Raw genomic sequence first — 114,102 nt, 5'->3', positions numbered from 1 at the left:
CAGAAGTGCTGGGCCGGAAGGTCGAGTATGTGCCGATGCCGATGGCCCAGTTCCGCGAGCGGATGACCGGGATCCTCAAACCCTGGCACCTGAACGCCGTCTGCGAATTGTTCCAGGAAATTGCCGACATCGGTCTCGATCACACGACCGACACCTTCAGGAAACTGATCGGCCGCGAGCCCATCTCGCTCAGGCAGTTCATCAGGGATCACGTGGCACTGTTCAGCGCCTGAGCGATTCGACAGGCAGCCACCGGCGCACAGCTGCCTGAATCCATCTTCTGCCTGGCTCCGAATCCTCTCCTGACTGCTCCCTTTTTGGGAAGCGTTTGCGGAGAGTCAGTGTGTCAACCAGTGCCCGCGAGTTGTCCGGCCTTTCGGCCCGATTGCGCCAGAAAAAGAGCCGTGTTGCTGCATCACAGCCTGCGACTGCAGTGCTGCCGAACCTCAAGATGTACAGGTCGGAGTCCGGCTTCAATGCCATCATGAGCTGGTATGAGGATACCGAGGCGAAAATCCCGGTTCCTGTCGAAAGTGTTTTTGTCGAGACGCGTTTTGGCCGCACGCACATGCTGGTCGCCGGTCCTGTTGACGGGGAGCCGGTGCTGTTGATTCCCGGGGTGGCCGGGTGTGCGCCACTCTGGCGTCGGCAGATCGGTGATCTTTCGCGGCATTTCCGTGTTTACGCGCTCGATATTCCGGGTCAACCCGGCCGCAGCGATCCGAATCCCCCTTCGTTTCTCGATGATGACTACGCCTGCTGGGTGCTGGATGTCCTTGATGCGCTCGAGATTCAGCGGAGCCATATCGCCGGGGTCAGTGTCGGTGCATGGGTTGCGATGCGGCTGGCGATTCTTGCGCCTGGCCGCGTGCTGTCCGTTGCCATGCTGGGCCCTACCGGCCTGTCGCGGGCACGATTGCCCTGGCGTATCTGGTTGACGCGCGTGATGAAGAAGAGCAAGGACGCGGATGCCCTGCAGGACGACCTCACTGCGAAGTCGGTGTCGTCAAAGAGCGCCGGCGGATCCTTTGGTACCTTCGATCGCACGCTCGCCCGGGCGATGGCGCTGTGCACCCGCCACTATCGCGTCGACTGGTCACTGGGAATCTATGACGAACGCACGCGTCGTGTCGACAAGTGGAAGGTTCTCAAGGTGCTCGGAAAATTCTTCATGTCGGAACCGAAAGCGCTGCTCCGCCGCTTCGCTTCGCCAGGGCTGCTGGTATTTGGTGAACAGGAAGTGCTGTATGACCCGCACAAGGTTGGCAAGAGAGCTGCCAGCCTGATGCCGGGCCTGCGCGTCGAGATCGTGCCCGGCGCCGGTCACGCGGCGGTCTATGACAAGCCCGATGAGGTCAACGCCATGCTGGTCGATTTTTTCAAGAACCGTTCCTGAGGATCGCTTTCACTCATGTCCCTGATCAGTCGTTACCTGCTGCCGGCAGTCCTGTGCGCTCTGCCTGGCCTCGCTCTGGCGCACGAGGCCAGCAGCCTGCCACTCGGCTCCTTTATCGGCGGTCTCACCCACCCGGTGCTGGGTCCGGATCATTTTCTGGCGATGGTCAGCGTGGGCATTCTCAGCGCGCAGATCGGTGGCCGGGCGATCTGGACCGTGCCGGCAACTTTTGTCGTCGTGATGGGCCTTGGCGGTTTACTCGGTTTGCTTGGAGTGCCGCTTTCGGCGGTTGAGGCCGGTATCGCCTTTTCAGTTCTGGTACTGGGTATTGCCATTGCCGCCGATCGCCGCCTGCCGCTGATGCTTGCGATGCTTGCGGTGGGTTTCTTTGCCATCTTTCATGGCTATGCGCACGGTGCAGAAATGCCCCGCGTTGCCGAGCCGGTACGTTATGCGGCGGGTTTTCTTTGCGGCACAGCGGCCTTGCACGTGCTGGGGGTCATCATCGGTGATGTGCCCCGGCACTATGCGCGCGGCAAATTGGTATTGCGGCTGATCGGTGGCGGCATCGCCGGCATCGGCAGCTGGTTTGTTCTCGGTATGGTGTGAGCCGTACCGCTCACGGGGAGACCTGTCTGATGTCCGCACGTCACAAGCTGTTGTTGTGGGAAGTCGGCTGCATCTTCTGGGTTGCGCTGGCTGGTTCCCTGCTGCACTTCGCGTTTGAGCTCAGCGAATACTGGCGTCCGATGGCCCTGTTGGCAGCCGTGAACGAGAGTGCATGGGAACACACGAAGATGTACTTCTGGCCGGGGCTGCTGTTTGCAATCGTCCAGTACACCTATACGCGGAAAATCGCGCACAATTACTGGCTCGGCAAGGTCGTCGCGCTGGCGTTGACGCCGCTGCTCATCCTCGTGGTCTATTTGTCCTACCTGCAATACGTGGACAGCACGGGTGCAAAGCCCAGCCTCGCCGTGATGCTGGCCATCATGGTGGCCGGTATTTCAGCCGGTCAGCTTGGCAGTTGGCTGATTCTCTCCAGTCCGTCGATACGCACCGTCAAGAGGCCACATGTGGTGACAGCCTATGCGGTATTGATGCTGGCCTTTTCCAGTCTCACGTATTTTCCGCCCCGCGTCTTCGTGTTTGAGAACTTCTACTGCTACCAGTACACGGGCGACTATGGAATCCTCGACAACTACGAACCCTATCGCGTGTTCTATAAAGGTGAGCGGCCGGGCGCCGGTGTCAACTATTGCGCCACGCTTGCCCAGCAGGCAACCAGCGCGAAGAATCAACCCTGAGCGTCGTGGGCTCCACCCATCGGGCCTTCCGCGCATCGGCTGGCCCGGATCCCGTGCTGTACATTTCGAATTTCTGCCCGCCAGTGCGCAGGCTGCGAACCGAATCAGGGAGGCCACAGCGCCACAATCCACGTCGCCACGACCATGGCCAGGCTGAGCATCACGGCTGCGCTGCCCAGATCCTTGGCGCGTCCCAGCAGCGGATGGTGATCGGTACTGACGGCATCGGCGACACTCTCGATGCCCGAGTTGAGCAACTCGACGATCAGTACGAGCAGGATGCTCCCGATCATCGCCAGTGCTGCCCATCTGTCGGGCGCAATGAATGGCGCCAGCCCCATCAACGGCACGCCCACGGCCAGTTCCTGACGGAATGCGGCTTCATGGGTTATCGCGGCGCGCAGGCCGGCCAGCGAGTAGCGTGCCGCATCCGCAATCCGCCGAAGTCCGCCTCGACTTTTCAAGGGTGAATCATTCATCCGGGCTTGTCCGTTTGATGGCCAACTGTACATGGACTGCTCCCCGTCTCCCAGATGGCTTGCGCTGTCCTCGTGAAGTATCGTTGCCGCTCATGAGTTGATCATGACTGCCAGTGAACAGGAGCCGACCATGTCCGAGCAAAAAAAAGAGCCGTCCGCCGAGGAAATTTCACGCCGCAGCCTGCTGGCCGGCGTCGGCGCAACGGGCGCAGGGCTGGCGGCATTTGCGGCGGGGGCTGGCAAGCCGGTTTATGCGGCCAGTGCCGGGCCCATGCGCAAAGGCTCGGGACCTCCGCCCAGGGCACCCTTCGACTCGATGCGCGACTGGGTTGCGGCGCTTGAGGCCAACGGCCTCCTCATGCGCTTCGATCGCATCGACCAGGACCAGTACGAGATTCCGGGCCTGTTTTTCCGGGCCACAGACCAGTACGGCATGTATGGCGCGCCGACGATGGTCTTCGATGAGGTAAAGGTCGACGGCAAGTGGATGAAGGGGCCTGTGCTGATCAACCTCTATGGTCACTGGAACACCGATGCGATCGTCTGGAACCTGTCGGTGGTGCCGGGCGATCACTACGCGACCTACAACGGCGCCATGGCCTGGCTGAAGGACATGCTGGCGAAGAACGGCGGCAAGTATCCCGAGATTCCGCCGACCGAAATCGCGCGCGACAAGGCGCCCTGCAAGCAGGTGATACTGAAGGGTGACGAGATTGACCTGCTGAAATTTCCCTTCCTCAAGACCAACCCGGCCGACGGTGGCCGTTACGTGAATACCGGTTCGCACTTCATGGTGGATCCGAAGCTGGGACCAAACTTCGGCACCTACCGCTGCGAGATCAAGGGGCCACGCACTCTCGGCATCAACATCGAACCCAACCAGACTGGCGACAAGTTCCTCAAGGCCGCGCAAAAGCGGGGCGAGAAGGTGGTCAAGTATTCGATCGTGATGGGCCAGGATCCGATGGTCTGGCTGCTGAGCGGAACGCGCCTGGCGCCGCGCTTTACGGATGCGCCACAGGATGAGCTGGCGATTGCCGGTGGGATGCGCGGCAAGGCGATCGACGTGGTCCGCTCCGAGGACACCGATATCCTGATCCCGGCGCATGCCGAGTTCGTGATCGAGGGCGAGGTGCAGCTGAATGGCCCCTTCGAGGACGAAGGTCCCTTCGGCGAGATGTTCGGCTATCTCGGTCCGGTGAAACACGACAACTACCTGATGACCATCAACACGGTCACGCACCGTCGCGACCCCTGGTTCGTGAATGCGATGACCGGCATGCAGCGTGCCAGCGTGACCGCACCGATGGACGCGATATACAGCGTTTTGCTGGGCAAACAGATCCCGAACTTCGTTGCCTACACCAACCCGCAGGACACGATGGGCTTCGTGGTCATGAGCATCGACAAGAAGGAGGCTGGTGAAGGTCTCGCCGCCGGACTCAAGGTGGCGCAGCGCAATCCGATCGCCAAGGTCGTGGTGGTGGTGGACAAGGACGTGAACATCCTCGATCGCCGTGAGGTGATATTTGCCATCGGCTCACGCTGGCAGCCGTACCCGGCCAGCAAGATCATCGAGGATGCCTTTGGATTGCAGACTGATCCCAGCCAGGTGAAGTACGCGCGGACCAGCAAGATCGTGATCGATGCCACCCGGCAGCTGCCAGCCGAGGGTGGCCGGGAAGTATTTCCCGAAACCAACCGGGCGCTGCTGGAGCAGGGTGCGCCTGGAATCTTCGAGCACGTCGACAAGCTCTACGGCGAGGCGCTGCGCAGCTGGAAGCGGATCTGAGCGCGTCGATCGATGGATGTCGATATCGTCCTTGATTCGCAGCTGCCCTCGGCGCGATTGACGGAACTGGGACTGCTGGCGGAGCAGCACGGCATTCATGCCGTGTGGTGTGCAAGCTATCTGGACGGCCGCGATCCCTTTGGCAACCTGGCGGAGCTGGCGCGGGCCTCGAGCAGGATCCGCCTCGGACCCATCGCGCTCAGTCCCTACGAGCTGCATCCCTTCCGCATTGCCATGGCGTTATTGACGCTGAACGAGCTGTGTCCGGGCCGTGCGCAGGCCATCATCGGCGGCGGCGGCGAGGTCGTGATGGCGCTGGAGATTCCCCGTGATCGCCGGGTCCGCGCCGTGGGCGAGGCCATCGATATCGTGAAGGGCGCGACCACGCGGCGGCCGTTCAGCTATCACGGTGAGATGTACAGCATCAACGACTACGACCCGCAGTGGATCACCGCAGCCGTGCCGCCGGCGGTCTTTTCCGCAGCCAATCGACCGCAGATGCTGCGCATGTCGGCGCGGGCCGCCGACGGCATCATGATGAGCGACCTGTCGCCGGCACTGAGCCGGGCCGCAGTAAGTGCCGTGCATGGACACCTTCAGGAGTTTGGTCGAGACCCGGCGGCGTTCCATTTCAACAACTTCATGGCCTGGTATGTCTACGACGACCTGCAGGAAGCGCGCCACGAAGCAAGACGCTGGATCGGTTTCCGCGCGATCTTTCGCGAATACATGATGCGCGAGTTCATGAGTGCGGAAGACTTCGCGGTGATTCTCGAACACATCCCGCAGATCTATGCGATGGCCGCGAAGAACGCACACTCGGTCGAGGGTCTTCCCGACCGCTTGCTGGATATGTGCGTGGATCATCTGACGCTTACCGGCACGACGAATGACATGGACCGTGTCATCGGGCATCTGCTGGAACTGAAAGCGGCTGGCTGCACCCAGGTGTCCCTGGAGCTGAAAAATCACCAGGCGCACGGCATCCGGTTGATCGGCGAGCGGGTGATACCCGCGCTGCGCTGAAAACCTCAGGCCAGCCGGCGCACGCGAAAGCGGCGGCCCTTGATCTTGCCTGCAACCAGCGCGCGCAGAGCCTGGTTTGCCGAGCGCTGCCTGATGGCCACATAGGTGCGCGTCGCGTAGATGTCGATCTTGCCGATCGAATCGGCGGGCAGGCCGGCATCGCCAGTCAGTGCGCCGAGCAGATCACCGGGGCGCAACTTGTCCTGTCGGCCGCCGTCGATGATCAGGGTAACCATGCCGGCGGTCAGGGCCTTCTGTGTGGTATTGCCTGGTTCCTGTTTCTGCCAGTTCAGCGGTGTGCCCTGACGCTCTTCGATTTCCGCGGTCCGGTGGCGCTCTCCAGGCGTACACAGCGTCCACGCGAGGCCCTTGCCGCCGGCGCGACCGGTGCGGCCGATGCGGTGCAGGTGGACATCGGCGCTCTGGGCCATGTCGTAATTGATCACCACCGGCATGTCCTTGATATCCAGTCCGCGTGCTGCCACGTCGGTGGCAACCAGCACCGCGCAACTGCGGTTGGCAAATTGCAGCAGCATCTCTTCGCGCTCGCGCTGATCGAGATCGCCATGCAGCGCGAGTACGGAGTGGCCCCGTTCAGCCAGCCGTTCGGTCAGCGCGCGCACTTCGTGCCGGGTATTGCAGAAAACCAGCGCGGATTCAGGCCGATGCTGGGTCAGCAGGCTCGTCAGTATGTCGAACTTCTGCGTTTCGCCGACCTCAAAGAAAAACTGCTCGACTTCGTCAGCGCCGAGGGTGGCGGCAACGCTGACATCCAGCGCATCGCGCTGGAACTGCCGGCTGATGTCGCGCACGGCGTCGGTAAAAGTAGCGGAAAACAGCAGGGTCTGGCGTTTGCGCGGGATCTCTGCCGTGATGGCCTTGATGTCTACGCTGAAGCCCATGTCGAGCATGCGGTCGGCTTCATCGAGCACCAGTACGCGGATGTTTGCCAGCGGCAGTGCGCCTTTCTGCAGCAGTTCCAGGATGCGTCCGGGTGTGCCGACCACCAGATGCGGCTCATGCGTGAGCGAAGCCAGGTGCGGGCGCAGCGGGATCCCGCCGCACAGGGTCAGCACCTTCATATTGGGGACGAATCGTGCGAGGCGCCGGATCTCCTTGCTGACCTGGTCGGCGAGTTCACGCGTCGGGCAAAGCACCAGCCCCTGCAGCTGGATGCGATCGGCATCGATGGCCGCGAGCAGGCCGAGTGCGAAAGCCGCTGTCTTGCCGCTGCCGGTCTTGGCCTGGGCGGTCACATCCCGGCCGGCAAGGATCGCAGGCAGACTCGCTGCCTGCACAGGTGTCATGTCGAGATAGGCAGCGGCCTCAATACCCTGGCGCAATGCCGGCGACAGATCGAGACTGGAAAAATCATTCATTGCTCATCATCGCACCGTGGTGGTGCCCTGGCCTGCCGGGCCATGCCACCCCGGATAGAAGGGGGTGTACGGATCGCTGCGCGGGTCCTCTGGAATATAGCCGGTGCAGCGCGGGATCCGTGCCCTGGTGCGCCGGGCATAGTTGAGTGCGCTCGGTGCTGCCCAGGGTGCCGGGTAGCGCATGCCCAGGCTGGCAGAGACGCAGGCGATCACCTGCAGGCCGACAAACAGCAGGTAATTCTCGTAGAACGTGAGCCAGGTGAGGGCGATGGCCATGTTCGGGATGTGGCAGCCGAGCGCCTTGATCTTCTGCGTCATCGGCGTGTCGTGCTCGGGCGCGATGTAGTGGTCCCAGTAGATGTTGTGCCAGTTCGGCTGCCAGGCGGCGAGTACCGCAAAGGTCACAAGCCAGGTGCCCCAGTCCGGCAGACCGGCTTTGCCCACGATCAGCCACACGGCAAGAAACAGCTGTCCCGAACTCGAGCCCCAGAGAAAACCGAACAGCGCGGAAATCAGCGGATTCTTCTGCCGTTCAAATACCGGCGTGAAATACGACCAGACGCCGGCATAGGCAATCAGGATGAATCCGTACAGGCCGAGCGTGAAACGTACCCAGCCGGGATCGTTGAGCTGAGCCGTGCTGACCACCGGGCTGTCCAGAATCAGCTGCATGCCGCCACTGAGATACGACAGCAGCCAGCAGCAGCAGAAGTAAATGCCTGCGCGCAACCACGCCGCCTTCGGCCGGTAGATGTCCCAGGGCACGGGGCGGAAGCGCACATCGTAGATGATGGCGAGTGCGACGAAGGTGATTGCAAGCAGTGCAGCGAAATAGTCGAGCATAATGCAGTCTAGATGAAGCAAAGCCCGGACACACCATCGTCAATCCGCGCAGGTCTGGAGCCAAACGCCGACTTTCAGCGCGCCCTGGACCTGATCGAGGGCAGTGATGAGCATGTGTTCGTCACCGGCCGGGCCGGCACCGGCAAGACCACCCTGCTGCACCTGTTGCGCGAAGAGACCGTGCGCAATGTGGCGGTCGTTGCGCCGACCGGTCTGGCGGCGATCAACGTCAGCGGCCAGACCATTCATTCCTTTTTCCGTTTGCCGCCCCGCTTTGTGGATCTGCGCGCGATCCGGCCGCTGCGACATACGGGCGTGATGAAAGCCCTGGAGCTGCTCATCATCGACGAGGTGTCGATGGTGCGCGCCGACTTGCTTGACGGGATAGACCAGTCCCTGCGGGTCAACCGGCGCAGCGATGAACCCTTCGGCGGCGTCCAGCTCGCCATGTTCGGCGACCTCTGGCAGCTGCCGCCGGTCGTGCGTGAGCCGGAACTCAGGGAATATTTCGAAGCGACCGGCGGCGGTCCGTACTTTTTCCAGGCACAGGCCTGGAAAAGCTGCGGTGGCGGCAGTTCCATCGAGCTGGAAAAGATTTACCGGCAGAAGGACGATGCCGAGTTCCGGGAGATCCTGCAGCACATCCGCGACGGTGAACCTGACGAGGCCGTCCTTGAAGCGCTGAATTCACGCGTACTGACCCGGGCTGAACTCGAGGACCCGGACAGTCATATCGTGCTGACGGCAACCAATGACGCGGCTTTCCGTGAAAACAGCCGGCGCCTGGCGGCGTTGCCCGGCACGCGGCAGATATACACGGCCGAGATCACCGGGCGCTTTGACGGCTCGGCATTTCCCACCGAGCCGGAACTCGGTCTGAAGGTTGGCGCCCGGGTCATGTTCCTGAAGAACGATGCGGACAAACGCTGGATCAACGGTTCCTGGGGGATTGTCACGGCGCTGTCGGAGGATGGCCCGACGGTGCAGTTGCCCGATGGCAGCGAGCATGAGGTGAAGCCGGCCACCTGGGAAAATATCGCTTACCAGTACGAGCGCAGCACGCAGCAGATCACGCCGGGTGTGGTCGGGGCGTTCAAACAACTGCCGCTGCGTCTGGGCTGGGCAATTACCATACACAAGAGCCAGGGGCAGACCTTCGACCGCGTGTACATCGATCTGGGCCGTGGCGCATTCACGCACGGACAGACTTATGTGGCGCTCAGCCGCTGCCGCAGTCTTGCCGGGCTGGCACTGGCGCGACCCGTGCGTCTGGAGGACGTGATCCTCGACGGCGATGTCGGTGGCTACCGGCAGGTCTTTCCCTCCCGTAAACTCTGAACGCGGGCCCGAATCCGTCCTGGTCTGGAGCGGTATAGCGGATGAAGAAACTGCGTGTGCTGGTGCTCATGCACGAAAGCCTCGTGCCGCCCGATACTCTCGCGGGTTACACCCCTCAACAGATCGAAGAGTGGAAAACCGAATACGACGTGATGGCCTTCCTGCGCGAGGCCGGGCACGAGGTACGCGCGCTGGGCCTGTACGACAACCTGGCCGAGCTGCGTACGGAAATCGCGACCTGGAAGCCGGATGTGGCTTTCAACCTGCTGCAGGAATTCCAGGGCATCGTCACCTACGACCAGCACATCGTCGCCTTTCTGGAGCTGATGCGTCAGCCCTATACCGGCTGCAATCCGCGCGGCATGATGCTGTCGCGGGACAAGGTTCTCAGCAAGCAGCTGATGGCCTATCACCGTATTCCCACGCCCCAGTTTGCCCTGTTCCGCCGTGAGCGTCCCTATCGCCTGTCCGCGAAACTCCGCTATCCGCTGTTCGTCAAGTCGGCGACCGAGGACGCTTCGCTTGGCATTTCCCAGGCTTCGATCGTCGATGATCGTGTGCGCCTGCGTGAGCGCATCGACTTCATTCACGAGAGCACGAAGACAGACGCACTGGTGGAGGAATACATCGAGGGACGCGAGCTGTACGTGGGCCTGTGTGGCAACGAACGTCTGCGTACTTTTCCGGTCTGGGAGATGAACTTCGGAACGCTGCCGAAGCTGATGTCAGGCATCGCCACCCGACGGGTGAAGTGGAACCTCAAGTATCAGCAGAAACACGGCATAGAAACCGGCCGGGCGATGGGTCTGGGCGAAGCGGCCGAAGAAAACCTGAGCCGCCTGAGCAAGCGGATATACAGTGCACTGCACATGACCGGTTATGCGCGCATGGATTTCCGCATGCGTGCCGACGGCAGCGTTTATCTGCTGGAAGCGAACTGCAATCCCAACCTGAGCAATGGCGAGGACTTTGCCGCTGCTGCCGCCGCTGCCGGCATCAGCTACGGCAGCCTGCTTGAGCGGCTGGTGCGGCTCGGGCTCGACTACGAAGCTGAATGGCGAAGTTCAGACGTCCCTGCCTAGCTCCGGGCAAGTCCCAGCAGGAATTCCTTCCGCGTATCGGTGCTGGTCTTGAATACGCCGCCCAGGGCAGTGGTCGTCGTTTCGCTGTTGGTGTCCATCACGCCCCGGGCCTTTACGCAGTAATGTACCGCCTTGATGCTCACGGCAACGTCGCTGGTATCAAGCAGGGTCTGCAGCGCGAGAAGTACCTGTTCCGTAAGGCGTTCCTGTATCTGCGGCCGCTGGGCGAAAAAGGCGACGATGCGGTTTATCTTTGAAAGGCCGATGACGTTGCGCTGCGGAATATAGGCCACGCTGGCCGTACCATCGATGGTAATGAAATGGTGCTCACAGGTTGAGGAGACATTGATTCCGTCGACGCGGATCATCTCGTCAACCTGCATCTTGTTCTCGACCACGGTGAGCCTGGGAAAATTGCGGTAGTCGAGTCCGCCAAAGATCTCGTTTACGTACATCTTGGCAATACGCCGGGGTGTATCCATCAGGCTGTCATCGCGCAGGTCCAGGCCAAGGATCTGCATGATTTCCGTGAAACGGACCTGTATTTGCTGGCGCTTTTCATCTGCGCTCAGCTGGTTTTCGATGAGCGGGGTCTCCAGGCCCTGTGCCAGCAGGGCGTCGCGAACCGCGACAGCTTCCGGCTGAAGGTCGGTGCTGCCGGAGGAACGTTCGATTCTGCTCACTGGAGCGAGCGCATGTACGGGGGGCGGGCTCATCGGGGGAGTTCTCCTTGTAGCTGAGGTCGATCCTGTACTGGACCCGGCCTGCGCCAGGTCATGCCGCTCATGTATTCGCTGGCGGTCGGGCAAATGGATTCTCCCGGGAGCTGAATCGGCAAAAATTAATACTGCTAAGCTTCCACGCTGCAAGCGCACAAGGACAGACACCGTGAGTACGCATGAACTGAAAACCTTTTCAGCCACCTACGACTGGGCAAAGACCTGGCGGGATCTGCCCTGGGCGCACGATCAGGCCACGCTGTTTCTTGCCGAGCTGTGCGTGAAGCGCAAACCAGGCCGCGCGCTCGACATCGGCTGCGGCGCGGGGACCGATTCCGTCTACCTGGCAGAGCGCGGCTGGGACGTCACGGCGCTCGATTTCATTCCCAAGGCACTGGAGTTCACGCAGGCGCGTGCCCGGGAAGCCGGTGTCAGCGTGACGCCGGTGGAGGCCGACATCACGGCATGGCGCGCGGATGAGCCCTTTGACCTGGTGCTCGATCATGGCCTGCTGCACAACCTCGATCCGCTGCGTCACGCCGCCTACCGGCAGACCGTGTTGCATGCGCTGGCAGACGACGGCGATTTCATCCTGCTGCACTGGCATCCGCTGTTCCCGGGTCAGGGCAACGGCAAGATGGGGCCGCGACGCGTGAGCCGCGAAGATATCCGGGATTTTTTTTCCCCGGAGCTGCAGGAACGTTTTTATGCCCGCGAGGAATTCGAGGACCTGCCCGACGCGGTTGGCGGCGGCATGACGCAGGCTTACTACTGGTTCCGGCGCAACCAGGCGCAGCAACAACCGGCGGTGCTGCTGGCGCAGGTGCAGGCGACCCTCGAACGTCACAAGGTCGATGCAGCGCGCCTCCTGGCCGACGCGGGCGATTCGCCCGTCGCCGCCCGGCTCGCTGCACCCGATCTCCTCAGCCGGCTGATCGGGCCGGGCCGGCTCGGTATCAGTCATGAGGTCCTGGAGCCGGCCGAGGCCGGGCAACGGCTGCGCGAATGGTCAGTTCAGGCGGGCGTGGATCCGCACTTCGTGGCGAACCTGCTGCAGGTGTTCATGTCGGCGGACCATGGCGACATCTGTGGAACCCTGCCGAAGTGCCCGCAGTGCGAAGTCCGCTTCTGCAAGCGCCTGCGCTATCGTTGACCGGGTGACGGCGCTTCGGCCGACAGATGAACATGAATAATTTGTCGGGCTGAAACCGCGGCGTCGCCGATGGCGAATGCTAAAGTGAAGTGCTCGCTGCGAGCACCCGGAGTACTCCATGTTCATCAATTTCTGGTATCCCGTTGCCCTGGCGAAGGACATCAGCGCCGACAAGCCGGCCCGTGCACAGGTCTTTGGCCTGCCTTTCGTGGTCTTTCGCGATCAGGCCGGCCAGGCGCGCGTGCTGGCCGATACCTGCGTGCATCGTGGAGGATCGCTGAGCACGGGCCTGGTCAAGGGCGGCAAAGCCGTTTGCCCTTATCACGGCTGGGAATTTGGCGGCGATGGCAAGTGCAGCAAGGTGCCTTCACTGGGTGAAGGCGCAAAGATTCCCGCCCGTGCCAAGGTTGATGCCTATCCGGTACAGGAGAAGTACGGCATCGTGTTTGCGTTTCTTGGTGACCTGCCCGAGGCGGAACGTCCACCGCTTTACGATATCCCGGAGTTCGGTACCGAAGGCTGGAAGTGCCAGACCTATGTGCTGGAACTGAACGCCTATTACCAGCGATCCATCGAGAATGGCATGGATCCGATTCACAACGAGTTCGTGCACCCGCTCCAGGGGGCGCCAAAGATGGCGCTGGACCTGCAGCGCAATCCCTTGCCGATGGAAGATATTCCCTATGGCAGCAAGTTCTTTCTGGCCTTTGCCGACAAGAATGACGCCACCACCCTGGCGGGAGATCGAACCGGTGAGCGCACCGGCGCTGCCGGGTCCTGGTATCAGGGGCCAAACCAGCTCATCACCTGGATCGAACTGACGGCGACGAATGCCTTTCACCAGTACATTTTTGAACAGCCGCTGGATGAGAGCCACACGCGGCTCTACTTCCTCAACCTGCGCAACTGGCTGCTCGATGAGAAGCACGACCAGCGGGTGGAGGACCTCACGCTGAATATCGTCCACGAGGACATGGCAGTCCTGCAAAACCTGAATCCCGTGCGCACGCCGGAGACCAACAACAAGGAAATCCTGCTGCCGGGTGACGGTGCGGTGCTGCGCTACCGGCAGCACCTGAAGGAGTGGCAGGCGCGTGGCTGGCGCATCGACATGCGTGCGCTGCGGGCACAACAGGGCGATGTCGCTTTCGCCATTCCCTCGCCAGCGCGCCGCGATTCGGGCAACTGGGTGCTTGATCCCGTACCGCTGATGCCCACCGAATAGGTCGGCGTCAGACCGGGGTTCCCCCCGGAAATGCAGGTCTGCGGGCGATGCTCAGGTCTGGGTCCAGGGCAGCCCGGCCACTTTCCAGCCGCTGACGCTGTTGCGGTGCTTGTACTCGTCGAGTGCGCCCTCGAAGCCCTCGGCGATGTTGTAGCAGGCGGTATAGCCGAGTCCCGCGCACTGGATAGCCGCGATCTTCGAACGTCCGCCGGACTGGCACAGAAAATACACGGGTGCGTCCTTCGGTACCTTGCGGACTTCCAGCGCAGCCTGCAGTTCATCGACGAAGTTGGGGTTCGGACCCTGCATGGTCACCCACTGCAGGTAAACCGGTTCGCGTGAAATCCCGCTGAGGTCCGGCTTGCCGATCAGGGTCCATTCGATCTGTGTCCGTACATCCACCAATACCGCCTTCGGATCGGCGCCGAGAACACTCCAGGCCTGCCGTGCGGTGACGTCTCCGGCATATGCGCCGGTCGGTGTCTTCTGGTCGGGTGATTTGCTCATACCGGTTCCCTGGCTCAACTCAGTTCTGCAGCCGGCAACTCTACGCTTACCGTGAGTCCGCCGCCCGGCCGCAGCGTCGCCACGACGCTGCCGCCATGTACTTCAAACACGCGCCGCGCGATGGCGAGGCCCAGGCCGGTGCCGCTGGTGTCGTCGGGTGACTTGGGCGCGCGCACATAGGGATCGAAGATCCGTGTCAGCAGATCGGATGGAACCCCGGGGCCGCGGTCGAGTATCGCAACCCTCAGCCGTTTGCCATCGCGCTTCGCCACGACCTCCACGACCGAATCGGGTGGCGCATGCCGGATGGCGTTGCGCACGATGTTTTCGAAACCGCTGCGCAGCAGTCCCGGGTCGCCGATCATTTCCAGACCCGGCGTGGCGCGCAACTCGAGTTTGCAGGGATGCGCGGAAGCTTCTATTTCCTCGTCGCGCACCAGTTCAGCCAGCAGGCTGTCGAGGCGCACCAGTCGGCGCACGATTGCCGCGGCGGCGTCCAGCCGCGAGAAGCGCAGCAGATCGCCGATAACGAGATTCATGCGCCGGACTTCCTGCTCGATCCGTTCGCGTTCGGCGGTGCCGATGGACTGGCGGTGCTCCGCCAGCGCCAGGGCCGCCTGCAGGCGAGCGAGCGGCGAGCGCAGTTCGTGGGACAGCTCGCCCATCAGCTGCTGCCGGCTGGCCAGCAGTGCAGCCAGCTTGTCGGCCATGGAATTGAAGTCCGCGGCGAGTGCGCCCAGTTCGTCACGACGACGGGTGATCGCGGATGGCACCCGTGCTTCGGTATGGCCTAGTGCGAGTTCACGGACGGCGAGCTGGAGTTCGCCGATGGGGCGACCAACGGTGCGGGCAATCAGCCAGGCGACGGTCGCAATCACCAGCAGGGCCGCGATCAGCAGGCCGGCGGCAGTCGCCGGACTGCCCCAGACAGAAATCCGGTTGGGCAGGGGCAGAAAGGCGTAGGCGCTGTTGTCGGGCCCGATCAGCTGCGGTGCAAGCCGCACTGGCCGGTAGTTGCTGTTTGCCAGTTCCGGCGGCGCATTGATCACCGAGTGGCGCACGAAGTTGACATAGGAGGGCGGTACGCGCCGGCCAAGAATATCGTCGCCGTTCTCGTCGAGAATGAAGATCGTCACATCGGATGGAACCGCCGCATCCGTGCGCAGCCACTTTTCAAGTGCCGCGCGCCCGCCGCTGGCGAGTACATCAGCCGCCGTCTGGCCGAGGCTGCTCTGGCGCGTCGCGATGTAGCTTTCCAGCTGGTAGGAGGCGACCGCAGCAACACTCGCCACGGCGAGGCCGATGAAGGCCAGCAGCGCTGCGCCGATGTAGAACGCCATGCGCAGGTACAGCCGCTGGTACGGAAGCTTCACCGCTCAGGGCTCGTGGATGACGGCGGTATCGAGCACATAGCCATGGCCGCGCAGGCCGCGGATACAGCCAGCCGCAACGCCGGCATCGGCCAGCTTGCGCCGCAGCTTGCTGATCAGGGTGTCGATGCTGCGGTCGTAGGCTTCGATCGGCCGGTCGAGGGCGAGCTCTGTCAGCCGTGCGCGGGACAGCACCTCGTCCGGATGGCGCATCAACTGTTCGAGTACACGCATCTCTGCTGCCGTTACCGCTACCGGCACGCCGCGGACCTGCAGGGTGCAGCGGCGCAGATCGAGACACAGCGGTCCTGCGGTAAGAGTCTCGCCGGAGCGGGCTGCGGGCGGCTCGCTGTGCGAGCGTTTGAGTATGGCCCGGATCCGTGCGGCCAGCTCGAGCGGACTGAAGGGCTTGGGCAGGTAGTCATCAGCGCCGCCCATCAGACCGAGGATGCGCTCGGATTCCTCGCCGCGTGCAGTCAACATGACGACTGGCAGCTCGTGCCTGCTGCGCAGTTCCTTGAGCGCTTCGAAGCCGCTCATCCCGGGCAACATGACGTCGAGTACCAGCAGGTCCGGCGGGTCAGCGTCGATGCGCGCGAGACCCTCTTCGGCATTATGCAAAACGTCCACGCTGAAGCCCTGCAGCTCAAGGAATTCGCGCAGCATTGCCGCCAGGCTGGCATCGTCGTCGACGAGCAACAGTCGGGGGGTACCGGAGTTCATGGGGCCACTTTAGCCGACGATTGCCATGGGTTGCGCTCTGTTTTCCTTTTGTTGACACACCCGGTTGCCCGGTCTGTCTAGACTGGTTCGCACAGGAGATGTCTGCATGACCTATGTTGTGACCGAGAACTGCATCCGGTGCAAGTACCAGGATTGCGTGGAAGTCTGCCCCGTGGATTGTTTCCATGCGGGGCCGAATTTTCTGGTGATCGATCCCGAAGAGTGCATCGACTGCTCCCTGTGTGAGCCCGAATGCCCGGCCAGCGCCATCCATGCCGAGGATGATGTGCCGGCTGACATGCAGCAATTTCTCGGGCTCAATCGTGAACTCTCTGCCGTGTGGCCGGTGATTACCGCCCGCGGTGAGGTCCCCGCGGACGCAGCAACGTGGGATGGCGTCAAGGGCAAGCTGTGTTACCTCGACCTGCCGGAGAAAGCCGCATGAGTGATGCAAAGATCAATACTGAAGCCCGTCCGTCCAACCCCTTGTTGAATCTGCTCTACCGGCCGCCATTTGTCGGCCTGCTGGCGTTTGTTGTCGTGTTCCTCGTACAGGGCCTGGGGCACACGCTGATGGTCGGCATGGAAAGCTTCTTCGGCGAGCAGTACGTTTATCAGTCTGCATTCGTGCTCGGTGCTGTTGGTGCAGTCCTGCTGTACATCGGCATGAAGCACCCCGGAGAAGTTGCCGGGACCTGGTATGGATTCTGGGCCGGTTCGTTGCTGTGGAGCGGATGGATAGAGTTCTCCTTTGTCTGGAGCGCCAATGTCCTGAATGTGCCGGACCTGATGGATCCGCGCGTTGCCGGCGAGATCGCTACCAAGGCTGAATATCTGGTGATGATGTCCTCGGTGGGCATCCTGCTCACGACCCTCGCATACTTCATGCTCAATAGGGAAACCAAGTGCAACATGTTCATCTGGTTCCAGCGCAATCTGAAGCTGCGTACCGGCAAGCCGACCCGCGCCTACGAGCGGAATTTCGCGGCCATCACCGCGCTGGAGACGGTCTACGTCACCTGGTTCTGCTACCTGGCCCTGCTGTTTATCTACGATGAAAGCATTCTCGGTGATCATCACCCGGTCACCTTCGTGCTTTTCTTCCTGAACACGGTATGGGCAATCTTCCTGTTCATGCGCCTGATCAAGATGTGGAAGGTCACCACGGCCATTCGTTACAGCATTCCGACGGCGATCATCGCCTACAGCAGTTACGAGATTGCCGGTCGCTGGCATCTGTATACCGATATCTGGGTCGATCTGCCCAGGTTCGGTCCGATTCTGGCGATGATTGCCGTGGCAATGGCAATCGGTGCCTGGCTTGCCGTGCGCGTGCCCGCGCACAAGAAGGCCGAACTGTCGCGGGAGCAGCTGGCGGCAAAAGAAGCCTTGTCCTGAGACCTGATCCTTCCTGGCCGGATTCCCCCTTGGCTGTGGAGTTGGGGTTGGCAGGGTCGGCATGAAGCGCGCTTCCCCCGCTTTGTGCTGATCCTGCTTTAAGATGTGCAGCGAGACATCAAGCTGCAACAGCACCCGACAGGAGTTCGACCATGACTGCCAATCGTGAAGGCCAGCCCGTCCCCGAGGTCACCTTTCATACCCGGCAAGGGGCTGAATGGGTAGACCGCACCAGCAAGGAGATTTTCGCCAACCGGACGGTGATCGTGTTTTCGCTGCCCGGTGCCTTTACACCCACCTGTTCCTCCACCCATGTGCCGCGCTACAACCAGTTTGCGCCGGCCTTCCACAAGGCGGGCGTGGACGAGATCATCTGCATGTCGGTCAATGATGCCTTCGTGATGAACGAGTGGCAGGAAGACCAGCATGCCGACGACATCACCTTCATTCCGGACGGCAATGGCGAGTTCACTGAAAAGATGGGCCTGCTGGTCGACAAGAATGACATCGGCTTCGGTCGTCGCTCCTGGCGTTATTCCATGCTGGTGCGTAACGGCATCATCGAAAAGATGTTCATCGAGCCGCAGGAGCCGGGCGATCCCTTCAAGGTATCGGATGCCGATACGATGCTCGGCTATCTGGCGCCGAATGCGGAAAAGCCCCTCGATGTGACCTTGTTTTCCCGCAAGGGCTGCCCGCACTGTGCGCGCGCGAAGAAGGCCCTGTCCGGTGCCGGCATCCGTTTTGAGGAACTGGTGCTCAACAAGGAGTACACGGACACCACGCTGCGCGCGGTGGCGGGCTCGACTTCCGTGCCGCAGGTGTTCATAAACGGCAAGCACATCGGCGGCGCCGATGCGACCGAAGCCTGGCTCAAGAGCCGCAAGGCGTAGTAACTGATACCTCCGGTCTGCCTGACAGGGCCGGTCCGTGCGGATGAACTTGTCTCCACGGACCGGCTATTCACCGACCAGCCATTCAGCGATCCAGCCGCCGCGGGCATCGTTGGCCAGCTGTTCCCAGAGCCAGGGGAGCAGGTTCCCGAGTGCGGTATCCAGTCCGTACGGCGGGTTGATGATCAGCATCCCCGAGCCGCGCAGCCCCATATGACCCTCGGATTCCACCTGCAGTTCGGCACGAAAGATCTTGCGCATCCCGGTGGCGGTCAGTTTTGCCGGCAATCGGGCAGTGTGCGGATCACGCAGCAGCGGATACCAGACCAGCCAGGTGCCACCCGGCCAGCGCGCATGACCGGCTGACAGGGTGTCGAGGACCGCTGCCCGCTCCTGTCTGACTTCGTAGGAAGGATCCATGAGCACCAGTCCACGCCGCTCCGGTGGTGGCACCAGCCCTGGCAGCCCCTCGTAGCTGTCCCGGTCGTGTATATGCACCCGTGCGTCATGGCCGAAACTGCGGCGCAGGAGCGCGAGTGCCTGCGGATGGAGTTCCAGCAGTTCAAGGTGATCCTGTGGCCGCAGCAGATGGCAGGCAATCTGCGGCGAGCCGGGATAACGGCGGAGTGTATTTGCATCCGGGTTCAGGGCGCGAACCGCGGCCAGATATGGTTCGAGTTCCAGTGGCGGCGACGCAGCTGCCATTACGCGACTGATGCCGGTCCGGAATTCGGCATTGCGTTGTGCTTCGGCGCTGCCCAGATCGTAAATCCCTGAACCGGCGTGGGCATCGATGACACGCAGTGGCTTGTCCTTGCGCTGCAGGGCCCGGACCGTCAGCGCCAGAATCGAATGCTTCAGGACATCGGCGTGGTTGCCGCAGTGATATTCATGTTGGTAGCTCAGCATGGCTCTGCCACAATCAGTGCATGGGACGCATATTTGAAACCAGAAAACACGTGATGTTCGCCCGCTGGAACCGCATGGCGAAGCAGTTTACGCGGATCGGCAAGGACATCACTATCGCCGTGCGCAACGGCGGGCCGGACCCGGACAACAATCCGGCGCTGCGTCGGGTGATCCAGAATGCCCGCGCAGTCAACATGCCGAAGGACAAGGTCGAGAGCGCGATCAAGCGCGCATCCGGCAAGGATGTCACCAACTACGAAGAAGTCATCTATGAGGGTTATGCGCCGCATGGCGTGGCGGTACTGGTACAGACCGCAACCGACAATCCGACGCGCACGGTCGGCAACATCCGCAATGTATTCAACAAGAACGGCGGCAACCTCGGCACCTCCGGCAGCGTCAGCTTCATGTTCCGGCGCATGGGGGTGTTCCGGCTGGATCCGGCTGGTATCGACCAGGACGATCTCGAGCTGTATCTGATCGATCACGGCCTCGACGAGATGGGTGAGGGCAGTGGTGAGAAGGATGAGCCACAACTGGTGATCCGCTGCAATTTTCCGGATTTCGGCCAGTTGCAGAAGGGCCTCGAAGACCGCAATCTCACGCCGCTTTCCGCCGAGCAGGAATATATCTGTACGACGCCCACCGAACTCCCGGAAGACCAGGCGCGGGAAGTCCTTGAGTTCATTGACAAGCTTGAGCAGGACGAGGACGTACAGAAGGTCTTCCATACGCTGGTGTAGTGCGGACTGCGGCTAACCCTTATGGGAAATAGTCCTTCTATAATCTAGATTCACCCCCCTGGTTACGTAGAATGAGGCGGCTGGCGCATCGGGCTCGTTTAGGGGGAACTGCATATGGGGGCACTGGGACCCGAGGGACTGAACGTTATGGGACCAATGGGACCAGAGGGGCTGGACGCTTTCCTCCTCGCCATCATTGCCGGCGCCCTTGTGGTGGTCTTCGGTGCTGTTTATGCCGCCTGTTTCGCGTTTGGGCGCCTGTTCGGCAGTCCCAGCCTGATGCTGGTTGCCTACGGGTGCTTCGCCTTGCTGGTGGGCGCCGTCTATGTGCTGGCGACCTCGCTGCACCTTGACGGTATCTGGAACGTGCTGATGGTGCTGCTGCTGATTGCCTATTTCCTTGCACCGCGCATGATCTGGCGCCTGACCGAGGCAACACACGAATAGGACACTGATGACTTCTGTATCTAGGGGCCCTGTGGCCGGAAGGAGAGCAATATCATGAGTAATGTGCCCTGGTGGGCGAGCGAGGATTTGTGGCGCAAGACAGCGATCTGGGTGACCGCTGGCATGGCCATTGTCCTTATCGTGCTGACCTTCGATACGGTTGCCGTGATCACCGCCGGTCACTCACGTGTGCCCGCATTCGAGGTGATCAACAAGCGCATCTATTACCGCATGAATACGCAGCGCGAGTTCCAGGAGCCGGTCATCGGTGCGGATGCCCCGCTGTTTGGCAAGATGCTGTCACCGGAAGAAGCCGAGGCCATGGTGAGTCACGGCAAGATGACCTTGCAGGCCAGAAACTGCACCGCCTGTCACACCATCCTGGGTAACGGTGCCTACTACGCACCCGATCTCACCAAGGCCTGGCTGGATCCGGGCTGGGCCGGCGAAAGCGCCCGCGAGATGCTGATGGTCAAGTTCCTGATGGATCCAACTACCAATGCCCGCGGTTACGGTGGCAAGCGCCGTATGCCGAATCTCCACCTCACCGAAGATGAGGCCAAGGCAGTCGTGGCGTTCCTCAAGTGGACCTCTGCCATCGACACCACCGGTTTCCCACGGAACTTTACACCCATTGCACAGGAGGGCGATCGATGAGTACCGCCAAGCTCACAGGCAGTGTCCCCCTCAGCGGAGGCCAGCGGCTTGCCGTCAAGTATTTTGTAGTCGCCGTAGCGCTGTTCGGTGCACAGATCCTGTTTGGACTGCTGGCCGGTTTCCAGTTCCTGAATCCCGACTTCCTCTATGGTGTGGTGGATTTCAGCGTCAACCGCACCGTTCACATCAACGCCATGGTCGTATGGATGTTGTTCGGCTTCATCGGCAGCATCTACTGGCTGATCGAGGAAGAGTCCGGTACCGAGGTTGTCGGTCTGAAGCTGGGTAATCTCGGCTTCTGGCTGTTTACGATCGCGGTCGCCATCGTGGTGGCGGTATACCTCTTCGTGCAGACGGGCCCCGGCGACCTCCAGAGTATCTGGTTGATCAACGAGGGGCGTGAGTACATCGAGGCACCGCGCTGGGCAGACATCGGCATCGTGGTTTGCGTGCTGATCTTCTTCTACAACATTGCTGCGACCTTCATGAAGGGCCGCTGGACCGGAATTGGCGGCGTCCTGGTGCTTGACCTTGTAGCCGTTGCCGGCATGTACCTCACCGGCATGTTCTATACCGACAACCTGTCCATGGACCAGTTCTGGTGGTGGTGGGTCATTCACCTCTGGGTCGAAGCGACCTGGGAAGTGCTGGTCGGTTGCATCATGGCATGGGGTCTGATCAAGACGCTCGGCGCACGCCGGCAGATCGTGACCACCTGGCTGTACATCGAAGTCGCGATGATGCTTGGCTCCGGTATTCTCGGTCTCGGCCATCACTACTTCTGGATTGGCACGCCCGAGTACTGGCTGACCGTCGGCGGCTTCTTCTCGGCCCTCGAACCGGTACCGCTGGTGGCGATGGTCGTGCATGCGGTCTATGACTCCGGTGTGCATCGCTTCAAGAGCCCCAATCATCCGGCGCTTGCCTGGCTGATTGCCCACGCCTTTGGCAACTTCTTTGGTGCGGGCGTCTGGGGCTTCATGCACACACTGCCGCAGGTCAACGTCTATACACACGGTACCCAGTGGTCTGCATCGCATGGACACTTCGCGTTCTTCGGCGCATACGCGACGATGAACATCGCGGTGTTCTACCTTGCCGTGCAGAAGTGGCGCGGTAACGTGAACTTCGGTGGCGGTCTGGTCGATAACGGCTGGAAGTGGAAGTGGTCGCTTGGCCTGCTCAACGGTGGCGTGCTTGGCATGGTCATGGCGTTGCTGGTTTCCGGTTATGACCAGGTGTTCATCGAGCGCGCGCTTGAGGGTGCAACCTGGGCGGGTTTCTTCAAGGCGCAGCACAACGCCTGGTATCTGCAGGGCATGTGGTGGCGCCAGATCTTCGGCTACATGACGGCAGCCGGCTTCCTGTTGCTGGTGTGGGATCTCATGACCATCGGCGTGCGCGAGACGCGCCCCGCGGTATTCCACACTGAAGTTGCAGAACACGCTGCCTAACGAAATCCTGAAGGAGATATGACGTGAAATCGACAATCATCATCGCAACGGCAGTCGCTGTACTCGGCTTGAGCCTTGGCGCTTCAGCTGCGGACCAGAATGCGGCAGACAAGGCGAAGACTCTCTGCGCCGGTTGCCATGGCCCGAACGGCATCAGCGTTAATCCGCTCTGGCCGAACCTTGCCGGCCAGAAGGCCGCCTACATCGAAAAGGCCATAAGTGACTACAAGACGGGTCTGCGCAGTGAGCCGACGATGTCGGCGATTGCCGCTACGCTGAATGACTCGGAACTCGCTTCGCTGGGTGCGTACTACGCCGCACTGCCGCCGGGCGGCTGAAGAGTCCCGCCCGGAGCCTGATATGCGGGGCTGGATCCATCGGGATCCGGCCCCGCGTTTTTCTCAGCCGCGCAGGCTTTCGTAGATCTCCGGCGTAATCATGCCGAAGTGAGCATCCCGCGCCCGATTTTCCAGCGCTTCGCGTAATCCCTTCTGCACCTGTACCGGTTCCTGCTCGAACTTCCGCTGCGCAGCCAGCGTCCACATCACGTTCAGTTCCTTGTTTTCCCAGACCGGCGCATAGGGATCTGCCTCGTGTGACAGCGGCAGGGCCGGATGCTCCCAGCTTTCGACGTAGTGGAAGGCATCGGCTACCGGCTTGCCCCAGGATTTTTCGAAGATTCCGTAAGCCGGATCGTTGGCGTGCAGGACGTGCTTGTACTTGTAGATGGCGTTGGTGACGATATCGATGTCGGTCTGTGATTCGAGTTTGCGACCCGGCTTGTAGTAGTGCTCTATCCAGACATCGAGATAGGCAGCGGCCGCTTCGTTGAAGAGTTCCGTGTCGACTTCGCCATACTGGCAATGCAGCAGGTACGGTGAGGCGGTCGTCAACACCCACTCGATCTTCGCCTCACCGATGTTCAGGGCCTTCCGGTACTTCTCCCAGACCGGAATCAGCGGGCCATAGTCCATGTCCGGATGCGTTGGCGCGATATCAAGCAGCGCGATGGTCTGCTTGCCGTTGCCACCGAGCTGAAACATGTAAACCGGTACGTCATAAGCCGGATCGGGGACGACGAGGATCACGTTGCCCTGCAGTTTGTTGCGTATGCCGTATTCCTCGAGAATGATCGAGGAGAGCTTGTCTGCCCGCCGGAAGTCCGAGCTCAGGTAGGTGTCGCGACCGTTCTGGCGGCGGTTGGAAAAGAACTGCTGGTAATCGTCCTCCCGGACGAACTTCCCGAAGCGTTCCATGAACATCTTCAGGGGACCCTTCATCTTTGTTGCCAGATGATCCATTGCTCTCACCGCTGTCTGTAACCGGGATAGATGTATTGAAAATTATACAAGGGGTGCCGGCAGGGTCCGGTATCCGTAATTCTGCTAGGTGCAGGTGCGGCGGCCGTGCCGGAAAGGCAGAGCGCTAAGGCAGGGTTTGCAGCGCCTCGCGAATATCCTGATTGTCTGGCGCCATCGCCAGCGCGGTCTGCAGTGCCTCGCGTGCCGCTTCGGTTTCACCGAGGGCCAGATGTGCGCGACCGATATACAACCACGTCTCGGCCTCACCCCAGACGGGCTGCGCCGAGCCCGGTGACCGGGATCCGGCAAACAGCCTTGCGGCCCGCCGCAGCTTGCCGAGCGCCCGCTTCTTGCTGCCACCGACAATCATCGGTTTTTCGTAATCGCTGACACCGTCCTGGAACACGACCCAGGCGTTGTCCGGTGCCCGTTCGACTGCGGCGCTGATTTGCCGGCCTGCCTCGAGCCCCCGCCACATTGCGCCCAGGAAATGATATCGGGTGCTGGCGCCGTAGCAGGAGCCGAGCAGCGCCCTGGCTTCGGCATCATCCTTGCGACGCTCCAACAGCGCTTGCAGTGCGGTAATGCAATCCTCAAGGTAGTTGCGCGCCTGCTCCTTTCGGTCGCCGACCAGCTGCGACTGACGAAGCCGGACATAGGCGCCCAGATAAATCGCGAGGTCCTGCCGGGATGTCGTGGCTTCCGCGGTACTCCCGAGTTCAAGGATCGCCTGCCGCCCCGCTTCGATGGCCTGCAGGTCGCGCCGGTTCCAGGCGTGCTCGATGCCATCGCGCAGAGTGGCCAGTTGAGGGTCGTCGACCGGCATGCCATTTACTGCCTGAGTGGCAGAGCAGAGCGCCATCATGGTGGTCAGCAGGCGTCCCGGTAGCGTGCCGATGACCCGTCCGGCGGCGATGCCCCAGACACTCACGTGGTCGACGGCCGGCTGCGCAATGCGCGCTTCAGCAGCCTGGCCAGGGCCTCGGCCAGGCCTGCGTCTTCTTCCGGCAGGCCACGCACCGACAGCCAGACCCGGCTGGTGATCGGGATTTCAGTCCATTGTTCCGGAGCCCCCGGCGGGCTGCGCCTGGGATTGAGCGTCGGGCGCAGTTCAAGCTGGCGCAGCAGGTGTCCAAGATCGGTGTGCTCATCGCCGCTGGCGTCAGGGGATTCCGTACCGCCGGGCATGTTCCCGGGGTCCGGGGTCGAACCGGCAGATGCTGGCATTCCTGCGGATCCCGGCTGAAGTACGGGCAGGCGCGGATGCGTGTCCTCATGTACCGGCTCCGCTGACGCAGCAGATGGGCGTTCCGCCGCAAAGCGCTGTCGAATTGACGCATCAGCCAGGCCATAACTGCGCTTGTCGCCGCCGGACGAGGGGCTCGCTGGTTCGCTGCGTGATGCGGGGGCTTCTGTCCGCAGCGGCGAAGGCCCGGTTGGCGCCGGGCCGGTATGCGCATTGCCGGATGGTTCCGCCGGAGCCGGATCAGGGGCTGTCGGCACCGCAAACAATCGCTCGATTTCAGCGCTGGGCAGGCCGCGATCCAGAATGTCCCTGATACCTTGGTTATCCAGCGCGGAGAGCGCGCGGCCGATTTCCGCCAGGGTCGCGGTCAGCAGCTGGCCGCCTGCCTGTAACTCCCTGACCCCTTTGATAAAAAGCAGTCTGGAGAGGCATTCGTCGGGGTAGCGGGTATGGGGGCCACGACGGCCGACCTTTGGCAGGAGCCCCGACTGGATGTAATACACAATGGTGCGGCGGTCGAAGCCGGTGTGCTCCACCAGTTCCGAAAGAGCGTAGCTGCGTTGCGTTGACATCTGTGAAACCCATGGCACCGTCTATACAGTGCCAATATATATCAAGCTTGGCAGCCGGAGTGTCAATATTGTGCCAATAGTTTCCGGAGCGCCTTGTGTTTCCAATCAGTGACGAGAACCCGCATTTCCTCACGCCGTGGACGACCATTGGCCTCATCGGCCTGAATATCCTGGCCTGGATCTTCGTGCAGGGGCTCGGTACCGAGCCGAAACTGGGCGCATCTGTCTGCACGCTCGGTCTGGTTCCCGGTGAGTTGCTGCAGACCCTGGCCGCCGGCACGCGCTTCGAGGTGGGGCCAGGAATGCTCTGCATACTCGGCGATACACCGAACTGGTTAAGCCCCTTCTCGCACATGTTCCTGCACGGCGGCTGGCTGCACATCATCGGCAACATGTGGTTTCTCTGGATCTTCGGCACCAATGTCGAAGACTCGATGGGGCACGCGCGCTTTCTCGTTTTCTATCTGCTCTGTGGCCTCGCCGCTGCTGCCCTGCAGATATTCTCTGATCCGCGTTCAGGGATTCCGATGGTCGGCGCGTCGGGTGCAATCGGCGGCGTGATGGGCGCCTATGTGCTGCTCTATCCGAGGGTCCAGGTAAAGATGCTGGTGTTCCTTGGCATTTTCGTCACGACATTTTCCGTGCCAGCCGTCTGGATGATCGGCTACTGGTTTGTCGCGCAGTTCATCGGTGGAATGGGTTCCATCGGCGCGCAGGGCGGCGTTGCCTTCTGGGCGCATGTCGGCGGCTTTCTCGCCGGAGCAGCGCTGATCTTCGTGTTTCGCGACCCGGAACTTGTACGTCGTCATCCGTACTATGGCTGGTCCTGAACCGTGTCATACCATGGCACAATTCACGGGAATTGCAGGAGGCATCAGATGACGCAACTTTTCATTCGGGCTGCAGCGCTGGCTGTTTTGGCGCTTACGACGGCACAGGCCGGGGATATGCAGCCTGCGACGGCGGTAGCAAAGAAGGCCGTGGCCGATTCACCGGCCTTGCAGCCTCGCAAGGCCCGGGTTGCGCAGAACGGCGAGGTTGATCTGGCTGCATCCACCCTGAGCGATGCGCAGCTTGCCGCCATGCGGCCGCATTACGAAGCGCTCAAGCCCCGTGTACGCACCAACGCCGAGTAGCTGATCTGGCGACTATTCCGGCAAAGTCTGGCCGCGGGTCTCGACGACCAGCGGGATGAACAGCAGGCCGGCCAGCGGTACGAAGGCCACTGCGAACAGCGCGTTCAGGATTACCGCCGGTGAGCCGGCACCTGCAGCCGCTACACTGCCGACGACATAGGGCCCGGCTGCCGCAACGACGCGGCCGATGTTGTAGCAGAAGCCGGCGCCCGTGGCGCGCAGCCGTGTCGGGTACAACTCCGGCAGGTAGTAGGTGAAACTGCCGAACACGCCAAACACGCTGAGGCCAATGAAGAAGTAGGCATACAGGCGGGTTTCTTCCGGCAGATCCAGGCCAAAAGTCGCCATCAGTGCGAGCGCGGAAACACCGAAATAGATTGCAAACATCGGTCGCCGGCCCAGTCGCTTGGCGATCGGGATGGTGAGCAGGGTACCGATCAGTCCGCCGAGGTTGAACGAGGTGGTGGCGATGGTCTTCCAGTTTTCCACGAGCGCGCTGGTTGCCGCCTTGTCGAGGCCGCCGGCCGCAGCAGCGGCCTGGCCGAGAGTCGCGCTCACCACGGGAATAAAGGCGTTGCAACTCCACCAGGTGAGCAGGGCGATGAAGGTCATCAGCAACGCACTGCGCGTGCGGGGCCAGAACGCGGCCGAGAAGAGCTCGCTGATGCGTGGTGCCGGTGCCTTGGCGGCCTGCGCGGTCTGCACCCAGCGTTCCGGTTCCTTGATGAACAGGCGTACAAAAAAGGCCACGGTGGCCGGCAGCAAACCGAACAGCAGTACAAAGCGCCAGCTCGTTTCCGGGTCGGCGCTCATGAGGTTCCCCGCGATCAGTGCATTGACGCCGGTGGCGAGAAACAGGCCGAAAGGTGCCGCCGTATAGAGCAGTGCACCGGCCTCGACACGATGGTCGTCATCGACGACCTCGGCAACCATTGCCGCACCCGCCGCCCACTCGCCGCCGATGCCCAGACTGGCGATGATCCGGCAGGCAACGAGCTGCCACATGTCCGTGACCAGCGCACAGCAGGCGGTGCCAAGGGCATAGAGCACCATGGTGATCATCAGCGTGCGGCGACGGCCGAAGCGATCGCTGATCGGGCCGAAGATCACCCCGCCGACAGCCCATCCGATCAGGAACAGTGAAGTCAGCGCACCGGTCCAGAACAGGGTTGCCGTTTTTGCCTCCGCCGAGCCCAGCGTCAGCCCGAGCAGGACCGGCACCGCGTTTGGTGCGACATAGTTGAACAGCAGACCATCGAAAACATCGAAGCCCCAGCCCAGCCAGGCCGCTGCAAGCACGATCCATTGATAGCGGCTGAACCCGAACACCAGACCCGGGTCTGCTCAGAACTTCACGACTGGCGGCGCATTGACCGCCGACCAGGCTTCGTAGGGCACAAAGTTCTTCGCCAGTACGTCCCAGAACAACTGGTCTTCGAGCCAGCGGCGTCGCATGAAGTCCTGGGCGGCAATATCGTCGGCACTGAAGGGTGCGTTGGCGCGTTTCTCCAGGATTTCGAAGTAGGCATCGACCACAGCCGTGTAAAGCTCTGAAACGAGCGTGAAGGTCTGGTCATCGGCAAGCATGTCGAAGCCGTACATGCTGACACCGGTGCATGTGCCATCCCGGTGCCATTTCCAGGGCCCAGCGTTGGGCTTGTTGCAGCTCTTTGACCGCCCGCGCTCGCGATCCATCCCGTGCCTGGCAAAGACCTCGGTGACCCGGGCATCCATGAACGCCAGGTCCTCGGGCGGCTGGTTGACCTTCATCATGTCCATCGTCGCGCCGATGTTGCCGTCGCCCTTGGCGGAAATCTGCACCGAGAAGGTCGCATGCAGCATGCCGACGCGCGGATTCTTCGGATGTATCGCCACTTCGAGAAAGCGGTTCCAGCGGCCGCCAATCACGAAGGGCGGCTTCTCGACCTGGGTGGTGACCACCATGACGCCGGCCTTCTCGGCCACATCGCCGCGCTTTACGCGGACTTCATAGTGACCGTTGTCCGGTACATCCAGGACCAGCGGTTCCGCGCTGACCTTGCTGTGGTTGAGCCGGTCGACATCCCGCCAGAACGACTTTTCCGTGGTGTCGATGAAGGCGAGCATGCGCTTTGCGACGCCGGCCTGTACGGGCGTCAGCTGCCCGAGTTCGTCACCCGGTCCGGCGCCCCAGGCCGCCTGCATGAGGATCAGCAGCGACAGCAATGCGTGGGAGGTGCAATGTGCTTTGGTCATGAAAATGTCCACAGGCCAGCTGGTTTTGCATGGTAGCAACCACCTGTCCCGCCTCCAACTGCGCTGGTTCCGCCTTGACCTATCCCCCTGGAGGGGATAAGAATGAGCACCCCGGTTTGCCATGGAGTCGATCCGCATGTCTGCTGCCAAAGCCGCCGCGCTGCACGCGCACACCCATGACCGTGCCGCTCACAAGACGCACAAGGATGTGTTGAACCGGCTGCGGCGCGCCACGGGCCACCTGCAGACCATCTCCGGCATGATCGAATCGGGGCGTGAGTGCGGAGACATTGCGCAGCAGATGCACGCGGTCATCCGCGCGCTGGAAGAGGCCAAGTCGACGCTGATCCACGATCACATCGAGCACTGCCTCGAGGACGCGATCGGTCCGGTCAGTCGCGAGCAGCGCATGACCATAGACAACTTCAAGAAAATCACCCGTTATCTCTGATCAGCGGAGATCATCAGGAGCATTACATGCTGCGTGCGATGCTGGACTGGCTGGGTTTTGGCGAAAAGGGTCATGCCATCGGGCATGGACATGGACATGGGCATGGTCACGATCACGATCATGAGGGTGGTCACGCGCACACGCACGGCGTGATCGATCCGACCATTGCCACCACCGCGCGCGGGATCTGGGCGATCAAGTGGTCCTTTGTGATTCTGGCCACTACCGCCGTGTTCCAGATCGTGATCGTTATCCTGTCGAGCAGCGTGGCGCTGCTGGCCGACACCATCCACAACGTCGGCGATGCTGCCACGGCCATTCCGCTCTGGATTGCCTTCATATTTGCGCGCCGCAAGGCGACCGATCAGTTCACCTATGGTCTGGGCCGCGTCGAAGACCTGGCCGGCATGACCATCGTCGGCCTGATCCTGTTCAGTGCGCTGGTCGCCGGGTATCAGACCATCGACCGCCTGCTGCATCCGCAGGAGATTGCTTATCTCGGCGCCGTGGCGGCGGCCGGTGTGATCGGCTTTATCGGCAATGAAGCCGTGGCGGTATTCCGTATTCGCGTCGGGCGCGAGATCCAGAGCGCAGCCCTGATCGCGGACGGCTACCATGCGCGCGTCGATGGATTGACCAGCCTGGCCGTGGTTGCTGGCGCGATCGGCGTGTGGCTCGGCTTTCCACTGGCTGATCCGATTGTTGGCGGGGTCATTACCGTACTGATCTTCGGTATCGTCTGGCAGTCAGCCAGGGCAGTATTCACGCGGGCGCTGGACGGCGTGGAGCCCGAGTTCACTGCGCTGCTGCGGCATACCGGCGAGCATGTACCCGGGGTGCGCAAGGTGCAGAACGTACGTACCCGCTGGCTTGGTCACCGCATGTACGCGGAGGCCGATGTCGTCGTGGATGATTCGCTGCTGGTGCGTGAGGCCGCGATTCTCCTGGAGAAACTGCACAGACAGGCCAGCAAACATCTGCCGGCACTCGCCTCACTGCGGCTTGCACTGGCGACCGGCATAGATCCCGAAGAACAGGGGCGCGCCGAGCGGAACCCGACACCTCCCCATGAGCATGGCGAGCGCGCGCATGGCGACCATGGCCATGACACGGCGAGCACGGTCACGCACATTGACGGGGCGCAGCTTGCAGTCCCCTAAAGGTCATGTCAGTATGACAACAGGATCATCTACCCTGGGGATTGAAATATCATGTCGGTGTCAGCCACGAGTTTGCCGGCCCGTGAGGTCGTCGTTCGTCCCCTGACCGGGGCGCTTGGATGCGAGATTTCAGGTGTCGATCTTGCGCAGCTGAGCGACGCTGATTTTGCGACGATTTACCGGGCGTTTCTCGACTATTCGGCAGTGATGTTCCACGATCAGGAGCTGACGCAGGAACAGTTCGCCGCATTCGGTCGGCGCTTTGCGAAGCTCGAGGATGAGCCTTTTCTGCCCCATCGCGCCGATGTACCCGGGGTTTTCTATCTTCGTGGCGCGCCCCGTGATGGCAAGAGTCTTTCGACACAGAATCTGGGCTGGCATGCCGATCACACCTATCAGAAGAATCCCAGCATGGGCGCGATGCTGTATGCGAGGGATGTGCCTGAGGCCGGCGGCGACACGCTGTTTGCCAGCAACTACCTCTCCTACGAGGCCTTGTCACCGGCCATGCAGGTTTTCCTGGAGGACAAGATCGCCATCCATGATGTCCTTCAGTATGGTTTGAAGTCTGGCCACTATTCGACAGCGACGCCAAAGGCCATCGAGGTGCTGCTGAAGATGCGGCAAGGCTTTCCGCAGACGCCGCATCCCCTGGTCTGCAAGCATCCGGAAACGGGTCGCAAGATGCTCTATCTGAATCAGGCGTGGACCGTGGCAATCCAGGGCCTGGCACCGGATGAAAGTCAGGCCATCCTGGACATGTTGAAGCGGCATTCGGTGAAGGACATCTTCTGCTGCCGGTTCCGGTATCGCAACAATTCACTGCTGCTCTGGGATAACCGGGCGGTGCAACACAGCCCGAACTCGGACTATTCCGGACAGAGGCTCATGTGGCGGGTCGCGCTGCACAGTGACTGGGTTCCGGGAACCTGATCACGAGACCGCTGGTTGCAGGGTGTTGCCAGTCAGCTGGAGTCGGGAATGCTGGAAGCCATCGATCTCAGGAAGAGCTACGGGAACCACGAGGCGCTGCAGGGCCTCAATCTCAAGGTCAACGCGGGTGAAATATATTGCCTGCTCGGTGCCAACGGCGCCGGCAAGACGACCACCATCAACCTCTTTCTGAATTTTGTCGAGCCGACTTCAGGTACTGCCAGGGTCAATGGTATCGATGTCACGCAAAGCCCGCTGGAAACCAAGCGCTATCTCGCCTACATCCCCGAACAGGTGATGCTCTACGGCAATCTCACGGGTATTGAAAACCTGGAGTACTTTGCGCGACTTGGCGGTCACGCGGGGTACTCGGCCGCAGACTACCGGTCGTTTCTGGACCGTGTTGGTTTGCAGGCGAAAGCTGCGAACCTTCGGGTGCGCACCTACTCCAAGGGCATGCGCCAGAAGGTCGGTGTGGCCATCGCGCTTGCCAAGCAGGCCAAAGCGCTGCTTCTCGACGAGCCAACCTCGGGTCTTGATCCAAAGGCCAGCAATGAATTTTCCGAATTGCTTCTGCAGCTTCGCAATGACGGCGCTGCCATCCTGATGGCGACGCATGACCTGTTCCGTGCCAAGGAGACCGGGAACCGCATCGGTATCATGAAGTCCGGGCGACTCGTCCAGGAGCTTTCGACGGACGAGGTTTCCCACGCGGATGTGGAACGCATCTATCTTGAACACATGCACTAGAGAAAGCGGCGACTTGATGATGACATTGCGCGATATGAGGCGGTGCCCATGATCCGGATCATCGCCCGCAAGGAGTTTGCCGAGATTGTCCGCGACGGCCGTTTCATGTGGACGGCGGCGTTCATGGTGCTGTTGTTGCTGACTGCCATGCTGGCAGGCTGGCAGCGTCATGGCAGCTACATGGCAACCCAGGCTGCCGCCCAGGGTGCGACCAATACCCAGTGGCTGAAACAGGGCGACAAGAATCCTCACACCGCTGCCCACTATGGCAACTATGCGTTCAAGCCACTCGGGCCCCTGGCATTCTTCGACAACGGCGTCACCAACTACACCGGAACAACGGTGTTCATGGAGGCGCACAAGCAGAACTTCGCCATCGCCAGTCCGGCGGCGGATACCAGCGCCATCAGCCGCTTCGGCGAATTGAATGGCGCCATGATCCTGCAGGTGCTCATGCCACTGCTCATTATCTTTCTCGGCTTCACGGCGTTTGCCGGGGAACGTGAAAGTGGCACGCTCCGTCAGCTGATGAGCATGGGCATCAGTCGCACATCCCTCTTGGGGGGCAAGGCACTGGGTCTGGCCTCGGCGGTGCTTGTCGTGGTGGTGCCATGCGTGATCATCGGGGCGGCATTCATAGCCATGACCGATCTGCCCATCGTCGGCGAAGGCCTGGTAACCCGCATCGCACTCCTCGGCGTCGCCTATCTCGCTTATGCCGGCATTTTCCTGTTTCTGACCCTTGCGGTATCGGCCTGGTCCCGCAGTCCGCGTACCGCATTGATGGTGCTGGTCGGCTTCTGGGCCTTCACGGCTTTCATCATGCCGAAGACGGCAGCGGAGATTTCCAAAGCCGTCTATCCGAGTCCGTCATACGGCAGCTTCATGGCGGCCATGAAAGCCCATCAGGCGCGCGGATTTGATGGCACACCGCCCTGGGCGGAACTTGGAAAGTTTCAGGGCCAGATGATGCGCAAGTACCGTGTCCGGGATGTGAAGGATCTGCCCTTCTACTGGACAGCTGTGCGGATGCAACGGCTCGAAGAACTCGACCAGCGCGTCTTCAACCAGCACTTTGGCGCGGTCACCGCGGCCTATGCCGCACAACGCCGGCTTCAGGACCGCATCGGCCTGCTTGCGCCGACCTTGCCGCTCCGCTCCATCTCGATGGGTCTGGCCGGTACCGATCTGATCCAGCAGCAGAAATTCCAGGACGATGCCGAGTCTTTCCGTGAGGCGATGGTGAAAAAAATGAACGGTTACCTGTCGAAGGCGGCCGTCAACCTGAACGGGGTCAACAGTGCGAGCAACTACCTGATCGCCAACGAGGACGTTTTTTCCATCGTGCCGCCTTTTCGCTATCAGCCGCCGGCACTGGCCACGACGCTCTCGGAGCACTGGGTGAATTTTGCCGTGCTGGCGTTCTGGCTTGTTGCCGCAATTCTCCTCGCGCTGCTCGGTGTGCAACGCATGTCCCTGGAGAGAGACTGATGTATCGTCTCATCGTCATGCATGAGACGCGCGCTCTGGCCCGTACCGGGGCGCTCTGGGCCATTCTTGCGCTGTTGATCTTCGCGATTGCCTTCGCTGCCTGGTCCGGCGGCCGTTCAGTCAGTCGTCAGGTCGAAGGTGCCAGCGATGCTGCCAGCTACGAGGCCGGCATGCGTGACAGGATGCGCGAGGAGACTGCCGAGTACGAGGCAAAGGTCAAGGCCACTGGTGGACCATACGAGTTTGCGACGGTCCGGCACGCTCCGGGGCAAGGGCCTCCGCAGGGGACCAATGCGGGTGCGGTGGGCGGCGAGACTGCGGTCTACGTTGCCCTGCCGCCGACGGGCCTCGCGGCACTGTCCATCGGGTTGAGTGATATCCAGCTCGACTACCTGCCGATAACCATGGGCAAGTCGCTGGCCATGACCGCAAACGCCGAACTCGAAAATCCCGTGAACCTGCTCGCGGGATCCTTCGACGTTGCGTTTGTGGTGATCTTCCTGTTGCCGATTTTCATTCTTGCCATGACCTACGATCTCCTTTCCAGTGAACAGGAGCGCGGCACGCTGGCAATGATCCTTGCCCATCCGGTCTCGCTGCGGAAGTTGATGGCATCGAAGCTCGTGGCCCGGGCCGCGATCATCCTCATGGTTGTGATCGGACTTGGACTTGTCGCGGTACTCACCGTCGGAACACAGCTGGACACTCCGGAAACATGGCTCCGCTTCGGGCTCTGGGTCATTGCCACACTTGTTTACAGCATGTTCTGGTTTGCGCTGGCGGTGCTGGTGAATCTTTACGGGCAGAGTTCGGCCACCAACGGCACCATTCTGGCCGGCGCCTGGCTGATTCTGGTGGTCATCGTTCCCACGCTGATCAGCCTGGTGGCGACGACGGTCTACCCGGTGCCATCACGCATGGACCTGACGGTCGCGGCGCGCGAAGCGCAGACCGCGGCCGAGAAGAACATGGACCAGTCGCTGAATGCTTTTTATGCCGAGCACCTGGAGTATGTGCCGGCCGGCGACCAGCGTGCCATGGACTTCATGACTCTCGGCCAGGCGAGCGCAAATACGATCGAAAAGGCGCTGTCTCCGCTGTATGCCGAATTCCAGGTCAGGCGAGACCAGCAGCAGGGCCTGGTACAGCGTTTCCAGTACCTCTCGCCAGCCGTGATGATGCAACTGGCACTGAACGAAATTGCAGGCACAAGTGGCCCCCGTTACGAAGACTTCCTGCAGCAGGCCGTTGCCTTCCGCGCCGAGTGGAATGACTACTTCGCCGAACGGTTCCTCCGCCAGGACCCGCTGCGCCCTGCGGACTACGACAGCTTCCCTGTCTTCCGCTACAGGCCCGAGGCATTCAGTACCGTGCTGTTGCGGCTCGCCCCATCCCTGCTGGGTTTGCTGGTGCTGCTGCTCGGTGTCGCGCTGGTGCCGTTTCTCGGCATCCGGCGCTACCAGGTTGCGGCTCGATAGCGCATGGCATCAACGCCAGTCGCCCGTTTGGAATTACCCGGAAACCGTAAAATGGCCAAGATCCTGATTATCTATTCCACCACCGATGGTCATACCAGAAAGATCGGCGAGCGATTGCAGCAGGTCATTGCCCAGGCAGGCCATGAGGTGGTGCTGGTATCCGTCGACGACGAAGCGCAGGTCGACCTGGCGAGTTTCGACAAGATCATTATCGGCGCCAGTATTCGCTATGGCCTCTACAAGCCTGCGATCATCGACTTCGTCGTTCGCAACAAACAGCTGCTGGACAGCAAACCGAATGCCTTTTTTTCGGTCAACGTCGTCGCCCGCACCGCGGAAAAACGCGAGCCGGATGCCAATCCATACATGCAGAAGTTTCTCAGACAGACGGCCTGGCAGCCGAAGGAGCTGGCGGTATTTGCCGGCAAGCTGGATTATCCGCGGTACCGGTTTATCGATCGCCAGCTGATCAGGCTCATCATGCTGATGACCAAGGGCCCGACTGATCCGAAAGCGGTCATCGAGTTCACCGACTGGCAACAGGTAGAGGCCTTTGGCCGTCGTGCCAGCGAAGTGCCGGCGTGAAGATCCTGCGCAGCTGAAGTATCATCGGGCTTGCGCAGGCCACCCGTTCCGTGAATTCCACCAGCGCCGTTCCCAGGCTGTTACAGGAGCCTGAAGGGAAGACCATACGATCGCTCATGACGCCCATGCTTCTGGGCATGATCGCCATGATCCTGTACAACCTCGCTGACATTTACTTCGTCAGTCGCCTCGGTACATCCGAGCTCGCCGCGCTCAGTTTCACCTTTCCGGTCGTTTTCCTGATCGGCGCTGTCACCGTGGGCTTCGGACACGGTACGTCATCGGTATGCGCGCGCCTGTTCGGTGCGCAGAAGATCGAAGATGTTGGCCGCGTGACGATTCACGCGGTTCTGCTCGCCGTCGCCACCTGTGCGGTTCTCATCGTTGCCGGATTGCTGAGCATTGATCCGCTATTCGGTCTGCTGGGCGCTGATGAAGCCACTCTCGCGATCATCCACCGCTATCTGCGCATCTATTACTACGGCCTGATTTTCAACGTCGGTCCGCTGATCGCAAACCCTGTTCTTCGTGCGTCGGGTGATGCGAAGACTCCGGCCCTGATCATGCTGGTATCGGCGGGTCTGAATATCGTTCTGGACCCGATACTCATTTTCGGCCTCTTCGGGGTTCCGAAGCTGGGCATGGAGGGGGCGGCGACCGCGACTGTCCTCGCCAACCTCGGCACCCTGGCCGCATCTGTCGTAGCGATCCGGTATCGCGGAAACATCGTCTTTCCCCGGTCCTTGTCTTTGCATCAGCTGACCGATTCCTGGCGCCGGATTCTGCAGGTAGGCCTGCCTGCAACGACCAGCGCTGCGGTTGCGCCGGTGACGACAGCTTTCATTACCTATCAGGTATCCCGCTTCGGGCAGGCGTCCGTCGCGGGATACGGAGTCGCATCGCGAATCGAGGGCATGGTGCTGCTCGTGCTGATCGCCCTCGGTACGGCGGTCACGCCTTTCGTCGGCCAGAATTTCGGCGCCGGAAGAATGGACAGGGTGGCGAACGGCATTCGCTGGTGCCAGCGGTTTTCCGTAGCCTACGGGCTGTCGGTAGCCGTACTGCTGGCAGTTGCTGCACCGTATGTCGCAAGACTGTTTACCGACGATGCGACTGCAATTTCAACGGCGCTGATGCACATGCGAATCGTACCGGCGAGCTATCTGGCGATCGGTTTTGCCCTGGCAGCCAGCAACTCGTTCAATGCCATCGGCAAGCCGATGCCGGGAATGATCATCTCGCTGACCCGGACGATCCTGGTCTATGCGCCGCTTGCATGGCTGCTTTCCAGCATCTTCGGCCTGGTGGGTATCTTCGCGGCTGCCTGTGCCGCAAATGTGATTGCCGGTGCGGTCGGGCTCCTGTGGTACCGGGTGATTTTCGCCCAGCTCAGATAGAGGGCCGTACCCGGCGGCGCGCATGGCGGACAGGGCCGGGTATCCCGGCAGCCGCCCTCGCGTGCATGCTTGACTTATATGGTCGTCATATTAACATGACAACCATAGTCCCTCGGTTGAAGCAGTCATGGCCTCCCATCGCGAGTCGCCGGAAAAGCCCGGAAAAGCCCGCCAGTTCAAGGAAATGGACCATGCGATCGTGCGCTTTGCCGGCGATTCAGGCGATGGTATCCAGCTGACTGGTTCGCTGTTCACGCACGATTCGGCTGTCCTGGGCCACGACGTCAGCACCCTGCCCGAGTATCCGGCCGAGATCCGGGCGCCAGCCGGCACGCGGGCCGGGGTCAGCAGTTTTCAGCTGAACTTCAGCTCCGCCGAGATACATACTCCGGGCGACCGGCCGCACATGCTTCTCGCCCTGAACCCTGCGGCGCTTGCCGTGCATCTGGCCGATCTCATGCCGGGTGGAACGATTGTTCTCGACGATGACGCCTTCGATACGGCAGGTCTCGGCAAAGCCGGATTTTCAGGCACCGATCCCCGCGACGACGGTACGCTTGCCGGATACCAGGTCTACCGGGTGCCCATCACCACGCTGACCCTTGAAGCGGTGCGGCCGCTGGGGCTGGACAAGAAACAGGCGTCCCTGTGCAAGAACATGTTCATGCTGGGGCTGGTCGCATGGATCTATGACCGATCTGCGAGCTCGGTGGAAAAGCAGATCGACTCGTTGCTCGAGCGCAAGACCGCCCAGCCTGCGATGCTTGAAAAGTACAGGGAGCAGGCCAAAGCGAACAAGCTGGCGTTTCGCGCCGGTTACAACTATGCCGATACGGTGGAAGTGTTTGTCTGCCGGTATGCCGTCGGCAAGGCGAAACTCCTGCCCGGAACCTACCGGCGGGTAACCGGCAATGAAGCGACTGCTCTCGGCTTTCTCGCGGCTTCGGTCATCAGTCAGAGGTCTCTCCTGTACGCCTCCTATCCGATCACGCCGGCAAGCGACATTCTTCATGAACTGTCCAGATATCGTCATTTCGGCGTGCGTACCGTGCAGGCCGAAGACGAGATCGCCGCCATCGCAATGGCAATTGGCGCAGCCTATGGCGGGTGCCTGGGGCTGACCGGCACCAGCGGACCCGGTGTCGCGCTGAAAACCGAGGCGGTAGGTCTGGCGGTGATGGCCGAGCTGCCGGTGGTCATCGTCAACGTGCAGCGAGGGGGGCCGTCGACGGGGTTGCCGACCAAGACCGAACAATCAGACCTCTTGCAGGCAATCCATGGCCGGAACGGCGAGTGTCCTGTTGCGGTGCTTGCCGCACACAGTCCTGCGCATTGCTTTGAAATGGCAATCGAGGCATTTCGCATCGCCATCCGCTACATGACCCCGGTATTCCTGCTCTCGGACGGGTCGATCGCGAACGGTACGGAGCCATGGCGCACGCCGGAACAATCGGAATTGCCGGCAATCGACCTGCCGCAAGCCGTACCCGCCGGTGACTATCAGGTCTATGCCCGGGATCCCGCGACACTGGCCAGGCAATGGGTTGCGCCGGGTACGCCCGGACTCGAGCATTGCCTTGGTGGTCTCGAGAAGCAGGATATCAGTGGCAAGGTCAGCCACGACTCGGCGAATCATCAGCGCATGGTGCAATTGAGAATGGAGAAGATCCGGGGTATCGCGAAGGACATACCCGAATTGACGGTCTTCGGTCCCGCACAGGGCGACCTGCTGGTGCTTGGCTGGGGTGGCACCTTCGGCGCAATTCACCACGCAGTAGAGCGTGCGCAGCGGCGGGGCCTTTCCGTGGCGGCATCGCAACTGGATTATCTGAATCCCTTTCCCGCAAACCTTGGCAGTGTTCTGCGCAGTTACCGGCAGATCCTGATTCCGGAGCTGAATGCCGGCCAGTTGAGAATGCTGATCCGCGCCCAATTCCTGGTCGATGCCGCAGGCCTGAACAAGATCACCGGGCAGCCATTCAGGACCAGCGAAATCGAGCAGGAAATTCTCAGGCTGCTCGGTGTTCAGGCCGGAAACAGGGGAGATTCCCCAAATGAAGCAATTCACGGGACGATGGGCGCATGACAAATCCGAAATATGAACGAAAGGACTTTGTCGCCAGGGAGGATGTGCGCTGGTGCCCGGGATGTGGCGACTATGCGGTGCTGTCCCAGGTCCAGCGGGTCATGCCCGAGATATGCGAGCGCTTGCAGCTTCGACGCGAAAATATCGTATTTGTCTCGGGAATCGGCTGTTCAAGCCGATTCCCGTACTACATGAACACCTACGGTTTCCACACGATACATGGGCGCGCTCCGGCCATCGCAACCGGGCTGCAGCTGTGCCGGCCTGATTTGCTGGTGTGGGTGGTCACTGGTGACGGAGACGGCCTGAGTATCGGCACCAATCATCTGGTGCACTGCCTTCGCCGCAACGTCAATGTGAAGATCCTGCTGTTCAACAATCGCATCTACGGGCTTACCAAGGGCCAGTTCTCGCCGACCTCCGAGAAAGGCAAGAAAACCAAGTCGAGCCCGATGGGGAGTATCGAGCAGCCGATAAAGCCCTTGTCGATGGCGCTTGCATCGGAAGCGACGTTTGTCGCACGGGCCAGTGCGACAGACGGGAAGAATCTGCAGGAGATCCTGTTGCGCGCGGCATGTCATCGGGGTTCGGCGTTCGTGGAGATCCTGCAGAATTGCAACGTCTTCAATGACGGCGCCTTTGAGTCATTTACTTCGGCAGCCACACGTCAGGACCGTTCGCTTTACCTCCAGCATGGGGCCCCGATGATCTTCGGGGCCAACAGGGATCGCGCGATCCGGTTGCGTGCAGGCTTTCCGGAAATTGTCCGGCTCGATGAGTTCCCGGAGAAAGAGCTTCTGGTATTCAACGAGAGCGCCGCGCATCCGGGCCTCGCATATATGCTGAGCGAACTCGACGAGCAGGCCTTCCCCGTGCCAATGGGCGTGTTCCGGTGCGTTGACCGCAGTCCATTCGATGAACTGCTAGATGAGCAGATTGCAACCGCAGTCGCGAAGCGCGGCAAAGGCAAGCTTCTCGAATACATCAACTCAGGCGACACCTGGAAGGTCGCCGCGCCCTAGGGAGCTAGCGCGTTGCCGCTACGCCGTGCACAAACTCGAGGGTGTTGCGATCGAAAACCAGGGCCGGGTGTTCATACTGCTCGCAGTTGTACCAGGTGAAAAAACGCTCGACGGGCCGATTGCTTGTATCCATGACAATCTGTTCTATGGTCAGCAGTGGTGCGCCCACCGCGGAATCAAGCATGGCCGCAAGATGGGAATCAGCAAGCGTTGCACCTATCAGCTGATGAGCCTCGCCGATCTGGATGCCCTGTTTTTCCAGGATCGCCAGTATGGTCATCGAGCCGAGGTCGCTTGCCCTGATCTCTGCACGATCTGCCGGGACGTGGGCCTCAACATAAGCGGCAGGTACACCACGAAAAACACGAACGTAGGAAACCTTGGTTACGCGCTGGCCTACGGGAATTTTCAGATCAGTTGCAACTCGTGAGTCAGCGTCGATTTCAGAGACGTTGACCTTTGTAACTTTGCTTCGCTGTGCGAGACCCCGGGCTGTGCGGATTCGTGCATGAACATTTTCGACGCCGCCGCGTTCCCGCACGTTCTTCGCAACATAGGTTCCCTTGCCGTGCACCCGGTAGACAAGTTCATCCTCTACCAGCAGATCGATGGCCTTGCGCGTCGTGATTCGCGACACCTTGAAGAGCTTGCCGATTTCGTCTTCCGTGGCAATCTTGTCGCCCGGTCCGTACTTGCCGTTCCGGATCCACTCCCGCAGCGTTGTATATACCCGAACATAGCGGGGGGGCCTGGTCCGGGGGTCGCTGGTGTTCCTGGAGTCCGCGTTCATCGATACTCAAGCCTCATTTGCCGGGCACGGGTCCTGTTCCAGATTGTAACGTCATGACGGCATTACACCGGGATGGTGGACCGGGTTTTTCCTTGTATAACAGTTGATACCCGGGCCCGAGGGTTTCTGCGGAGGGGTAATTGATGCAGTCTAGCATGCAGGTGACCCGCTTCCGGGTCCTGGTCGTCCGGCTGCAGACTACCGGCGCCTGGCAGGCCGCATGTTGTCATTATGATATGACGACATATATAATCAGGCCGGCGATCCGCTATCTGGGGTAATGCACGTGATATACGACCTGATCATTGTCGGCGGCGGTCCGGGTGGGGCCATGGCTGCGCGTTCCGCGGCCCGGGACGGCCTCAAGGTCCTGCTGGTCGAGAAGATGAAAGCCGGGAGGATCACGCGCTTCTGCAGCCGCGACCTGCGCCTGGGCGCTGGCGGGTTTTCTTCGGACGCCATCCCCACCGATGTCAACCTGAAGCGGGTTACCGTGACCATCGAGGTCGGCAGCCATCATCACCGCCTTCACCTGCAGAGCCTGCCGCCCGATGCGATTGTCGACTATCGCGGTGAACTCAATCCGGTATTCAACGAGACCCTCGTTTCACCTTCCGGACGTGCGTTCAGCCGGGATCGCTCCAACCGCGATATCGAAGGCTTCGTCGTCGACAAGGAGCAGTTGCTGATTGGTTTGCTGGCCGAAGCAGCTGCGGCGGGCTGCGTCATCCGCGACGGAACCAGGTGCCTTTCCATTGCGGATTCGTCCGACGGAGTACAGGTGCGAGTGACGTCGGATGCCGGTGAAGAGGTGCTGTCCGCCCGGCGGGCAATCATCGCGGATGGTTCTTTTTCCACCCTTGTGGATCAGCTCGGATTCAATGAAGGACGTTCGCCGGGGCGTGGACGCATCAAGTTCATGAACCTCATTCTCGATCGGGTGAAGTTCCCGTTTCCGGAATTGCGCCGCGTACGATTCTGTCTTCCCTCACTGCACAACGGGATCGTGAACATGGGGCCCTGGCCGCCGGGGTTGTTCCAGATCAGTACTTCGGCAAGCGTCGCAAATGATGTGAACCTGCAGAGTGTACTGACCACGTTTACCACGAACTCGCCATTTTCCGAGTTGTTTGCGGGGGCAAAGATTGTCGCCCGGCAGGCCTGTAACATGGACTTGCGACCGCCCATTCGGGAGGCCGCCAGGGGCAATGTCATCTGTGTTGGTGACAATGCTGCCTTTGCGGAAGTTGCCATCAAGGGTGCAATGGGCTGTGGTTACATGGCCGCCAGGTTCAGCAAGGAAGCGCTTGAAGGGCGGGACGGCAATGCTGCCTACAATGATTACTGGCAGCACGCGTTCAATTTCTTCAGCCCCCAGTACAACCGTCGGGCCAATGGCGTCAGGAAGATCACCGAGGTGCTGACCGATGCCGAAACGGATGATCTGATCGGCTGGATGGAGGACCGCGGAATTACCGGTTTGCCGAATGACGTGATTGTCGAGCATCGTGAGCAGCTGGAGCACGATTTGCCTGATATCTGCGGCAAGCTGCTTCCCGGGGAGAGAGACCGGGGTGATCGCCAGGCGGTGGCATGAATGACTACGGTTAACGAACAGATCTGGCTGGAGAATTTCTGATGGCGCTCAGGATTACTGATGATTGTCTGAATTGTTTTGCCTGTATTTCAGACTGTCCGAACGGGGCAATCAGCGAAGGGGCCGTGATTCACATCATTGACTCGAGTCTCTGCACCGAGTGTGTGGGCTCATATGAAAGTCCGAGATGCATAAAGGTTTGCCCCGCGGACACCGCTATCGAGTGGGATCCGGAGCGGGTCGAGAGCCGCGAAACACTGCTTGCCCGCTGGGAGAAGCTGCACCCGGGTGAGACTCCCGTGTTGTTCGACAACGAGTGATGAACATCAAGGGCCAATAGCGGGGAGCTTGCGATGGGATTATACGTCCTGCGGCGCCTGGCTCTGACGGTACCAATCCTGTTCGCTGTCATCGTCCTTTCGTTCTGGCTGATGCATGTAGCGCCGGGCGGACCGTTCGACGCCGAACTCGTCGACCTCGATCCCAAGGTGGTCGAGAGCATACGTGCGGCATATAACCTCGATGCACCGGTCTGGAAGCAGTTTCTTGATTACCTTGGCGGCCTGCTGCACGGTGATCTCGGCCCGTCCCTCATCTATTCCGATCTTCGTGTCAGCCAGATCATTGCGACCGGATTGCCCATAAGCGTGACAGTCGGTCTCAGCGCGATAATCATCGGCTTTGCGATTGGCGTCGGGTGCGGGGTAGCCGCCGCCCTCCGCCAGAATTCTTTCGTTGACTACACCGTCATGGCTGTTGCGATGACGGGGGTGGCGATTCCCACCTTCGTCACGGCACCGCTGCTTATCCTGTTGTTTGGCCTTTACCTTGGCTGGTTGCCAATATCCGGCTGGGGTGGCGGCGATCCGCGACACCTGCTTCTGCCGGTAATTGCCCTGGCGCTGCCAAAAATTGCCACGCTTGCCCGGATTACACGCGGCGCGATGCTTGAAGCGCTGAATACCGACTATGTCCGCACCGCGCGCGCCAAGGGGCTTCGCGAATGGAGGGTCGTCAGCAGGCACGTTATCCGGCCCATGCTGATTCCCGTCGTCAGCTATCTGGGGCCGACCATCGCAACTGTCATGACCGGCTCTGTCGTCATTGAAACGATATTCGGGCTGCCGGGTATCGGGCGCGCTTTTGTCGAGGGCGCCAGCAATCGCGACTATCCCGTGGTCATGGGTATCGTGATTGTATATGCCGTGTTCATCCAGATTCTGAATCTCCTGGTCGATGTGATCTACGGATATCTCGATCCACGGATTCGCCAGAGCTATGCGCGGCCCGAGATGACCACTGCGGGAGCCGGATTTGGCAGCGACAGATAGTCCCGACAACAGGCTGGGGACGTCGATCTGGCGGGATGCGCTCTATCGGTTCTCCGTCAACCGTGCGGCGATGGTCAGCTTCTGGATCATCATTGCGCTTGCCGTCATGGCAATCGTGATTCCGATCTGGGGGCCGCACCCGGTCGATGCGGTGTACTGGGACAGCATCCTGATTGCGCCCACGCTTGAAAACCACCATTGGTTCGGGACCGATGCAAACGGCAGGGACATGTTCGTGCGCACCCTGTACGGAGCCAGGATTTCGCTGACCATCGGTGTGCTGACGACACTGGTCGCCCTCGTCATCGGGGTCACATACGGTGCCATCGCCGGTTACTTTGGCGGGCGGGTAGATGCGGTCATGATGCGCATGATCGATGTGCTCTACGCGGTTCCCACGCTTTTCCTCGTCATCATCCTGGTGAGTGCCTTTGGAAACAATTTTCTCCTGATCTTCCTCAGCATCGGTGCGGTGGAGTGGATGACCCTTGCACGGATTGTTCGCGGGCAAACCCTGTCAATCAAGGAGAAGGAGTACATGGAGGCCGCACGCTCGCTGGGTCTTCCTGCGTCCAGGATGCTGCTGCAATACATCCTGCCGAATGTGGTTGGCCCGGTGGTCGTCTATGTAACGTTGCTGATTCCGGTCAATATCATCGTCGAGAGCTACCTGAGTTTTCTCGGTCTGGGTGTGCAGGAACCATTCACGAGCTGGGGTCGTCTGATTTCACAAGGTGCCGGTGAAATGGAGGCGGCACCGTGGTTGCTGCTGATACCGGCCGGTTTTCTTACGCTGACGATGTTCTGTTTCAATTTCATGGGGGATGGATTGAGGGATGCCCTTGATCCAAAAAACCGCTAATGCGGCCACTGTTGCGATGTGAGGACCTGAATGTCCGCTTCAATGTGCGGGGTGGCGTGATAGATGCCGTCAGTAATGTGCATCTGACCGTCGGCCGTGGCGAGTGCCTGGGTGTTCTGGGCGAGTCCGGGTCAGGCAAGTCCCAATGTTTCCTCGCCATCATGGGTCTGCTGTCCCGCAATGGTTCAGCAAGCGGCAGCGTATGGTTTGACGGGCGGGAGATCCTGAATGCGCCCCGCAAGGAGCTGGACCGGATCAGGGGCCGGTCGATTGCCATGGTGTTCCAGGATGCAATGTCCGGGCTCACCCCGTTCATGCGTATAGGTGACCAGCTCACCGAAGTGCTGGTCGAGCACATGGGTGTCAGTGAACATGACGCCCGCAAGCGGTCGATAGAGGTGCTGGAGATCCTCCAGTTTCCCCAGCCGCGAAGACGCCTGAAGATGTACCCGTATGAATTGTCCGGTGGAATGCGCCAGCGGGTCATGATTGCGCTGGCGCTGCTGTGCAAGCCGGAGCTGATCATCGCCGACGAGCCGACCACCGCACTTGATGCCACGATACAGGCACAGGTGCTCGACTTTCTCGGTGGACTCAAGCGACGCACCGATACGTCGATCGTGATCATCACGCACGATTTTGGCGTGGCGCTTGAGCTCTGCGACCGGGTCATGGTGATGTACGCGGGGAGGGTGGTTGAAAGCGGTTCGATTGCAGACATCGTGTCACGCCCGCAACACCCATATACGCAGGCATTGTTTCAGGCGACCCTTGGAATGGATGCCGACCCCGACCGCGATATTCCCACGATACCTGGCCAGGCCCCGGACCTGCAGAGATTGCCCGCAGGATGCGCGTTTGCACTTCGCTGCAGTCAGGCGATACCTCGTTGTCATCAGCTGCGACCAGAGCTGAAGAAGAAATTTGATGACCATATGGCCGCATGTTTCGTGGAGCAGAGGCAGTGAACATGCCCCTGCTTGAGGTGGAGAATCTCCGCGTGCACCTGCCGGTCCGGCAGTCACACCTGTTCCGGTCGGGTACTGCGTCTCTGCGTGCGGTAGACGGAATCAGCTTCCGTCTCGACGCCGGCGAGACCCTGGGCATCGTGGGCGAGTCCGGATGCGGGAAATCGACTCTGTGTCGGGCGATCATGCAGTTGATCGCGCCAAGCTCGGGCAAGGTTCTCTGGTCCGGCGAGAATCTCCCCGACCTCGCCCGACAGGAGATGGACAGGAAGCGAAGTGAGCTTCAAATGGTTTTTCAGGATCCGACGGCCAGCCTGAATCCACGCATGACCATTGGCAGTGCGATCGGTGAGCCCTTGAGGGTGTTCCGTCCTGACCTGGACCAGGAGAGCCGTCACCGGGCTGTTCAGGAGATGATGCAGGCGGTGGGCCTGCCTCCTGAACTTGCGAACCGCTATCCCCACCAGTTCAGCGGTGGGCAGTGTCAAAGAGTCGCCATTGCGCGGGCGATGATCCTGAAGCCAAGGCTCGTGGTATGCGATGAACCGGTCAGTGCCCTGGATGTTTCCACGCAGGCGCAGATCGTGAACCTGTTGAAGCATCTGCAAAAGAACAGCGGTGCAGCATTCATTTTTGTCAGCCACGATCTTCCGGCGGTGCGCTACATGTGCACGAGAATCATGGTCATGTACCTGGGGAAGGTCGTCGAAATCGGGACGCGGGACGAGCTGTTCGGCAACCCGAGACATCCGTATACGAAAGCGCTGCTCGGTGCTGTTCGCCACTCGCGGCATGCGGGGCGGGAAGAGGCCAGGGTCGTCCTGTCAGGAGAAGTGCCATCGGCAATGGATCCGCCAAGCGGTTGCGCTTTTCACACAAGGTGTCCACGAGCCTCGCAATGGTGCCGCAAGGAAGCTCCGCTGCTCGATGATGTAACCGCCAGTCACCAGGTGGCCTGTCACTACTGGAATGATCTGCCCGAAAAAGAGTCCGTTACCGAAGCCCGGCTGGCGTAGTGCTCAGTCCTTGATGGACAGATAGCGCGCCATGTGTGTATCCATCCGGTCGTCCCAGCCCTGGACGCGTTTGCTGACCAGATAAGTCCGTGAAGGAACGAAAAGCGGAATAACCGGATAGGCGGACAGCGCCAGCTGTTCCGCCTTCTTCAGGAACGCGGCCCTTTCGACCGGGTCATGCATGCGATTTGCGGCCCGGAGCATCTCGTCAAATTCAGGATTCGAGTACTTCGAGTAATTGCGGGCATTGTTGGCCTCCAGCAGATACAGGAATGCCGTGGCATCTGAGTAGGGCGCATAGAACGTAAACCAGCTGACGTCGAAATCGCCATTCCTCATGCTGGTGTCCTTGTTTTCAAACCCGGTTGTGGTCAGCTGTACATCCGCACCCATCGACCGCCACATCGACTGCAAGGCGACGGCGACGCGGCGACCATCCTCCAGGTTTTGATAGTCAAGCGTGAAGCGAAGCGGTTTGCTGCTGCTGAATCCTGCCGCGGCCAGCAGCTTTTTGGCCTCGTCGAGCCGTTGCGGGTAGGGTTGGCTGCTGAATGGCGCCGGGTTCCGCCCATAACGGGGCATGGCGGGAGGCACCAGGTTGTAGGCGGCTTCACTGCCGTCCTTGAGAATCCTGGCCGCGATGATTTCCCGGTCTATGGCAATCGACAGGGCCTTGCGAACGCGGATGTCCGTGAATGGCGCCCGCTTCGTGTTGATGATCAGGTAGCGAATTCCAAGTGCTGATGTGCTGTGAAGTTCATCCGGCATGTTCTTTCGCAGCCACGCCAGACGATTTGGCGGGATGTTGAGGACGACATCGAGTTCGCCGGCACGAAAGCGCTTCTCGCCGGTGTTCCGGTCGGGGATGGGGTAGTAGAACACCTCATCGATGCTGACCTGTCTTGCGTCCCGGAAATTGGGATTCTTCGCAAGCTTGTAATAGGTGTTGGGCACCCATTTATCGAGGATATAGGCGCCATTGCCGACTATGTTTCCGGGCTTCGTCCAGCTCGATCCGTATTTCTCCACGACATGACGCGGTACAGGTGCGGTCGGAAAGCCGGCGAGAATATCCGTGAAATAGGGTGCGGGGTCTTCCAGACTTACTTCCAGCGTCAAGGCGTCGCGTGCCTTTACGCCCAGTGATTCCGGTGCCTTCTTGCCCCGGGTGATGGCAACTGCATTCCTGACCGGAAACAAGGTGCCAGCACCGCGTAGCGCATTCTTCGGATCCACGACACGTCGCCACGAGTACACGAAATCCTCAGCGGTGATGGGCACGCCATCAGACCAGCGCAGCCCCTGTCGAAGCTTGAACGTATAGGTCAATCCGTCATCGGATCTGCTCCATGACTCCGATGCACCGGGGACGAGTTTCCCGTCCCGGTCCTCTGTGACGAGGCCTTCGAACAGTTCATACATCAGTGCGCCGCCGGAATTCCCGATAACTGCCTGCGGATCAAGCGACCGCAGCTCGTTGGCAGTGCCACGGCGCAAGGTGGACTTGTTGTCGGCGGCAGATGCCGGGCTGGCAAGCCAGGCACCAAGCGCCAGGGCAAGCAGAACCAGCGGAAGTGCGGACCAGGTTGTGCCGGAAACGCCGGCTCCGAGGCGGTTGGCTGGGATTCTGTTTTTCATCGCTGCAGGATTCCTTTTACTGATCCCGGTTGGTGTCTGCATCAGGCTTCCACAATTGCCGGGGACTGACGCTGCTCAGCTTTGCTGTGCCACTGCGGCGGCAAGGCCGGCACGAAAGCCGGGGTATCTCAATCGCACACCGAGCTCATTCCCGAGGCGGAGACACCGCACCCGTTTGCTCGACAGCTTGCGACGCAGCTCCGCGGCATCGTAGCGGGTTCTGGCTTCAAGCTCGGTGATTCTTGCAGGGCGAGGCAAATGATTGAGGTCGGCGGCCAGATTCGCGAACTCCGATGCGCGGTGCGGCTGCTCGTCAACCATGTTGTACACCATCCCCGCAGTGCCTTTTTCCCACGCCGCAAGGAAACCTGCAACCAGGTCATCCACATGTATGCGATTGACCCAGGGATCACCGTCTTCAATCAATGTGTATCCCCCGTTTGCGAGCAGGTGCTTCAGGGTCCGGTCGGGACCATAAATGCCGGTAATGCGGCAAATACGGGTTGGTATCCCGTCCATCCCGGCGCCGGCAACGCAACGTTCCGCGTCGTAACGATCCGGATCGCCGGTGTCGTTCGAGGAAATTGCCGTGGTCTCATCGACCCAGGCGCCGCCGCGGTCACCGTAGACGGAGCTGCTGCTGGCGTACAGGAACGCTTCCAGCAACGGGTTGCTGGTTGCAGCCAGGACGGCCGGCAGCGGGTCATCGCCCTTCTGCGGTGGCACGAAGTAGGCAACCACGGACGGCGACAGTTTGTGCAGCGCAGACAGGAAGTCCGGCTCCGAAAGGTTTCCGGCCATGGGCTGAATGCCAGCGCGTCTGAGTTCCGGGTCTTGCTCCGCACGCCGCGAGACGCCGATGACCCGAAAGCCCCGCTCCAGCAGGGGGAGGGCAAGGCGCGTTCCCGTGTAGCCGCAACCGATGACAAGTGCGGTTTTTCCTGAGTCACTCACTGGCACCCCGGCCCGGATGCGGACCCACCAATTTTCAGCTCCCGTAGCCACCCTGCATGCTGTCGCGACGAAGCATGCAGGGTGCAAGACCGGACAGACATTGTCATGTTAGCATAACAACATGTCGATCGTAAATTGGATCAGGTTGGTGTAGCATTTTTGCCGTACCCCTGTTCCAGAAAATGCCCCGCCAGGAGCGAACGAAGTGATGAAGGCAGCGAGTTACTTGCTTGGGATTCTGACTATTGGGGCAACCCTGTTCGTTGCCGGGTGTGGTGGTCAGCCGGCACCGTCCGCGAACAGCGGCGAGACGAGTATCGGCGTCCTCCTCGTCGCGCATGGTTCCAAATCTTCGACATGGGTACACATGATCGAAGACCTGGCACAGCAGCTGCGGGAGCCTGTTCTGGCCAAGCCGGGAGTCAAGTCAGTACGGCTGGCCTTCATTGAAGAAACCAGTCCTGATGTCGCCGCCGAAATGAAGGCCTTCGATGCAGAGGGGCTGGACGAAGTTGTGGTGGTGCCTCTCCTGCTAGCACAGGAGTCAACCATGACCAATACATACCTGCAGTTCCTGACAGGTATGAGATCCGAGGCAAAAGTCATCAAGCAGCTGCAGAATGAGGGCTTCGACATCTACTACCCGAAGGCGCGGGTCAGCATGACGCCCGCACTCGGGGAAGTTCTGAAAAAGAACGTCCTGCGTCGCGTGGAAGCCCTGCGCGGCGAGGATAGTGGCGAGGATATGGGCGTGCTGCTGGTCGGTTATGGCGATCAGGTTTACGGGCAGCAGATGGAAGAGATGATGGAGGGGATCGGCCGATACCTGAAAATAAAGACTGAAATAGATACGGTCGCCTATGCGTTTTGCGGAAAACTTACTGACTACTCGGGGGCCCCGGTTGTCGAGGCAATCAACGAGGTGCTCGAACTGGAAAAGGAGGTCCTTGTTGTCCCCGTGCTGCTGGGTGTCGACGAGATGCTGCAGCGGGATACGATCCAGGCAGCGGTCAATGCAGTCGAGACTGCCTCCAGGGTTCGCTACAAGCAGGATGCCGTGCTTCCGGACCCCATAGTCAATGAGTGGGTCATCGAAAAGGTCCAGGAAGCCGTACAACGCATACAGGATGCGGGCGGCAAGACCGTTCCATCGCCCGCCCGGAGTTGCAAGCCGGACTGCTGATGGTGAGTGCTGCCGCCAACCTCCACTTGCCGTGGCAGAAGCTCGGCCTCACGGTACTGGCCGCGGCGGCCTATGTCTTTTTCTGGATAAACGGTCCGCTCCGGGAACCGCAGCCGGTTTTCGAATTTCAGGAGCACATGTCGGGCTTTGCGGAGCCGATACGATTGGGTGACGAGACCCGAACGAGCCGCTTCGGCATCACGGTGGAGCGGGAAGAGCATCCCTACTATCACATCATGACGGCAAAGCAGCGCTCGCCACTGCTGTTTGCAATCATCGGCGATGCGCGCACCAACCCCGGGCTTGGTGCCGATGTGGCGGCCATGGTTCTCAGCGGGGCGAAAGCCGCGGCGGCAAATCCGGATAACGTTGCCCTGAAGACGGCACTCGACATGTACTACGCCGAGGAACGGGATGCGGCCGGCAATGTTGTGCAGCTCTACCTGGAAAACACAGGGCTCAACAAGAATGTGAAGGGTTACGCAGGTCCGATCGATATCGGCATGACCGTCGGGATGGACGGAAAAATACGCTCCATCCGGCATTTGCGCTCGATGGAAACAACCAGCTATCTCGCCAATATCGAGAAGGCCGGCTTTTACAGCCAGTTCGAGAACATCCCGCTGGATGGCAAGTCCTATGAGGTGGACTTTGTCAGTGGCGCATCGCTGACCAGCGAAGGCATTGCCCGTTCGGTCAGCAAGCTTGTCAGCATTGCCCGGGAATCACCGCTCGAGGTCTACGTCGATACGCAGGCGACCGGATTCGACGTGAAGGCCGTTCCGCCGGATACCTGGATCCTGCACGCCGCGCTGATTGCCGCGCTGTTTGTCGGCGTGCGGTTGAGGCGGGTGCGGCAGTCCAGGCGCCTGAGTCTCGCCCTTGCGATGTCGAGTGTCCTCTACCTCGGCTTCTATGCGAACAATTCCTTCACCTACGTGACGTTCCTGCAACCATTCCTCGGAACCGGCTGGTCCTACCTCCTTGGCGCCTATGCAACGATGGTGCTGGCAAGTGCCATCTGGGATGGCAATTCCTACTGTCGCCACGTCTGCCCCTACGGCAATGTCCAGCGCCTGCTCACGCGCATCATGCCCTTCAGGGGCAAGCTGCCGGTATCGAATCGCGTACTCGGAGGCATTCGCTGGGCAATAGCCCTTGCCTTGTGCATAGGCATCATCTCCGGATTGCGGGACTGGGCCAGCTATGAGCTCTTCCCCGATCTGTTCGGTATCGAAATCCTGGATTCGATGTGGTTCTGGCTGTCATTGGCCGTCGTCCTGGCTTCCGCCTACTATCCGATGTTGTGGTGCCGGATGCTGTGCCCGACCGGCGCCATCCTCGACGGGGTGGCCACGGCCGCGCGAACCCGCAAGGTACCCGCCGGCCCGGTGCGGGCACCAGCTTTTGCCGGGATACCGATCACTACGGAGCAGGCGCCTCACTGACGGGCGTCGTGTCGATCAATGCAGAAAACCAACTACTGAAGGAGATGCACATGTTCAGGTCCCTCATGCTGGTGATCAGTGCCTTATCAGCCACACTGATCCTCGCAGCGTGTCAGCAGAAAGCGGAGCAGTCACCTGCGGCGGCAAACCAGAGTCAGCACAAGATCGGCGTCCTGCTGGTAAATCATGGTTCCCGGCAGAAGGCCTGGCGGGACATGTTGATGGATGTCGAGAAGGCAGTTGACGACCGGCTTCTTGCGCTGCCCAACGTCAAGGCCGTTCGGACCGCCTTCAATGAGTACAACGAACCTTCAGTCGCAGCGCAGATGAAGGCCTTCGACGACGAGGGCTTCGATGAAGTCATCGTACTGCCGCTCTTTCTGACCGTCGGCGGGCATACCAATTCGGATATTCCGAATCTGGTCGGACTCAAGAACGATCCGAAAGCACTTGAGGCCCTGCCGAAAGACGGCCTGCCGGTCTACCGGCCAAAGGCGCGGGTGACCTTGCTGGAAACCATCGACTCAACCGAGTTTCTGAAAGCCAATATCCTGCGTCGTACCAAGGCGCTGCTGAAGGACGGTGATGGCAGCAAGTACGGCGTCACGCTTGCCGCCTATGGAGACGACAAGTTCAACCAGCAGTGGGAGGCGCTGATGGGCGAAATCGGCAAGCACCTGAAAGAGAATGTCGGTATCGGCGCCATCAATTACGCATGGAGCGGACACTTGGTCAATTACTCAAGTGATCCGACGCGGAAGGCAGTCAACCAGATATTGGCCGAGAAAGAGAAGGACATCGTGATTTCCGTCTACGTGGCTTACGACAAGAAGTTCCAGACGGAGGTGATCGGTGGTGGCATCAAGCAATCTGATCGTCCCCAGGACGTGCTCTACAATGAGACCGAGGCGATACTGCCCGACGAAAACCTGAACAACTGGGTGGTGGATACGATCAAGGAGAGCCTGTCGTCCGGTCGCCTGGCAGCCATCAACGCCGGCACCTGAGCCCCCGCCAGCGGCGCCTGCCCCGAGGGCTTGCGCCATCGCGTAGCTACAAGGCGGACGCAGGTCACTACTGCGTCCGCCTTGCCTGATCAGGCGGTTCTACTGGTAACTCTCACCGAAACGTACCGTGGCACTGATGCCGTAGGTGCGTTCGCGCGGATAGGTTACCGAGAAGCGGAACGGTACGAAGTCGTCGAAGTTTGGCCGCGGCCCCTGGTCCAGGTATGGGGCGTACTGGTTGTCCGTATTGGCGAGATAGATGTCACGGAAAGCGGCAGTGGGATGTCCATCATCGAACAGGTTGCGGGCCCAGAGCTCCACGGTATACCGGTCCGACTTCAGGCCCAGCTTGGCGTTTACATAGCTGTGGGCCGGCAGCCAGTTCTGGTTGTCATTGCCCGTATATATATCGCTCTGATAGCTGATGTCGCCGCGTGTGTACCAGTTCCAATCGCCCGTCAGTGGCCGCTCGTAGCTCAATGAAGCACTGCTCATCCACTCCGGCTGGCGCAGCAGGGTATTCCCGGAAACATCACCGGACCGACTGTTGCAGTCCTTGAACCACGTCTGGCGCTCGTCCGCGGTTGCCGGCGGTGTGCCGCAGTCAGCGCGGAAGGTGGGGAACTGCGCGTAGGTATCCTGCCGGGCGTTATCCAGTTCGGCATCCACCCAGCCCAGGCTGGCTGTCGCCGTGAGGAACTCCGTAACGTTGAGCGCTGCCGAGATCTCGGCACCGAGGACCGTGGCATCTCCGGCATTGACGTTGACGCCGACCGGTTGCTCCAGACGCTCGCCCGTGGCCGGGTCCTGATCGATCAACTGCCGCAGCACGATCTGTCGCCAGTCGTTCAGGTATACGGACACGTCCAGGCTGAGGCGGCGGTCGAAGAAGTAGCCCTTTGCACCGATCTCGTAGGCGACCATCGTCTCGGGCTCAAAGGTGTTGATGATGAGGGTGCTGCCTGCGATGGCCAGTTTGGGTGTCAGCAGCAGCAGGCTGCCCGGTTTTTCACCGTAGGCGATGGATCCATACACCATCCAGTCGTCGGTGGCCTGGAAGTTCAGCCCCACCCGGCCGGTCCACATTTCATAGCGGCTGCTGCCGGTCGGGCTGCAGATGAGGTCACCATCGTCGTTCGCCGGCGCAGCGCCGGGGGTGCATGTATCCAGTGATTCGACCACCCGGGTGTCAAACAGGTCGTCGCCGCAGGGGTTGGGAATCAGGACAGCCGGATTATCGGGATCGGGTACCGCATAACCTTTGGGCGAGCAAAGTGCGTATGCGTTGATCCGGATGTCCCGTGTCTCCTGCGAGAGCCGCAGCTCGCCGCGAGCGGTCAGACGATCGGTCAGGTCATAGTCCAGGCCGGTGAACAGGGCCCAGCCCTCCGTGTCCCGATCTTCGGTTACACGACGGAGCGGGTCGAGGCCGCCATCCGGATTATAGCCGGGCGTGAATGGATCGTCGGCGAACATGTTGTAGAAGATCGCCGTGCCGACGGCCAGGTCGGGTGCCGTTGGCTGAAACGGCGGTAGACCAATAGCTGGCACCCCTGACGGCCAGTTCGGTGGCGGCACCGTGGCGACGTTCTTGCCATCGTGCTCTTCCAGCTTGACCTGGTACCAGTAGACACCACCGGTATAGCGCAAGCGCTGGTCGGAAGGGCTGGTGAAGCGCAGTTCCTGGCTGAGCTCCTCGGATTTCGAACCGGGCTCCACATCGACCAGGCCCGAGAAGAAGCGGAGGTTCGCCGGGGTGGGCACACCGTTGTCGGTGCATGAATTCGGAACCCTCGCGCCTTCCTGCACGGCAGGTGAGCAGTACAGGAACGACTGGCTGTCGCCCAGTCCGCGGGCAAAGTCGTGCCGGGCATGCTCGCGGGTAACGGAGTATCCGGTCAGTGAGGACAGGGTTCCGTGCTCGGCAAGATCCCAGTCGACCTTTACGTTGAACCGGTCCAGCTCACGGTGTTCACCGGTAGCACCCGCGGGCCTGGGAATGGCATCGCTGCCATTGAGTCCGGGGATGGATTCGATTTCCGGAATCTTGCCGCAATAATTGAGGAAGCGGACACCCGCCTGGACCGGGAAACCGGTCGTATCAGGTGGAGCCTCGACCTTGTCTTCACAGTTGGCCGGCAGACTGACTGTCGGCGAACCGTCCAGATCGTCGTTGGACTTGTAGTAGCTCAGCGCCACCTCAAGGTCATCGGTCGGCAGCCAGAGCAGGCTGCTCTGCAGGCTGCGGTAGCGGTAGCCGCCGATGTCGATATCCGACAGGGAATTGTCGTAGGAACCGTCCCATTCGTCGTACAGCACGGACGCGCGGCCAAGCAGTGTCGGACCGAGCAGCGGCCCTGTCATGCTGAGCAATCCCTTCATCTTGCCGTCATTGCCGGCTTCAATGGTGGCCTTGCCCTCGAAGACGTCACTGGGACGTTTCGTCACATAGTTGATGGCGCCGCTGAATGCATTGCGGCCGTATAGGGCGCTCTGCGGACCCTTGACGACTTCGATACGGGCTATATCGATCTGGCTGAAGTTCAGGCCCTCGCGGCCGGAAACGTAGACGCCATCGACAAATACGGCGGCGTTGTTCTCGCCGAAAATATCCGTGGGAACGACGCCGCGAATGACCGGCGTGGGCAGTGTCTCGCCGAAGGCGTTAAAGAATGACAGCCCAGGCGTCTGTTCGGCCAGATCGGTAAGATTGTTGATGCCCGCCGCCGCGATGCCGGCCTCGTCGAAGGCCGTGATGGCGAGGGGAACCTGCTTCAGGTTTTCCTCGATCTTGCGGCTCGTGACGACGATTTCCTGGATCGCGAGACCGCCACCGGCAGTGTCCTGAGCCCGTACCGTGGTATTGCCGAGCGCCAGGATCGCGAACGCCGCTCCGCCAACGCAGGTGCGCCAGATGCCGTGACCGGCTCGGCATTTCGACAGGCTCATGTTGCGGAGTGTTCGTCGCAGCATGGCCGCTGCCAGCAGCAACAGGCCCCACAGATCCATGGCGCCGGCTCCACCGACTTTCCCGGTGACAGTGACCAGCGGGTTGACGGTGATGTTGACGGTGCCTATGGCCGGATCGAGGTCGCCATCGCGCACGGTTACCTGGCAACTGTCGCTGCCGCTGTATCCGTCCGCCGGGACATACACGAGTCTGCCGGTCACGTCGGCGGGGCTGACTGTACAGGTGCCATGGGCGGCCTGCGTGCTGACGGTGACCTGGTGCTGGCTGGCCGCACCGTTGCCGAGTTGTACGAACTGCCCGATGGCGTACGCCGCGGAGGCATGGTCCTGGTCTGCCGAGATTGCCCAGAACGTGATGGTCGGTTGCCAGTCATCAATCGTCACGGTGATCTCCGCCGAGTCAGTCTCGCCGTCGTTGTCGGTAATCGTGTAGCTGAAGGTATCGATGCCCGTGAAGAAGGCGGCATCCGTAATCCGGTAGCTAAGGGTCGTACCGGAGACCGTGACCGCAGCATGCTGGGCTGCTGTCGTGATGCTGACTGTCGCAGGAAAATTGCCAAGACTGCCACCGGTTCCGGGTGCAACAAATGTCCCCGTCAGGTCCAGAGGCACAGTGGCCCGCGTATTGATCGCGATGGCACCAGCCATCGCCACCGGCGTCAGTGCAGACACATTGATGGCCAGTGAAACGGCGGCCGTGTCGCTGTTAGCGCCATCAGTGACGGTATACCCGAAGCTGTCGTTGCCGCTGGCACCGACATCCGCCGTATACGTGATTGCAATATTGGCCTGGTTACCCTGGCTGCCGGGAACGCCATTGACCAGGACGGTTGCCGTACCCTGTGCGGGCGGCGTAGTGATGGTCACCGTCACGGGATCATTGAAGCCGGTGTCGTTGGCCAGCACGTCGATGCTCACCGCGGTGTTTGCCGGCGCATTCACCGGTCCGTCATCATTCGCCACGATACCGATACCGCTGAAATATCCGCTCGTCCAGCTGTTGCAGCTGATCGTTGCGCCAGGATCACTGCCACAGGCCACGGGTGGGCCGAAGGTCTGGTACTCCTGTACATCAAAGCCGGCGACCGTGACCACCTGCCCCGATGCATTGGTGGACACCTTTAGGAGCAGCTGGTCCCAGCCCACATCCTCGGCGGTGACATTGCCGGCGCCGGGTGCCTGGTTGGGCGGGATCAGCCGTGGCGCAAACGACACCACGCTGTCATGACAGTCGTTGTTACCGCCGGTATCCGTGCAGGCGAGATTCACGACAGTACCGGTAGTCCGCGCGCCAATATTGCTTTCGAGGGAACCGATACCGGCAGTGGTACTTCCGGACCAGCGATCCGGATCGCTGACGGCGCCACTGAACGAAGCCCGGCAATCCATCGAGCCGAACAACTGTCCGGCGCAGGGCACGGCCTCCGGTTCTGTGGGGCTGTTGAAGGTGAGCTGGGCGGGGAAACCCTCGGAGCCGATGACATAGTCATGGCCGCCGAAGGCATTGGCTGTGAAGCTGCTAACCACTTTGGGCGCAAGCACCTGGGTCATGCTCGTGTACCTGTCCACCACCTTGTCGCCGGTGTGGCGAATGATGTCGCCACCGAGCGGTGAGGTCAGTGTCAGGGTGAAGCTGATACGGTCGTCCGCTCCGGCGGGTGTGTCATTGTCATCAATAGTCACCGTACCGTTGATCACCTGGCGGATCTGTCCGCTGTTGTGCGTGGGGACGAATGTGGTGGAGAAGGCGGCAGGGTTCTGGTTGTAGTCGTAGTAGTGGATCTGGCTGTAGGGACCGGTGATCTCGCCACTGCCCGGGGCGCCCGGGTAGCTGCTCGGTCCGCTGTCGTACATGCAGTTTTCGCCAAGGCTGACCGTCGTCGTGAGCAGCTGCAGGCAGGCCTGCTCGGTCGGACCGAGATTGCCGGCCACCCGTGTGGTCGTGGTCGCAGCCATGGACGGGGCTGCGGTGATAAGGCAGCTTGCCATCAGCAGTTCGATGACGGCTGCACGGCATATTGCGCTCTTCATGGACAACAATCCCCCTGTTCTGCAGCTGATTCCGGTGTTCCCCGGATTATCCCCACGACTTGTCACCAAGGGACAAGGCGGCATGTTGATATAATAACATGACGACTGGAGCAATTAACAAATCCGGAAATCCGCGGTTCGGTGCGGGGGGGGATCTGCCCGTAGTGCGGGCCACTTATTTTGCAGTGCGGTCTAATTGGGCTTCTGATTCGGCGGCGCGCCGCGCAGAAAACTGACAATCCCCGCGCGTTGCAACTGGAACTCGGTAGGGAACCAGAACTTCTGCCCGGAACGGATCCAGTTGGCCAGAAACCAGTCCGGCACCCCGTGCTGCTGAAAGTAACCGAGTTCCGCCGCATAGGAACCGGATACCGGACCAGTCGACAGGGGCTCCCAATTGCGCGGCAGGTGGAAACCCATTCGGGCGCCGCGTTTGAGGTAGCGGAAACGGCCGCCGATGAAGGCCGATACGCACGCGCTGGAGCATTCGCTGCTGCTGTAGGTATCGAGTCCGTGCGCGATGATGAGTTCACGCATGCGCACGCCTTCCGAAAGCGCACCTCCGCCGCTGTTCAGGCGGATACGCCGCACATCCGGATTGCTGGCCAGCAATCCGGCAACGGCCTTGCTTGCGCCAAAACCCAGTCCGCCGTTCACCTCTATTTCGCGGGCACCTGGCAGCAAGGTCACCTGGTATTCATAGGGGCCAAGCGCCCAGGCAACGCGAGCGGCCAGCACTTGCTCGGCGCCGGCGACCAGTCCGCGTGTCGCGATCAGCAGTGTGAACAGGACCGCTGCAACCTGGGTGAGGCGTGCCGTGAAAACCCTGTTCGTGGTGCGCAGGGTCCGGTCGATTGCCTGCCAGAGCCCGACCATCTGCCAGAGCGGGATCAGTGCGGTCTGCAGGATGACGAGGCCGAGGATTGCGGTATAGCTGGCTGCGGAGTCGCTGCTGCTGATGCCGCTCGTTTGCGCGATCCACGGAATCAGCCAGAACAGCAGCAGCGTGAGCGCCACGCAATTTATCCACCAGGTGATGCCGAGGCGCAATTCACCGCGCCAGTGGCGGGTGATCCAGGAAAACAGGAGCATCCCCTGTATCTTCTCAGTGTCCGAAGCCGGCCGGTTCCAGGGACTTTGCCTCACCGGGGTCGAAACGTACCGGTCGTCCATCCCGGTTCCAGACCACGAATGCACCGATACCGATCAGAAGGTTGGCCACGCCGGTCAGGATGATTGGACCGGAGATCATCCAGTGATCGAACAGGTAACCGCCGGCCAGGCTGGTGATGAGAATGCCGGCCGCACCGCACAGGCCTGCAAAGCCGATCACCGACCCGCGCACATCGATGGGCGTTTCCTGGCCGAGCAAAGCCGTGACGGTGAGTATCACACCCATCTGTCCGATGCCGACCAGCGCACAGGCCATGTAGCCCAGCGGCGTAAAGGGCTGCGTTTGCATGCCGAGCAGCGTGTAGCCCAGGCCTGCAACGAGCAAGGCAACCATCACGCTGGTCAGGCGGTGAAAGCGGTCGATGGAAATGCCGATGAATGGCGCAGAGAGCAGCGATGAGCCCTGGATTATGGCCAGCATGATGCCGGCACTCTTCAGCGCTTCCGCGCCACTCATGCCCTCGTCGCGGCCAAGCTGTTGCAACCACAGGGAGACGAAGGTGACCACCAGCGTCAGGTCTGCACGGCCTACGCCGGAGCCCGCATAACAGATGATCAGGCGCGGATTCAGCCGGCCCTCACGCAGCCCGATCTGCAGGGTCCTGATCAGGCCGACCTTGCTGCGCTTGCCGGTAGGGGTACCACCTTTCAGGCCCAGCTGCATGATGATCGCGGTGACAACGCAGATTGCGGCCACGGTGAGCAGCATGTAGCGTCCGGCGTCAGCACCGTCAAAGCCATTATCCTTGAGTACGGCCGGTATCTTCGAGCCGAGCAGGATGGCGAGACCGACGCCGAGTCCGTTCAGCAGGCCGGTTGCGCCCGACAGCTTGCCGCGCGAAGTTTCCGCCGGGTAATCGGCGGCGGTCACGGCAATCATCGCGCCGACCGCGGTAACGCCGATCGCGTAGACGAAGCGATACAGGTACAGGTCCTGTTCACTGGTCGCGAACCCGTAGAGGCCGAAGCCGATTCCCGCGATGAACGCACCCGTCGCATAGATTGGCCTCCGGCCGAAGCGGTCCGACAGGCCGCTGACAAAGCCGATCAGGCAGAGGGCAATGATCTCCTGCATCGTGGACAGGAATCCGGTCAGCCGGCCCTGTTCCTCCAGCGGGATACCGACGATCTCGTTCAGCACATAAGGCTGCGTGAAGCTCAGAAAGCTCACGATCGGCATGACGATGAAACTGACGTACAGATAGGTGGAGGCATTCAGGCCCGTGATGCCCTGTGCAAACTCGATGGGACCGAGGCGGAATCTGCCAGCGGATGCGGGCGGGGGCGGCTGGCTCAAACTGAAATCCTTTCACAATGCCTGCACGGCCTGGCCCAGTGCCGCCGTGCTCTTGTTTTGCAGCTGCGCACCCGGAGGTATGCAGCTGCGCACTCTGGCCGGAGCGGCGTTTCCAGTCAACCTGGGCCCCGATTACGGCGGTTCCCGAGCGGAATCGGCAGGCTGCCTCTGGCGGCCGGTCGACGGCTCTGGCACCGTAGCCTTGCATGCGCCGCACCCAGCCCATCATTGGCGTCATCTCGGACCGTCGCACCCTCGGGCACCATGCCTTCCAGGTGCAGGGGGAGAAGTATCTGCGCGCCGTCGTGACTGGCTCGGGCGGGTTGCCGCTTGGCATCCCCTGTCTTGGTGCCGGTTTCGATTCGACCGGCGTTCTGGATGTACTCGACGGACTGCTGCTGACCGGTTCGCCGTCCAATGTGGAACCCCGTCACTATGGCGGTGCAGCGAGCCGCGCAGAGACGATGCATGATGCGGAACGTGACCTGCTTGCCTTCGCTCTGATTCCCGCCGCGATCCGCGCCGGGCTCCCGCTGCTCGCCATTTGCCGCGGCTTCCAGGAACTGAACGTGGCCTTTGGCGGCAGCCTGCATCAGGAGGTACACGCGCTGCCCGGCCTAGGCAGGCACCGCGAGGACAAGGCTGAACCGCTGGAAGTCCAGTACGGACCAGCCCATGAAGTGCGATTTGCAGCCGGCGGGTTGCTGGCGCGGATTACCGCGCGCGATTCGGCGGAGGTGAACTCGCTGCATGGCCAGGGTATAGACCGGCTCGGTGACGGACTGCTGATCGATGCGGTGGCACCGGATGGTCTCATCGAGGCCATCGTTGTGGCGGATGCACCGGGATTTGCGCTGGGTGTGCAGTGGCACCCCGAGTGGCGTGTGCAGGAAAGTGAAGTATCGATGGCAATTTTTCAGGCGTTTGGCGACGCCTGCCGGAGTTATCGGTCATGAGTACAGGCAACGGTGAAAGCATGAATGAAGAGCAGCTGCGGCAGTGGCTGATCGACCACAAGATCGATGAAGTCGAGGCAGTGGTCCCTGATATGGCCGGTGTTGCCCGCGGCAAGTACATGCCGGCCCGCAAGTTCACCGAGCAGGGCGGGATGCGTCTGCCCGAGTCGGTGTTCATCCAGTCGGTGACCGGCGAATATATCGACGATTATCTCGAGGAGAATGTCGTCGATCCGGTCGATCGCGACATGATCACGAAACCCGATCTGGACACTCTGCGTCTGGTGCCGTGGGGTGATGAGCCGACCTGCTGCGTTATCCACGATTGCTACACCCAGGAAAAAGAGCCGATAGACATTGCGCCGCGCCAGGTGTTACGGCGCATCGTGGAGATGTTTCATGCGCAGGGGCTGGTACCGGTCGTAGCCCCGGAGATCGAGTTTTATCTGGTCAAGCGCAACACCGACCCGGACTATCCGCTGGAGCCGCCCGTCGGCCGCTCCGGCCGCAAGGAAACCGTACGTCAGCCATACAGCATGGATGCGGTGGATGAGTTCGAGCCCTTCATTCAGGATATCTACGACTATTGCGAAGTGCAGCGCCTGCATGTGGACAACCTGGCGCACGAGACGGGTACCGCACAGCTGGAAATAAATTTCCAGCATGGTGACCCGGTCGAGCTTTCCGACCAGATGTTCCTGTTCAAGCGCACCGTGCGCGAGACGGCGATGCGCCACGAGATCTATGCCACCTTCATGGCCAAGCCGATGGAGCACGAGCCCGGCAGTTCGATGCACTGGCACATCAGCCTGCGGCGTGCTGCCGACGGCTCCAATGCGTTTTCCAATCCGGATGGTTCCGAGAGCGAGCTGTTCCGGCAGTTCATCGGCGGCATCCAGAAATACGGGCCGGACGCCACGCTGTTCTGCGCGCCCTACGTCAATTCCTACCGGCGCTTCACGCGCCATCTTTCGGCGCCGATCAACCTGCAGTGGGGCTACGACAACCGTACGGTCGGCTTGCGGGTGCCGCATTCAGACCCGGACAACCGGCGCATCGAGAACCGTCTGGCCGGTGCCGATGTAAATCCCTACCTCGCCATCGCCGCTTCGCTGGCCTGCGGGCTGCTGGGCCTGGAGGAGCGCCTGCAGCCCACTGCGCCTGAGGCGGGGAGCGCCTACCAGCGGCCGTTTGCCTTGCCTGGCAGTCTTTCCGATGCGCTGAGGCGTCTGGAAAACAGTGAACGCCTGCGGCCGCTGCTCGGCGACCGCTTCATCAAGATCTATACCGCCATGAAACGGCAGGAGTATCAGGCATTCTTCGAGGTGATCAGCCCGTGGGAACGCGAATACCTGCTGCTCAACGTATGAACACGGAAGATATTCAGCGCTGGCAGCAACTCGACCGCGAGCACTTCCTGCATCCGTTCACGGATCACCGCGAACTGGCGGCGCGCGGCACGCGGGTCATCACTCGCGCGGAAGGGGCTTATCTGTGGGACGCCAGCGGTAACCGGCTGCTGGACGCGATGTCCGGTCTCTGGTGTGTCAACCTCGGTTATGGCCGGCAGGAACTGGTTGCAGCTGCCACACACCAGCTGGAAACACTGCCGTACTACAACAGCTTCTTCCAGTGTACGCATCCGCCGGCGATCGAACTGGCTGCCGATCTCTGCGGCATTGCCCCGCCGGGCTTCAACCGTGTGTTCTTCACGAACTCGGGCTCGGAAGCCAACGACACCGTCATCCGGCTGGTCCGTTACTACTGGTCGTTGCTCGGCAGGCCGGACAAGCAGGTGATCATTGCGCGGCGCAACGCCTATCACGGCAGTACTGTCGGTGCGGCAAGCCTCTGCGGCATGCCGTGGATGCATGCGCAGGCGGGTCTGCCGATCCCCGGTATCGTGCATATCGAGGAGCCTTACTGGTTCGGCCAGAATGACATCGAGGATCCGGAGGAGTTTGGCAGGCATGTGGCCGGGCAGCTGGCTGCAACCATCGAAAAGATCGGTGTCGACAAGGTAGCGGCGTTCATTGCGGAACCGGTGCAGGGTGCGGGCGGGGCGATCATTCCGCCGGCCAGTTACTGGCCCGGGATCCAGCGTATCTGCGACGAGTACGGGATCCTGCTGGTCGCTGATGAAGTGATCACCGGTTTTGGTCGCCTCGGGCAGTGGTTCGGGAGCCAGCATTTCGGCATCCGGCCCGACCTCATGTCCTTTGCCAAGGGAGTGACCTGCGGTTATCAGCCGCTGGGCGGCGTCATGGTCGGTGATCGTGTTGCGGAAATCCTGGTAGCGCAGGGCGGCGAGTTCTTCCACGGCTTCACGTACTCAGGTCATCCGGTTGCGTGTGCTGTCGCGCGCGCAACCCTGCGTGTGCTGCGTGAAGAGCGGATCATCGAACATCTGGCGGCAGACCTGATTCCGGGATTCAGCAGCCGCTGGCAAAAGCTCGGCGCACATCCGCTGGTCGGCGAGGTGCGCTCGGTCGGGCTGATCGGTGCGCTTGAGTTCGTAAGCAACAAGGCCGTGCGGCAGAGGTTTCCGAGGGAACTGAAGGCCGGCGAGCGTTGCCGCGATTTCTCCATCGAGCAGGGGCTTGTGATGCGTGCCGTGGGTGACACCATGATCGTCGCGCCGCCCTTCATCCTGACCACAGCCCAGCTTGATGAACTGGTGGACAAGGCCTGGCGCGCGCTGGACCTGACGCAGCAGGCGCTGGGTGCGGCAGCGGGCGCGTGATTGCGGAGGCTCATCCCTCGTCATGGTATGTCGCGACCGCGCGCGGGCTGGTCGAACATCCGCCACTCAGCGGTACCGTGAGCGCGGATGTCTGCGTGGTTGGTGCCGGCTATACCGGCCTGTCCGCCGCCCTGCATCTGGCCGGGCGCGGCTACTCGGTGGTCTTGCTCGAGGCGCAGCGTGTCGGCTGGGGCGCATCGGGCCGCAACGGCGGGCAGATTGGTACCGGCCTGCGTCGCGATGAAGCCTGGCTGGAAGCGAGGTTTGGCCGGGATACTGCCACCGACCTGTTCCGGCTTGCCGAGGAATCAAAAGCGCTGGTCCATGCGCTCATCACGAAGCATGAGATCGATTGTGAGCCGGGCGCCGGCCAGTTGGTCTGTGCCGCGAAACCGGCACACCTGGATGCGCTGAAGCGCCGCGCCGAGAAGCTTGCCGTCGACTACGACTATCCGCACCAGCAGTGCGTGTCAAAGGCCGGGCTTGCAGACATGCTCGGCAGTTCCGCGTACTGCGGCGCCAGCCTCGATACGCGAGCGGCGTACCTCCATCCGCTGAACTACGCACTGGGGCTCGCCCGCGCCTGCTCTGCAGCCGGAGTAAGGATTTTCGAGCGGTCTGCGGTCAGCGGCTACGGTGGCAGCGGGCCGGTCACGCTGAAGACGGCTGGTGGCGAGGTGCAGGCCCGGTTCATGGTGCTGGCCTGCAATGCGCATCTGGATGAACTGGAGCCGCGGCTGGCCACGACGATCATGCCGATCAACAACTTCCTTGTGGCGACGGCGCCGCTCGGTGACAAGCGTTGCCGTGAGCTGATCCGCGACCCGGTTGTCGTTCACGACACGCTGTTTGTACTGAACTACTTTCGCCTGTCGGCCGAAGGCCGCCTGATTTTTGGTGGCGGCGAGAGTTACAGGCGGCGCTTTCCCGTCGATATCGGCAGCTTCGTGCGCCCGCACCTGCTGCGCATATTTCCACAGCTCGGTGATGTGAGCATCGATTACGCCTGGGGCGGGCGGCTCGCGATCACGATGAACCGCATGCCCCACCTGGGGCGCCTGGGACCGGATATCTACTTTGCCCAGGGTTACTCAGGGCATGGCGTGGCGATGGCCACGCTTGCCGGTCAACTGATTGCAGAGGCAGTGTCGGGCTCGGTTGAACGTTTCGACGTGTTTGCCCGGCTCGCGCCGCCGCCGTTTCCGGGTGGCACGCTGTTGCGCTGGCCAGGCCTCGTACTCGGCATGCTCTGGTATGCCTTGCGTGACCGGCTGCCCTGATCCGGATCCTGCCGCAGAGATTCCTGGCGCCGACTCAGAGCTTCGACGCGTAGATCGTCCAGAGCCTGGCGATCGAGCCCAGGTCCTTGCCTTTGACCTGGCTGAATGCCTTGCGCGCCTCGGCGCCATTCTTCTTCGCTATCTGGCCACGGCCAATCAGCATCCAGGCGTCGTCGGTATCCGGCAGGCCACCTTTCTTCAGGCCCCGTTTTGCAGCCGCGATGGCCTTGTCGGGCAAACCATAGCTCATGAACACTTCGCCCAGCTGGACGTCCGCCAGACCCTTAGGTGAAGCGATCGCGGTCTGCTCCAGCTTGGCCAGGGTCTGCTCCTGGGCTTTCATGCGTGTGCGCGCATCGTTCATGATGCGCTGATTGCGGGAATCGTCAGCGCCCAGCACCTTTCTCGCGTAGCCGAGTTCCATGGTCTTGAGGGCTTCGCCGGGCAGACCGGCCTGAATCGAGACGATGGCCCATTCGGTGAACAGCCTGGGTTCGTCGATCAGGTCCAGTTCGCCCATCAGGCGGTACACATTAAGCGCAACGCGGTCATCTCCCTGCGCCTGTTTGCGCAGCGCACTGGACAGCAGCTGCCAGTTATCCTTGGTTGGATAGAGTGTGACCAGCGATGTGGTGAGCCGGCTCAGCGCAGCGGAGTCGTTGAGGTTGCCATAGGATTTCAGCAGGATGCGTAACCAGTTCTCGTCCGGGCGTTTCCCCGCAGCCTGGGCATTGCGCACGGCGATCTCGGTTGCGCTGATCGCCGCCTTGTCATTGCCGCCGAGCTGATATGCCTGACCGAGCATCGCGTACATGTCCGGGTCCTTCGATCCGGTCGCCTTCAGCCAGCGCGTGGTGTATTCGATGGTCTTGTTCACGTCCCTGGGGAAGCTGAGCTGCGCGATCTGCTTGATCCGGTCGTTGGTCTGTGCCGGTGTCAGCTGACCGGAATTCAGCGTGCGCTCATACGCTGCTGCTGCCGCCGGATAATTTTTCTGCTGCAGGTAAACGTAGCCGTACATTTCGGCAATCTTGAATTGCTCGATACCGCTTTTCCCGCTGACCGCGTCTGCTTCCTTCAGTTTCGCCAGTGCCTCGTTGTTCCTTTTTTGCTTGCTGGCGGTGAGTGCGTCTTGCAGCAATTTACCGACCTTGGGACCAACCTTGGCTTCTTCTGCCTGGGCCACCGAAGTAATCAGCAGGCTGCCGGAAAGGGCCATACCGGCACTCGCTGCCAGGCAAAGGATCATCAGGAATTTCTTTAGCATCGGGCACTGTCTCCAGATTCGGTGTTGTCAGCCAGCTTCAGCCGCCACTGGCGATTTGCAATATTCAGGGCTGCTGTGCGGTATAAATCTTCCAGAGCTGAACCAGCAGCGAGTAGTCGGGTTTGCTGACCAGACCAAAGGCTTTCGCCGCCCCGGCACGATCCCCGGCAGCCAGAAAGGCGCGCCCAAGTGACAGGTTGGCGTCGTCCAGGCTCTTGACACCACCCTTTGCGATACCGCGCTGAATGGCCTCGATGGCTTTTGCCGGCTGATCGTAACTCAGGAAGGCCTCGCCCAGCTTGACGTCTGCTTCACCGACTTTTGCTGCCTTCGCCTCTTTCTCGAACTGCGGCAGGGTCTTGCGATCGTCAGCGACCTGCCTTCTTGAATCTTCCAGCAATTGCTGGCTTTTCTGCTTGTCGCCACTGGTATCGAGCACCTTCGTTGCGTAGCCGCGCTCGATGAACTTCAATGCTTCACCCGGTGAGCCTGAACGCAATGCGACGCTGGCCGCTTCGGTGAAATCGTCGGCGCTGTCCATCGCGTCCACGACATACAGCAGGCGGAAGACCTGGAGAATCTCCAGTTCCTTGGTGCTTGCTGCACGAAGAAGGCTCGATGACAGGGTTATCCAGTGCTCCTTGCGGGGGTAGTAGCGCACGAGATCAACAGTGGCATCGATGACGCCGGGATCGTTCTTCAGCTTCCCGTATGAGTTTTGCAGGATGAGTAGCCAGTTCTCCTCAGGCTTCTCTCCGGCGGCGACCGCACCGGCTGTCGCTTCCTTCATGTAGTTTGCGGCCGCACTGAAGTCATCATTGAAGTAGCTTGCCTGACCGACCAGGCCGACCATGACCGGGTCACGCGTACCGGCCGCTTCGAGCCAGCGCTTGCCATAGGTGACAACCTTGTTCAGGTCGCGGAGATCGGGCTGGAAGTACAGCTGTGCAAGCAGTCGCAGCCGGTCATTGACCTGTTCCTCGGGCAGAAAGCCCGAGTCCAGTCCGCGCTCATACAGCAGGGCGGCATCCTTGTACTTGGCCTGCTTGAGGGCGACAAAGCCGAGCAATTCATCGATCTGAAACTGTTCGAACGGCGTCTTGTCTTCAATGGAATCGGCGGCACGAAGTTCTGCTTCGGCTTCCGGAAACTTGCCTTCATTGGCGAGATCAAGGCCGGCTTTCAGGGGCTTCATGACTTTCTTGCTTATCTTGCCCGCAGCAGCCGGCTTGTCTGCGGCATGCAGTGCCGGGGCAGCGGTCAGTCCGCCCAGCAGAAGGCCGAGCGCGGTGATGGCAACGGCCAGGGTCGTGCAGGTTCTGTTTCGCATGCTCCGGGTCTCCCTGTCTGGCTGTGAGCGGCAACCGGTACTGCGCAAAGATACTCCCTCAGCGGAGTGAATAAACGCTGAACCGGTCTGTCGGTCTGTTGCGGGGCTGGAGTCGCAGTACGGGCGGAGGCCCTGGTCCGGCAGAACGACTACTCGAACTGCTCGTTACCGATCAACCCCATCTTTTCGATGCTGTTGCGCTGCGCGCTGGCCAGCACCTGAACCACATAATCGTACTTGACGCGCGCGTCCGGCCTGATGGCTACCTGCGGCTGCGGGACTTTCGCCGCCTCGGCCTTGAAGTAGCGTTCAAGCGTATCGAGGTTGGGTACCGGTGTGCCATTCCACAGAATCGTGCCGTCGTAATCGATCATTATCTCGATCAGCTCGGGCTGGACTTCCGGTGTATTCGGGTCCGGGCGCGGCATGTCGAGCTTTACCGCGTGCGTCATGATCGGCAGCGTGACGATGATCATGATCAGGAGTACGAGCATCACGTCGATCAACGGCGTGGTGTTCATCTCGATCATCGGATCGTTTTCGCCGCCCGTACCTACCGACATGCCCATGGAAGATGACCTCTGCTGATCCCGTTCGGCGATCAGTTAACGTGCGGAGCCACGGTCGGGCTCAGAGATAAAGCCGATTTTCTGGATACCGCCTTTTTGCAGCGCCAGGATTACGCGACCCACATACTCGTAGCGGCCCGCCCGGTCGCCGCGAACGTGTACCTCAGGCTGTGGAACGGTCATGGCTGCGCCGCGAATCAGGTCGGCCAGTACCTGGTTGTCGGGGACGAGCGATTCTTTCCAGTAAACATTGCCCTGACGATCGATGGCAATCGTGATGTTTTCCGGTTTGGTCTGCGTGGCGATATTGGTCGCTTTGGGGAGATCAAGGTTCACGGTCTTGGTGATGACCGGTACGGTGATCAGGAAGATGATGAGCAGCACCAGCATCACGTCGACAAGGGGCGTGGTGTTGATGGCCGACATCACCGGATGGTCTTCACCGTCACCGGACTGGACGTTCATGCCCATGCGCGTGTTCTCCCTCTTCCTGGCCGCGCTTACTTCTGGCTGCTGCTTACCAGCGTCGCATACAGATCGTTGGTGAAGTAACGGAACTGGTCGAGGATGGCCTTGTTCCGCCGCAGCAGCAGGTTGTAGCCGAGCACCGCCGGTACCGCGACGGCCAGACCGATGGCGGTCATGATCAGTGCCTCACCGACCGGACCGGCAACCTTGTCGATGCTTGCCTGGCCGGCGACACCGATCGCGATCAGTGCGTGATAGATGCCCCACACCGTTCCGAACAGACCGACGAACGGTGCCGTCGAGCCGACCGATGCCAGGAAGGACAGGCCGCCCTGCAGGTCGTTGTTCAGGCGATCAACGCTGCGTTGCAGATTGCCGCTGATCCACTCGGTAAGCGGGACCTTGTCGGTCAGTTTGCCTTCGTGGTGCGAGCTGGCATTGATGCCGCTTTCCACCACTGCACGGTAGACGTTGCCGCTGCCGGTGAGTTTCTGCAGGCCATCGGTCAGGGACGAGCCCGTCCAGAAATCGCGGCTTGCCTGTCTGGCCTGCCGCAACATCCGCGCCTGATCCCAGAGCTTGGTAAGAATCAGGAACCACGAGTACAGCGACATGCCTACCAGGATGATGAGGGTGCCGCGAGCGATGAAGTCGCCCTGCCCCCAGAGGGCAGCCAGACCGTATGGGTTTTCAGCTTCATTGGCAGGCAGCGTATCGGGTGGTGGTGTAGTGCCGGAGTCAGGCAATGTATCGAGCGGAAAATCGTTACCCGTTCCGGTCAAATCCGTCGTACCCAGGTCACCCGTATCGCCCGGCATGGTGCCCAGCGCCGCCGGATCCGCGGGTGGAATGCCCGCATCGGTCGCCGTGTTCTGTGCCAGCTGAATGTTCTCGCCTGCCATAGCTCGCCTACCTTGTGTTTAACTGTTTGCGCCCGGACGGAACGCCAAACGTGATGCGTTCATACCTGACTTGTCCGAAAAAAATAATCAGCCTTCGATTCTGAAAGTTACCTTGACTGAATGCCAGACCGAAACTGGCTTGCCGTCTTCTGTGCCCGGCGTAAACCGCCAGGCACGCAGCGCATGCTTGAGCGCCGCTTCGTCGAGCCGCGGAAACCCGCTGCTTGTCTGAATCTTGCCGTCGCTGACCTTGCCTTCGGGGTCGACCAATACCTGGACAATGACCGAACCTTCTTCGCCAAGACGTCTGGAGGTTGGCGGGTAGTCAGGCTGGAAGCGACGCTTGTACCTGGGGTCGATCTCCGGCGCTTTCTTGACCACCGGAGATGGCGGCGGTGCGACCGGGCGGGGTTTGTCAGTGACGACCAGTGCCGTTGTTGGCCCCTTCGTCGTGGTGGGCAGGTCGATGACGATATCCGGCGGCGGGACATAAGGCGGCGGAGTCTCCACGGTCGGCGGCGGCGGCGGCGGCTCCTCGTCCTTGGTGATCTCTTCGATGATCTCGGCCTTGATGAGCGGCGGCAGGCGATCGAGGATCACCGTGGACAGGCTCGAATTGATAGCCACGACCAGCATCACGTGGAATGCCACGATGCCGATGAGTATTGCTGTCCGGCCTGCGCTACGGCCTGTGTTAAAGGTGCTGTCCATGCGTCCGCATCAGGAGTCTGTGCAGTGTATTACACCGGTTTTATCCGTCCGTTCCGTACCGACTCTTGAGTACGGTTACAGAACCGGCTCCATCCGGATCAGAAAGCCCCCTCTGATCCGGACGGCAAATCTACCCGATATTTCTGCCGATTGCACACCGGTCTGCATACCGAACAGTCACATGTGTGTTGAGGGATTTCCTGATTTGCAAAATCCTAGGTAGTTCCCACAGTCTCGTGGTCTCGGCATTTCCGTCCGGGCGTGGTATGCATCCGGACATTCCGCCCGGTCTGCAGTCGTGGAGCATCCAATGTGCGCAAATGTCGCCTGTTTCAGCCTTCTGCACCGCGGGCTGGCTGTTGCGATTGCCGCATCATCGCTGTTGACTGCCTGCAGCAGCGTCGAGAAAAGTGCGGACTTCGACCGGCACCGCTACAGTCAGCTGACGATTCCCCGCGACCATCCCGGTGTCATCTACTTTGATCTCAGGTTCCCCCCGGAATATCCGGCCGATGATCCGGCAGCAGATGCGGCCCGCATGCGCTGGCTCGGCGACTGGCTCGCCCAGCGCCAGCTTTGCCCCGACGGTTTCGAGGTCTCGAAGCGCAGGGACTTTGACTATCTGGAAGACAATCCGCGCGGCAATCAGCAGCGCTGGGAAGTGGTTTGCCGCGCCGCGGTGAAAACGGATTGAAACGTCAGAGACGACGCTCCATGAATACACGGGTACCTGCTTCAGCGCCCCAGCGTTGGGCAAAACCGGCGTTCAGTTCGAGAACGCCGATCACCGCTTCCTGTGATTCAATCCGCTCTGTGGACAAGGGAGTGGTGTTTCTCGCGATGCTGGCGATGGTCAGATCCTCACCGATAAACAGCATGTCCAGCGCGATCAGGGTGTTCTTCATCCACATGGCGATGCCGACGGGTTCGCCGTAACCGAAGTACATGCCCTCGAATTCGGGCATGGACTCTATGAACATCAGGCCCTGGGCGCGTTGCTCCGGGCTGGAAGCGATATAGATGTCGATCAGCAGGCAGCGCGGACCACGGGTTTCAAGCACCAGCTGCCCGCGCGGGAAATCGTGCAGCAGAGCGGCGGGTTCGGCAGCAGTTGCCGGGGCGCCGGAAAGAATCAGCGTCAGTGAGAATGCCGCGTGAGCCAACCAGTGCCGGGACCGTTCAGTTGCCATCGAATGCAAAGCGCCCGTAATAGTGCAAATCGCCCAGCGTCAGCGACGAGTGGTCGTTGAGTGCGGGCAGTGCACCCGTACAGTAGAGCCTGCCTTTGAGCTGACGGCGGTTGTTGCGCAAGGTGGGTGATGCCAGCTCGGAGATGTCCGTCCAGCACCGTCCGGTACCGCCGGAGCTGTAGAAATGCCCGCTGCGCTCATCGATGAAAGTGACATTGGCCGGCTTTTCGAGGCCCGCGACCGGTGCGGTGACCCCGTCGATCCCCACGACCAGCACCAGGCGTTCATCGTGGCCCTGGTCCCAGGCAAAATGCAGCCGTATGCCTTTGCCGTCCGGGCGCCTCATGCCCTCACAGCCCAGTCTTTCTCCCGACCAGTCGAGTTGCATGGCCAGAGCGCCAAAGATCTGGCCGCGCAGGTATCCCTCACAGCCCATTGCTGCGGCCGCGGTATCAGGTACGGTTTGCGACAGGGCGAGCCAGCCGGTCAGCAATACCGCCGCTGCGCCACCCGGTCCGCTCAGGCGAGAGAACGATATGCTGGCGGGACGGGATTGAGTCCTGGGTTTGCTGGTCATCGGAGAGTGTCATGCCGGATGAATCGATGCGTAGCGCCTATGCTAAGCCAGGTCGGAGAATCACTGTGAGTATTCCCCACGAGACAAAGCCTGCTTCGGAATCCCGCCCGCGGGCCCGAAATCCGGGGGTCACTCTCGAGCCGGTGGCTGCCGCAATCGCGCCGTCGGCAACCCGCATTGTCGCGGCGCGGGTCGAGACACCATTCGGCGGCTGTGTGGTGGCCAGCACTGCTGGCGCCATCTGTTTTCTGGAATTTGTCGCGGACGACGATCGGCAGGCCATGCAACGCCTCCAATCCATCTGGCCCGGGGTTCCCCTGCGGCGCGTGCCAGAGCCGGATCTCCAGCTCGGACCCCTGCTGGCCGGCAGGGGCACGAACCCGGGTACGAGCCGACTGCATCTGCGCGGTACGCCCTTCCAGTTGCGGGTATGGGACGCACTTCTCGGTATTCCTGCCGGTACCCGTATTGCCTATCGCGAGCTCGCTGCACGGATCGGTGCGCCTCGTTCCGTGCGGGCCGTGGCAGGAGCGGTTGCTGCAAATCACGTTGCAGTACTGGTGCCCTGCCATCGTGTCGTGCGCGCAGATGGCGAGCCCGGCGGTTACCGCTGGGGGCAGCCGCTGAAACTGGCGCTGCTGGCGGCTGAACAGGCCGCCCTGCAGCCAACTGTGAACCATAACGCAGTGAACCAGGCGCCCGGCGAGTAAGGTCGTACCGGTCAAACGGATTAAATTCGGGTACTTCCGCGCGTGAGTCCAGATCTACATCACCACCTCAGTTCGATGGTGACCGAGCGGCAGCAGGATGGCGCGCGCCTGCGTTTCAGCGATCTCCTGGAGCGTGAGTTCCGGCAGGTCTACGCGGAGCGCAATTATCCGAAGGTTCGCCAGATCCTGATCGCCTCAGCGGCCCTGATCCTGGTTTCCCTGATCGTCGGTGTCGTGTGGGCCACGCTGTCCTGGCCTACAGCGGTGTACATGCTCGGCATTACGCTGCCGGTACTGACGGCGACCCTGCTGCAGACTTACAAGGAAGCCTCCTATCGTCGCTCGCAGACCTTGCTTGCGCTGACGATGTTCCTGCTCGGGCTGATTTGCGTTTCATTGTCCCTGCGCGGCAGCCTGAGCGGCGCGGCATACCACTTTGCAGCCACGGTCGCCTGGGTCTTCATGGTCTGGGTCGCGCTGGGTCTGCAGTTCAGGTACGCAGCGGCCACGGCGGTAGCCTTGTCCTGCAGTTATATGTGGGGACAGCTGACCTGGGACTTCCCGCGCAGCGAGCTGTACTTTTCGGCTGTCGGATTGCTGACAGTCAACATCATCGGCGGTTACTGCTGCTACCAGCTTGAATCGGCGGTGCGCCAGGCTTTTCATGAATCGCGGCTGCTGAACGAGCTGGCAGAACGCGACGGCCTCACCCGCCTCTACAACAGGCGGCGCTTTGATCACAATATCGAGAGGCTGTGGCGGCAGTCGCGACGCGACCAGAGTCAGTTGACGCTGATGATGGTTGATATCGATCATTTCAAGGCTTACAACGACTGCTACGGTCACCAGGCCGGCGACGATGCGCTGGTGCGTGTGGCTGAAGTGATCTCAAGCTGCGCACAACGCCCACTGGACTTTGCGGCCCGTTACGGCGGCGAGGAATTTGCGGTCGTGCTCTATGGCCCGGTGCGTGATCATGGGCGCGAGTTGTCCGAACATCTGCGCCACACAGTAGAAGAGCTCAAGATCCCGCATGCAGAATCACCGACCAGCTCGTGGCTCACCGTCAGCATCGGTGTTGCAGTCGTCAACCCGGGCACGGCGCGCAGTCTTGCCGGGGCCATACAGCTTGCTGATGAAGCGCTGTATCAGGCCAAGGAAGAGGGGCGTAACCGGGTTGTCGTGCGCGATGCCAGCTCAGCTCACATACAGACGGGGCGCTTCCGCGCTTCGCAATCCCGGGCTCGCGCCTGAGGCGGTTGCGGCTGCCCCGGGCACGGCCCGACGCCGTCATCGGCTGCAGGCCGGACGATGAGTGATCCGGGCCGGCGCATCCTTTACGTTCCGGGTATCCGCGCCAAACCGTCGCCGGATCTGCACCGTGCGGTGCTCCGCAAGTGTGTGTTCGAGGGGGTGCGGCGAGCCGATCCGGGGACGGCCGAGGCCTTGTCTGCAACGCCGGATTGCCTGCGTCTCGTTCCCTGGGGGCACCTTTTCTATCCCGAATACCGCGACCTGGGTCTCGATGCAGCGGGCATCGACGGTTTGCTGGCTGATCCCTCACCGACGCGTGAGACGGTCAGCGGGATTTTCGCGCCGAAGCGGCGTCTCGCGTATCTGCTGCATCGCCTGGGCGACCGTATTCCGCTGCTCATCGACTGGCTGGCCGATGCCGATACGCGTATCAACATCGATGACTCGCTGCGCTACTTCGAAAATCGCGATGGCGTTGCGGACCGGATCCGCGCCTTGCTGGGCGCCGAACTGCAAAGTGCCTGGGCTGCCGGTGACCGGGTGCTGCTCATGGCCCACAGTCTGGGTTCGGTGATCGCCTGGGACACACTCTGGAAGCTGGGTCAGTCCACACAGCCCGGACATTCAGGAGCCAGCGTAGATCTTTTCCTGACGCTCGGCAGCCCGCTCGGCACGCGTTTCATACGCCGCCGGCTTCTCGGTGCACAGGCCCATGGTGCGAAGCGCTATCCGCAAGGCATTCACCGCTGGCGGAATCTGGCTGCTCTTGGTGACCTGACGGCGCTCGGCCATCGTTTCGCCGACGACTATGCGGAGATGCTCCGGCTTGGTCTCGTCGCGGAAATCACGGACCAGATCAATCTGGTCAATCCGTTCCGGGGCCAGGAGGGGCTCAACGTACACAAGTGCTATGGCTACTTCGTGAATGCCGTCAGCGGTGCAGCGATAGCCGAATGGTGGCGTGAAGGCTCTCGGGTCTAGAGTGATGCGTCCTCATTGGCCGTCTGAATAACGATATCTATGCGGCGGTTCTGTTTGCGGCCAGCGCTGGTGTCGTTGCTGGCAATCGGACGGTCTTCCCCGTAGCCGAGCGCATGCAGGCGCCCCGCGGGCAATGCCAGTTCGGACATCAGCCGGCTTTGTACGGTCTGTGCACGCGCTTCGGAAAGACGCTGATTCGATTCGGCATCGCCCGCCGAGTCCGTATGTCCCTCGATTACGATCCCCGCACGCGGGAAGAGCGCGATCGCCTGTCCGACTTTCTGCAGCAGCGGTCCGGCGCTGCGTTCGAGTTGCCCAGAGCCAGGCGGGAAAGACAGACCGATGAGTCGCAAAGTCAGCTTGCCAGGCGTCTGGATGATCCGGGCTTCGTCGGGCCGAAACTGCTGCTCCAGCGCGCTGACCTGTTCGCGCAGGCGCTGTTCTGCCGCCTGCTTCATCAGCAGGCGGTCACGTTCCGTGGTTGCTCCGCCGAGACGCGCATCCATTTCACGGAGTTCTTCTTCCATCCCCTTGAGCCGCCGGTCGCGTTCGCCGAGTTCGTTCTCGGCGCTTTCGGCCCGTGCGCGCAGAGTCCTCATACCCGTCACAAGTGATTCGGTTGCCATTGCATCGCCGGCAATGCTGACCGCGGGCAGTCCCGCTGCATCGGCCATGCGCCGCACACTCTGCTCAAGTGACAGGACCAGATCTTCGATGGTCTGTTCGTCCGTATCGACCTGACGTATGGCCGTAGCGAGATGCAGCGTATGCGCGGCTGCCAGCCGGGCCGCTTCGATTTCAGGTGCCGCCAGTTCGGGCTGCGAGCGGTTTGCGGCGAGTGCAGACTCCGCCTCCGCGAGCCTGGCGTTGGCCTCGGCCAGCGTCTGCGGGGCGTACCGGGCCGCTTTCATCCGCCCGGCTTCAACGAGCAGGGCGCGTACGGGAGACAGGTAACGGCTGCGCAGCGCCTGCAGCTGTGCTTCGCGGTAGCCGTTGGCGGCGACGACGCCGAGTTCATCCGCGCTTTTCAGGCCGCCATCTTCCAGGCGCTTCGTTGCCGCCTTGAAGTCCTGCTCGGCCTTCAGCCAGCGCTCGGGAACCAGTCGCCACGCATCCGCGCTGCGCGCTGCTTCGCGTTCACGGATGACGTCGGCGAAGGTCTTTTGCGCCAGCTGTGCCGCCGCGATCGCTGCGCGAAACCGGTTATCAGCCTCGTTGATGTCTTCGTTCAGCGTCGCCGTGGCCCGGCCGGATTCTGCCTGCCGGCGGGCGCGCTCCAGGGTCTTGACTGCTGCCGCATAGTTGTCGGGCGACAGCATTGCAGCATCGGCGGCTTCGGCCTGCGCGCGGCTCGCCATTACGCCCCTGAAGGGGTCGTCCGCGGTAACGGCAGTTGCCATCTCCGGCAACAAAATGCCGGCCACCAGCAGGACGCCAAGGCTGAACACCATCCGCATCACATGAGCCCTCGGAAAGACCGGGATATTCTGCAAGAAAACCGGCAACCTCGCGGCTATAATCCGCGCCCTCATGATTACCTTCCGAAACCTTGCCCTGCGGCGTGGCGAGCATCTGCTGCTGTCCGGTATCGACCTGTCCCTGCACGCCGGCTGCCGGGTCGGTGTGATCGGCCGCAATGGTTGCGGCAAGACCAGCCTGTTTGCGGCGATCCAGGGTGAACTCGAAGCCGACCAGGGCGACATCGACTTGTCGGGCAGGATCCGCATCGCCAGCGTGGCACAGGAAACGCCTTCGCTGCCGGATCCGGCCATCGACTTCGTCATTTCCGGTGATACGGAGGTCTGGGCGGCCATCTGCGCCGAATCCGCAGCGATGGCGGCCGAGGATTACGAAGCGGTTGCAAAGGCGCATCAGCGGCTGGAAGAGGTGCACGGCTACGATGCGGCCGCGCGTGCCGGGCGGCTGCTGCATGGCCTGGGTTTCCCCGCTTCGACCCACCTGAAGCCGGTCGCGGAGTTTTCCGGCGGCTGGCGGGTACGGCTGAACGTGGCCCGGGCGCTGATGACCCCGTCCGACCTGCTGTTGCTCGACGAGCCCACCAACCACCTCGATCTGGACGCCGTGCTGTGGCTGGAGCAGTGGCTGCTGAAATATCCCGGCACACTGCTGATGATTTCCCACGATCGTGAATTTCTCGACGGGGTCAGTACACACACCCTGCATCTGCACGAGCAGCGGGCAAAACTGTATACGGGTGATTACACCGCCTTTGAGCGGCAGCGCGCCGAGCACCTGCGCCTGCAGCAGATCGCCTTCGAAAAAGAGCAGGCGGAACGCGAGCATCTGAAGAAGTTCATCGACCGCTTCAAGGCGAAGGCCAGCAAGGCAAAGCAGGCGCAGTCGCGGATGAAGCGCCTGGCGAAGCTCAGCGGCACCGAAGCGGTGCGCGCGGAGCGCTCGCTGTGGATCAATTTCGAGGTGCCCGCAAAGCTGCCGTTCTCTCTCGTCCGGCTGGATCACGTCGAGGCCGGATATCGTGCCTCGGCCGTCAATGCCAGCGAAGATCATCTGCCCGGGGAGGAGTCAACCGCAGCAGGCAGCGTGACGATCCTGCGCGATGTGTGTTTCGGCCTCGAAGCCGGCGACCGCGTCGCGCTGCTCGGTCCCAACGGTGCCGGCAAATCGACCCTGGTAAAAACCCTGGTCGGCGAATTGCCGCCGCTCGGCGGCGAGCGCCGCGTGCACAGCGACCTGCGCATCGGCTATTTCGCACAGCACACGGTGGAGAGCCTGCGCGAAGGCGCGACGCCGATGGATCATCTGCGTGATATCGCGCCGGAGGCCACGACGCAGGAAATGCGCAGCTTTCTCGGCAAGTGGTACTTCCCGGCCGAACGCGCCTTCCAGTCCGTCGATGTGATGTCAGGCGGCGAGCGCGCCCGGCTCGCGCTGGCGCTGATCGCCTGGCGCAAGCCGAACGTGCTGCTGCTCGACGAGCCGACCAACCATCTGGACCTGGACATGCGCGAGGCGCTGGCCGAGGCGCTGGCTGATTTCGATGGCGCGATCGTGCTGGTATCCCACGACCGTCATCTCATCGGTCTGGTCTGCGACACCTTCTGGCGCGTGGCCGATCACAAGCTCGAAGCCTTTGCCGGGGACCTCGACGGATATGCAGCATGGCTGCGTGCGCGCCCGGCCAAAGCGGAGAAGGAGGCCGAGCCGGAGAAGGTCAGCCCGCCACCGAAAGCCACACCGCAACCGAAGCCTGACCCGAAGCGGAGCAGGCATCTCAAGGAGATCGAGAAACTCGAACAGCGCATCGCGGTGCTTGGCGGCGATCTCGCACAACTCGAGGCCAGTCTCCAGGATCCGTCGCTCTACGCCGGCAATGCGGACGAGATCGCCCGGCTGACCGCACGGCACGGCGAAGTTGGCGCACAGCACGCCGCGCTCGAAGCCCAGTGGCTGGAAGCCTACGCCCGGCTGGAGGCTGGCTGATCAGCAACTGACAGTCGCTCCGATCCTGTCCACAAGAAGTCCTGCTTCTGCCGGCCTTGCCGGCCACCCCCCCCCTCGTTCCGATTCTGTGGCGCCGTTCACGGAATGCCGGCGCGCCTTTGCCTAATGTTCAGGCCATGCGCGCGAAGTACTACACACGCTTCCTGCTGCGCTCCGCCGAGCCGGGGTTCGCCGACGAATACAGTGGTGTTGTCGAGCTGAGCCATGCCGTGAACCAGGTGCTGGAGCCTCACGAGATCGAGGCAGTGCTTGCCGAGAATTTCCACCGTGACCAGCAAGAGGTCGAGCTTCTGAACTGGTCAAGAATTCACTAGGCAGTCCTGACGCAACTTGATGGATTGACTTTACCCTTCCCCCTATATTCGCCCGGCCTTGTGCCGGGCTTTTTTTTTGGCTGTCCCGGCTACAATGCCCGGCATGAGCAGCTTCAAGGGCATCCCCATCGAAACCGGTACCAAGTACCGGACTCCCGAGGGCGTGGTCGCCGTCCGGAACGGCATCAAGCGCAGCAAGGCGGCAGTCGAGACCGCGCAGCCGAGGAAACCCGACTGGCTGCGGGTGCGGCTTGCAGCCGGCGGCCGCCATACGGAAGTCCAGCGCACCGTGCGCGAGCATCGTCTGGCCACGGTCTGTGAAGAATCGATGTGTCCCAATATCGGTGAGTGCTGGGGCAATGGCACAGCCACCATCATGCTGATGGGCGGCATCTGCACGCGGGCCTGTCGCTTCTGCGCCGTGGACACCGGCAATCCACATGGCCGGCTCGACGCGGAGGAACCCGCCAATGCGGCGCGCTCGGTAGCGCTCATGGGACTCAGGTATGTGGTTCTCACCTCGGTAGACCGCGACGATCTGCCCGATGGAGGTGCCGCTCACTATGCCGACTGTATCCGGGCCATCAAGGCACGGAATCCGGCCACCGCGGTGGAGGCGCTGACGCCCGATTTCTCCGGTCAGAAGGCGGCTGTTGCCACAGTAGTCAGCGCCGGCCTGGAGGTTTTCGCACACAATCTGGAAACGGTGCGGCGGCTGACGCCAGCCGTGCGCGATGCACGCGCCGGCTACGATCAGTCGCTGGCGGTGCTTGCCCATGCCCGCGATGTCAGCGCGACCTTGCCCGGCCGGATTCTCACCAAGAGCAGCCTGATGCTGGGTCTGGGCGAGACGGAGGAGGAGGTGGCGCAGGCCATGGATGATCTGCGCGCCAGCGGTGTCAGCCTGCTGACGCTTGGCCAGTATCTGCGCCCCACGGTCAATCACCTGCCGGTGATCCGCTTCGTGCATCCGGACGAATTCTCCGCTTACCGGCGGCTGGGGCTGGAGAAGGGTTTCATGGAAGTCGTATCCGGGCCGCTGGTGCGTTCGAGCTACCGGGCCGAGCGTGCGCTTGAGGGCAACAACGTCGGCTTGCCGGCGGGCTGAAGAAGGTAGCGGACGATGGGTGCTTTTCTGCTCGACTACGGCTTGTTTCTTGCCAAGGCCGTCACGATCGTCGCGGCAATCGCCGCGGTCGCGATGCTGGTCTTCGGCCTGTCCAGGCGCGGCCATGCGGCTTCGGGTCTCGAAGTCGAGAAACTCAATGACAAGTATCGGCAGCGTTCCCGGAAGCTGCAGAGCGCCCTGCTGCCCAAGGCCGCATTGCGCAAGGCGCTCAAGCTTGAAAAACAGCACGACAAGGAAGCGGCTGCCGCCGCTGGGAAAGCTGACGAGGCCGAAGCCCGCCGCCGCGTGTTCGTGCTCGACTTCAAGGGTGACATACGCGCGACTGGCGTGACGGCGCTGCGCGAAGAGATCAGCGCGGTACTCGCCGTGGCGCGCAGCAAGGACGAGGTGGTGCTGCGCGTCGAGAACTTTGGCGGTGCGGTGCACGAACATGGCCTCGCGGCCTCCCAGCTCAGGCGTTTGCGCGACCGTGAAATCTCCTTGACGGTCATCGTGGACAAGGGCGCAGCCAGCGGCGGTTACCTGATGGCATGCATCGCCAACAAGATCATCGCCGCGCCCTTCGCCGTGATCGGTTCCATCGGCGTGATTGCACAGATCCCCAACTTTCACCGTCTGCTGGATGCGCGCGGTGTGGACTTCGAACAGGTGACGGCGGGGCGCTACAAGCGTACGGTCACGATGTTCGGCCGGAATACCGACGAGGATCGCGCCAAGCTGCGCGAGGAACTGGAGGATGTGCATGCCCTGTTCAAGAACATGGTGGCCAGCCATCGCCCGGCCCTGGATATCGAGGCGGTCGCTACCGGCGAGCACTGGTACGGGACGCAGGCAAAGGAGCTCGGTCTGGTCGATGCGCTCGAGACGAGCGACGACTACCTGATTCGCGCGATGGAATCGGCGGATCTTTATCATGTCAGCTTCCACGCCAAGCCCACGCTCCAGCAGCGCGTGCTTTCGGCCATGCGGGTGACCGTCGATGAGGCTGCGCTCTGGTTGTCGCAGCGCAACCAGGAAAGCCGGTTTCACTGATTGCGAGGTGAATGCATGCAGGCACTGTCCCGAATGCTGATGCGCAGCCGCTCTTTCGTTGCTGTCGCTGTCCTGGCTGCGCTGCTGGCGGGTTGCGCACTACCGCTGGCGAGCGAGTCGGAACTCGAAACCGAGTCCGGCAAGCAGTTCGCAAAGATGCGCGCGGAGCTGATGGTGTCGAACGATGCGCAGGTCCGCGCGTATATCAACTGCGTCTCTGCGGCGGTCATCAGGGAACTCGAGCACCCCTACTCAGACAAGAACTGGGATGTTGAGGTCTTCGAGTCCGAAGACATCAACGCCTTTGCGATGCCGGGAGGACATATCGGCGTGTACACCGGGATCCTGAACGTGGCCGAGAACAAGGACCAGCTTGCGACCGTGATCGGCCATGAAGTGGCGCACGTCACGCAGCAGCATGCGCTGAGTCGTGTAAACCGGGAGATGACCACGCAAGCCGGTGTGATCGCGGGCTCGGCAGTGCTGGGCGGCGGGCAGGCCACCGGACAGCTGCTGTCCATGGGCGCACAGCTCGGCCTGAGCTTGCCCTACGGTCGCGCACAGGAAAGCGAGGCCGACGTGGTCGGGCTGAAGTACATGGCAGCGGCCGGCTTCAATCCGCAACAGAGCATCCAGCTCTGGAAGAACATGGCAAAGAAGTCAAAGCTCGGTCCGGCGCCGTTCCTTTCCACGCATCCCTCCGGTGATACTCGTATCCAGGACCTCATCCGGCAGCTGCCCGCGGCCCTCAAGCTGTACAACGACGCGCAGGCAGCCGGGAAGAAACCGGGGTGTCAGCCATGAGGGCGTTTCTTTCCAGGGCGCTGCTGTCCGGTCTCGCGCTTGCTGTCGGCGGCTGCGCGTTGTTCGAGACGCCGGAGTGGGCCTTGAAGAAACCGCCGCCGGTTGCGGTGCCTGCCGAGCAACCGCCGATTGTCAGCAGCCGCTTCACGCTGAGTGAAGGCAGCGATGTCGTTGGCGAGCTGCAGGTGATCGTGGCGCGCCACGAAGACACCTTCGTGGATATCGCGCGTGCCTACGACCTGGGTTTTGATGAACTCGTGGATGCCAACCCCGGTGTCGATGCCTGGCTGCCGGGTGCCGGTACCCGCATCGTGCTGCCGACAGAATTTGTGCTGCCGGATGTGCCTCGCGAAGGTATCGTGCTGAACGTTGGTGCCAAGCGGCTGTTCTATTTTCCCAAACCCGCAGCTGGCCAGCCGCGCGTGGTCATCACTCATCCGGTCGGCATCGGCCGCGAAGGCTGGCAGACGCCGATCGGCACCACCCGGGTGGTGGCCAAGAAGAAGGATCCGGTCTGGACGGTGCCGGCTTCGATCCGCCGGGAGCATGCCGCCGAGGGGAATCCGCTGCCGGCCAGAGTCGGGCCCGGGCCGGACAATCCGCTGGGGGCTTATGCCATGCGTCTCGGTTTCCCCGGTTATCTGATTCATGGCACCAACAAGCCGTCCGGGATCGGCATGCGCGTCAGTCACGGCTGCGTACAGCTGTTCCCCGAAGACATTGAAACGCTGTTTGCGCAGGTTGCAGTCGGCACTCCGGTGCGCATCATCAACGAGCCGCAGTTGCTGGGCTGGCGTGATGGCAATCTCTACCTCGAGGTCCATTCGGCGCTGGAGGATGACCGGCGTGATCTGGCCAGGCGACTTGATGCCCGGATCAGCAAAGAACTCAAACAGGCAGCCCGGCGCACCGGTGTGCAGCAGGTACAGCTCGATCCGGTGCTGCTGGCTGACACGGTGCGCGCGACGCGCGGCTTCCCGGTGCCGCTGCTGCACCCGGCTGCCGATGCGCAGACACTGGCCAACAAGGCGCGGCTGGTGGTGAATGTCGCGACGCCGCCGGCAGAAGAAGCGAGCCCGGCGGAGTCGGCAAAGCAGACGACGGATCGCCATGCTGCCGATCAGTGACGGCAGCAAGGGTCAGGGGCCTGCGATGGCGGCCCTCACCTTCATGACGCTGTTCTGCGCCTGTTTTCTGCTGCAGTTGTATCTGGGGGGTGGCGAGCCGCTCGTGCCGGTCAATCTGGCTTTTGTGCCCGGGTTGCTGTTCGGCGGGGCATCCCTGCCGGAAAACGTTCCGGTGATTCCGCCGCCGGCGACGCTGATCAGTTATATGTTCCTGCACGGCGGCTGGATGCATCTGCTCGGTAACCTGCTTTATCTGTGGGTCTTTGGTCCCAAGCTGGAACGAACGGTGGGGTCGGGCCGCTTCACCGTACTCGTCATCGTCAGTACAGTGGTCGCAGCACTCGCGCAGGCCTGGACCGATCCCTCATCATCTGTGCCGATGGTTGGCGCGAGCGGCGGCGTTTCCGGCATCCTCGGTGCCTACCTGGTATTGCACCCGCGCACCGAGATCAGCGTGATCGTTCCGGTGGTGATCGTCATGCGTGTGGTTTATCTGCCGGCATTCGTCGTGCTGGCCGCATGGTTTCTGTTGCAGCTCCTTTACGCGAACCTGCCTTCATCGGCTGGCGGTGGCATCGCCTTCAGCGCGCACGTGGGCGGATTCGTCGCCGGCCTTGCCCTGGCTCCGTTGCTCGGCCCGCGCTTTTCAGGGTATGCACGTGTCTGATCGTCTGCCGGAACAGATACAAGTCGTTGAATCGCCCACCGGAGAGGAAGCAATTCCACTGCAGCGCGAGACGGTGACTGCCTTTGTGGGTCCTGCACCCCGCGGTCCCGCACATATCCCGGTCGCCATCGGGAGTGTCGCTGAATTTCGCCGGCGCTTCGGTTCACCGGCTGAACACAGCCGGATGGAATGGATACTCGGTCAATACTTCGAGAACGGCGGGCGCATCGCGATCGTGGTGCGGGTGCCGCGCTCCGGCTCACCGAACCGGCTCAGCTTGCCAGGCCCGGGTGGTTCGCTCGACCTCGCTGCCCGCAATCCCGGTCCGCTGGAATACCTCAGGGTCGCGGTGGATTACGACAATGTGCCGGCCGATGATCTCTGGCGATTCAATCTCACCGTGCAGCGGATCCGCTCGCCGTCGAGCCCGCTGGTCGAAGAGCAGGAGATCTGGCGAGGCGTGTCGATCGTGCCGGATGAGAACGGCTATGTCGGCGAAGTGCTCGCCGATTCCGCGCTGCTGCGCCTTTCCGGCGAGCCGCCACGGGCGCGGCCCTTCGTCACACCCGGCGCGAACGGCATCGGGCCAGTCGGCTATGTGTATGCGAGCGGCGACCGGCGCAACAGTGGTGTGCCCACCGATTACGACCTGATCGGTTCGGCGCAGGAGTCGACCGGACTCCATGCACTGAACCTGGTCGCCTTTGTCGATCTCGTCTGCCTGTTGTCCGGGGCGCCGGATACCGATATCGGGCCGGTCGGCCTGTTTGCGGCCGAGCGTTATTGTGCAAAGCGCAACGCGATCCTGTTGCTTGATCCGCCTTCGCACTGGTCGCAGGTTGAGGATGTGGCGCGCAGCCAGCGGAACAGCGCTTTCGCCAGTCCGAACGTGATGACCTACTTCCCGCTGCTGGCCGGGGCGACCACCGATGGCGGGCCATCTCGACCGCTGAGTGCGCTGGGCGCCATCGCCGGGATGCTCGCCGCCCGCGACCGGCTGCCGGAACAGAGTGATTCGCGGCCTGCGGCAGCCGGGGTAGAACCGGAACCGTTTCTGCTGCGATCGCGGGCGCGCCTGGCAGTCGAGCCGGATGCTGAAGATGCGCGCATCCTGGCCCGCAGCGGCGTGAATCTGCTCCGGCCTGCAGCGCCCGGCTTCATTTCCTTTTCGGGCGATGTGACCCTCGCACGCAGCAACAGTACACATCGCGAGTGGCGGCAGCTCAGCGTGCGCCGTCGCGCCGTGATGACTGCCAGCAACATCGCGCACAACACCCGCTGGGCGGCGATCCAGGTCTCGGGTCCGGAGACCTGGCAGGCGGTTGCAGAACAGATCAGCTGTTACCTGTCCGAGTCACAGTCTGCCGGACTGCTGGCCGGCGATACGCCGCGCCGTGCTTTCTATGTGAAGTGCGATCAGGACACCAACGGACGTGGTCACGGGCTGTCCTTTGTCGTCGGCCTGGCGTTGGCGCGTCCCGATGAATTCGTCGCGTTCCGTTTCGAGCACGATGTCAATGACTGTCAGGTCACCGAAATATCCTGGCAGCCGGGTGCAGGCCTGGCCAGCTGACACCGGATTCCCGTGATGATAGCGGGTAGGAGCGGCTTCAGCCGCGACATTCCGGCAAAAGAATCGCGCCTGAAGGCGCTCCCACGGAAGGCGCTCCCACGGAAGGCGCTCCCACGGATGGTGCTCCCACGGAAGGCGCTCCTGCGTTCCGATTCCCGTGATGATGATCACGCAGCCGGTTTCAGTCTGGCGGTATAACCGTTTCATGCCAGCGAGGGGAGAGCCCAGCGCATGTCAGCGGTGAATCGAGAGCCGGAACTGGTGCCGGTGCCAAGTCTGCAGGAATTCTTTCGCGACTCGGTGGATGCGGCGATGGCTTCGAACAAGGTCGCGGTGGATGCGCATACGGCACACTACGTGGTCAATCTGCTGACCATGTTTGTCCGTTCCGAAGCGCTATACGACCAGATGCCGCCAGGCCCGCGTCTGCAGCCGCTGGCGCTCATGCTGGCTGATGCTGCCGGGGCGCCGTCGGGTGACGAGCGCAACATGGCGCTGCGCCGGCTCGGCGATGTCGCGCTGTTTGTGGCCGGCTTCATGGCAGGTTGCCTTGACCGCTCACCGGTTGGCATCAATTACTACGCGCGCATGGGGGGTGGTGCGTACCATTGCCTCGCCGTGTCCCTGCCATCCAGCACGCGCGGGCGGGCGATCGCTCCCGTCTATGCGGAACTCTCGGCACGCTTTGTGGACCTCGTCGACGTACTGACTGAAGTTCGCCATGTGGCTGGATCCAGCCGGGACAGCGATGTGGCTGGATCCAGCCGGGACAGCGATATCCTGCGGCTGTACGATCTCTGGCTGACCACCGGGAGCGAGCGTGCGGCGCGACTGCTGCGGCTGCTCGGTATCGAGCCCAGCCGGCAGGACGGGAGTGCCAGCGAGCACTGAGCGGCCGCAGGTTTCTTGCGAGCGGCTGCGGACTTTGCCCGGGCATGGCCGCTTCCGATAAGCTCGTTGCCGTTGTTTTGTGACAGGAACGCCAGCCAGCGCGATGTGGCACGTTTATATTGTGCGGTGTGCGGACCAGAGTCTGTACACCGGAATTGCGAGGGATCTCGATGCACGCATCGGGCAGCACAATGCCGGGAAGGGCAGTGCCTATACCCGCTCGCGTCGCCCGGTCGAACTGGTGCACTGCGAGTCGGCGGAGGACCGAAGTGCGGCGCTGCGACGTGAGGCGGCAATCAAGCGCATGCCGGTCGGGTTGAAGCGCAGTCTGATTCAGGCCGGCAAGTAGCTGGCAGCAGGGGGGTTGATGTTTCCGGATTCAGTGGTGACGCGGACAGGGCAATTCTGGAAGCTGGCGCTGGCCATGCTTCTGCTGCTGGCCGGGAGTTTTGTGCCCTTGTTCGAGGGCGCCGGGATGTCGTGGACGGTGGGCACCATCCTCGCGGTCGTCGGTTACGCTTTCGGCTGCCTGCATATCCGTTGTCCGGACTGCGGTAACCGCTGGTTCTGGTCGGCTGCGCTGGACGGTGCCCTGTACAAGCCGCTGATGACAGCACCTGCCTGCACCAGTTGCAAGAAGGAATTCGGGGCGGCCCGCTAGGGGCACACCCCGATTGCCGTTATTGCCGTCGCATCAGTTCGTCCAGGGGAAGCCGGTTGATACCGTAAAGACTACCCGGCTGTCATTGGCAAAGGCGTCGTTGTTGACCTGCAGCTCTGAATCCGTGTTGGTATCGACATAGCGCAGATTCAGGTCGAAGTTGCCGACTGTATAACCCAGACCGATTGACCAGTCCGTGTAGTCACCGTCGATGCCGGTCGTTTCAAGGTCACTTTCTGCAGCGTCGGCAACCGCGTCCCAGTAGTCGCCGAAGCTCTGGCCCAAATGCAGGCCCAGTGTCAGGCCGGCCGGCAGATCGAAGCTGGCATTGAGTTCGGTGTACCAGGCGCTGTCACCGGTATCGCCATAGTCGTCGGCATACCAGACCTTGGCATCGAACATCTTGTAGCTGCCGCCCAGATAGGCTTCTCCATAGTCCTCGATCTTCGATCTGGTGTCGGATGAGTTGCTGCCCGGATAGGTGTACCAGACCAGCCCGACATCCCAGCCGATGCCGACCTCCGTTTCGCCGGAAACACCGGCACTGAGATCCAGTTCGAGCGAGCCGTCGTAATCGGAGCCGTAATCAAGGGTGCTCGCCCAGGCGCTGGCATAAAAGCCGTTCTCGTGGGCGTAATCGATGCTGCCCTGGATTGCCGGGTCTTCGGCACTCAGCGAGACACCCCGGAAATCATAGTCGGAGGTCACCGCTGCGGTACCGGTGACTTCCGCCTGGGCCACCGTCACCATGCCAAGGATGACCAGTGCCGGGAAGACTGAAAGACTGCGCATATATTCCCCCTGAAGCGGTGTTTGAAGCAACGCAAAAGGTAGCACGTTCCATGGCAAAAGCGGCAGGCGATCGATGCGCTCCGGGCGTACCGGACAGCTGCCTTTCCCCGGCGGGATGGCTGCGCTATAAAGACCGGAATCTGCAGGGATTCGAAACCGCATCGGGGGAGATCGGACATGTACAGCGCTACACGCCAGACTGGTATTGCACTTGCCATCGCCTTGCTGCTCGGCGCCTGCGGCGGCCCGAAACCCGAGGCCGGCAGCGCTGCGCCGCCGGCAACATCGGCGCCTGCGACTTCCGCGGCAAAGACCGATGCGGAGAAGGTCCTCAACGTCTACAACTGGTCGGACTATATCGACGATGCCGTGATCAAGGAATTCGAGGCGGAGTACGGCATTCACGTCAATTACGATGTGTTCGACTCCAACGAGGTGGTCGAGACCAAGCTGCTGGCCGGCAATACGGGTTACGACATCGTGGTGCCATCGGCTTCGTTTCTCGAGCGGCAGATCACCGCCGGCGTGTTCCAGCCGCTGGACACCACGCTGCTGCCGAACCTGAAGAACCTTGACCCGGACATCACGCGCCGTGTCGCGCTTCACGATCCGGGCAACAAGTATTCGGTCAATTACCTGTGGGGTACTTCCGGCGTGGGCTACAACGTGGACATGATCAGGCAGCGCATGCCGGATGCCCCGGTAGACAGCTGGAAGATGTTCTACGATCCGGCCGTCGTGTCGAAGTTTGCCGACTGCGGTGTCGCGGTTCTGGATGCTCCGTCCGAAGTTGTGGGCACCGTGCTGATCTATCTCGGCAAGGATGCGAACAGCGAGGATCCGGCCGATCTCCAGGCCGCAGAAGACGTGCTGATGAAGATACGACCCTCGATCCGCTATGTGAATTCATCGAAATACATCGACGATCTCGCCAATGGCGAGATCTGTCTGGCGCTCGGCTGGGTGGGCGACGTGCTGCAGGCCCGCGATCGCGCCGAAGAGGCCGGCAAGGGGATCACGATCCGCTACGGTCTGCCCAAAGAGGGCGCAATCATGTTCTTCGACATGCTCGCAATTCCGAAGGATGCAAAGCATCCGCTGAATGCGCACCTGTTCATCGACTTTCTGCTGCGGCCGGAAATCGCGGCCCGCAACTCAAGCTACGTGAACTATGCAAACAGCAATCTGGCCTCATACGGGCTGGTGGACGAGGCAGTCCGCAACGATCCGAGCATCTATCCTTCTGCGGAGGTCAAGACCAGGCTGGTGCCGGATCTGGCCGAAACGCCCGGGTTCACGCGTCTTCTGACGCGATCATGGACGCGCTTCAAGACCGGCCGCTGAAACCGTGCACGAATATGTGCGCCTCGACGGAGTCACCAAGAAGTTTGGCGATTTCGTTGCGGTAAACAACGTCACGCTGAGCATCAATCAGGGCGAAATCTTCTGTCTGCTCGGCGGATCCGGCTGTGGGAAGACAACCCTGCTGCGCATGCTGGCCGGTTTCGATGCGCCGACTTCCGGTTCCATTTTCATCGATGGCCAGGACATGGCCGGCATCCCGGCCTACGAACGTCCGGCCAACATGATGTTCCAGTCGTACGCGCTGTTCCCGCACATGACGGCATGGAAGAACATCGCCTTTGGCCTGGAACAGGAGAAACTCGATCGCGCGGAAATCAGCGAGCGTGTCGGGGCAATACTCGATATCGTCAAGATGACGCCCTATGCGCAGCGCAAGCCGCATCAGCTGTCCGGCGGACAGCGGCAGCGCATCGCGCTGGCACGTTCGCTGGTCAAGCGGCCGAAGCTGCTGTTGCTCGATGAGCCGCTGGGTGCGCTCGACAAGAAGCTGCGCGAGCAGACGCAGTTCGAGCTGCTTGGCATCCAGGAGCGCCTGGGGGTCACCTTTATCGTGGTCACGCACGATCAGGAGGAGGCCATGACACTTGCCACCCGGATCGGTGTGATGAATCGTGGCGAGATCGTCCAGGTCGGCACGCCGCCCGATATCTACGAATTTCCGTCCTCGCGCTTCGTCGCGGATTTCATCGGTTCGGTCAACATGTTCGAGGGGCGGCTGATCGAGGACGAGCCGGACCATGTACGCATCCAGTCCGACGAACTCGGTGGCCATGTGTATGTGGACCATGGCATCAGCGCTGCGCCGAGCGCAACGGTATGGACCGCGATCCGTCCCGAGAAGATCAACATCGGCCGGGAACGACCGCCGTCGGAGGACAATGTCGTACACGGCATCGTCAAGGAGATCGCCTACATGGGCGACATGTCCATGTACCTGGTGCAGATCGACAGCGGGCGGATGATGCGGGTCACGCGCCCGAACATCGTCCGTCAGTCCGAGGACCGGATCAGCTGGGATGAAGCGGTCTGGCTGTCCTGGCATTCATCGAGCGCCATCGTCCTGACGCAATGAGCGATGACCGGCACTATCCCGCACTGAGCGCCCGGCTGGCCAGCGGCCGCGTCGGGCCACTGTGGGCCCTGTTGTTCCGTCTCGCGCCACCGCGCTGGTCCGAGTATGTGCTGACGCACTGGACGGGCAAGAAGCTCGTCATCGCGATGCCATACCTGTGGCTGCTGCTTTTCTTTCTGGTGCCTTTCCTGATCGTTTTCAAGATCTCATTTTCCGAAGCGCGGATCGCGATGCCGCCTTATGCGCCGCTGCTGGAATGGGCCGGGAACCAGGTCGTTGCGATAAAGCTCAATATGGGCAACTACGCGTTCCTGCTGACCGACGATCTGTATGCCACCTCATACCTGTACTCGGTCAGGGTAGCGGCCATATCGGCACTGCTGTGCCTGTTGATCGGCTACCCGATGGCCTACGCGATCGCACGATCCACGCCCACCTGGCGCAGCGTATTCCTGCTGCTGGTAATCCTGCCCTTCTGGACATCCTTCCTGCTGCGCGTCTACGCCTGGATCGGACTTCTGAAGAGCAATGGTGTGATCAACAATGTGCTGATGGCGCTCGGTGTGATCGATACGCCGATCACGATGATGCAGACGGATTTCGCGGTGTATATCGGCATCGTCTATTCGTATCTGCCCTTCATGATCCTGCCGCTCTATGCCAATCTCGAAAAGCACGATCAGACGCTGGTCGAGGCCGCTGCAGATCTCGGTGCGCGGCCCCTGAAGACCTTTCTGCGCGTGACCTTGCCGCTGTCGTTTCCCGGTATCGTCGCGGGCGTGCTGCTGGTGTTCATTCCGGCGGTCGGGGAATACGTCATTCCTTCGCTGCTCGGACGCGCCGACCAGCTGATGATCGGCCGGGTCCTGGCAGATGAGTTCTTTTCCAACCGCGACTGGCCGGTGGCGAGCGCGGTGGCAATCTGCATGCTGATCCTGCTGGTGGCACCGATCATGGTGTTCCAGCGCATCCAGAGCCGCGAGCTGGAGGCGCGACGCTGATGCGCAGCCGTGTGGTGTCCACTTCGGCGCTGCTGATCGGCTTTGCCTTCCTTTACATACCGATCCTCTCGATGGTGGTTTTTTCCTTCAACAATTCCAGGCTGGTCACGGTCTGGGATGCGCAGAATTCGCCGACGCTCAAGTGGTACTACGAGCTGTTCAGCAATGAGCAGATCCTCGGTGCCGCCTGGTTGTCGATCAGGATTGCCGCGATGACGGCAAGCATCGCCGTGGTGCTGGGCACGCTGGCCGGACTGGTGCTCGCGCGTTTCGGGCCGTTCAAGGGGCGGACCCTGCTGTCGGGCATGACTACCGCGCCGCTGGTCATGCCGGAAGTGATCACCGGCCTGTCCATGCTGCTGCTCTTCATCTCGATGGAGCAACTGCTCGGCTGGCCGAAGGGGCGCGGGGTGCTGACCATCACCATCGCCCATGTGACTTTCGCGATGGCCTATGTGACGGTGATCGTGCAATCGCAGCTCGCCGGTTTCGACGATTCGCTGGAAGAGGCAGCAATGGATCTGGGTGCGCGGCCGGCAAAGGTGTTCTTTCGCATCACCTTGCCGCTGATCCTGCCGGCCATCGCTTCGGGCTGGCTGCTGTCGTTCACCCTTTCCTGGGATGACCTGGTGATTTCGCAGTTCGTGGCCGGTCCTGGCTCCAGCACGCTGCCGATGGTGATCTTCTCCAAGATGCGGCTCGGGGTGAGCCCGGACGTCAACGCACTGGCCACCATTCTGGTGCTCTTCGTGGCGATGGGCGTGGTCGGCGGCAGTCTGTGGATGCACCGGCTGGAAAAGAGGCGCGCGCGTGAGAGTCAGCTGGCTGCGTCTGATCTGTGACGCGGACCCGCTGATGCCGGCTCAGTCGCCGGCCAGGAACATCCGGTAGATCGGATTGGCGGTCTCTTCCCGGAACTCGTAGCTGGTGGCGCGCAGGTGAGTCCGGAAGTCCTCCAGTTCCGCATCGGGCACCTGGATACCGGCCAGCACACGGCCAAAATCCGAGCCGGGATTCGTGTAGTGGAACAGGCTGATGTTCCAGCGATTGCCGAGCGCTTTCAGGAAGCCGAGCAGCGCGCCCGGCCGCTCCGGAAACACAAAGTGGTAGAGCCGCTCGTCGCGCAGACCGGGCGCGAGTCCGCCGACCATGTGGCGTACGTGCATCTTGGCCAGCTCGTCGTCGCTGAGATCGACGACCGGATAGCCGCGCTCCTCGAGGCTGGCGATGATCTGCGCCCGCTCTGCGAGCCCGCCAGTCAGTGCCACGCCGACAAAAATATGCGCGCGCGCCTTGTCGGCGTAGCGGTAATTGAATTCGGTGATGTAGCGGCTGCCGATGGTTTCACAGAAATTGCGGAAGCTGCCGGCGCGCTCCGGGATTTCGACCGCCAGCAGTGCTTCGCGGTGCTCGCCGATACCGGCCCGTTCGGCGATGTAGCGCAAGCGGTCGAAATTCACGTTCGCGCCGCTGTTGATCGCGACGAAGGTCCGGCCGGCGCCCGGATTGGCCCCCAGCCAGCGCTTGATGCCGGCTACGGCGAGCGCACCGGCCGGTTCCATGATCGCACGCGTGTCTTCGAAGACATCGCGGATCGCGGCACAGACCTCGTCATTGCTGACCAGAATCACCTCGTCGACGAGTTCCCGGCAGATGCGGAAGGTCTCGTCGCCGACACGGCGGACGGCCACGCCGTCGACGAAGATGCCCACGCTTTCCAGCGTAACCGGATGGCCGGTCTGCAGCGCTGCGTGCAAGGTCGGGGATTCTTCCGGCTCGACGCCGATGATCCGGATGGACGGATACAGTGCCTTCACATACAGCGCGATGCCGCTGATCAGCCCGCCGCCGCCGGCGGGTACGAATATCGCATCGATGGAGCCCTGATGCTGCCGCAGGATCTCCATGCCGATCGTGCCCTGGCCGGCGATCACATCCGGGTCATCGAAGGGATGGACGAAAGTCAGCCCTTCGGCTGCGACAAGCTCCCGGGCCCGCGCGTAGGCATCGTCATAGGTGATCCCGTGCAGCACGACTTCGCCGCCCAGCGCACGCACAGCCTCGCTCTTGATCGTCGGTGTGGTGGTCGGCATGACGATAACGGCGCGGATGCCCATGGTACGGCCGGCCAGCGCCACGCCCTGGCCGTGATTGCCGGCCGAGCTGCAGATCACGCCCGCAGCGCGCTCGGCCGGCGTGAGTTGTGCGAGCTTGTTGTAGGCGCCGCGCAGCTTGAAGGAAAAGACCGGCTGCAGGTCTTCGCGCTTGAGCAGGATCTCGTTGGCGAGCCGGGCAGACAGGCGTGGCGCGGGATCGAGCGGCGTCTCGATCGCAACGTCGTAGACACGCGCTTTCAGTATTCTTTCGAGATATTCCGCCATGGGCCGGCCCTCTTTACTGCAGCACAGGCCTGTACTGCAGGCTGCATGTTAACTAGGGGGAGGAGGCCGGAGCGAGCAAATCCTGCAAACGGCGGGTGAATTGTTCGGTCTTGTAGCCGGGCAGCGTGTGCGGATTCCCTCAACGAGCGCCTTTCACGCCTCCGAGCGCAGAAAGGCGGCTGGCCATGCCGCCCTGCGCGTGGCGAGGCTGCTCGGCTCGCGCTCACTGCCCAGGGGCTGTTGCGCTACACGCTCAAGATCCCATACCGGGATGGCACGACCCACGTCATGTTCGAGCCGCTGGACTTCCTCGCGCGCCTGGCCGCGCGAGGAAGCAGAAACGCCGTGTCTTCTTTCGTGTGCTCATGGCTCTGGCTGCGCTGGTTGAGCAGCGGGATTACCTGTACGAAAGTTTACCCGCAGGTTAACGTAGTGCCAGCGTGCAGGGGTTAATCCAATGATCACCCGACGAGACTTTATGGGAACCAGCCTGGCTACGGCGGCATTACTCGGCGGGCAGAGGGCGTCACGCGCGACAACCGATGCCACCGGCATGACCCTCCAGCAGGCAGCCGCAGCGCTACGCAACGCTAGCGTTTCACCGCTTGAACTCACGCGCGCCTGCCTGGAACGCATCGAAGCGGAGAACCCCCGGCTGAACGCATTCATCACGGTGACGGCCGAGCAGGCTCTCGCGAAGGCGCGTCAACTGGAGAACGAACTCGCGCGCGGCCATTGGCGCGGACCACTGCACGGCATTCCCCTGGCGCTGAAAGACAATATCGATACCGCCGGCGTCAGGACGACGGCGGCTGCAAAGGCCTTCGCAGACAGGGTTCCCGCCACCAATGCCGAGGTGGTCCGTCGCCTGGACGAAGCGGGCGCCGTCGTCCTCGGCAAACTCAACATGGACGAGTGCGCCTACGGTGTCACGTCCGACACCGGCTACTTCGGTGCCGTGCAGAATCCTTGGGCGGCGGGCTACACTGCCGGTGGATCCTCCGGTGGCCCGGCCGCCGCCGTCGCTGCACGACTTTGTTACGGCGCCATCGGCACCGACACCGGTGGCTCGATACGACAGCCGGCCGCCTGGTGCGGCCTGGTGGGCCTGAAGCCCAGCTACGGCCTGGTCAGTGCCCGCGGCGTGATTCCATTGTCCTGGTCACTCGACCACGTCGGCCCGCTGTGCCGCACCGCTGGCGATGCCGCCGTGCTGTTGCAGGCGATTGCCGGCTTCGACCCGGAAGACCCGGCGAGCATCGACTCACCACGAACTGACTACCTGCAGTCCCTGGCCCAGGACACGAAGCGGCTGCGACTCGGCCTGCCACGGCGCATGTACTTCGAGAATCTGGACCCGGAGATCGGCAGCGCGGTATCCGCCGCCATCGACGTCCTCCGCGACCTGACGGCTGGCGTGCAGGACATCGATCTGCCGGACGCCCCCCGGCTGTCGCTGATGTTTGTCGAGGCCAACGCGTACTTCTCGGACGCCCTGAAGGCGTCCCCCGACGGCTTCTCCGCCGGCACGCGCGCCCTGTTCGACATGGGCGGCCGGATCAGCGCCGCCGATTATGCGGGGGCAAAGCAGCGTCTCGAGGTGTCGCGACGGACAGTGCGCAAGGTGTTCAATCACGTCGACGTCATTGTCACGCCCACCACGCCCAATTTGCCCGACAGGCTGGGCGGCGGCAGCGACGCGCCGGCACCACGCGGGCCGCCCCTGTCGGCCCGCAACACGACGCCCTTCAATATCTACGGCCTGCCCACCGTGTCCGTGAACTGCGGCTTCAGCAAGTCGGGGCTACCGATCGGACTGCAGATCAGCGGGCCGGCGCAGGGCGATGCGACGATCCTCGCGCTGGCACACGCGTATCAGCGTCGCACCGACTGGCATACGCGTGTGCCCGGTCAGTGAGCGAGCGCAACCCGGCCGAGCGGCATCGGGCGATGACGTGGGCGCAGCGGCTCAATTGACTTGCAGAATCGGCTATTATTGGGTGTAATCGGGTACGGCATCAGGTATGGAGGCCACCCGATCATGAGGGAACCCAAGCTCACATTAGGCCCCGACCTCGTCAAACTCATCGCTGAAATCGATGAGTTCAAGGGGCGATGGGAAGCCCTCAGGACGCTCTCGCCTGACCGTTTAAGTGCCTTGCGGAAGGTGGCGACCATTGAAAGCGTCGGATCAAGCACGCGTATCGAAGGGGCGAAGCTCTCCGATGCACAGGTCGAGGCGTTGCTGCCGGACATCGCGATCAAGTCCTTCAAGACGCGCGACGAACAAGAGGTAGCTGGATACGCCGAAGCGATGGACCTCGTGTTTGAGGCCTTTGGCGATCTGCGCCTGACCGAAAATCACGTCCGGCAGCTGCACCAGACCTTGCTACGCCACAGCGACAAGGACGAGCGCCATCGCGGTTCCTACAAGACCCTCCCCAATCACGTCGTCGCTTTCGACGCGGACGGGCATGAGATTGGCATCGTGTTTGAAACCGCGACGCCTTTTGATACCCCGCACGAAATGGAGGAGCTCATCGCCTGGACACGAAAAGCAATCGAGGAAGAAGCGTTGCATCCGCTTCTTGTCGCCGCCGTCTTCATCGTGACGTTCCTCGCGATCCATCCTTTTCAAGATGGAAACGGGCGGCTTTCCCGCGTGCTCACCACACTCCTGCTCCTGCGGGCGGGCTATGTCTATGTGCCTTATGCATCGCTGGAGCGGGTGATCGAGGAAAACGAGGACCTCTATTACAAGGCGCTGCGACGGACCCAAGCGACGCTCAGGGGCACTGCGCCCGACTGGGAGCCGTGGACTGGCTTCTTTCTGCGGTGCCTCAAGAAACAAAAAGACAGCCTCGCGGTGCGGCTGGATCGTGAGCGCGCCGCCCAGGAGGGCGAGGCCGAACTGTCCGACTTGTCGCTCAAGGTACTCAAAGCCCTGCGTGCAAAAGAGCGCCTGACCATTGCACAACTCGAAGCAATTACTGGTGCAAATCGCAATACGCTCAAGGTTCGGCTGCGGGAACTGGTGTCAGCGGGGCACGTCCGCCAGCACGGCAAGGCCCGTGCGACCTGGTATTCATTGGGCCAGTCGGTTACCGCAGCACCGTAGCATCGCCCGGTCCGGAAATCTGTACTACGGAGAGGCAGGCGGGGCGAGCAGATCCTGCAAACGGCGGGTGAACTGTTCGGTCTTGTAGCCGGGCAGCGTGTAGATCCAGCCGCCGAGCCGTGCGTTGATGGCTTCCGCTTCCTTGCGCACGGCGTCGATTCCTGGCGCATCGGGACTCGCATGGCGTTCGGCCTGTGCCTGGTCGGTCGAGGCGAGGAAGCTGAAGCGCGTGCCATCGGCCGTACGCCAGGCGCTGGCTTCGACGATCAGGCCGTCAAAGCACGCAAAACGGGCGACCACGGGCTTGCCGGGATCCGCGCCCAGCGCTTCGCGGCCATGCACATCGTCGAGCTGCAAGCCGGCCAGCAGTGCGCCGAGCGTGTTGCCGATGCCCGGATAGCCGGGTTCCCTGCCGGCCGGGATATCGGCCACCGTGAAATCCGCTGCATCTCGTCCGGCCTTTTCCAGTCGCAGGGTACCGTCGCCCGGATGAGTGATCGTCAGCGACTGGATGCGCGTTGCCGGAATATCGACGAGCTGGCGATCCAGCCACTCGCCGGTGGTCTTGCCGGGTCTCAGGCTGCCGGTGACCAGCCAGCTTTGCGCCTCTCCGGTACGACGCACATAGCTCATGTCGCCGCCGGCCTGTGTCTGGCCGATGATGATCTGCACCGGCGTCCGCGTACCACTGATCTCAAGCTGCACGCCGCGGGCTGCTGGCAGGGCAATATCCTCCACGCCGAGGCGGTCGTACAAGGCAGGCGTCGAGGTTTTCTCTTCGACGATGCGCGCCTCGGCGAGCGCCAGCAGGGTCTCGCGGATCCGTCCCACGTCGGCGGGGTAGTCGCGTTCAACGAGTATCCAGCCGGTCTCGCGGCGTTCGAGCGTCGCGATGAGCTGATTGCCGGGTCCGCGCACGACGATCTGCCTGACATCGTTCAGCTGTGCTCTCAGGTCCGGATACAGCAGCTGCTCGTCGCTGCCGCTGTGGCTCCCCGGGCCGGCCACCAGGGCAAGAACCGCCAGCACGAGCAGGGCGGTGAGCAGCAGGATCAGGGTGCGGCGACTCATCGTTGGTGTCCGGCGGCATCCTGCGCGCGCCGCTGCGCCCGGCGCCGGAGCATCACCAGCAGCAGCCCTGCAGCGGTGACGAACAGCGGCACCACGGTGATATTGAGTATCTTCAGCACGCTGCCCAGGCGCTCGATGTCGCGATCCAGGCCGCGTTGAACCTGGCGCAGCTCCTTGCGCAGCTGCAGTCGTCGCGCCTGGAAACGCTCGATCTCGGCCGCCTGCTCCGGCGACAGGATCTGCGCGCCCTGATCGGCGCGGCTGGCCTGAAGTTCACTGAGCTTTGCCTCGGTCTCCTGCAGTTCGGTCTGCAACCGCTGCTCCGCACTGCGGAAGCGCGCTTCGGCTTCACGACGCAGATCCTGGACCCGCGTGAACGGCCGCTGGAAGGTGGCGCGGCTGCGGATGCTGATCAGGTCGCCGCTGCCGAGCAGGTTGTCGAGCGCGTTGATGACGAAATCACCGTTGTTCGCAAATGCCGTGTGTACCCGCTGGCCGAAGAAGTCCTGGCTTTGTACCCAGAGCTGGTCGGCAAGCAGGTCGGTGTCGGCGACCAGCACGACATTGACCGGTTCCGTTGCAGCGGCCAGATGTGTTGCCGGCACCGCAGGGGGACTGCCGGGCGGTGCCGGCAGTCCTTCCGGGAAAGCACTCGGCACCTTGCCGCTGATCCTTGCCGCCAGCACATAGCGTTCGCCGGTGGGCTTGAAATCCGCGCGCAGCATTTCAGGATCGGACATGATCGCCAGCCGATCGACAGGGATCAGCCCCGCGAGTTCGCTGGACTCGACCAGCGGTTGCATGGTCGCCGGTGCGTCCTGGTCGCGGGTGATGTGGCCAGGGAAGGCAAAGGTCATGAGATTGAGGCTGCCGGTGATGATGTCGTCGGGCGACATGTCCGCCGGCTCGATGCCGAGTACACCGAGGTGGCGAACCGGGCGACTGTCGGCACCGAGGCCGACGGTCATCGCATAGCGGTCATCGGCCACGACGTGGGCCTCGTCCATATGGATGCCCCAGGCGCCGGTCAGCCGGTTGAGATTCGAGGCGCGCCTGCCGCCGGAGGGATCAGCGGGATCACCCCGATCGACTTCCGAGTACGGGTCGACGAAGAACAGGGCGCGTCCGCCCCTGAGGACGAACTGGTCGATCGCATACAGGGTTGCATCCGACAGGTCCTTCGGGTGGACGATCATCAGTACCTTGATGTCGTCGGCGATCTCCTCCAGGCCGGGGTCGAGTGTCCGGACATCGAAGAGCTGACGCATCTGCTCGGCGATCACCCAGGGCTGACTGGCCTGCCGTGCCATCGGGTTGAATTCCGCCGTCAGTGGCAGCTCCGACAGCAGGCCGATCACCGGCTTCTTCGGGTTGGCCAGCGTGTAAACCAGCTTGGCCAGATCGTATTCCAGGAAGGCCTCCTTGGCCGGATCCAGAAACGGGATGATGTCGTCGTCGCCCACGCTGTTGGTGCCGGCGACGCCGAGATAGATCGGATCGGCGCTGTTGCCGGCATTGATGGGGCGCAGGCCGAAGCCGCTCGCCCGGTCTTCCTCTTCCGAAAACGGCAGCGGATCGATGACCTGCAGGATCAGTTTGCCGTCCGAGCGGGCCGCAAAGGCCTCGAGCATCTCGCGGACGCGCCCGGCATAGGTGCGGAGTGCCGGAATGTTGGCCGTGGCCTTGTCGGACCAGAACAGGTAGAGGTGTACCGGTTCGGCGATCTTGCCGAGGATCTTGCCGGTACCTTCCGACAGGGTATAGAGCCGGTTCTCGGTGAGGTCCACCTGCACACCACGGAACACGCTGTTGACCAGCGACACGCCCACCACAAAGGCGAGGGCGAGTGCCACCAGCCCCAGCCGGCCAAACAAGGGCGTCCGACGGTCGGCGGTGTGATCCCCGTTCATCGTCTAGTCCGCCTTCCTGAGATCGAGCACGATCGCGTTGGCATACAGCCAGGCCGCAATCACCAGCAAGAAGTAAAGGACGTCGCGGATATCCAGCACACCCTTGCTGAGCGAATTGAAGTGGGTGAGGAACGACAGGCCCGAGATCGCATCGAGTACCGCGGTCGGCAGCCAGCCCGAGAAGAAGTTCAGCACCAGCGGAAAGCCGGCCAGCATGAACAGGAAGCAGATCACCACGGTCACGATGAAGGCAACGACCTGGTTGCGGTTGGCCGCTGAAATACAGGCGCCGATGGCCAGAAATCCGCCGGCCATCAGCAGGCTGCCGAGGTAGGCGGCGACGATGACGCCATTGTCCGGATCGCCGAGGTAGTTGACCGTGAGCCAGATCGGGAAGGTGAGGGCGAGAGCGACAGCGATAAACAGCCATGCCGCCAGAAACTTGCCCAGCACCGCCTGCCACATGGTCACCGGCAGGGTCATCAGCAGCTCGATGCTGCCGCTCTTGCGCTCTTCTGCCCAGAGACGCATGGCAATGGCCGGAACCAGAAACAGATAGAGCCAGGGGTGGAAATTGAAGAAAGGCGTCAGGTCGGCCTGCCCGCGTTCGTAAAATCCGCCGAGATAAAAGGTGAAGACGCCCATCATCGCCAGGAAGATCACGATGAATACATAGGCGAGCGGCGTGGCAAAGTAGCTGCGCAGTTCACGTCCGGCGATGATGCGGATGGCACCCATCACGCTGCCTCGTCCGTGGTGATGCTGCGGAAGACCTCGTCGAGCCGGCCAGCTTCAAGGCGCAGGTTCTCCATCGGCCAGCGGCGGGCACCGGCCAGATCGCCGATCACGGTCAGCAGCGCAGCGCCGGATTTCGGAAAAGCGGTAACCGAGTACTCATGCTCGTCGACTTCAGTGTGATCGACTTCCGCCAGCCGTCGCAGGTCATCGGTCACGGCGGCAAGATCGGCGCTATGCGCGAGGCGGATGGTTACCGCATTGTGATAACGCGAGCGGTGGATCAGCGTTTCAGGCGTTTCATCGGCCACGATCCGTCCCCTGGCGATGATGATCGCCCGAGTGCAGACCGCATCCACCTCTTCGAGTATGTGCGTGGAGATGACGATGATCTTCCGGGCTGCCATCGCGTTGATGAGTTCACGGACTTCGTGCTTCTGGTTCGGGTCGAGCCCGTCGGTCGGCTCGTCGAGAATCAGCACCGGCGGGTCATGCAGGATGGTCTGGGCGAGCCCTACACGGCGCCGGAAGCCCTTTGACAGTGTCTCTATCGGCTGCTTCAGTACCGGCCCGAGCTGCAGCCGCGCGCAGACCTCGTCGATGCGGCTTCTGAGTGCGGCCCCACTCAAGCCCCGGATCCGGCCGATGAACTGCAGAAATTCCCCCGGGGCCATCTCGCCATAGGACGGCGCGCCTTCGGGCAGGTAGCCGAGCAGCCGTTTTGCTTCCAGCGGCTGGCTGTCGATGCGGAAACCGCAGATTTCCGCGTAACCGGCGCTGGCCGGCACGAAGCCCGCCAGCATGCGCATTGTGGTGGTCTTGCCGGCGCCATTCGGGCCCAGAAAGCCCAGCACTTCGCCGGGACGCACGGTGAATGAGATGTCGTCTACGGCCCTGAGCGGTCCGTAGTTCCTGCTGAGTCCTTCTGCCCTGATCATCGCTCCGATCCTGATCGCGCCACAGCCGGGATCATCAGTACGTTCAGAACCGCAATCATAGCGACCATGGTCACAACTGAAAACGACAGAAAATAGTCGCCGCTGGTGGTGCGGATCTGTCCGGCGAGCAGCGTGCCCAGTGCGCCACCCATGGTGTCGATGAAAATGATCACGCCGAGTATGCGGCCGAGCGCCAGCTGTCCGAAGCTCTCGACGGCGACCAGCTGGATGAGCGTGAAGCTGCCGCCGAAGCCGAGACCGAACACGATCGCGAATGCGGCCAGCCGCAGGTGATCGTGCGTCAGGCCCGGCACGCCGTCTTCCAGACTGAACAGTTGCAGACAGCCCGTCAGCAGGACAATGCTGGCGACGAGCATCATGCTGCGCTTCGTGAAACGGTCGCTGATCGCACCGAAGAGGAATTTTCCGGCCACGCTGCAGGCGAGCAGCATCGAGTAGAGCTGGGTGGCGTTTACCGGCTCGAAGCCTGCGTCTTTTTCCAGATAGATGGTGAACTGGCTGGTGATGGCCTGGATTGAAAACCAGATGCTGGCCGAGCCAATGGCCAGACACCAGAGCGTGCGCGAACGCAGTGCGTCGGCAAAGGGCACGCCTTCGCGCAGTTCTTCCCCGTCGGTGCTGCCAGACGGCGCACCTGTTGCACCGTCTGGAAACTGGCCGACGCTGCGCGGCGATTCGCGCAGCACCAGAAAGCCGGGCAGCACCGCAAACAGCCAGAATGCGGCCGCGAGCACACCGAACCCCACCCGCCAGCCCAGTGCCGGGTCATTGACCAGTGACGCGATGGATACCGGCAGCGTTGCTCCAGCCAGACTGGAGCCGGCCACCAGCAGGCCTACCACGGTACCGCGCCTGGTGATGAACCAGTTCGACAGCAGCACGACGTTGGGCATCAGGCCGGAAAACACCAGGCCGACCGCGATGGCCGCGTGCAGTACATAGAGTTGCTGCAGGCTCTGCGCAAAGGGATAGGCAGTGAAGGTGAGTGCCAGCACCATCAGCCCGGTGCGAATCACGCGTACCACGCCAAGACGATCGATCGCCGCACCGACGAAGGGTGCCATGAGACCGGCAAGCGCAAAGCTTATGGCCGTCGTGCGACTGACTTCGGCCGGTGTCGCATCGAAGGTTTCCATGAAGCGCGGAAACAGGTTTTGCGGCACATAGAGCGACAGGCCGTTGGTAAAGAAAAAGACGACCAGGCAGCAGCTGGCGATGTACCAGCCATAGAATCGCGGGCGCCGTTCAGCCCTCAAAGCAGGTCGCCATCGGTATCCACAAGCTGTATGGAATCAAAGCCGAGTTTCCCGAGTCCGGGCTCGATCAGCGCGCGGTCACCGACCACCACGAAGACCAGGTTCCCGGGCTGCAGATAATCGCGCGCCGCCTGGTTGACCTGCTCCGGCGTGAGGCTGCGCACTGCATCGGCATAGGTTGCCCAGTAGTTGTCGGGCAGACCGAATTCAACCAGCTTGCTGATCGAGCCGAGTACTGCGCTGCCGGTTTCCCACTGGCCTGGCAGGGACAGCGTATTGCTGCGTTTTACCAGCGCAACCTCATCGGCGGTCGCCGGCCTGTCGGTGGCGAGATCGGTGATCTCCTTGCGGATCTCGCTGAGCGACTCGGCGGTCTTGTCTGACTGGACAGCGGCGTAGGCAAGCAGGGGCCGTTGCCCGCGGGCATCATAGGCCAGGCTGTAGGCGCCGTAAGACCAGTGCTTTTCTTCGCGCAGATTCATGTTGAGTCGCGCCGTGAACTGCCCGCCCAGCACGTCATTCATGGCCTCGATGGCGATGTCGTCCGGGGTGGAGCGCGGTGGAATCAGCTGGCCGGCAAAGATCACCGACTGCTCGGCGCCAGGCTTGTCGACCAGGTACAGCACGTGCCCCGGTTTCGGACTGACCTCACCGATACGCTTGGCCGGGATTTCGCCCGGCTGCCAGTTGCGAAACAGCTGCTCGAGCTTTGGCTTGAGCGTTGCAACCGAGACCGGACCGACAGCGATCAGCGTGGCGTGATTCGGCCGGAACCAGGCCTGATGGAAATTCACCAGATCCTCGCGGCTCAGCGCCTTCAGGGTGGCTTCGGTGCCCGTGCCGGTGAGTGGCTGCGCATAGGCGTGGCCCGCACCAAACAGCAGTTTGGGCAATACGCGCAGCGCCATCGATGTCGGCTGGGTCTTTTCCTGGCTGAGTGCCGCAAGGTAGTTCTTGCGTACCCGCTCGAGTTCCTTGTCGGGGAATACCGGGTTGAGGACCACATCGGCAAAGATGTCCAGCGAGGGATCCAGCTTGTCGGCGAGCGCCGACAGGCTGACGGACGATGAATCGAGGCCGGACCCGGCACTCAAGCTGGCGCCGAGCAGGGCCAGCTGTTCGCTGATCTGCAGCGTGTCGCGCGTCTTCGTGCCCTCGTCGAGCATGGCCATGCCGAGGTTTGCCGTGCCGGGGCGAGCGAACTGGTCCGCCGCAAAGCCTGCATCCAGCACCAGCTTGATGCCGACCACTGGCACCTCCGGCCGTTCGACGACGATGAGCTTGAGTCCGTTGCTGAGCGTTGCGCGCTCGAAGGCCGGGAAGCTGACCGGTGTTTCGCCCACCGGCATCGGCATGCTGCTGCGGTCTGCGCCCGTATCCGCAGCCTTGAGTTGTTCCGCCGGCGTCACCTCAAGGACGAACGGCGCATTCGTGACCCACTTCTGCACCACTGCGCTGAGGTCCGCTGTCGTTGCCGCCTGGCCATCCGCGAGTGCCTGCTTCCAGGCATCAGGCCGGCCACCGTAGACCATGCTTTCCGCCAGTACGCCGGACTTGCCGGAAAAACCGCCGACTTTCTCGATGCCGCGCAGAAATCCCGCGCGCTGCTGCGTCTTGACCCGCTCCAGTTCCCTGGCGGTGGGTCCTTCGCGACGGAAGCGCTCCAGTTCTTCATTGATGGCGCTTTCGATCCTGGCGAGGCTGACGCCGGGCTGCGCGGATGCCTGGAGATAAGTGATACCGGCGATTTCCAGGGCGAGCGGACCGAACTCGACGTCGGACGCCAGCTGATCCTTGTAGACCAGGCGCTGATAAAGCCGCGAATTCTTGTCGCCGGCGAGTACCGCGGCGGCGAGTTCCAGCTGGTGGGCATCGCGCGTGCCCCAGCGCGGACCAGTCCAGGCCAGATAGATGCGTGCCTGCGCGACGCGGTCCTGCATCTCCTGGCGGCGCGGCAGCGGATGCTCGGGGATCCATTCCTCCAGGCGCGTCGCGGACGGTCCTGGCGGGATATCGCCGAAATACTTCTCGGCCCTGGCAAAGACGTCTTCGCTGTCGACATCACCGGCAATCACGACAACCGCGTTGTTCGGGCCATACCAGGTTTCGAACCAGTGACGCACATCATCGAGACTGGCTGCGTTGAGGTCATCCATCGAGCCGATTGCTTCCCATGAGTAGGGGTGATCCGGCGGGAACAGCTGTTTCAGGATCAGCTCGAAGACCTTCCCGTATGGCTGGTTGTCGCCCTGGCGCTTTTCGTTCTGTACCACGCCGCGCTGTTCGTCGAGCTTGGCCTGGGTGATCGAACCCTTGAAGTGGCCCATGCGGTCGGATTCGAGCCAGAGCGCGGTATCAAGCGCGTTTTTCGGCACGGTCTGGAAATAGTTGGTGCGGTCGAAGAAGGTCGTACCGTTGAGGTCGGTGGCACCGAGTTCCTGCAGCGTGTTGAGATACTCGCCCTTCAGGTTTTCCGAACCCTGGAACATCAGGTGCTCGAAGAGGTGCGCAAACCCGGTATGTCCCGGCGCCTCGTTTTTCGACCCGACGTGGTACCAGACATTCACCGCAACGATCGGTGCCTTGTGGTCTTCATGCACCACCACCGTCAGGCCATTGCCGAGTTGCCGGACCGTGAAGGGAATATCCACCGGCGCGACCGGTGCGGACCAGCCCGACAGGGGGCAGAGCAGGGCGGCGGCGAGAAATGTACGAAGTACGTGCATGAGTTTTTGGGTCCAGCCTGAAGGCGGCGATTCTAACCGCGACGAATACACGGCGAAAATGCCAAAATGGAAAGATGCAGCAACCGGCACCGCAGCGGACACTATATCCCGCCCTCGAACCCTGGGATTCGGGGTATCTGCGAGTCTCCAGTCTGCACGAGATCTACTACGAGCAGTGTGGCAATCCGCAAGGGAAACCGGCGGTCTTTCTGCACGGCGGGCCTGGCGGCGGTGGCGACACGACGCCGCGGCGATTCTTCGATCCGGCCCGTTACCGGATCATCCTGCTCGATCAGCGTGGTTGCGGGCGCAGCCGGCCACATGCGGAGCTGCGCGAGAACACCACGTGGGACCTGATCGACGATATCGAAGCCCTGCGCGAGCGACTCGGCATCAGAAGCTGGCTGGTCTTCGGCGGCTCCTGGGGCAGCACGCTGGCACTTTTTTATGCCGAGAAACACCCGCAGCACGTCAGCGAGCTGGTGCTGCGTGGCATTTTTCTGCTGCGCGACAAGGAAATCGCCTGGTTTTACCAGTACGGTGCGAGCGAGATCTTTCCGGATGCCTGGGAGCGCTACCTGAATTTCATACCGGCCGCAGAGCGCGGCGACCTGCTTCATGCTTATCATCGCCGGTTGACGGGGGCAGATCCGGCGCTTGCACTGGAAGCGGCGAAGATCTGGTCGGTCTGGGAGGGCAGCACCAGTCATCTGCTGGATGCCGGATCGACGGTTGAGCGTTTCGGCGCTGACGAGTTCGCGCTGGCCTTTGCGCGCATCGAGGCTCACTATTTCGTCAATCAGGCATTTGCGGAGCATCCGGACCAGATCCTGCGCGACATCGGCCGGATCCGGCATATTCCGGCGGTGATCGTTCAGGGTCGGTATGACATCGTCTGTCCGATGACCAGCGCATGGGATCTGCACAAGGCCTGGCCGGAAGCCCAGCTGCGTATCGTGCCGGATGCCGGGCACTCGGCCTTCGAGCCGGGTATCGTGCATGAACTGATCACGGCAACAGACCGGTTTTCCGGCAACCGAAGTCCAGGCGATGCTATATATGAATGACCAGACCCTGCTGATCACCAACGCGCTTATCTGCAATGAAGGCCGGGTGGTCGCCGGTGATGTGCTTGTCCGGCGCGGACGTATCGAGAAGGTTGCGCGGGAAATTCCGGCCGGGCGGGTGGACCGCATCCTGGACGCGGGCGGGAAATACCTGTTGCCTGGTTTCATCGACGATCAGGTGCATTTCCGTGAGCCGGGCCTGACCCACAAGGCCACCATCAGCACCGAGTCGGCGGCAGCGGTGGCCGGGGGCATCACCAGCTACATGGATATGCCGAACACCATTCCGAATGTCACGAGCCGCCCCGTGCTCATGGACAAGTACCGCCTGGCCCGCGGCCGGTCCCATGCCAACTACTCCTTCTATTTCGGTGCGGCGAACGACAATCTTGATGAAATCCGCGCGCTGCGGCCCGGCGACTGCTGTGCCGTAAAGCTGTTCATGGGTTCGTCCACCGGCAACATGCTTGTCGATGATCCCGAGACACTGGAGCGCATCTTTGCCGACTGTCCGATGCTGATTGCGACCCACTGCGAAGACACGCCGATGATCAAGGCCAATGAAGCGCGGTTCCGCGAGCAGTACGGCGAGGATGTGCCGTTTTCGGCGCATCCGCAGATCCGTTCGCCCGAGTCTGCCTGGAAGTCTTCTGAACTTGCGGTGAGTCTCGCCCGGCGCCATGGCGCACGGCTGCATGTGCTGCACCTGTCGACGGCGCGCGAACTGGAACTGTTCGCACCGGGGGCGCTCAATGGCAAGCGGATTACCGCTGAAGTTTGCGTCCACATGCTGCATTTCGATGACAGTGCCTATGCCGAAAGGGGCGCCCGCATCAAGTGCAATCCGCCGATCCGCAGCGCTGCGGATCGCAAGGCCCTGCTCGGCGGCCTGATCGACGGGCGGCTTGCGGTGATTGCCACCGACCATGCGCCGCATACGCTGGCGGAAAAGAACGAGAAGTATTTCAAGGCACCTTCCGGCTTGCCGCTCGTGCAGCATGCGTTGCTCATGCTGCTGGAACATGTGCACGATGGCACGCTGCCGCTGGAGCTGATCGTCGAGAAGACCAGCCACTCGGTGGCGGATCTGTTCGGCATCCGCGAGCGGGGCTATATCCGCGAGGGCTACTGGGCTGATCTCGTGCTGATCGACCACAGGCGGCCGACGCTGGTACGTCGTGAAGATGTACTGTCGAAATGCGGCTGGTCGCCGTTCGAGGGCGATACTTTCCGCTCTTCCATCGTCACGACAATCGTCAACGGCGTGGTGGCATATGAGGACGGTCGCGTCACCTCCGCGATTGCCGGACAGCGACTGGACTGCGGTGGAGCAGAAAGATAATGAGGTATCCAAAGATGACGGTTTTTTTCGGTGTAGTCCTTGTGCTGCTGGCCTGGCTGCTGGTCTCCGGCATCGAGGGCAAGCGGGAAATGGCCGCATTGAATCCACCGGCATCGACGCCGGGTACCGGTGCCGTACTGGTCATCGGCGGCACCCGGGCCACCGGTCTCGAGGTGGTGCGCCTCCTGCGCGCAAGGGGCGACGAGGTGGTGGTGCTGGTCCGGCCAGAGTCGGATGGCAGTGCCGCGGAGCAGCTGGGCGCACGCGTGGTGCGCGGTGATGCGATGAACCAGCCGGATATCGCCGCGGCACTCGAAAGCGGCCAGTTCCGGGCTGTGGTTTCGACGCTCGGGGCCCGTGCGGTAAAGGGTGCGCGACCGGATTTCGAAGGTAACCGGAATGCGATGGATGCGGCCCGTTCGGCAGGCGTAACGCGCTTTGTGCTGGTTACCGTGATCGGCGCAGGTGACTCCCGTGAGGCCTCACCGTGGATCGCACGGCGTGTTCTCGACGCCGTCATGAAAGAAAAGACCAAGGCCGAGGACTACCTGAAAACCAGCGGGCTGAAATACACGATCATTCGTCCCGGCGGGCTGCTGGATAAAGAAGCCCAGGGCAGGGCTTACCTGACCGAAGACACGCGCTCGATGAGCTGGATCCGCCGCGCTGACCTGGCGCGTCTCGTCGTGCAGGCGCTCGACGACCCGCAGGCAATCGGCAAGACTTACCATGCTTTCGATCCGGACCGGACCCGCTTCTGGTCGATTCCGGCCAATTGAGCTGCGGTGCTGCATCCCCGGGAGATTAAGTAAATGAGTGCCATGAAATCAGATGCCTGCCGGCGCAACCGGATCACGGGAAATCCCGATTTGCTTTCGGGGTCGGCTATGTATAATCACGCCTCTTTTTGGCCCGGGCGTGGCCCGGATCGCTGCCGATCAAGGCAACAATCTATCCGGAAATCGACGTGACAACGTCTCCTCCCGCCAGCGGCAAGATGCCGCCAACCGATACCAAAAATCCCGATTACTTCCACAGAGTCGTGGACTGCCAGTGGGCATGCCCTGCGCATACCGATGTGCCGGGCTATATCCGGCTGATAGCACAGGGGAAGTACACGGAAGCCTACATGCTGAACCGGGAGTCGAATGTATTCCCGGGGATTCTCGGCCGTGTCTGTGACCGTCCCTGTGAACCGGCCTGCCGGCGCGGCAGGGTCGAAGAAAAACCGGTAGCCATCTGCCGCCTCAAACGCGTTGCAGCAGATCTTGCTGACGACTATTCCGCTTGGCTGCCCACGGCGCCGGCGCAGAAGAATGGCAAGCGCGTGGCCTGTATCGGTGCCGGTCCGGCTTCGCTGACCGTCGCCAATGACCTCTTGCCGCTCGGCTATGAAGTGGTGATCTTCGAGGGCCTGGAGGTGCCGGGCGGTCTGATGCGCTCGAACATCCCGTCCTTCCGCCTGCCTGCCGATGTGCTGGATCGCGAGATCGGCGATATCGTCGGGATGGGCGCCGATCTCCGGCTCGGCCAGCGCATCGAGAGCATGCGCAAGCTGTTGGGCGACGGTTTCGATGCGATTTTCGTCGGCACGGGTGCGCCCCATGGCAAGGAGCTCAAGCTGCCTGGCCGGGACGACGATCCGGCCCATGTGCACATCGGCATCGCGTGGCTCGAGTCGGTGGCTTTCGAGCACATCAAGACCATCGGCGAAAAGGTGCTGATCATCGGCGTTGGCAATACGGCGATGGACTGCTGCCGTACCTCGATGCGGCTCGGTGCGAAGAACGTCAAGGTGATCGCCCGCAAGCCGCGCCAGTTCTTCAAGGCCTCCCCCTGGGAACTCGAGGATGCCGAGGAGGAGCACGTCGAAATCATCGTCAACCGCTCGCCAAAGGCATTTGTCAGCGAGAACGGCAGGCTCAAGGGCATGGTGTTCGACATCATGGAATACGAGCTGGATGCCAGGGGGCGTATCACCGCCGAGAAGATCACCGGCGAAGAGTTCATGCCGGCGGACGATGTGGTGCTGGCCATCGGACAGGAGAATGCTTTCCCCTGGATCGAGCGCGACCTCGGTATCGAATTCGACAAGTGGAGCGTGCCGGTCGTCGATAAAGTGACCTTCCACTCCACGCGCCCCGGCGTCTTTTTCGGTGGCGATGCGGCTTTCGGTCCGAAGAACATCATCTGGGCGGTCGAGCAGGGTCACCAGGCGGCCATTTCGGTCCACAAGTACTGCCAGGGTGAGGATCTGTCCGAGCGTCTTGCCGATGGCATGACCTTGCAGAGCTCGAAGATGGGCATGCACGAATGGGCGTACAGCAACAACTACAACAGCGTCGAGCGCCGCCTGGTTCCGCAGGTGGGACTCAAGGAACGGTTCAGGAAGCTGAACATCGAGGTGGAGCTGGGCTACACGCCGGAGCAGTTCACTGAAGAGGTTGAGCGCTGCCTGAACTGCGACATACAGACGGTATTCACCGAAAAGCTCTGCATCGAATGTGATGCATGCGTGGACATCTGTCCGACCGACTGCCTGACCATGACGGAGCCCGGCACCGAGGCTGATCTGCGTACACGACTGACGGCACCGGCCAAGAACATCGACGAGCCGCTGTATGTCTCCGGCCCGCTGCCGCAGACCCGGCGCGTGATGGTCAAGGATGAGGATCTCTGCGTGCATTGCGGACTCTGCGCCGAGCGCTGTCCGACCGCGGCATGGGATATGCAGGAGTTCCGTCTGCTGCGGCCATACGCCATCGACGAAGGCGCGCCACCGGCGGGCAGCGACCGAAAATTCGGCACCTGAGGCACACGTCAAACACCCTTTCTTCAACCGCTGTCCTGGACAGCGACGCCCAGCACGCGAAGGTCAGGCTACATGAGCAGCTCTGCAACAGGTCCTAAAGACAACGACTTTACGGTCAGGATCGCCAACGTGAACGGCACCGGCTCCGCCAGTGCCAACGCCATGCTGATGAAGGCCCTGTTTCGCATGGGCATTCCGGTTTGCGGCAAGAACTACTTTCCGTCGAACATCCAGGGACTGCCAACCTGGTACGAGGTCCGTGCAAGTGGCCATGGGCACCTGGCCCGCTCGGGGCGCGTCGATGTAATGGTGGCGATGAATGCCGAGACCTATGCGCGTGACCATGCGTGCCTCGCGGCCGATGGCTACCTGATCTACGACTCGACCTGGCCGCGCAGCCAGATCTTCAATCGTGCGGACATCAATGTGGTAGGCGTGCCGCTGTCCCGGATCTGCAATGAGAACTTCGCCCAGGCGCGTTCGCGGATCCTGATGAAAAACATCATGTACGTGGGTGTGCTGGCGGCGCTGCTCGATATGGACATGCAGATCATCAAGGACCTGCTCAACGAGCAGTTCAAGGCAAAGGCCCACCTGCTCGATGCCAACCAGAAGGCGATCGATCTGGGCTACGCCTATGCGAAGGAGAATTTCAGCTGTCCTCTGCCGTTCCGCGCGGTGCCCATCGACAAGACCCGCGATCACATCATGATCGACGGCAACGCCACCTCCGCGCTCGGCTGCATGTATGCCGGAGCGACGGTCGGTGCGTGGTATCCGATTACGCCGTCGACATCGATCATGGACAACTTCAAAAAGTTCTGCGAGAAGTACCGCAAGGATCCGGAGACCGGCAAGTCGAACTTCTGCATTATCCAGGCGGAAGACGAGCTGGCTGCGATGGGTATGGTGCTGGGTGCCGGCTGGAACGGCGCGCGCTCCTTCACGCCGACCAGCGGCCCGGGCATCTCGCTGATGAGCGAGTTCCTGGGCTATGGATATTTCACGGAGATCCCGGCCGTACTCTTCGATGTGCAGCGATGCGGGCCTTCCACGGGCATGCCGACGCGCACCCAGCAGGCTGACCTGATGTCCTGCGCCTATGCATCACATGGAGATACACGGCATGTGCTGCTCTTCCCCGCGAATCCGGAGGAGGCCTTCTACCATGCCGTGCAGGCCTTTGATCTCGCCGAGCGGCTGCAGACGCCGGTGATCGTGCTTATCGATCTCGATATCGGCATGAACGACTGGATGTGCCGTGATCTGCAATGGGATGACGCATATCGACCGGATCGCGGCAAGGTGCTGACCGCCGAACAGATCGCCGCGCTTCCCAGGTTCAATCGGTATATGGATGCGGATGGCGACGGCATCGCGGCGCGTACCCTGCCCGGGACCCATCCGAAGGGTGCGTATTTCACTCGCGGTTCCGGTCACAACATGTATGGCGCCTATACGGAGGATGCCGGCGAATACAAAGCTGTCGTCGACCGGCTGCTGGTGAAGTTCGAGACGGCGAAGAAACTGGTACCGCAGGCCGAGATTCATGCGTCAGAAAAGACGAGGCTCGGCTTCATCACCATCGGCTCCAGCGACAATGCAGTGAAGGAAGCGCGCGCCGTGCTGGCTGAAGCCGGGGTCAACATCAACTATCTGCGCGTCAAGGGCTTCCCGTTCGGCAAGGAAGTGCAGGATTACATCGACAGCCACGAGCGCATTTACGTCGTGGAACAGAATCGCGACGCCCAGCTGCGCAGCATGCTGCTGCTGGAAACGCGCGTCGATCCCAACAAACTGGTGCCCGTACTTCACTATGACGGCTTGCCGATTCTGGCGGCAACGGTCATCGACGGCATCAACCAGGATCTTGCCCGGGGTAAAGCAGCATGAGTTACATCGGCAAACCAAAGGTTGCCCACCCGAACCTGCCACGCAACGAGTTGAACCTGACCGTCCGTGACTACGAGGGCGGCATGTCCACGCTTTGCGCGGGTTGTGGTCACGATTCAATCACCGGTGCGATCACACAGGCAATTTTCGAGCTGTCGATCCCGCCGCACCGGCTGGCGAAGCTTTCCGGTATCGGCTGTTCGTCGAAGACGCCGGCCTATTTCGCCAGCGCCTCGCACGGTTTCAATACGGTCCACGGACGCATGCCTTCCGTGGTCAGTGGCGCCAATGCGGCAAACAAGGATCTTCACTACATCGGCGTGTCGGGCGATGGCGACTCGTTGTCGATAGGTCTCGGCCAGTTCATGCACGCCGTTCGTCGCAACCTCAACATGCTCTACATCATCGAGAACAATGGTGTGTACGGGCTGACCAAGGGCCAGTTTTCCGCATCCGCCGATGTCGGTTCGACAGCCAAGAAGGGCGAGGCAAACCAGCAGCCGCCGATCGATCCCGTCCTGACCCTGCTCTCGATGGGTGCCACCTTCATCGCACGCAGCTTTTCAGGCGACCGCGAGCAGCTCGTCACGCTGATAAAGGCGGGCCTCAAACACCGCGGGCTGGCGATGATCGATGTGATCTCGCCCTGCGTGACTTTCAACAATCACGAAGGCTCGACCAAGAGTTACGAGTTCACGCGTGAGCACGCGCATGCAGCGAACTACCCGGACTTTGTGCCCCCGGCCAAAGAGATCCGCGCCGAGTATGCGGCCGGCCAGGCCATGCCTGTCCAGATGCACGATGGCAGCCGGATTGTGCTGCGCAAAGCCGACGGGGCCTATGACCCCACTGATTCGGTAGCGGCCTATCAGTACATACACAAGCACCGTGCCGCCGGGGAAATCGTGACCGGACTCATCTATATCGATGAGACGAAACCGGACATGCATGAGTTGGCCAATACGCCGCCGGAAGCGCTTGCGTCCCTGCCCTTTGCGAAGCTCTGCCCCGGCAAGAAGACGCTCGCCTCCATAC

General features: G+C 61.7%; 105 protein-coding genes and 2 pseudogenes (2 of these 107 only partly in view). 71 read left to right on the top strand and 36 right to left on the bottom strand.

The window, feature by feature from the left end; translation table 11 throughout:
* The 4 genes from H6979_06700 to H6979_06685 all read left to right on the top strand — a co-directional run.
* A protein-coding gene (locus tag H6979_06700) for an SDR family oxidoreductase (protein MCP5139527.1) crosses the window boundary here: on the top strand, window positions 1-233 show its final stretch. It extends 622 nt beyond the left edge of the window; only the last 233 of its 855 coding nucleotides appear in the window; the start codon falls outside the window, past its left edge; the stop codon is at window positions 231-233.
* A gap of 110 nt (window positions 234-343) precedes the next feature.
* Window positions 344-1,396 (top strand): alpha/beta fold hydrolase, encoded by a 1,053-nt coding sequence (locus H6979_06695; GenBank protein ID MCP5139526.1) that lies wholly within the window; start codon window positions 344-346, stop codon window positions 1,394-1,396.
* Window positions 1,397-1,411: 15 nt separating this feature from the next.
* Window positions 1,412-2,005, top strand: a complete 594-nt coding sequence (locus H6979_06690) for a HupE/UreJ family protein (protein MCP5139525.1) — start codon at window positions 1,412-1,414, stop codon at window positions 2,003-2,005.
* A gap of 29 nt (window positions 2,006-2,034) precedes the next feature.
* Complete coding sequence (locus tag H6979_06685; protein MCP5139524.1) at window positions 2,035-2,703, top strand: hypothetical protein; 669 nt, start codon at window positions 2,035-2,037, stop codon at window positions 2,701-2,703.
* A 104-nt stretch (window positions 2,704-2,807) separates the two neighbouring features.
* Here the strand turns inward: H6979_06685 and H6979_06680 are convergent, their stop codons facing one another.
* Window positions 2,808-3,182 (bottom strand): diacylglycerol kinase, encoded by a 375-nt coding sequence (locus tag H6979_06680; protein ID MCP5139523.1) that lies wholly within the window; start codon window positions 3,180-3,182, stop codon window positions 2,808-2,810.
* Between the two features lie 130 nt (window positions 3,183-3,312).
* Between H6979_06680 and H6979_06675 the strand changes: the two genes are divergently transcribed.
* Complete coding sequence (locus H6979_06675; GenBank protein MCP5139522.1) at window positions 3,313-4,974, top strand: UbiD family decarboxylase; 1,662 nt, start codon at window positions 3,313-3,315, stop codon at window positions 4,972-4,974.
* 12 nt (window positions 4,975-4,986) lie between these two features.
* Window positions 4,987-6,000, top strand: coding sequence for an LLM class flavin-dependent oxidoreductase (locus H6979_06670; protein ID MCP5139521.1), 1,014 nt, complete (start codon window positions 4,987-4,989; stop codon window positions 5,998-6,000).
* 5 nt (window positions 6,001-6,005) lie between these two features.
* Here the strand turns inward: H6979_06670 and dbpA are convergent, their stop codons facing one another.
* Entirely contained in the window at window positions 6,006-7,379 is a 1,374-nt protein-coding gene (gene dbpA, locus H6979_06665; GenBank protein ID MCP5139520.1) for an ATP-dependent RNA helicase DbpA, read from the bottom strand.
* A gap of 6 nt (window positions 7,380-7,385) precedes the next feature.
* A complete protein-coding gene (locus H6979_06660) occupies window positions 7,386-8,222 on the bottom strand; it encodes a hypothetical protein (GenBank protein MCP5139519.1) in 837 nt (278 codons plus the stop codon).
* Window positions 8,223-8,234: 12 nt separating this feature from the next.
* Between H6979_06660 and H6979_06655 the strand changes: the two genes are divergently transcribed.
* Both H6979_06655 and H6979_06650 read left to right on the top strand, forming a co-directional pair.
* Window positions 8,235-9,560: an AAA family ATPase gene (locus tag H6979_06655; protein ID MCP5139518.1), complete on the top strand. Its 1,326-nt coding sequence runs from the start codon at window positions 8,235-8,237 to the stop codon at window positions 9,558-9,560.
* Window positions 9,561-9,601: 41 nt separating this feature from the next.
* Window positions 9,602-10,642 (top strand): D-alanine--D-alanine ligase, encoded by a 1,041-nt coding sequence (locus H6979_06650; GenBank protein MCP5139517.1) that lies wholly within the window; start codon window positions 9,602-9,604, stop codon window positions 10,640-10,642.
* On the opposite strand, the gene folE is transcribed toward H6979_06650, so the two are convergent.
* Window positions 10,639-11,358: a GTP cyclohydrolase I FolE gene (gene folE / locus H6979_06645; GenBank protein MCP5139516.1), complete on the bottom strand. Its 720-nt coding sequence runs from the start codon at window positions 11,356-11,358 to the stop codon at window positions 10,639-10,641. The genes H6979_06650 and folE overlap by 4 nt on opposite strands.
* Before the next feature lie 124 nt (window positions 11,359-11,482).
* Between folE and H6979_06640 the strand changes: the two genes are divergently transcribed.
* Entirely contained in the window at window positions 11,483-12,514 is a 1,032-nt protein-coding gene (locus H6979_06640; protein ID MCP5139515.1) for a class I SAM-dependent methyltransferase, read from the top strand.
* Window positions 12,515-12,632: 118 nt separating this feature from the next.
* Window positions 12,633-13,739, top strand: a complete 1,107-nt coding sequence (locus tag H6979_06635; protein MCP5139514.1) for an aromatic ring-hydroxylating dioxygenase subunit alpha — start codon at window positions 12,633-12,635, stop codon at window positions 13,737-13,739.
* Window positions 13,740-13,790: 51 nt separating this feature from the next.
* Here the strand turns inward: H6979_06635 and H6979_06630 are convergent, their stop codons facing one another.
* From H6979_06630 to H6979_06620, 3 genes are read right to left on the bottom strand one after another with little or no spacing between them, the layout of a single operon-like run.
* Window positions 13,791-14,246 carry a rhodanese-like domain-containing protein gene (locus H6979_06630; protein MCP5139513.1) on the bottom strand — a complete coding sequence of 152 codons (456 nt, stop codon included), beginning with the start codon at window positions 14,244-14,246 and terminating at the stop codon, window positions 13,791-13,793.
* 14 nt (window positions 14,247-14,260) lie between these two features.
* On the bottom strand, window positions 14,261-15,619 hold the full coding sequence (locus tag H6979_06625) for a HAMP domain-containing histidine kinase (protein ID MCP5139512.1): 1,359 nt from the start codon (window positions 15,617-15,619) through the stop codon (window positions 14,261-14,263).
* Window positions 15,620-15,622: 3 nt separating this feature from the next.
* Window positions 15,623-16,339 (bottom strand): response regulator transcription factor, encoded by a 717-nt coding sequence (locus H6979_06620; protein MCP5139511.1) that lies wholly within the window; start codon window positions 16,337-16,339, stop codon window positions 15,623-15,625.
* Window positions 16,340-16,445: 106 nt separating this feature from the next.
* Between H6979_06620 and H6979_06615 the strand changes: the two genes are divergently transcribed.
* The 3 genes from H6979_06615 to H6979_06605 all read left to right on the top strand — a co-directional run bounded on the left by H6979_06615 (window position 16,446) and on the right by H6979_06605 (window position 18,630).
* The gene (locus H6979_06615; protein MCP5139510.1) at window positions 16,446-16,784 is read left to right on the top strand and encodes a ferredoxin family protein; all 339 of its coding nucleotides are present in this window, start codon (window positions 16,446-16,448) and stop codon (window positions 16,782-16,784) included.
* Complete coding sequence (locus tag H6979_06610; protein MCP5139509.1) at window positions 16,781-17,737, top strand: hypothetical protein; 957 nt, start codon at window positions 16,781-16,783, stop codon at window positions 17,735-17,737. Before H6979_06615 ends, H6979_06610 begins: the two co-directional genes overlap by 4 nt.
* A gap of 152 nt (window positions 17,738-17,889) precedes the next feature.
* Entirely contained in the window at window positions 17,890-18,630 is a 741-nt protein-coding gene (locus H6979_06605; protein MCP5139508.1) for a glutathione peroxidase, read from the top strand.
* A gap of 66 nt (window positions 18,631-18,696) precedes the next feature.
* On the opposite strand, the gene H6979_06600 is transcribed toward H6979_06605, so the two are convergent.
* Window positions 18,697-19,539 carry a 23S rRNA (adenine(2030)-N(6))-methyltransferase RlmJ gene (locus tag H6979_06600; GenBank protein MCP5139507.1) on the bottom strand — a complete coding sequence of 281 codons (843 nt, stop codon included), beginning with the start codon at window positions 19,537-19,539 and terminating at the stop codon, window positions 18,697-18,699.
* A gap of 20 nt (window positions 19,540-19,559) precedes the next feature.
* Between H6979_06600 and H6979_06595 the strand changes: the two genes are divergently transcribed.
* From H6979_06595 to H6979_06575, 5 genes are all read left to right on the top strand, one after another.
* A complete protein-coding gene (locus H6979_06595; GenBank protein MCP5139506.1) occupies window positions 19,560-20,282 on the top strand; it encodes a YebC/PmpR family DNA-binding transcriptional regulator in 723 nt (240 codons plus the stop codon).
* Between the two features lie 114 nt (window positions 20,283-20,396).
* Window positions 20,397-20,729: a hypothetical protein gene (locus H6979_06590; GenBank protein ID MCP5139505.1), complete on the top strand. Its 333-nt coding sequence runs from the start codon at window positions 20,397-20,399 to the stop codon at window positions 20,727-20,729.
* A 54-nt stretch (window positions 20,730-20,783) separates the two neighbouring features.
* Window positions 20,784-21,386, top strand: a complete 603-nt coding sequence (locus tag H6979_06585; protein MCP5139504.1) for a cytochrome c — start codon at window positions 20,784-20,786, stop codon at window positions 21,384-21,386.
* Window positions 21,383-22,840 (top strand): cbb3-type cytochrome c oxidase subunit I, encoded by a 1,458-nt coding sequence (locus tag H6979_06580; protein ID MCP5139503.1) that lies wholly within the window; start codon window positions 21,383-21,385, stop codon window positions 22,838-22,840. The genes H6979_06585 and H6979_06580 overlap by 4 nt, the downstream gene beginning before the upstream one ends.
* 23 nt (window positions 22,841-22,863) lie before the next feature.
* Entirely contained in the window at window positions 22,864-23,178 is a 315-nt protein-coding gene (locus H6979_06575) for a cytochrome c (GenBank protein ID MCP5139502.1), read from the top strand.
* Between the two features lie 63 nt (window positions 23,179-23,241).
* Here H6979_06575 and H6979_06570 read toward each other — a convergent pair whose 3' ends face one another.
* From H6979_06570 to H6979_06560, 3 genes are all read right to left on the bottom strand, one after another.
* A complete protein-coding gene (locus H6979_06570) occupies window positions 23,242-24,120 on the bottom strand; it encodes a hypothetical protein (protein MCP5139501.1) in 879 nt (292 codons plus the stop codon).
* Window positions 24,121-24,265: 145 nt separating this feature from the next.
* Window positions 24,266-25,072, bottom strand: coding sequence for a tetratricopeptide repeat protein (locus tag H6979_06565; GenBank protein MCP5139500.1), 807 nt, complete (start codon window positions 25,070-25,072; stop codon window positions 24,266-24,268).
* Window positions 25,069-25,959 carry a MerR family transcriptional regulator gene (locus H6979_06560; protein MCP5139499.1) on the bottom strand — a complete coding sequence of 297 codons (891 nt, stop codon included), beginning with the start codon at window positions 25,957-25,959 and terminating at the stop codon, window positions 25,069-25,071. Before H6979_06560 ends, H6979_06565 begins: the two co-directional genes overlap by 4 nt.
* A 95-nt stretch (window positions 25,960-26,054) precedes the next feature.
* Between H6979_06560 and H6979_06555 the strand changes: the two genes are divergently transcribed.
* Together H6979_06555 and H6979_06550 are read left to right on the top strand one after the other, a co-directional pair.
* Window positions 26,055-26,789: a rhomboid family intramembrane serine protease gene (locus H6979_06555; GenBank protein ID MCP5139498.1), complete on the top strand. Its 735-nt coding sequence runs from the start codon at window positions 26,055-26,057 to the stop codon at window positions 26,787-26,789.
* Window positions 26,790-26,837: 48 nt separating this feature from the next.
* Window positions 26,838-27,095 (top strand): hypothetical protein, encoded by a 258-nt coding sequence (locus tag H6979_06550; GenBank protein MCP5139497.1) that lies wholly within the window; start codon window positions 26,838-26,840, stop codon window positions 27,093-27,095.
* A 12-nt stretch (window positions 27,096-27,107) separates the two neighbouring features.
* Here the strand turns inward: H6979_06550 and H6979_06545 are convergent, their stop codons facing one another.
* Both H6979_06545 and H6979_06540 read right to left on the bottom strand, forming a co-directional pair.
* Window positions 27,108-28,424: an MFS transporter gene (locus tag H6979_06545; GenBank protein MCP5139496.1), complete on the bottom strand. Its 1,317-nt coding sequence runs from the start codon at window positions 28,422-28,424 to the stop codon at window positions 27,108-27,110.
* Between the two features lie 15 nt (window positions 28,425-28,439).
* A complete protein-coding gene (locus tag H6979_06540; GenBank protein MCP5139495.1) occupies window positions 28,440-29,330 on the bottom strand; it encodes a coproporphyrinogen III oxidase in 891 nt (296 codons plus the stop codon).
* Between the two features lie 136 nt (window positions 29,331-29,466).
* On the opposite strand from H6979_06540, the gene H6979_06535 reads away from it, so the two are divergent.
* The 10 genes from H6979_06535 (at window position 29,467) to H6979_06490 (ending at window position 40,683) form a co-directional block, all read left to right on the top strand.
* Window positions 29,467-29,781 carry a metal-sensing transcriptional repressor gene (locus H6979_06535; GenBank protein ID MCP5139494.1) on the top strand — a complete coding sequence of 105 codons (315 nt, stop codon included), beginning with the start codon at window positions 29,467-29,469 and terminating at the stop codon, window positions 29,779-29,781.
* A gap of 26 nt (window positions 29,782-29,807) precedes the next feature.
* Window positions 29,808-30,941, top strand: a complete 1,134-nt coding sequence (locus H6979_06530) for a cation transporter (GenBank protein MCP5139493.1) — start codon at window positions 29,808-29,810, stop codon at window positions 30,939-30,941.
* A gap of 51 nt (window positions 30,942-30,992) precedes the next feature.
* Window positions 30,993-31,874 carry a TauD/TfdA family dioxygenase gene (locus tag H6979_06525; GenBank protein MCP5139492.1) on the top strand — a complete coding sequence of 294 codons (882 nt, stop codon included), beginning with the start codon at window positions 30,993-30,995 and terminating at the stop codon, window positions 31,872-31,874.
* A gap of 48 nt (window positions 31,875-31,922) precedes the next feature.
* A complete protein-coding gene (locus H6979_06520) occupies window positions 31,923-32,624 on the top strand; it encodes an ABC transporter ATP-binding protein (GenBank protein ID MCP5139491.1) in 702 nt (233 codons plus the stop codon).
* 48 nt (window positions 32,625-32,672) lie between these two features.
* Window positions 32,673-34,115, top strand: coding sequence for an ABC transporter permease subunit (locus H6979_06515; GenBank protein ID MCP5139490.1), 1,443 nt, complete (start codon window positions 32,673-32,675; stop codon window positions 34,113-34,115).
* Window positions 34,115-35,593, top strand: coding sequence for an ABC transporter permease subunit (locus H6979_06510; GenBank protein ID MCP5139489.1), 1,479 nt, complete (start codon window positions 34,115-34,117; stop codon window positions 35,591-35,593). The genes H6979_06515 and H6979_06510 overlap by 1 nt, the downstream gene beginning before the upstream one ends.
* Before the next feature lie 51 nt (window positions 35,594-35,644).
* Entirely contained in the window at window positions 35,645-36,178 is a 534-nt protein-coding gene (gene hemG, locus H6979_06505; protein MCP5139488.1) for a menaquinone-dependent protoporphyrinogen IX dehydrogenase, read from the top strand.
* Window positions 36,179-36,294: 116 nt separating this feature from the next.
* A complete protein-coding gene (locus H6979_06500) occupies window positions 36,295-37,575 on the top strand; it encodes an MATE family efflux transporter (GenBank protein MCP5139487.1) in 1,281 nt (426 codons plus the stop codon).
* Window positions 37,576-37,702: 127 nt separating this feature from the next.
* Window positions 37,703-39,661 (top strand): 2-oxoacid:acceptor oxidoreductase subunit alpha, encoded by a 1,959-nt coding sequence (locus H6979_06495; GenBank protein ID MCP5139486.1) that lies wholly within the window; start codon window positions 37,703-37,705, stop codon window positions 39,659-39,661.
* On the top strand, window positions 39,658-40,683 hold the full coding sequence (locus H6979_06490; GenBank protein MCP5139485.1) for a 2-oxoacid:ferredoxin oxidoreductase subunit beta: 1,026 nt from the start codon (window positions 39,658-39,660) through the stop codon (window positions 40,681-40,683). Before H6979_06495 ends, H6979_06490 begins: the two co-directional genes overlap by 4 nt.
* A gap of 4 nt (window positions 40,684-40,687) precedes the next feature.
* Here the strand turns inward: H6979_06490 and H6979_06485 are convergent, their stop codons facing one another.
* Window positions 40,688-41,473, bottom strand: a complete 786-nt coding sequence (locus H6979_06485) for a GntR family transcriptional regulator (GenBank protein MCP5139484.1) — start codon at window positions 41,471-41,473, stop codon at window positions 40,688-40,690.
* A gap of 331 nt (window positions 41,474-41,804) precedes the next feature.
* On the opposite strand from H6979_06485, the gene H6979_06480 reads away from it, so the two are divergent.
* The 6 genes and pseudogenes from H6979_06480 to H6979_06455 all read left to right on the top strand — a co-directional run bounded on the left by H6979_06480 (window position 41,805) and on the right by H6979_06455 (window position 47,247).
* Window positions 41,805-43,070: an FAD-dependent monooxygenase gene (locus H6979_06480; GenBank protein ID MCP5139483.1), complete on the top strand. Its 1,266-nt coding sequence runs from the start codon at window positions 41,805-41,807 to the stop codon at window positions 43,068-43,070.
* A 41-nt stretch (window positions 43,071-43,111) separates the two neighbouring features.
* Window positions 43,112-43,390 carry a YfhL family 4Fe-4S dicluster ferredoxin gene (locus H6979_06475; GenBank protein ID MCP5139482.1) on the top strand — a complete coding sequence of 93 codons (279 nt, stop codon included), beginning with the start codon at window positions 43,112-43,114 and terminating at the stop codon, window positions 43,388-43,390.
* A gap of 33 nt (window positions 43,391-43,423) precedes the next feature.
* Window positions 43,424-44,401 (top strand): ABC transporter permease subunit, encoded by a 978-nt coding sequence (locus tag H6979_06470; protein ID MCP5139481.1) that lies wholly within the window; start codon window positions 43,424-43,426, stop codon window positions 44,399-44,401.
* A 16-nt stretch (window positions 44,402-44,417) separates the two neighbouring features.
* Window positions 44,418-45,263, top strand: a pseudogene (locus H6979_06465) (ABC transporter permease subunit).
* Entirely contained in the window at window positions 45,263-46,231 is a 969-nt protein-coding gene (locus H6979_06460) for an ABC transporter ATP-binding protein (GenBank protein MCP5139480.1), read from the top strand. The pseudogene H6979_06465 and the gene H6979_06460 overlap by 1 nt, the downstream one beginning before the upstream one ends.
* Window positions 46,232-46,233: 2 nt before the next feature.
* Entirely contained in the window at window positions 46,234-47,247 is a 1,014-nt protein-coding gene (locus H6979_06455; protein MCP5139479.1) for an ATP-binding cassette domain-containing protein, read from the top strand.
* 3 nt (window positions 47,248-47,250) lie between these two features.
* Here the strand turns inward: H6979_06455 and H6979_06450 are convergent, their stop codons facing one another.
* Complete coding sequence (locus H6979_06450; GenBank protein ID MCP5139478.1) at window positions 47,251-48,885, bottom strand: peptide ABC transporter substrate-binding protein; 1,635 nt, start codon at window positions 48,883-48,885, stop codon at window positions 47,251-47,253.
* A 75-nt stretch (window positions 48,886-48,960) separates the two neighbouring features.
* Window positions 48,961-49,839 carry an NAD-dependent epimerase/dehydratase family protein gene (locus tag H6979_06445; GenBank protein ID MCP5139477.1) on the bottom strand — a complete coding sequence of 293 codons (879 nt, stop codon included), beginning with the start codon at window positions 49,837-49,839 and terminating at the stop codon, window positions 48,961-48,963.
* 208 nt (window positions 49,840-50,047) lie between these two features.
* On the opposite strand from H6979_06445, the gene H6979_06440 reads away from it, so the two are divergent.
* Genes H6979_06440 through H6979_06430 form a run of 3 tightly spaced genes read left to right on the top strand, consistent with a single transcriptional unit; the run spans window position 50,048 to window position 53,477 of the window.
* Window positions 50,048-51,022, top strand: coding sequence for a CbiX/SirB N-terminal domain-containing protein (locus tag H6979_06440; protein MCP5139476.1), 975 nt, complete (start codon window positions 50,048-50,050; stop codon window positions 51,020-51,022).
* Entirely contained in the window at window positions 51,022-52,470 is a 1,449-nt protein-coding gene (locus H6979_06435; GenBank protein ID MCP5139475.1) for a 4Fe-4S binding protein, read from the top strand. The genes H6979_06440 and H6979_06435 overlap by 1 nt, the downstream gene beginning before the upstream one ends.
* A gap of 50 nt (window positions 52,471-52,520) precedes the next feature.
* Window positions 52,521-53,477, top strand: coding sequence for a CbiX/SirB N-terminal domain-containing protein (locus H6979_06430; GenBank protein ID MCP5139474.1), 957 nt, complete (start codon window positions 52,521-52,523; stop codon window positions 53,475-53,477).
* Window positions 53,478-53,576: 99 nt separating this feature from the next.
* On the opposite strand, the gene H6979_06425 is transcribed toward H6979_06430, so the two are convergent.
* From H6979_06425 to H6979_06415, 3 genes are all read right to left on the bottom strand, one after another.
* Window positions 53,577-58,478 carry a TonB-dependent receptor gene (locus H6979_06425; GenBank protein ID MCP5139473.1) on the bottom strand — a complete coding sequence of 1,634 codons (4,902 nt, stop codon included), beginning with the start codon at window positions 58,476-58,478 and terminating at the stop codon, window positions 53,577-53,579.
* A 192-nt stretch (window positions 58,479-58,670) separates the two neighbouring features.
* A complete protein-coding gene (locus H6979_06420; GenBank protein ID MCP5139472.1) occupies window positions 58,671-59,570 on the bottom strand; it encodes a hypothetical protein in 900 nt (299 codons plus the stop codon).
* A gap of 13 nt (window positions 59,571-59,583) precedes the next feature.
* Complete coding sequence (locus H6979_06415; protein ID MCP5139471.1) at window positions 59,584-60,948, bottom strand: MFS transporter; 1,365 nt, start codon at window positions 60,946-60,948, stop codon at window positions 59,584-59,586.
* Between the two features lie 206 nt (window positions 60,949-61,154).
* Between H6979_06415 and H6979_06410 the strand changes: the two genes are divergently transcribed.
* Genes H6979_06410 through H6979_06395 form a run of 4 tightly spaced genes read left to right on the top strand, consistent with a single transcriptional unit; the run spans window position 61,155 to window position 65,927 of the window.
* Window positions 61,155-61,904, top strand: coding sequence for a gamma-glutamyl-gamma-aminobutyrate hydrolase family protein (locus H6979_06410; GenBank protein MCP5139470.1), 750 nt, complete (start codon window positions 61,155-61,157; stop codon window positions 61,902-61,904).
* Entirely contained in the window at window positions 61,901-63,274 is a 1,374-nt protein-coding gene (locus H6979_06405) for a glutamine synthetase (protein ID MCP5139469.1), read from the top strand. The genes H6979_06410 and H6979_06405 overlap by 4 nt, the downstream gene beginning before the upstream one ends.
* Entirely contained in the window at window positions 63,271-64,647 is a 1,377-nt protein-coding gene (locus H6979_06400) for an aspartate aminotransferase family protein (GenBank protein ID MCP5139468.1), read from the top strand. Before H6979_06405 ends, H6979_06400 begins: the two co-directional genes overlap by 4 nt.
* Entirely contained in the window at window positions 64,647-65,927 is a 1,281-nt protein-coding gene (locus H6979_06395; protein ID MCP5139467.1) for an FAD-binding oxidoreductase, read from the top strand. Before H6979_06400 ends, H6979_06395 begins: the two co-directional genes overlap by 1 nt.
* A gap of 34 nt (window positions 65,928-65,961) precedes the next feature.
* Here the strand turns inward: H6979_06395 and H6979_06390 are convergent, their stop codons facing one another.
* The 6 genes from H6979_06390 to H6979_06365 all read right to left on the bottom strand — a co-directional run bounded on the left by H6979_06390 (window position 65,962) and on the right by H6979_06365 (window position 71,174).
* Window positions 65,962-67,194: a hypothetical protein gene (locus H6979_06390; GenBank protein MCP5139466.1), complete on the bottom strand. Its 1,233-nt coding sequence runs from the start codon at window positions 67,192-67,194 to the stop codon at window positions 65,962-65,964.
* 64 nt (window positions 67,195-67,258) lie between these two features.
* The gene (locus tag H6979_06385; protein MCP5139465.1) at window positions 67,259-68,524 is read right to left on the bottom strand and encodes a hypothetical protein; all 1,266 of its coding nucleotides are present in this window, start codon (window positions 68,522-68,524) and stop codon (window positions 67,259-67,261) included.
* Window positions 68,525-68,673: 149 nt separating this feature from the next.
* Window positions 68,674-69,093 carry a biopolymer transporter ExbD gene (locus tag H6979_06380; GenBank protein MCP5139464.1) on the bottom strand — a complete coding sequence of 140 codons (420 nt, stop codon included), beginning with the start codon at window positions 69,091-69,093 and terminating at the stop codon, window positions 68,674-68,676.
* Between the two features lie 36 nt (window positions 69,094-69,129).
* On the bottom strand, window positions 69,130-69,564 hold the full coding sequence (locus H6979_06375) for a biopolymer transporter ExbD (protein MCP5139463.1): 435 nt from the start codon (window positions 69,562-69,564) through the stop codon (window positions 69,130-69,132).
* A 29-nt stretch (window positions 69,565-69,593) separates the two neighbouring features.
* Complete coding sequence (locus H6979_06370; GenBank protein MCP5139462.1) at window positions 69,594-70,379, bottom strand: MotA/TolQ/ExbB proton channel family protein; 786 nt, start codon at window positions 70,377-70,379, stop codon at window positions 69,594-69,596.
* A 171-nt stretch (window positions 70,380-70,550) separates the two neighbouring features.
* Window positions 70,551-71,174, bottom strand: coding sequence for an energy transducer TonB (locus H6979_06365; GenBank protein ID MCP5139461.1), 624 nt, complete (start codon window positions 71,172-71,174; stop codon window positions 70,551-70,553).
* Between the two features lie 310 nt (window positions 71,175-71,484).
* Here H6979_06365 and H6979_06360 point away from each other — a divergent pair, with 310 nt between their 5' ends.
* Complete coding sequence (locus H6979_06360) at window positions 71,485-71,868, top strand: hypothetical protein (GenBank protein MCP5139460.1); 384 nt, start codon at window positions 71,485-71,487, stop codon at window positions 71,866-71,868.
* A gap of 4 nt (window positions 71,869-71,872) precedes the next feature.
* On the opposite strand, the gene H6979_06355 is transcribed toward H6979_06360, so the two are convergent.
* Window positions 71,873-72,364: a DUF192 domain-containing protein gene (locus tag H6979_06355; GenBank protein MCP5139459.1), complete on the bottom strand. Its 492-nt coding sequence runs from the start codon at window positions 72,362-72,364 to the stop codon at window positions 71,873-71,875.
* A complete protein-coding gene (locus H6979_06350) occupies window positions 72,354-72,941 on the bottom strand; it encodes a hypothetical protein (protein ID MCP5139458.1) in 588 nt (195 codons plus the stop codon). Before H6979_06350 ends, H6979_06355 begins: the two co-directional genes overlap by 11 nt.
* 11 nt (window positions 72,942-72,952) lie before the next feature.
* On the opposite strand from H6979_06350, the gene H6979_06345 reads away from it, so the two are divergent.
* Genes H6979_06345 through H6979_06335 form a run of 3 tightly spaced genes read left to right on the top strand, consistent with a single transcriptional unit; the run spans window position 72,953 to window position 75,886 of the window.
* Window positions 72,953-73,651 carry a methylated-DNA--[protein]-cysteine S-methyltransferase gene (locus H6979_06345; protein ID MCP5139457.1) on the top strand — a complete coding sequence of 233 codons (699 nt, stop codon included), beginning with the start codon at window positions 72,953-72,955 and terminating at the stop codon, window positions 73,649-73,651.
* Between the two features lie 42 nt (window positions 73,652-73,693).
* Window positions 73,694-74,905: a GGDEF domain-containing protein gene (locus H6979_06340; GenBank protein MCP5139456.1), complete on the top strand. Its 1,212-nt coding sequence runs from the start codon at window positions 73,694-73,696 to the stop codon at window positions 74,903-74,905.
* 57 nt (window positions 74,906-74,962) lie between these two features.
* On the top strand, window positions 74,963-75,886 hold the full coding sequence (locus H6979_06335) for a hypothetical protein (GenBank protein MCP5139455.1): 924 nt from the start codon (window positions 74,963-74,965) through the stop codon (window positions 75,884-75,886).
* Here H6979_06335 and H6979_06330 read toward each other — a convergent pair.
* On the bottom strand, window positions 75,883-77,343 hold the full coding sequence (locus H6979_06330) for an OmpA family protein (GenBank protein MCP5139454.1): 1,461 nt from the start codon (window positions 77,341-77,343) through the stop codon (window positions 75,883-75,885). The genes H6979_06335 and H6979_06330 overlap by 4 nt on opposite strands.
* A 73-nt stretch (window positions 77,344-77,416) precedes the next feature.
* On the opposite strand from H6979_06330, the gene H6979_06325 reads away from it, so the two are divergent.
* The 11 genes from H6979_06325 (at window position 77,417) to H6979_06275 (ending at window position 87,567) form a co-directional block, all read left to right on the top strand.
* Complete coding sequence (locus tag H6979_06325; GenBank protein MCP5139453.1) at window positions 77,417-79,348, top strand: ABC-F family ATP-binding cassette domain-containing protein; 1,932 nt, start codon at window positions 77,417-77,419, stop codon at window positions 79,346-79,348.
* A gap of 119 nt (window positions 79,349-79,467) precedes the next feature.
* Entirely contained in the window at window positions 79,468-79,683 is a 216-nt protein-coding gene (locus tag H6979_06320) for a hypothetical protein (GenBank protein MCP5139452.1), read from the top strand.
* 103 nt (window positions 79,684-79,786) lie between these two features.
* The gene (lipA, locus tag H6979_06315) at window positions 79,787-80,791 is read left to right on the top strand and encodes a lipoyl synthase (protein MCP5139451.1); all 1,005 of its coding nucleotides are present in this window, start codon (window positions 79,787-79,789) and stop codon (window positions 80,789-80,791) included.
* A gap of 15 nt (window positions 80,792-80,806) precedes the next feature.
* Window positions 80,807-81,844: a protease SohB gene (gene sohB / locus H6979_06310; GenBank protein MCP5139450.1), complete on the top strand. Its 1,038-nt coding sequence runs from the start codon at window positions 80,807-80,809 to the stop codon at window positions 81,842-81,844.
* Between the two features lie 15 nt (window positions 81,845-81,859).
* Entirely contained in the window at window positions 81,860-82,648 is a 789-nt protein-coding gene (locus H6979_06305; protein MCP5139449.1) for a M48 family metallopeptidase, read from the top strand.
* Entirely contained in the window at window positions 82,645-83,775 is a 1,131-nt protein-coding gene (locus H6979_06300) for a L,D-transpeptidase family protein (protein MCP5139448.1), read from the top strand. The genes H6979_06305 and H6979_06300 overlap by 4 nt, the downstream gene beginning before the upstream one ends.
* Window positions 83,759-84,442, top strand: a complete 684-nt coding sequence (locus tag H6979_06295) for a rhomboid family intramembrane serine protease (GenBank protein ID MCP5139447.1) — start codon at window positions 83,759-83,761, stop codon at window positions 84,440-84,442. The genes H6979_06300 and H6979_06295 overlap by 17 nt, the downstream gene beginning before the upstream one ends.
* Window positions 84,435-86,015 (top strand): hypothetical protein, encoded by a 1,581-nt coding sequence (locus H6979_06290; GenBank protein MCP5139446.1) that lies wholly within the window; start codon window positions 84,435-84,437, stop codon window positions 86,013-86,015. Before H6979_06295 ends, H6979_06290 begins: the two co-directional genes overlap by 8 nt.
* Window positions 86,016-86,246: 231 nt before the next feature.
* Complete coding sequence (locus tag H6979_06285; GenBank protein MCP5139445.1) at window positions 86,247-86,906, top strand: hypothetical protein; 660 nt, start codon at window positions 86,247-86,249, stop codon at window positions 86,904-86,906.
* A 103-nt stretch (window positions 86,907-87,009) separates the two neighbouring features.
* Window positions 87,010-87,255 (top strand): GIY-YIG nuclease family protein, encoded by a 246-nt coding sequence (locus tag H6979_06280; GenBank protein MCP5139444.1) that lies wholly within the window; start codon window positions 87,010-87,012, stop codon window positions 87,253-87,255.
* Window positions 87,256-87,273: 18 nt separating this feature from the next.
* Window positions 87,274-87,567, top strand: coding sequence for a hypothetical protein (locus tag H6979_06275; GenBank protein MCP5139443.1), 294 nt, complete (start codon window positions 87,274-87,276; stop codon window positions 87,565-87,567).
* A gap of 33 nt (window positions 87,568-87,600) precedes the next feature.
* Here H6979_06275 and H6979_06270 read toward each other — a convergent pair whose 3' ends face one another.
* On the bottom strand, window positions 87,601-88,359 hold the full coding sequence (locus H6979_06270) for a hypothetical protein (protein ID MCP5139442.1): 759 nt from the start codon (window positions 88,357-88,359) through the stop codon (window positions 87,601-87,603).
* Window positions 88,360-88,536: 177 nt separating this feature from the next.
* Here H6979_06270 and H6979_06265 point away from each other — a divergent pair, with 177 nt between their 5' ends.
* From H6979_06265 to H6979_06250, 4 genes are read left to right on the top strand one after another with little or no spacing between them, the layout of a single operon-like run.
* Window positions 88,537-89,703 (top strand): polyamine ABC transporter substrate-binding protein, encoded by a 1,167-nt coding sequence (locus H6979_06265; protein ID MCP5139441.1) that lies wholly within the window; start codon window positions 88,537-88,539, stop codon window positions 89,701-89,703.
* 4 nt (window positions 89,704-89,707) lie between these two features.
* On the top strand, window positions 89,708-90,796 hold the full coding sequence (gene potA / locus H6979_06260; protein ID MCP5139440.1) for a polyamine ABC transporter ATP-binding protein: 1,089 nt from the start codon (window positions 89,708-89,710) through the stop codon (window positions 90,794-90,796).
* Complete coding sequence (locus H6979_06255; protein ID MCP5139439.1) at window positions 90,793-91,797, top strand: ABC transporter permease subunit; 1,005 nt, start codon at window positions 90,793-90,795, stop codon at window positions 91,795-91,797. The genes potA and H6979_06255 overlap by 4 nt, the downstream gene beginning before the upstream one ends.
* A complete protein-coding gene (locus H6979_06250; protein ID MCP5139438.1) occupies window positions 91,797-92,639 on the top strand; it encodes an ABC transporter permease subunit in 843 nt (280 codons plus the stop codon). Before H6979_06255 ends, H6979_06250 begins: the two co-directional genes overlap by 1 nt.
* 21 nt (window positions 92,640-92,660) lie before the next feature.
* Here the strand turns inward: H6979_06250 and ilvA are convergent, their stop codons facing one another.
* On the bottom strand, window positions 92,661-94,178 hold the full coding sequence (ilvA, locus tag H6979_06245; GenBank protein ID MCP5139437.1) for a threonine ammonia-lyase, biosynthetic: 1,518 nt from the start codon (window positions 94,176-94,178) through the stop codon (window positions 92,661-92,663).
* A gap of 189 nt (window positions 94,179-94,367) precedes the next feature.
* Between ilvA and H6979_06240 the strand changes: the two are divergent.
* The 3 genes and pseudogenes from H6979_06240 (at window position 94,368) to H6979_06230 (ending at window position 97,296) form a co-directional block, all read left to right on the top strand.
* Window positions 94,368-94,505, top strand: a pseudogene (locus tag H6979_06240) (transposase).
* 130 nt (window positions 94,506-94,635) lie between these two features.
* Window positions 94,636-96,096, top strand: a complete 1,461-nt coding sequence (locus H6979_06235; GenBank protein MCP5139436.1) for an amidase — start codon at window positions 94,636-94,638, stop codon at window positions 96,094-96,096.
* A gap of 123 nt (window positions 96,097-96,219) precedes the next feature.
* Window positions 96,220-97,296, top strand: a complete 1,077-nt coding sequence (locus H6979_06230; protein ID MCP5139435.1) for a Fic family protein — start codon at window positions 96,220-96,222, stop codon at window positions 97,294-97,296.
* Window positions 97,297-97,320: 24 nt separating this feature from the next.
* Here the strand turns inward: H6979_06230 and H6979_06225 are convergent, their stop codons facing one another.
* Genes H6979_06225 through H6979_06200 form a run of 6 tightly spaced genes read right to left on the bottom strand, consistent with a single transcriptional unit; the run spans window position 97,321 to window position 105,953 of the window.
* Window positions 97,321-98,367 (bottom strand): DUF4340 domain-containing protein, encoded by a 1,047-nt coding sequence (locus tag H6979_06225; GenBank protein ID MCP5139434.1) that lies wholly within the window; start codon window positions 98,365-98,367, stop codon window positions 97,321-97,323.
* Entirely contained in the window at window positions 98,364-100,277 is a 1,914-nt protein-coding gene (locus tag H6979_06220) for a Gldg family protein (protein ID MCP5139433.1), read from the bottom strand. Before H6979_06220 ends, H6979_06225 begins: the two co-directional genes overlap by 4 nt.
* A 3-nt stretch (window positions 100,278-100,280) precedes the next feature.
* Window positions 100,281-101,015: an ABC transporter permease subunit gene (locus H6979_06215; protein ID MCP5139432.1), complete on the bottom strand. Its 735-nt coding sequence runs from the start codon at window positions 101,013-101,015 to the stop codon at window positions 100,281-100,283.
* Window positions 101,015-101,950, bottom strand: a complete 936-nt coding sequence (locus tag H6979_06210; protein MCP5139431.1) for an ABC transporter ATP-binding protein — start codon at window positions 101,948-101,950, stop codon at window positions 101,015-101,017. Before H6979_06210 ends, H6979_06215 begins: the two co-directional genes overlap by 1 nt.
* On the bottom strand, window positions 101,947-103,227 hold the full coding sequence (locus tag H6979_06205) for an MFS transporter (protein MCP5139430.1): 1,281 nt from the start codon (window positions 103,225-103,227) through the stop codon (window positions 101,947-101,949). Before H6979_06205 ends, H6979_06210 begins: the two co-directional genes overlap by 4 nt.
* Entirely contained in the window at window positions 103,224-105,953 is a 2,730-nt protein-coding gene (locus H6979_06200; protein ID MCP5139429.1) for an insulinase family protein, read from the bottom strand. The genes H6979_06205 and H6979_06200 overlap by 4 nt, the downstream gene beginning before the upstream one ends.
* 74 nt (window positions 105,954-106,027) lie before the next feature.
* Between H6979_06200 and pip the strand changes: the two genes are divergently transcribed.
* The 6 genes from pip to H6979_06170 all read left to right on the top strand — a co-directional run.
* Window positions 106,028-107,020: a prolyl aminopeptidase gene (gene pip, locus H6979_06195; GenBank protein ID MCP5139428.1), complete on the top strand. Its 993-nt coding sequence runs from the start codon at window positions 106,028-106,030 to the stop codon at window positions 107,018-107,020.
* Window positions 107,013-108,362, top strand: coding sequence for a dihydroorotase (locus H6979_06190; GenBank protein MCP5139427.1), 1,350 nt, complete (start codon window positions 107,013-107,015; stop codon window positions 108,360-108,362). The genes pip and H6979_06190 overlap by 8 nt, the downstream gene beginning before the upstream one ends.
* A 14-nt stretch (window positions 108,363-108,376) precedes the next feature.
* The gene (locus tag H6979_06185; protein ID MCP5139426.1) at window positions 108,377-109,141 is read left to right on the top strand and encodes an SDR family oxidoreductase; all 765 of its coding nucleotides are present in this window, start codon (window positions 108,377-108,379) and stop codon (window positions 109,139-109,141) included.
* Between the two features lie 218 nt (window positions 109,142-109,359).
* Complete coding sequence (locus H6979_06180; GenBank protein MCP5139425.1) at window positions 109,360-111,174, top strand: FAD-dependent oxidoreductase; 1,815 nt, start codon at window positions 109,360-109,362, stop codon at window positions 111,172-111,174.
* 72 nt (window positions 111,175-111,246) lie between these two features.
* Complete coding sequence (locus H6979_06175; protein ID MCP5139424.1) at window positions 111,247-113,067, top strand: 2-oxoacid:acceptor oxidoreductase subunit alpha; 1,821 nt, start codon at window positions 111,247-111,249, stop codon at window positions 113,065-113,067.
* On the top strand, window positions 113,064-114,102 hold the 5' portion of the coding sequence (locus H6979_06170; GenBank protein MCP5139423.1) for a 2-oxoacid:ferredoxin oxidoreductase subunit beta. The gene runs 17 nt beyond the window's last position; 1,039 of the gene's 1,056 nt are visible here — the first part of the coding sequence; it begins with the start codon at window positions 113,064-113,066; its stop codon lies off the right edge, out of view. The genes H6979_06175 and H6979_06170 overlap by 4 nt, the downstream gene beginning before the upstream one ends.

This window comes from Chromatiales bacterium (genome assembly GCA_024234935.1).
In the GTDB taxonomy this organism is placed as follows: domain Bacteria; phylum Pseudomonadota; class Gammaproteobacteria; order Steroidobacterales.
Note: the sequence above shows the minus strand (reverse complement) of the source record. Positions and strands in the feature narration are given on the sequence as shown.

What these genes read in the sequence shown, in the direction of transcription:
- H6979_06690 (MCP5139525.1), top strand. Translation starts at nt 1,412, where the DNA reads ATGTCCCTGATCAGTCGTTACCTGCTGCCGGCAGTCCTGTGCGCTCTG.
- H6979_06685 (MCP5139524.1), top strand. Translation starts at nt 2,035, where the DNA reads ATGTCCGCACGTCACAAGCTGTTGTTGTGGGAAGTCGGCTGCATCTTC.
- H6979_06680 (MCP5139523.1), bottom strand. Translation starts at nt 3,182, where the DNA reads ATGAATGATTCACCCTTGAAAAGTCGAGGCGGACTTCGGCGGATTGCG.
- H6979_06675 (MCP5139522.1), top strand. Translation starts at nt 3,313, where the DNA reads ATGTCCGAGCAAAAAAAAGAGCCGTCCGCCGAGGAAATTTCACGCCGC.
- H6979_06670 (MCP5139521.1), top strand. Translation starts at nt 4,987, where the DNA reads ATGGATGTCGATATCGTCCTTGATTCGCAGCTGCCCTCGGCGCGATTG.
- dbpA (MCP5139520.1), bottom strand. Translation starts at nt 7,379, where the DNA reads ATGAATGATTTTTCCAGTCTCGATCTGTCGCCGGCATTGCGCCAGGGT.
- H6979_06660 (MCP5139519.1), bottom strand. Translation starts at nt 8,222, where the DNA reads ATGCTCGACTATTTCGCTGCACTGCTTGCAATCACCTTCGTCGCACTC.
- H6979_06655 (MCP5139518.1), top strand. Translation starts at nt 8,235, where the DNA reads ATGAAGCAAAGCCCGGACACACCATCGTCAATCCGCGCAGGTCTGGAG.
- H6979_06650 (MCP5139517.1), top strand. Translation starts at nt 9,602, where the DNA reads ATGAAGAAACTGCGTGTGCTGGTGCTCATGCACGAAAGCCTCGTGCCG.
- folE (MCP5139516.1), bottom strand. Translation starts at nt 11,358, where the DNA reads ATGAGCCCGCCCCCCGTACATGCGCTCGCTCCAGTGAGCAGAATCGAA.
- H6979_06635 (MCP5139514.1), top strand. Translation starts at nt 12,633, where the DNA reads ATGTTCATCAATTTCTGGTATCCCGTTGCCCTGGCGAAGGACATCAGC.
- H6979_06630 (MCP5139513.1), bottom strand. Translation starts at nt 14,246, where the DNA reads ATGAGCAAATCACCCGACCAGAAGACACCGACCGGCGCATATGCCGGA.
- H6979_06620 (MCP5139511.1), bottom strand. Translation starts at nt 16,339, where the DNA reads ATGAACTCCGGTACCCCCCGACTGTTGCTCGTCGACGACGATGCCAGC.
- H6979_06615 (MCP5139510.1), top strand. Translation starts at nt 16,446, where the DNA reads ATGACCTATGTTGTGACCGAGAACTGCATCCGGTGCAAGTACCAGGAT.
- H6979_06610 (MCP5139509.1), top strand. Translation starts at nt 16,781, where the DNA reads ATGAGTGATGCAAAGATCAATACTGAAGCCCGTCCGTCCAACCCCTTG.
- H6979_06605 (MCP5139508.1), top strand. Translation starts at nt 17,890, where the DNA reads ATGACTGCCAATCGTGAAGGCCAGCCCGTCCCCGAGGTCACCTTTCAT.
- H6979_06600 (MCP5139507.1), bottom strand. Translation starts at nt 19,539, where the DNA reads ATGCTGAGCTACCAACATGAATATCACTGCGGCAACCACGCCGATGTC.
- H6979_06595 (MCP5139506.1), top strand. Translation starts at nt 19,560, where the DNA reads ATGGGACGCATATTTGAAACCAGAAAACACGTGATGTTCGCCCGCTGG.
- H6979_06590 (MCP5139505.1), top strand. Translation starts at nt 20,397, where the DNA reads ATGGGGGCACTGGGACCCGAGGGACTGAACGTTATGGGACCAATGGGA.
- H6979_06585 (MCP5139504.1), top strand. Translation starts at nt 20,784, where the DNA reads ATGAGTAATGTGCCCTGGTGGGCGAGCGAGGATTTGTGGCGCAAGACA.
- H6979_06580 (MCP5139503.1), top strand. Translation starts at nt 21,383, where the DNA reads ATGAGTACCGCCAAGCTCACAGGCAGTGTCCCCCTCAGCGGAGGCCAG.
- H6979_06570 (MCP5139501.1), bottom strand. Translation starts at nt 24,120, where the DNA reads ATGAAGGGTCCCCTGAAGATGTTCATGGAACGCTTCGGGAAGTTCGTC.
- H6979_06560 (MCP5139499.1), bottom strand. Translation starts at nt 25,959, where the DNA reads ATGTCAACGCAACGCAGCTACGCTCTTTCGGAACTGGTGGAGCACACC.
- H6979_06550 (MCP5139497.1), top strand. Translation starts at nt 26,838, where the DNA reads ATGACGCAACTTTTCATTCGGGCTGCAGCGCTGGCTGTTTTGGCGCTT.
- H6979_06540 (MCP5139495.1), bottom strand. Translation starts at nt 29,330, where the DNA reads ATGACCAAAGCACATTGCACCTCCCACGCATTGCTGTCGCTGCTGATC.
- H6979_06535 (MCP5139494.1), top strand. Translation starts at nt 29,467, where the DNA reads ATGTCTGCTGCCAAAGCCGCCGCGCTGCACGCGCACACCCATGACCGT.
- H6979_06530 (MCP5139493.1), top strand. Translation starts at nt 29,808, where the DNA reads ATGCTGCGTGCGATGCTGGACTGGCTGGGTTTTGGCGAAAAGGGTCAT.
- H6979_06525 (MCP5139492.1), top strand. Translation starts at nt 30,993, where the DNA reads ATGTCGGTGTCAGCCACGAGTTTGCCGGCCCGTGAGGTCGTCGTTCGT.
- H6979_06520 (MCP5139491.1), top strand. Translation starts at nt 31,923, where the DNA reads ATGCTGGAAGCCATCGATCTCAGGAAGAGCTACGGGAACCACGAGGCG.
- H6979_06515 (MCP5139490.1), top strand. Translation starts at nt 32,673, where the DNA reads ATGATCCGGATCATCGCCCGCAAGGAGTTTGCCGAGATTGTCCGCGAC.
- H6979_06510 (MCP5139489.1), top strand. Translation starts at nt 34,115, where the DNA reads ATGTATCGTCTCATCGTCATGCATGAGACGCGCGCTCTGGCCCGTACC.
- hemG (MCP5139488.1), top strand. Translation starts at nt 35,645, where the DNA reads ATGGCCAAGATCCTGATTATCTATTCCACCACCGATGGTCATACCAGA.
- H6979_06500 (MCP5139487.1), top strand. Translation starts at nt 36,295, where the DNA reads ATGACGCCCATGCTTCTGGGCATGATCGCCATGATCCTGTACAACCTC.
- H6979_06495 (MCP5139486.1), top strand. Translation starts at nt 37,703, where the DNA reads ATGGCCTCCCATCGCGAGTCGCCGGAAAAGCCCGGAAAAGCCCGCCAG.
- H6979_06490 (MCP5139485.1), top strand. Translation starts at nt 39,658, where the DNA reads ATGACAAATCCGAAATATGAACGAAAGGACTTTGTCGCCAGGGAGGAT.
- H6979_06485 (MCP5139484.1), bottom strand. Translation starts at nt 41,473, where the DNA reads ATGAACGCGGACTCCAGGAACACCAGCGACCCCCGGACCAGGCCCCCC.
- H6979_06480 (MCP5139483.1), top strand. Translation starts at nt 41,805, where the DNA reads ATGGCTGCGCGTTCCGCGGCCCGGGACGGCCTCAAGGTCCTGCTGGTC.
- H6979_06475 (MCP5139482.1), top strand. Translation starts at nt 43,112, where the DNA reads ATGGCGCTCAGGATTACTGATGATTGTCTGAATTGTTTTGCCTGTATT.
- H6979_06470 (MCP5139481.1), top strand. Translation starts at nt 43,424, where the DNA reads ATGGGATTATACGTCCTGCGGCGCCTGGCTCTGACGGTACCAATCCTG.
- H6979_06460 (MCP5139480.1), top strand. Translation starts at nt 45,263, where the DNA reads ATGCGGCCACTGTTGCGATGTGAGGACCTGAATGTCCGCTTCAATGTG.
- H6979_06455 (MCP5139479.1), top strand. Translation starts at nt 46,234, where the DNA reads ATGCCCCTGCTTGAGGTGGAGAATCTCCGCGTGCACCTGCCGGTCCGG.
- H6979_06450 (MCP5139478.1), bottom strand. Translation starts at nt 48,885, where the DNA reads ATGAAAAACAGAATCCCAGCCAACCGCCTCGGAGCCGGCGTTTCCGGC.
- H6979_06440 (MCP5139476.1), top strand. Translation starts at nt 50,048, where the DNA reads ATGAAGGCAGCGAGTTACTTGCTTGGGATTCTGACTATTGGGGCAACC.
- H6979_06435 (MCP5139475.1), top strand. Translation starts at nt 51,022, where the DNA reads ATGGTGAGTGCTGCCGCCAACCTCCACTTGCCGTGGCAGAAGCTCGGC.
- H6979_06430 (MCP5139474.1), top strand. Translation starts at nt 52,521, where the DNA reads ATGTTCAGGTCCCTCATGCTGGTGATCAGTGCCTTATCAGCCACACTG.
- H6979_06425 (MCP5139473.1), bottom strand. Translation starts at nt 58,478, where the DNA reads ATGAAGAGCGCAATATGCCGTGCAGCCGTCATCGAACTGCTGATGGCA.
- H6979_06420 (MCP5139472.1), bottom strand. Translation starts at nt 59,570, where the DNA reads ATGCTCCTGTTTTCCTGGATCACCCGCCACTGGCGCGGTGAATTGCGC.
- H6979_06410 (MCP5139470.1), top strand. Translation starts at nt 61,155, where the DNA reads ATGCGCCGCACCCAGCCCATCATTGGCGTCATCTCGGACCGTCGCACC.
- H6979_06405 (MCP5139469.1), top strand. Translation starts at nt 61,901, where the DNA reads ATGAGTACAGGCAACGGTGAAAGCATGAATGAAGAGCAGCTGCGGCAG.
- H6979_06400 (MCP5139468.1), top strand. Translation starts at nt 63,271, where the DNA reads ATGAACACGGAAGATATTCAGCGCTGGCAGCAACTCGACCGCGAGCAC.
- H6979_06390 (MCP5139466.1), bottom strand. Translation starts at nt 67,194, where the DNA reads ATGCTAAAGAAATTCCTGATGATCCTTTGCCTGGCAGCGAGTGCCGGT.
- H6979_06385 (MCP5139465.1), bottom strand. Translation starts at nt 68,524, where the DNA reads ATGCGAAACAGAACCTGCACGACCCTGGCCGTTGCCATCACCGCGCTC.
- H6979_06380 (MCP5139464.1), bottom strand. Translation starts at nt 69,093, where the DNA reads ATGGGCATGTCGGTAGGTACGGGCGGCGAAAACGATCCGATGATCGAG.
- H6979_06375 (MCP5139463.1), bottom strand. Translation starts at nt 69,564, where the DNA reads ATGGGCATGAACGTCCAGTCCGGTGACGGTGAAGACCATCCGGTGATG.
- H6979_06370 (MCP5139462.1), bottom strand. Translation starts at nt 70,379, where the DNA reads ATGCCGGGCGATACGGGTGACCTGGGTACGACGGATTTGACCGGAACG.
- H6979_06365 (MCP5139461.1), bottom strand. Translation starts at nt 71,174, where the DNA reads ATGGACAGCACCTTTAACACAGGCCGTAGCGCAGGCCGGACAGCAATA.
- H6979_06360 (MCP5139460.1), top strand. Translation starts at nt 71,485, where the DNA reads ATGTGCGCAAATGTCGCCTGTTTCAGCCTTCTGCACCGCGGGCTGGCT.
- H6979_06355 (MCP5139459.1), bottom strand. Translation starts at nt 72,364, where the DNA reads ATGGCAACTGAACGGTCCCGGCACTGGTTGGCTCACGCGGCATTCTCA.
- H6979_06350 (MCP5139458.1), bottom strand. Translation starts at nt 72,941, where the DNA reads ATGACCAGCAAACCCAGGACTCAATCCCGTCCCGCCAGCATATCGTTC.
- H6979_06345 (MCP5139457.1), top strand. Translation starts at nt 72,953, where the DNA reads ATGCCGGATGAATCGATGCGTAGCGCCTATGCTAAGCCAGGTCGGAGA.
- H6979_06335 (MCP5139455.1), top strand. Translation starts at nt 74,963, where the DNA reads ATGAGTGATCCGGGCCGGCGCATCCTTTACGTTCCGGGTATCCGCGCC.
- H6979_06330 (MCP5139454.1), bottom strand. Translation starts at nt 77,343, where the DNA reads ATGCGGATGGTGTTCAGCCTTGGCGTCCTGCTGGTGGCCGGCATTTTG.
- H6979_06325 (MCP5139453.1), top strand. Translation starts at nt 77,417, where the DNA reads ATGATTACCTTCCGAAACCTTGCCCTGCGGCGTGGCGAGCATCTGCTG.
- lipA (MCP5139451.1), top strand. Translation starts at nt 79,787, where the DNA reads ATGAGCAGCTTCAAGGGCATCCCCATCGAAACCGGTACCAAGTACCGG.
- sohB (MCP5139450.1), top strand. Translation starts at nt 80,807, where the DNA reads ATGGGTGCTTTTCTGCTCGACTACGGCTTGTTTCTTGCCAAGGCCGTC.
- H6979_06305 (MCP5139449.1), top strand. Translation starts at nt 81,860, where the DNA reads ATGCAGGCACTGTCCCGAATGCTGATGCGCAGCCGCTCTTTCGTTGCT.
- H6979_06300 (MCP5139448.1), top strand. Translation starts at nt 82,645, where the DNA reads ATGAGGGCGTTTCTTTCCAGGGCGCTGCTGTCCGGTCTCGCGCTTGCT.
- H6979_06295 (MCP5139447.1), top strand. Translation starts at nt 83,759, where the DNA reads ATGCTGCCGATCAGTGACGGCAGCAAGGGTCAGGGGCCTGCGATGGCG.
- H6979_06285 (MCP5139445.1), top strand. Translation starts at nt 86,247, where the DNA reads ATGTCAGCGGTGAATCGAGAGCCGGAACTGGTGCCGGTGCCAAGTCTG.
- H6979_06280 (MCP5139444.1), top strand. Translation starts at nt 87,010, where the DNA reads ATGTGGCACGTTTATATTGTGCGGTGTGCGGACCAGAGTCTGTACACC.
- H6979_06275 (MCP5139443.1), top strand. Translation starts at nt 87,274, where the DNA reads ATGTTTCCGGATTCAGTGGTGACGCGGACAGGGCAATTCTGGAAGCTG.
- H6979_06270 (MCP5139442.1), bottom strand. Translation starts at nt 88,359, where the DNA reads ATGCGCAGTCTTTCAGTCTTCCCGGCACTGGTCATCCTTGGCATGGTG.
- H6979_06265 (MCP5139441.1), top strand. Translation starts at nt 88,537, where the DNA reads ATGTACAGCGCTACACGCCAGACTGGTATTGCACTTGCCATCGCCTTG.
- H6979_06255 (MCP5139439.1), top strand. Translation starts at nt 90,793, where the DNA reads ATGAGCGATGACCGGCACTATCCCGCACTGAGCGCCCGGCTGGCCAGC.
- H6979_06250 (MCP5139438.1), top strand. Translation starts at nt 91,797, where the DNA reads ATGCGCAGCCGTGTGGTGTCCACTTCGGCGCTGCTGATCGGCTTTGCC.
- ilvA (MCP5139437.1), bottom strand. Translation starts at nt 94,178, where the DNA reads ATGGCGGAATATCTCGAAAGAATACTGAAAGCGCGTGTCTACGACGTT.
- H6979_06235 (MCP5139436.1), top strand. Translation starts at nt 94,636, where the DNA reads ATGATCACCCGACGAGACTTTATGGGAACCAGCCTGGCTACGGCGGCA.
- H6979_06230 (MCP5139435.1), top strand. Translation starts at nt 96,220, where the DNA reads ATGAGGGAACCCAAGCTCACATTAGGCCCCGACCTCGTCAAACTCATC.
- H6979_06225 (MCP5139434.1), bottom strand. Translation starts at nt 98,367, where the DNA reads ATGAGTCGCCGCACCCTGATCCTGCTGCTCACCGCCCTGCTCGTGCTG.
- H6979_06220 (MCP5139433.1), bottom strand. Translation starts at nt 100,277, where the DNA reads ATGAACGGGGATCACACCGCCGACCGTCGGACGCCCTTGTTTGGCCGG.
- H6979_06215 (MCP5139432.1), bottom strand. Translation starts at nt 101,015, where the DNA reads ATGGGTGCCATCCGCATCATCGCCGGACGTGAACTGCGCAGCTACTTT.
- H6979_06210 (MCP5139431.1), bottom strand. Translation starts at nt 101,950, where the DNA reads ATGATCAGGGCAGAAGGACTCAGCAGGAACTACGGACCGCTCAGGGCC.
- H6979_06200 (MCP5139429.1), bottom strand. Translation starts at nt 105,953, where the DNA reads ATGCACGTACTTCGTACATTTCTCGCCGCCGCCCTGCTCTGCCCCCTG.
- pip (MCP5139428.1), top strand. Translation starts at nt 106,028, where the DNA reads ATGCAGCAACCGGCACCGCAGCGGACACTATATCCCGCCCTCGAACCC.
- H6979_06190 (MCP5139427.1), top strand. Translation starts at nt 107,013, where the DNA reads ATGAATGACCAGACCCTGCTGATCACCAACGCGCTTATCTGCAATGAA.
- H6979_06185 (MCP5139426.1), top strand. Translation starts at nt 108,377, where the DNA reads ATGACGGTTTTTTTCGGTGTAGTCCTTGTGCTGCTGGCCTGGCTGCTG.
- H6979_06180 (MCP5139425.1), top strand. Translation starts at nt 109,360, where the DNA reads ATGCCGCCAACCGATACCAAAAATCCCGATTACTTCCACAGAGTCGTG.
- H6979_06175 (MCP5139424.1), top strand. Translation starts at nt 111,247, where the DNA reads ATGAGCAGCTCTGCAACAGGTCCTAAAGACAACGACTTTACGGTCAGG.